67 protein-coding genes, 4 pseudogenes and 1 riboswitch (1 of these 72 only partly in view) are annotated in these 96,288 nt (G+C 45.5%); of the genes and pseudogenes, 14 read left to right on the top strand and 57 right to left on the bottom strand.

What is annotated here, in order from left to right; genetic code table 11:
• From GC097_RS27805 to GC097_RS27870, 14 genes are all read right to left on the bottom strand, one after another.
• Positions 1-401, bottom strand: the beginning of a protein-coding gene (locus tag GC097_RS27805; protein WP_171686542.1) for an LLM class flavin-dependent oxidoreductase. 973 nt of this gene lie to the left of the window's left edge; the window shows 401 of its 1,374 coding nt (coding positions 1-401); its start codon is at positions 399-401; its stop codon lies off the left edge, out of view.
• Positions 402-433: 32 nt separating this feature from the next.
• A complete protein-coding gene (locus GC097_RS33955) occupies positions 434-2,662 on the bottom strand; it encodes an SfnB family sulfur acquisition oxidoreductase (protein ID WP_216625918.1) in 2,229 nt (742 codons plus the stop codon).
• A gap of 13 nt (positions 2,663-2,675) precedes the next feature.
• Positions 2,676-4,055 carry an LLM class flavin-dependent oxidoreductase gene (locus GC097_RS27815; protein ID WP_171686543.1) on the bottom strand — a complete coding sequence of 460 codons (1,380 nt, stop codon included), beginning with the start codon at positions 4,053-4,055 and terminating at the stop codon, positions 2,676-2,678.
• 17 nt (positions 4,056-4,072) lie between these two features.
• Complete coding sequence (locus GC097_RS27820; RefSeq protein ID WP_171686544.1) at positions 4,073-4,738, bottom strand: methionine ABC transporter permease; 666 nt, start codon at positions 4,736-4,738, stop codon at positions 4,073-4,075.
• On the bottom strand, positions 4,731-5,501 hold the full coding sequence (locus GC097_RS27825) for a methionine ABC transporter ATP-binding protein (protein ID WP_171686545.1): 771 nt from the start codon (positions 5,499-5,501) through the stop codon (positions 4,731-4,733). Before GC097_RS27825 ends, GC097_RS27820 begins: the two co-directional genes overlap by 8 nt.
• Positions 5,502-5,519: 18 nt before the next feature.
• Positions 5,520-6,413, bottom strand: a complete 894-nt coding sequence (locus tag GC097_RS27830) for a MetQ/NlpA family ABC transporter substrate-binding protein (protein ID WP_171686546.1) — start codon at positions 6,411-6,413, stop codon at positions 5,520-5,522.
• 47 nt (positions 6,414-6,460) lie between these two features.
• Complete coding sequence (locus GC097_RS27835; RefSeq protein ID WP_171686547.1) at positions 6,461-7,744, bottom strand: acyl-CoA dehydrogenase family protein; 1,284 nt, start codon at positions 7,742-7,744, stop codon at positions 6,461-6,463.
• Positions 7,745-7,787: 43 nt separating this feature from the next.
• A complete protein-coding gene (gene ssuD / locus GC097_RS27840; protein WP_171686548.1) occupies positions 7,788-8,945 on the bottom strand; it encodes an FMNH2-dependent alkanesulfonate monooxygenase in 1,158 nt (385 codons plus the stop codon).
• A 97-nt stretch (positions 8,946-9,042) separates the two neighbouring features.
• Complete coding sequence (locus GC097_RS27845; RefSeq protein ID WP_171686549.1) at positions 9,043-10,500, bottom strand: 4-hydroxyphenylacetate 3-hydroxylase family protein; 1,458 nt, start codon at positions 10,498-10,500, stop codon at positions 9,043-9,045.
• A gap of 175 nt (positions 10,501-10,675) precedes the next feature.
• A complete protein-coding gene (locus tag GC097_RS27850) occupies positions 10,676-11,293 on the bottom strand; it encodes a TetR/AcrR family transcriptional regulator (RefSeq protein WP_312875737.1) in 618 nt (205 codons plus the stop codon).
• Between the two features lie 264 nt (positions 11,294-11,557).
• Positions 11,558-11,704 carry a hypothetical protein gene (locus GC097_RS27855; RefSeq protein ID WP_171686551.1) on the bottom strand — a complete coding sequence of 49 codons (147 nt, stop codon included), beginning with the start codon at positions 11,702-11,704 and terminating at the stop codon, positions 11,558-11,560.
• 75 nt (positions 11,705-11,779) lie between these two features.
• Positions 11,780-12,919: a phosphonoacetaldehyde reductase gene (locus tag GC097_RS27860; RefSeq protein ID WP_171686552.1), complete on the bottom strand. Its 1,140-nt coding sequence runs from the start codon at positions 12,917-12,919 to the stop codon at positions 11,780-11,782.
• Positions 12,916-13,725 (bottom strand): phosphonoacetaldehyde hydrolase, encoded by an 810-nt coding sequence (gene phnX / locus GC097_RS27865; protein ID WP_171686553.1) that lies wholly within the window; start codon positions 13,723-13,725, stop codon positions 12,916-12,918. The genes GC097_RS27860 and phnX overlap by 4 nt, the downstream gene beginning before the upstream one ends.
• Positions 13,726-13,883: 158 nt before the next feature.
• On the bottom strand, positions 13,884-14,660 hold the full coding sequence (locus GC097_RS27870; protein ID WP_171686554.1) for a DeoR/GlpR family DNA-binding transcription regulator: 777 nt from the start codon (positions 14,658-14,660) through the stop codon (positions 13,884-13,886).
• 193 nt (positions 14,661-14,853) lie between these two features.
• Here GC097_RS27870 and GC097_RS27875 point away from each other — a divergent pair, with 193 nt between their 5' ends.
• On the top strand, positions 14,854-16,968 hold the full coding sequence (locus GC097_RS27875; RefSeq protein ID WP_171686555.1) for an acyltransferase family protein: 2,115 nt from the start codon (positions 14,854-14,856) through the stop codon (positions 16,966-16,968).
• Between the two features lie 431 nt (positions 16,969-17,399).
• Here GC097_RS27875 and GC097_RS27880 read toward each other — a convergent pair whose 3' ends face one another.
• The 8 genes from GC097_RS27880 to GC097_RS27915 form a co-directional block, all read right to left on the bottom strand.
• Positions 17,400-20,423 carry a family 20 glycosylhydrolase gene (locus tag GC097_RS27880; RefSeq protein WP_171686556.1) on the bottom strand — a complete coding sequence of 1,008 codons (3,024 nt, stop codon included), beginning with the start codon at positions 20,421-20,423 and terminating at the stop codon, positions 17,400-17,402.
• 316 nt (positions 20,424-20,739) lie between these two features.
• A complete protein-coding gene (locus tag GC097_RS27885) occupies positions 20,740-21,573 on the bottom strand; it encodes a sugar phosphate isomerase/epimerase family protein (protein ID WP_171686557.1) in 834 nt (277 codons plus the stop codon).
• A 39-nt stretch (positions 21,574-21,612) separates the two neighbouring features.
• Positions 21,613-22,470 carry a sugar phosphate isomerase/epimerase family protein gene (locus tag GC097_RS27890; RefSeq protein WP_171686558.1) on the bottom strand — a complete coding sequence of 286 codons (858 nt, stop codon included), beginning with the start codon at positions 22,468-22,470 and terminating at the stop codon, positions 21,613-21,615.
• Between the two features lie 22 nt (positions 22,471-22,492).
• On the bottom strand, positions 22,493-23,653 hold the full coding sequence (locus GC097_RS27895) for a Gfo/Idh/MocA family protein (protein ID WP_171686559.1): 1,161 nt from the start codon (positions 23,651-23,653) through the stop codon (positions 22,493-22,495).
• 43 nt (positions 23,654-23,696) lie between these two features.
• Positions 23,697-24,539, bottom strand: coding sequence for a carbohydrate ABC transporter permease (locus GC097_RS27900; RefSeq protein WP_171686560.1), 843 nt, complete (start codon positions 24,537-24,539; stop codon positions 23,697-23,699).
• Entirely contained in the window at positions 24,529-25,407 is an 879-nt protein-coding gene (locus GC097_RS27905; RefSeq protein WP_171686561.1) for a carbohydrate ABC transporter permease, read from the bottom strand. The genes GC097_RS27900 and GC097_RS27905 overlap by 11 nt, the downstream gene beginning before the upstream one ends.
• Before the next feature lie 16 nt (positions 25,408-25,423).
• On the bottom strand, positions 25,424-26,758 hold the full coding sequence (locus GC097_RS27910; protein WP_171686562.1) for an extracellular solute-binding protein: 1,335 nt from the start codon (positions 26,756-26,758) through the stop codon (positions 25,424-25,426).
• 72 nt (positions 26,759-26,830) lie between these two features.
• Positions 26,831-27,838 carry a zinc-dependent alcohol dehydrogenase gene (locus GC097_RS27915; protein WP_171686563.1) on the bottom strand — a complete coding sequence of 336 codons (1,008 nt, stop codon included), beginning with the start codon at positions 27,836-27,838 and terminating at the stop codon, positions 26,831-26,833.
• Positions 27,839-28,074: 236 nt separating this feature from the next.
• On the opposite strand from GC097_RS27915, the gene GC097_RS27920 reads away from it, so the two are divergent.
• Positions 28,075-29,013: an AraC family transcriptional regulator gene (locus GC097_RS27920; RefSeq protein ID WP_171686564.1), complete on the top strand. Its 939-nt coding sequence runs from the start codon at positions 28,075-28,077 to the stop codon at positions 29,011-29,013.
• Here GC097_RS27920 and GC097_RS27925 read toward each other — a convergent pair whose 3' ends face one another.
• The 4 genes from GC097_RS27925 to GC097_RS27940 all read right to left on the bottom strand — a co-directional run bounded on the left by GC097_RS27925 (position 29,014) and on the right by GC097_RS27940 (position 32,982).
• Complete coding sequence (locus GC097_RS27925) at positions 29,014-30,048, bottom strand: TIM barrel protein (protein WP_171686565.1); 1,035 nt, start codon at positions 30,046-30,048, stop codon at positions 29,014-29,016. It abuts the gene before it with no gap.
• Between the two features lie 407 nt (positions 30,049-30,455).
• Positions 30,456-31,289: an AraC family transcriptional regulator gene (locus tag GC097_RS27930; RefSeq protein WP_216625919.1), complete on the bottom strand. Its 834-nt coding sequence runs from the start codon at positions 31,287-31,289 to the stop codon at positions 30,456-30,458.
• Positions 31,290-31,483: 194 nt separating this feature from the next.
• The gene (locus tag GC097_RS27935) at positions 31,484-31,855 is read right to left on the bottom strand and encodes a Rieske (2Fe-2S) protein (protein WP_171686567.1); all 372 of its coding nucleotides are present in this window, start codon (positions 31,853-31,855) and stop codon (positions 31,484-31,486) included.
• Positions 31,856-31,857: 2 nt separating this feature from the next.
• The gene (locus GC097_RS27940) at positions 31,858-32,982 is read right to left on the bottom strand and encodes an amidohydrolase family protein (RefSeq protein WP_171686568.1); all 1,125 of its coding nucleotides are present in this window, start codon (positions 32,980-32,982) and stop codon (positions 31,858-31,860) included.
• A 183-nt stretch (positions 32,983-33,165) separates the two neighbouring features.
• On the opposite strand from GC097_RS27940, the gene GC097_RS27945 reads away from it, so the two are divergent.
• A complete protein-coding gene (locus tag GC097_RS27945) occupies positions 33,166-34,053 on the top strand; it encodes a helix-turn-helix transcriptional regulator (RefSeq protein WP_171686569.1) in 888 nt (295 codons plus the stop codon).
• Between the two features lie 112 nt (positions 34,054-34,165).
• Here the strand turns inward: GC097_RS27945 and GC097_RS27950 are convergent, their stop codons facing one another.
• The 6 genes from GC097_RS27950 to GC097_RS27975 form a co-directional block, all read right to left on the bottom strand.
• A complete protein-coding gene (locus GC097_RS27950; protein ID WP_171686570.1) occupies positions 34,166-35,494 on the bottom strand; it encodes a DRTGG domain-containing protein in 1,329 nt (442 codons plus the stop codon).
• Positions 35,495-35,597: 103 nt separating this feature from the next.
• Positions 35,598-37,214, bottom strand: coding sequence for a malate synthase A (aceB, locus tag GC097_RS27955; protein WP_246294487.1), 1,617 nt, complete (start codon positions 37,212-37,214; stop codon positions 35,598-35,600).
• A gap of 12 nt (positions 37,215-37,226) precedes the next feature.
• Positions 37,227-38,504 (bottom strand): isocitrate lyase, encoded by a 1,278-nt coding sequence (gene aceA / locus GC097_RS27960; protein ID WP_171686571.1) that lies wholly within the window; start codon positions 38,502-38,504, stop codon positions 37,227-37,229.
• 35 nt (positions 38,505-38,539) lie between these two features.
• Positions 38,540-38,707: a hypothetical protein gene (locus tag GC097_RS27965; protein ID WP_171686572.1), complete on the bottom strand. Its 168-nt coding sequence runs from the start codon at positions 38,705-38,707 to the stop codon at positions 38,540-38,542.
• 255 nt (positions 38,708-38,962) lie between these two features.
• Complete coding sequence (locus GC097_RS27970; RefSeq protein WP_171686573.1) at positions 38,963-39,802, bottom strand: sugar phosphate isomerase/epimerase family protein; 840 nt, start codon at positions 39,800-39,802, stop codon at positions 38,963-38,965.
• 323 nt (positions 39,803-40,125) lie between these two features.
• Positions 40,126-41,121 carry a LacI family DNA-binding transcriptional regulator gene (locus tag GC097_RS27975; protein WP_171686574.1) on the bottom strand — a complete coding sequence of 332 codons (996 nt, stop codon included), beginning with the start codon at positions 41,119-41,121 and terminating at the stop codon, positions 40,126-40,128.
• A 95-nt stretch (positions 41,122-41,216) separates the two neighbouring features.
• Here GC097_RS27975 and GC097_RS27980 point away from each other — a divergent pair, with 95 nt between their 5' ends.
• On the top strand, positions 41,217-42,296 hold the full coding sequence (locus GC097_RS27980; protein WP_171686575.1) for an acyltransferase family protein: 1,080 nt from the start codon (positions 41,217-41,219) through the stop codon (positions 42,294-42,296).
• 754 nt (positions 42,297-43,050) lie between these two features.
• Here the strand turns inward: GC097_RS27980 and GC097_RS27985 are convergent.
• The 11 genes from GC097_RS27985 to GC097_RS28035 all read right to left on the bottom strand — a co-directional run bounded on the left by GC097_RS27985 (position 43,051) and on the right by GC097_RS28035 (position 65,541).
• Positions 43,051-47,004: an OmpL47-type beta-barrel domain-containing protein gene (locus GC097_RS27985; RefSeq protein WP_171686576.1), complete on the bottom strand. Its 3,954-nt coding sequence runs from the start codon at positions 47,002-47,004 to the stop codon at positions 43,051-43,053.
• Positions 47,005-47,105: 101 nt separating this feature from the next.
• Positions 47,106-50,228 carry a glycosyl hydrolase family 95 catalytic domain-containing protein gene (locus GC097_RS27990; protein ID WP_171686577.1) on the bottom strand — a complete coding sequence of 1,041 codons (3,123 nt, stop codon included), beginning with the start codon at positions 50,226-50,228 and terminating at the stop codon, positions 47,106-47,108.
• A gap of 4 nt (positions 50,229-50,232) precedes the next feature.
• On the bottom strand, positions 50,233-51,105 hold the full coding sequence (locus GC097_RS27995) for a carbohydrate ABC transporter permease (protein WP_171686578.1): 873 nt from the start codon (positions 51,103-51,105) through the stop codon (positions 50,233-50,235).
• A 41-nt stretch (positions 51,106-51,146) separates the two neighbouring features.
• Complete coding sequence (locus tag GC097_RS28000; RefSeq protein WP_171686579.1) at positions 51,147-52,100, bottom strand: ABC transporter permease; 954 nt, start codon at positions 52,098-52,100, stop codon at positions 51,147-51,149.
• Positions 52,101-52,177: 77 nt separating this feature from the next.
• A complete protein-coding gene (locus GC097_RS28005) occupies positions 52,178-53,821 on the bottom strand; it encodes a type 2 periplasmic-binding domain-containing protein (protein ID WP_171686580.1) in 1,644 nt (547 codons plus the stop codon).
• Positions 53,822-54,051: 230 nt separating this feature from the next.
• Positions 54,052-56,421 (bottom strand): helix-turn-helix domain-containing protein, encoded by a 2,370-nt coding sequence (locus GC097_RS28010; protein ID WP_246294488.1) that lies wholly within the window; start codon positions 56,419-56,421, stop codon positions 54,052-54,054.
• 162 nt (positions 56,422-56,583) lie between these two features.
• On the bottom strand, positions 56,584-58,008 hold the full coding sequence (locus GC097_RS28015) for a glycosyltransferase family 2 protein (RefSeq protein WP_171686581.1): 1,425 nt from the start codon (positions 58,006-58,008) through the stop codon (positions 56,584-56,586).
• 34 nt (positions 58,009-58,042) lie between these two features.
• On the bottom strand, positions 58,043-58,957 hold the full coding sequence (locus GC097_RS28020; RefSeq protein WP_246294503.1) for a HEAT repeat domain-containing protein: 915 nt from the start codon (positions 58,955-58,957) through the stop codon (positions 58,043-58,045).
• Between the two features lie 168 nt (positions 58,958-59,125).
• Positions 59,126-62,086 carry a hypothetical protein gene (locus GC097_RS28025; RefSeq protein WP_171686583.1) on the bottom strand — a complete coding sequence of 987 codons (2,961 nt, stop codon included), beginning with the start codon at positions 62,084-62,086 and terminating at the stop codon, positions 59,126-59,128.
• Positions 62,087-62,183: 97 nt separating this feature from the next.
• On the bottom strand, positions 62,184-64,373 hold the full coding sequence (locus GC097_RS28030) for a family 2 glycosyl transferase (RefSeq protein ID WP_246294489.1): 2,190 nt from the start codon (positions 64,371-64,373) through the stop codon (positions 62,184-62,186).
• Between the two features lie 130 nt (positions 64,374-64,503).
• Positions 64,504-65,541, bottom strand: coding sequence for an amidase (locus tag GC097_RS28035; RefSeq protein ID WP_171686584.1), 1,038 nt, complete (start codon positions 65,539-65,541; stop codon positions 64,504-64,506).
• Positions 65,513-65,598: riboswitch (cyclic di-GMP riboswitch) on the bottom strand. Its footprint overlaps the gene before it by 29 nt.
• A gap of 718 nt (positions 65,599-66,316) precedes the next feature.
• Here GC097_RS28035 and GC097_RS28040 point away from each other — a divergent pair.
• A complete protein-coding gene (locus GC097_RS28040) occupies positions 66,317-67,669 on the top strand; it encodes a catalase (protein WP_171686585.1) in 1,353 nt (450 codons plus the stop codon).
• A 200-nt stretch (positions 67,670-67,869) separates the two neighbouring features.
• Here the strand turns inward: GC097_RS28040 and GC097_RS28045 are convergent, their stop codons facing one another.
• The 7 genes from GC097_RS28045 to GC097_RS28075 form a co-directional block, all read right to left on the bottom strand.
• On the bottom strand, positions 67,870-68,658 hold the full coding sequence (locus GC097_RS28045; protein ID WP_171686586.1) for a DeoR/GlpR family DNA-binding transcription regulator: 789 nt from the start codon (positions 68,656-68,658) through the stop codon (positions 67,870-67,872).
• Between the two features lie 95 nt (positions 68,659-68,753).
• Positions 68,754-70,121 carry an ABC transporter substrate-binding protein gene (locus GC097_RS28050; protein ID WP_171686587.1) on the bottom strand — a complete coding sequence of 456 codons (1,368 nt, stop codon included), beginning with the start codon at positions 70,119-70,121 and terminating at the stop codon, positions 68,754-68,756.
• A 91-nt stretch (positions 70,122-70,212) separates the two neighbouring features.
• Positions 70,213-71,640: an MBL fold metallo-hydrolase gene (locus GC097_RS28055; RefSeq protein WP_171686588.1), complete on the bottom strand. Its 1,428-nt coding sequence runs from the start codon at positions 71,638-71,640 to the stop codon at positions 70,213-70,215.
• A 14-nt stretch (positions 71,641-71,654) separates the two neighbouring features.
• Positions 71,655-72,500, bottom strand: a complete 846-nt coding sequence (locus GC097_RS28060; protein WP_171686589.1) for an HAD family hydrolase — start codon at positions 72,498-72,500, stop codon at positions 71,655-71,657.
• Between the two features lie 69 nt (positions 72,501-72,569).
• Positions 72,570-73,463, bottom strand: a complete 894-nt coding sequence (locus GC097_RS28065; RefSeq protein WP_171686590.1) for a carbohydrate ABC transporter permease — start codon at positions 73,461-73,463, stop codon at positions 72,570-72,572.
• Positions 73,464-73,484: 21 nt separating this feature from the next.
• Positions 73,485-74,561: a carbohydrate ABC transporter permease gene (locus GC097_RS28070; protein WP_171686591.1), complete on the bottom strand. Its 1,077-nt coding sequence runs from the start codon at positions 74,559-74,561 to the stop codon at positions 73,485-73,487.
• 247 nt (positions 74,562-74,808) lie between these two features.
• A complete protein-coding gene (locus tag GC097_RS28075) occupies positions 74,809-81,570 on the bottom strand; it encodes an alpha-L-arabinofuranosidase family protein (RefSeq protein ID WP_171686592.1) in 6,762 nt (2,253 codons plus the stop codon).
• A gap of 437 nt (positions 81,571-82,007) precedes the next feature.
• Between GC097_RS28075 and GC097_RS28080 the strand changes: the two genes are divergently transcribed.
• Positions 82,008-82,721 (top strand): YwaF family protein, encoded by a 714-nt coding sequence (locus tag GC097_RS28080; RefSeq protein WP_171686593.1) that lies wholly within the window; start codon positions 82,008-82,010, stop codon positions 82,719-82,721.
• A 208-nt stretch (positions 82,722-82,929) separates the two neighbouring features.
• On the opposite strand, the gene GC097_RS28085 is transcribed toward GC097_RS28080, so the two are convergent.
• Positions 82,930-83,580, bottom strand: a complete 651-nt coding sequence (locus tag GC097_RS28085; RefSeq protein ID WP_246294490.1) for a glycoside hydrolase family 88 protein — start codon at positions 83,578-83,580, stop codon at positions 82,930-82,932.
• Between the two features lie 40 nt (positions 83,581-83,620).
• Positions 83,621-83,785: pseudogene (locus tag GC097_RS34490) on the bottom strand (MFS transporter); the annotation flags it as partial.
• Positions 83,786-83,792: 7 nt separating this feature from the next.
• Here GC097_RS34490 and GC097_RS35375 point away from each other — a divergent pair.
• A pseudogene (locus GC097_RS35375) lies at positions 83,793-83,991 on the top strand (hypothetical protein); the annotation flags it as partial.
• A 170-nt stretch (positions 83,992-84,161) separates the two neighbouring features.
• Here GC097_RS35375 and GC097_RS28090 read toward each other — a convergent pair.
• The 3 genes from GC097_RS28090 to desA all read right to left on the bottom strand — a co-directional run bounded on the left by GC097_RS28090 (position 84,162) and on the right by desA (position 87,028).
• Positions 84,162-84,761, bottom strand: a complete 600-nt coding sequence (locus GC097_RS28090; protein ID WP_171686594.1) for a response regulator transcription factor — start codon at positions 84,759-84,761, stop codon at positions 84,162-84,164.
• On the bottom strand, positions 84,758-85,894 hold the full coding sequence (locus GC097_RS28095) for a sensor histidine kinase (protein ID WP_171686595.1): 1,137 nt from the start codon (positions 85,892-85,894) through the stop codon (positions 84,758-84,760). Before GC097_RS28095 ends, GC097_RS28090 begins: the two co-directional genes overlap by 4 nt.
• 78 nt (positions 85,895-85,972) lie before the next feature.
• Positions 85,973-87,028, bottom strand: coding sequence for a Delta(5) desaturase DesA (desA, locus tag GC097_RS28100; RefSeq protein WP_171686596.1), 1,056 nt, complete (start codon positions 87,026-87,028; stop codon positions 85,973-85,975).
• A gap of 318 nt (positions 87,029-87,346) precedes the next feature.
• Here desA and GC097_RS28105 point away from each other — a divergent pair, with 318 nt between their 5' ends.
• From GC097_RS28105 to GC097_RS28125, 5 genes and pseudogenes are all read left to right on the top strand, one after another.
• The gene (locus GC097_RS28105; protein ID WP_056625586.1) at positions 87,347-87,547 is read left to right on the top strand and encodes a cold-shock protein; all 201 of its coding nucleotides are present in this window, start codon (positions 87,347-87,349) and stop codon (positions 87,545-87,547) included.
• 63 nt (positions 87,548-87,610) lie between these two features.
• The gene (locus GC097_RS28110; protein ID WP_171686597.1) at positions 87,611-87,841 is read left to right on the top strand and encodes a cold-shock protein; all 231 of its coding nucleotides are present in this window, start codon (positions 87,611-87,613) and stop codon (positions 87,839-87,841) included.
• Between the two features lie 811 nt (positions 87,842-88,652).
• Positions 88,653-89,012 (top strand): annotated as a pseudogene (locus GC097_RS28115) (transposase); the annotation flags it as partial.
• Positions 89,013-89,191: 179 nt separating this feature from the next.
• Positions 89,192-89,578 (top strand): VOC family protein, encoded by a 387-nt coding sequence (locus tag GC097_RS28120; protein WP_171686614.1) that lies wholly within the window; start codon positions 89,192-89,194, stop codon positions 89,576-89,578.
• 891 nt (positions 89,579-90,469) lie between these two features.
• Entirely contained in the window at positions 90,470-91,390 is a 921-nt protein-coding gene (locus tag GC097_RS28125; RefSeq protein WP_171686598.1) for a hypothetical protein, read from the top strand.
• Between the two features lie 130 nt (positions 91,391-91,520).
• On the opposite strand, the gene GC097_RS28130 is transcribed toward GC097_RS28125, so the two are convergent.
• Positions 91,521-92,078, bottom strand: a complete 558-nt coding sequence (locus tag GC097_RS28130; RefSeq protein ID WP_171686599.1) for a hypothetical protein — start codon at positions 92,076-92,078, stop codon at positions 91,521-91,523.
• Positions 92,079-92,413: 335 nt separating this feature from the next.
• Between GC097_RS28130 and GC097_RS28135 the strand changes: the two are divergent.
• Positions 92,414-93,630: pseudogene (locus GC097_RS28135) on the top strand (IS110 family RNA-guided transposase).
• A 121-nt stretch (positions 93,631-93,751) separates the two neighbouring features.
• Here GC097_RS28135 and GC097_RS28140 read toward each other — a convergent pair.
• The gene (locus GC097_RS28140) at positions 93,752-94,324 is read right to left on the bottom strand and encodes a hypothetical protein (protein ID WP_171686600.1); all 573 of its coding nucleotides are present in this window, start codon (positions 94,322-94,324) and stop codon (positions 93,752-93,754) included.
• A gap of 538 nt (positions 94,325-94,862) precedes the next feature.
• Here GC097_RS28140 and GC097_RS28145 point away from each other — a divergent pair.
• Positions 94,863-96,191, top strand: a complete 1,329-nt coding sequence (locus GC097_RS28145; protein ID WP_171686601.1) for an IS3 family transposase — start codon at positions 94,863-94,865, stop codon at positions 96,189-96,191.
• The last annotated feature ends 97 nt before the right edge of the window (positions 96,192-96,288 follow it).

Here is a 96,288-nt window from a genome sequence, read left to right on the forward strand (position 1 = left end):
ATATTCCAAGCGATTCGCCCGCGAGTCAGATGATCGAGTGTAGTGAACCGTCTGGCATGCGCATAAGGATGCTCATAAGTGGTCGTCACCGTAACGGCAAAACTCAGATTCTCCGTAACGCTCGCCATCGCAGGAACGATGAGCGCAGGATCGTTTAGCGGCACTTGAACGGCATCTCGAATAGCCGGGTCAGCGCTCATTTTATAAACATCATAAATACCGACGACATCCGCAAGAAACAGCGCATCGAACTTTCCGCGCTCAAGCAGTCTGGCCATCTCCGCCCAGTAATCCAAGTCCGTATAGCGGTGTCTTTGGCTATCCGGATGTTTCCATAAACCGTGTGAATTGTGCATCGCACTGTTCATATCAAATGCGTTCATTATGATTCGCTTTCCCATAGCTCCGTGTTTCCCTCCTTCCCTCATTCCTATTAAACTTTATATTCATGATAAATTCCATTTAGAAACCACTTGCCGACGTGATGCAGCTTTAACCGAGCCGGATCGTGCAGCGTATGAATACGAACATTGCGCCAATGGCGGTCGTAATTATGTTTGCGATCCATCGATGAAGTACCTGCAACCTCGAAGAGAGCGTTAGTAATTTCAATCGCCGTTTCCGTAACGAGCCATTTGGCTGAATCAACCGTCAATGCAGCCCGGCCGGCGGTTTCCACGTTCAAGTCCTTGCGCGCGTGGTCGATCGCGTCGGCAGCCCGGTCCAGCAAGGCCTCCGCCGCTTGCAGACGAATGCCTAGCTCGCCGAACCGGCGAATCAGATCGGGCTCCTCGCTCGCCCGCTCTGCGCCGCTGCCGAAAGCCGGACGCGCATGCTCGCGAACGAAGGACGCTGCATCCTCCAGGGCCGCCCGCGCAATACCAATGTCAATGGCAGCATGCATGATTTGCCCAAATGCTGAGAAGTATTGGGGGCCCTCAAATATTTGGAAGTGGGGCAGCAAATAGTTCTCCGGCACTTTCACGTTTCTGAGCACGACGCTGCCGCTCGCCGTCGTCCGCTGGCCAATACCTGACCAATCGTCGAGCACCGTTACCCCGGGTGCGTGCCTCGGTACGAGAGCGGTCATTCTTTGTTCGTCTTCGTTCAGCGTGGTAACAGGGATCCAATGTGCATAGAGCGCCCCCGTCGAATAATATTTGTTGCCATTTACGACGAAGCCATCCTCGCCCTCCAATTTACGAACAGTTGTGGTAAGCTTTCTTGCTCCCTTGCTGCTGCTGCGTTCCGCTAGCCCGTTGCCAAACTGCGCGCCATTCAATACTTCCCGGAAGAAAAAACTTTTCTGCTCCTCACTGCCAATCAACTCAATTGTTTTCACAAAAAAATGATGATTTTGCGGAATTTGACCGATGGATCCGTCTGCGTGCGAAATGATCTTAAAGATGTCCACGAGCGTTCGGGTGGATACGTCCGGACCTCCGTACGCCTTCGGCACGACGAGTCCAAGCAAGCCTAATTCGGCCAAACGCCGCATCTCACGTAAAGGCAGCTTTCTTCCGCGGTCCCGGTCAGAGGCTCCAGGGCGTATTTCCTCCGCAAACAATCGCGCTGCCGCCAGCGCTTCCTCATCGCCTTGGAGCAAGTGCGCCCGTGGCCGCTCATTGAAAAAAGAAAGCGGCAGGTCGCGCTCAGCGAATTGCGAGAGCGGCTCCCTCTGAGGACGCTCCACTTCTCCTGTATCAACAAGGATTTGTGCGTTTTGAATGGTCGTCAGATCCAGCGATTCTTCTAAAGGAACATCGCCTTGCAGACATCCGTATGCTTGCATCTCCTTCTTGAGGTTGACGAGCCTGTTCCATTTATCGTCCGTTACGCCAACTCCGAATTGCAGGTAGAGGTGCTCGGAGAAAATGGAAGGGATGGCATTCTCGGGTACGCCAAGCTGTTTGGCTGCGATCCGGTGCGCTTCGGTTCGGTTGTCGATTGCCCACTCAGAAGCCAGGGATACATGGGCGAGCAAGCGCTCGACTTCAACCTGATGCTCTCGAATCCACCCTGCCGAGACAGTCAGCACAGACAGTTCGGGATAACGAACGCTGAAGCATTCCAGTTCACGGATCCCCAGAAGTCGACGAGACTCTGCGGAGAGCGCCCAGTCGGCATATACGGCATCCACTTCTTTGTTCAGCAGAGCGCGGAGCTCCCTCCTCCCGGCATGGAATCCGTCCGCAGCATGTTCGCCTTGAAGTTCCACCCATTTCGGCGTTCCCGACTCCAATCCCGCTTTTTGCAGTGCAACATCTACAATCCTTGTCGCATCGCGTTTTCGAATGCTGTCATCGGGGTTGATCCTCGCAGCAATCCCAAGTTTGGCCCCCTTTAAATCGGCAGCTGTTCGTAACGGTGAATCCGCATGTACAAGAATGGAACCGCGCCGATCCTGCTGCTGAAGTCCGATTATGCGAATCTCCTCTCCCAAGGCTAACCGCTGAAGAACGACCGCTGCCCGCTCCATTCGAAGATCGAATTCAGCGGCTGCCCCTGCCTTAAGCCGAAGTCTGCCGGAGCCTGAATCCCGTAAGACCGGGATGCCTCTTCGCCGCAAATCGAATGGCAGCTCCTCCAGCTCATAAGCGAGATCGATGGCATTCGGCACCTCAGGCGCCGCCTGCGGTAGAGCATCTATTTTTATTGACATACTTATCCTCCTATCAGGTCAAAGTAGGCTGCTTACGGTATGCGGCGCCTGGATGATCTTCGGGCAGTCTGCTTACGCCAACCCCAAACAAACGTTCGCGAAGCGTCGATTCCTCATACTCTTCCCGAAACAATCCTCTGCGCTGCAGTTCAGGTACGACGAGCTCCACAAAATCGCGCAGCGTATCCGGCGAGACGATCTGCGTTACGTTAAACCCGTCGATCCCCGCCTCCTCTACCCAAAATTGCATGTTGTCGGCTACCTCTTCCGGCGTCCCGACGACGAACAACCCCCGTCCGCCAAGCGTACCTAACGTTTCCATGACTTCCCGGACCGTCTTCGGACGCGGGCTGTCTTTCGTAAATTGTGCCGCTGCCGTCTGCCCATGGTCCGTTTCTGTGTAGGCTAGAACGTCTTCCGGGTCGTATGCGGACAAATCATAGCCGCTTCCTCCACCGTAATGAGCCAGTACGCCTTCCAAACTATACAGCTTTTGAAAGCTCTCAAACTTGCTCCACGCTTCTTCTTTCGTTCGTCCTACAATGGCCAGCAAACCGGTCATCAGTTTGATATGTTGAGGATCACGGCCAAAGGCGGCTGCTTGTGCGCGAATATCCGCTGCATATCGCTTCAGCGTCTGAACGTTCCCGCCGCCTAAGAAGACGGCTTCCGCATGCTTCGCTGCAAACGCGCGCCCGCGCGCTGAACTGCCGGCCTGATAAATGACCGGCGTCCGCTGGATGGAAGGCTCGCTTAAGTGAGGTCCGGGAACTTTGAAATATTTCCCCTCATGATGAATGAGATGCACTTTGTCCGGGTCCGTATATACGCCATTGTCGACATCGCGAATGACCGCATCGTCTTCCCAACTGCTTTCCCAAAGCTTATAGGAAACGTCCAAATATTCTTCGGCTATTTCATAGCGGTCGTCATGCTTGATCATGTGATCCAAGCCGAAGTTACGGGCGGCACTCGGCAAGTACGAGGTCACGACGTTCCAAGCGATTCTGCCCTTCGTTAAGTGATCGAGCGTCGACATCCGCCTCGCATGGCCGAAGGGCTTCTCATAAGTCGTGGAAAAGGTGACAGCGAAGGCTAGATGCTTCGTGACGAGCGCCATCGGCGGCACGACGAGAAACGGGTCGTTGCAAGGAATTTGCACCGCTTCACGAATCGCCGTCTCCGGCCCTTGTTTGTATACATCGTACACGCCGACAACGTCTGCCAAAAATAAGGCATCAAACTTCCCTCGTTCCAGCAACTGCGCCAGCTCCGTCCAATAACGGATATCTGTGTAACGATGCCGGTTGTTGTCCGGGTGCCGCCATAAGCCGTGCGCAATATGCCCAACGCAGTTCATTTCGAAAGCATTGAGGTGAATTTTTTTTGGCATGTGGATCTCCTCCTTCCTTACAGCCTTTTATCCAGTTTGCGTACGAAATAGTTCCCTGCGAATTGAAAAACTTGTACGAACAGCACCATAATGACTATCGTAACGAACATGACATCGGTTTGATACCGGTAATAGCCGTAGCGGATGGCAAAGTCGCCAATGCCCCCGCCTCCGACGAGTCCCGCAACCGTAGAATAGGAGAGGAAACTTACGGTAACAATCGTAATCGCGTTCGCAATACCGGAACGGGCTTCCGTATACAGCACCTTCCAAACGATCTGGAATTTATTTGCCCCCATCGACTCGGCCGCTTCAACCACTCCGCGATTGACGTCCAGCAAAATTTGCTCGATAAATCTGGCAAAATAGGGTACCGCATTGATGATCATCGGCACGGTGGCAGCTGTTGTGCCCAGCGCCGTACCGACGACAAGCCGGGTAAACGGAATGATGGCGATCATCAGGATAAGAAAAGGAAACGAACGAATCAGGTTGACGAATCCATTTAGAATGAGATAAAACTTAGGCCATTTGAGAAAAGAATCCGGCCGTGTCAGGAATAAAATCGTCCCAAGCGGCGTACCAATGGCGACGGCAATTGGAATTGTCAATATAAGCATGTATAGCGTTTCCAGCAGCGCCTTAATAAGTTCGGGCCAAGCAGTGGCTATGTTATCAAACATAGTGGGCCTCCAATTCTCTCTCCAGTGAAATCTCGTTATTGAACAAATACTGTGCGATATTGGATTGAGGCACGATATCTTTCTCGCTTAAATCAAATTTCTCCACAATGACGCCATGCTCCATGACCGCCACTTTATTGCAGATTGCTTTCACGACGTTCATCTCATGGGTAACGATGACAATGGTAATCCCCAGATTGCGGTTAATTTCCTTCAATGCAGCCAAAATGCTGCCTGTCGTCTGCGGGTCGACGGATGAAGTCGGCTCGTCGCACAGCAGAATTTTCGGATTGTTGGCGAGCGCCCGGGCTATCGCGACCCGCTGCTTCTGCCCTCCGCTCAACTTGGCCGGGTACGCCTTGGCCTTGTCGGATAAGCCGACCATTTCGAGGCAGCTCTCGATGCGTTTGTGCCGTTCGGCCTTTGGCATCTTGGCGATTTCAAGCGGGAAGCTCACATTGTCATACACATTGAGATTGTTCAGCAAGTTGAAATGCTGAAAGATCATTCCAATCGAAAGCCGTTTCTTCCGCAGCTCGCGCAGAGGAAGCTGCGTCAATTCCTCGCCGTCGACGATGACATGGCCTTCGTCCGGCCGCTCGAGCAGGTTGATCGTCCGCAGCAGCGTGGATTTGCCCGCTCCGCTGAATCCGATCAACCCGTAAATATCGCCTTGCTCGATTTGCAGCGATGCAGAGGATACCGCATGCAGCGGTCCTCCGGCAGTTGTGAACGTTTTAGTTATATTTTGCAGGGTAATCACGGAAAGCCCTCCCCTTCGTTATTTATTCAAACTTTCCAATGTTTCAATGGCATCTCCGTATTTTTCCTTATAAAAATCTTTTACAGCCTGACTCTCATAAGCTTTTTGCAGCGCTTTGACTTTAGGAGTGCCTAACAGCTTGTTATTCACGGCCACAATTCCTTTGTAAGGCAAATCTTTTCCTGTCTCCAACGCCAGCGCATCCTGTTTTGGTTTATAACCGATCTGAACCGCAGTTCCGGCAAACAAGAAGCCTACGTCAACGTCGTCAAGCGTTCTCTGCAGCATCAATTGGTCGACTTCCTTAAATTTGTACTTATGAGGATTATCCGTAATATCTTTAAGCGTCGCATGGATGACATCCACGCCATCCTTCAATTTCAGCAGCCCCAGATCGCGAAGCATGAAAAGCGCGCGTCCGTTGTTCGCCGGATCGACGGGAATACCGATGAGAGCGCCGTCGGGAACCTCTTTGAAAGATTTATATTTCTTCGAGTACAAGCCTGAAGGCGTGAATGTGGTATAAAAAGCTCTCGAGATGTTCTTGAGGCCCTGGTCCTTCACGAATTGATCGAAATACGCCTCGTGCTGAAACGAATTCGTATCCGCTTGGCCGTCGTTTACGATTTTATTGGGTTGGATAATGTCGTTTACGATCACATGGTCAAGCGTGTAGCCGTCCTTGGCTAATTCCGCTTTTAAAATTTTGACAATCTCCCCGTTGAACCCGGCATCGCTCATCACATGATGAATTACCTTGTCTTCCGGATTAGCGGTCGCAGCCGCTTTCGAACTGGCTGCAGGCTGAGCGGCAGCGTTGGTGCTTGACGTGTCCGTTTTGGAGCAAGCTGCCAGAAGGAACGTGAGGGCAAGGATAACGGACATTGCGGTAAGTATGGTTGGTTTTTTCATCTTTTTTACCACTCCTTTAATCTAAGATTTGTATGTTAAAAAAGAGACTAGGACGGCGGCTTCAGCCGAGCGTCGTTGTCCCCAGTTGTCTGGTCGGAATGTGAGGATGCTCCTACTCCTGTTTGCCAAGCGAATGGAGGACGCGTACCGTTAACTGCGTAATCGCCGACAATTCGCTCTTTATAGATCAAGGGGTTATGCGATGCGATCGTCCTGGCGTTCCTCCAATAGCGATCAAGCCCCTTCGATCGAGCTGTCGCTGAGGCGCCAAGCGCATCGAAAATGGCAGCCGTGGCCTCAAGTGTCAGCCTCGCGACAATCGTCTGCGCTTGCGCCACTTCCACCTCCGCTTCGACGTTCGCCCTGTCCGCGTATTCGGCGTCCTCCGACGACTGGGCGTCGCACGCCCGCTGCACGGCCTCGGCCGCCTTCAGCACGATCACACCTGCAGCGTACGCCTGACTGTGCACACGTCCGGCAACCTGCAGCACTTGAGGATCCTCGCCTGCCCGGGCGGCCGATGCGTGCGAGTACGTTCTCCGCCGTTCAGCGACTGCCTCGGCAACATCCCTTGCGGCCGCCCTGGCTATGCCTGACAGCGTGGCAAGATGAACCATTTGGGCAAACGCGGTGCCATACTTCGTGTAGGTTTCGCGCTCGAATACATCTTCTCGCTCGACCGGTGTATTGACGAACCTCGTCGTGCCGCTGCCCGTCAGCGTTTGGCCGAAGCCGGCCCAATCGTCCACAATGTCGACGCCTTCCGCCGCAGCCGGAACGATGGCTGAGACGATGTCGTCTTCTTCAGCCGTCGCGCTAACGACGATCCAATCGGCATAAATGGTGCCCGTGGAGTAATATTTAACGCCATTTAAACGAAGCTGTTCCTCCGTCCCGGACAATGTGGTTGCGTAGCTCCCCACCTTGTTTTCTCCGGTCTCCGTCAAGGCATTCCCGACGATCGCTCCGGCTGCGATGCGCTGTAACCATCGTCGCCTGCGTTCTCCATCCGGCAAGCTTAATAATCTTTCGACGAAGCCGAAATGAATACGGAGCGCTTGTGTCACATTGGAATCCGCTTCTGACAATTCAATCAACAGTCCAAATAATTCAGGAAGCGTGGCACCGAACCCGCCTTCCTCCTGCGAAATGCGGACGGTCCCGAAGCCGCACTCCCTTAGCCATTCGATCTCTTCGTGAAGAAGTTTACGGTTCAGCTCCCGATGAACGGCTCCTTCGCGAATTCGTTGAAAGGCCGGCCGGAAACGCTCAGCCAGTCTCGTGTAGTTGTCCGATGGGCCGCAGCCCCAAACACCCTCGGAATGTCCCATTTTGCTCCTCCTTTTTCCTGATCTGTGCCGTGCCCTTTGGCATTCAAGAAGATGCGACTGACCGGTTATGCGCATTCGGCAAAATATCGTTGGCTACCATCTCGCCGAATGGACTTACGAACGCATACTTCTCTTTCGGTGCCTCCCTGTTGCTAAGCGGAAGCTTCGGGAAAAGCAATTCTTCGACTCGGAAGGCCTCTTCCAAGTGAGGATATCCGGACATGATGAATGTTTCGATGCCCAGCTCACGGTACTCCAGCATCCGCTCTGCAACCGTGTCCGGATCGCCGACCAACGCCGTCCCGGCACCCCCTCTGACGAGGCCGACGCCTGCCCAAAGATTGGGGCTGATCTCCAGCTTGCTGCGATCTCCTCCGTGCAGCTCTGACATCCGCCGTTGTCCGACGGAATCCATTTTGGCGAAGGACGCTTGCGCTTTGGCAATCGTTGCGTCATCCAAGTTCGAAATGAGACGGTCTGCAGCGGCCCAAGCCTCATCTGCCGTCTCCCGGACGATGACATGAAGCCGTATTCCGAAGCGGACTTTCCTTCCGCTTTTTGCAGCCAGTTCCCGAACGATCTCAATTTTTTCTTTGACTTGTTCGGGCGTTTCCCCCCATGTTAAATAAACATCCACATGATCGGCAGCGATTTGTTGAGCGACAGGCGACGAGCCCCCGAAGTAAAGCGGCGGATAAGGCGCTTGAACCGGCGGATACAAAATTTTCGCATTTTCCACCGTAATATGAGATCCGTCGAAGTCGACCTGATTCCCCTGCATAAGCTGTCTCCAGATCGTCAAATACTCATAAGTAAGCTCATAGCGCGTATCGTGATCGAGCAAAAGTCCGTCTCCTCTTGCTTCGGAGATATCTCCGCCGGTTACGATATTGATGAGCAATCTTCCTTGGGACAATCTGTCGAAAGTCGCCGCCATCCTTGCCGATAACGTCGGCGACATAAGCCCTGGCCGCAGTGCGATAAGAAACTTCAGCCGCTTTGTAGCCGGGATTAGCGCAGCGGCCGTTACCCACGCGTCCTCGCATGATCTTCCGGTTGGCAGCAATACGCCGCTGAAGCCAAGCGTGTCTGCCGCTTTCGCAATTTGGGTGGCATAATCCAAGTCCACCTCTCTCGCTCCCTCTCCTGTGCCCAAGTATCGTCCATCTCCATGCGTCGGTATAAACCAGAAAATTTCCATTTTGCAATCCATCCTTTCTTATAAATAAAAAGGAGACCTAATCAGCCCTATAAGGCAGAAGGTCTCCGGGTGTCCGGTTGACAGTCATTAAGAACATTTAACTTCCGTTTACAGCCCCCCGCTTTGCGGACTCTTTGATGAGCTTCCAAATCGGAGCGGTCAAACTTTCTTTATCGTGAGTCAAATATTGATTGGCAAATCCCCGTACAGGGTCCCCGGCGTAAAATCTCTCATACAGCTCATGTCTGGAACCGAGTGGGCTCCCCACCAAATCCCATGCGAGTTTGAACAACTGCACCTTTTTCTCGGCGCTGACTGCGGCCCCCTCGAAATATTCGCTCATTAATTCAGAAATGGTACCATAAAAATCTTCGATACTGGCAGGCACTTGAACAAACCCGCCACCGCCTATCTGCTGCAAAATTTCAACAGCACGCGGATAAAACTTTGTCCCGATATTTCTGGCCGTGTTTATGTATGACAGCTCAGGGACCAAAACGCCATGCTCATCATATTGGGCTTGCGTCTCCGAAGCAATGACCAGCGCTTTGATGGTATCGATTTGCGTTAACAACTCGCCAAGTTTTTCTTGAATGTGGAGAAACCCGCCCACACCGATCGCTTCTGCAACAGCAAACGTGACACCGGTAATGAATTCGAGTTTCGCAACGTAGCGCACCACATTTTGATGAAAAGCTAGCGCATTTGCCGTCTTATTCGCCCTAAGCGCCATAACCTTATCGGCGTCGCCGAACATCAGGACGCGTTCCCAAGGAATCAATACATCGTCGAAAAACAAGACGGCATCCATTTCGTCATATCTTGCGCTGAGTGGATAATCGTGCGCTTTATCGCTCGCATACGATTGCCGGCAAACGATATGAAGGCCTGCGGAATTTGCCGGCACAATTAAGACATGAGCATGCTTCCGATTGGCTTGTTCCAATTTGAGAAAAGAGAAAATAACAAAGTCATGCGTATACGGCGCACCAGTCGCAATCATCTTCGCGCCTCTGACGACAATGCCTTCGCTCGTCTCCTTCACCACATGCAGAAAGCGGGAAGCGATTCGGTTATCGTCCAATCCGCTCGATCTGTCAATTTGGGGATCAATGATAGCTGTCGTTAGAAAAAGGTCGTTGTCCCTCGCCGTTTCATAGTAAGCTGTAATTTTGTGCGCAAAGCCGGGTTCCAATCGATCGAGCTCGTGGCGCGCAGCATACCATCCAGTTATGAAAGAGCGGGCGTAATCCGAGAGCCTGCTCATCATGCCGTTGCATTGTTTGGACCAAAAGGCGAAGGATTGACTTCTCTTTGCAAGCTGCTCCGGCGTATAGGGAACAAGGAAGGAACTGTGCGCATAAGCTTCCCTGCCCTTGATCCGATAGCCTACCTGATCCCGAAGCTGGGGATCGTCAAGCGTATCGAATAGATTGCGTATGGTTAATAAGGTTCCGCGAAAAGCTGGATGCGTGTCGAGATGAGTGACTTTATTGCCACCCAGCCATACCGTTCTCCCATCATTCAAACTCTTTATAAACCTTTCGCCTCTCAAGCTCTCACTCCCGCCACTTTTAAATTTGATAATTCCGATGTATTAACTCAGGTATTGACTACATCATATCCGTCCAACGAAGCGGGGTCAACAAACAAAAACGAATAAAATGAAGCTTTTCGGACATATCCCATCTTATTGACCAGTATCTTTCTACAAAACAAACAGTTATCGTTTAATTGTGCATTTTTAAGCTCATAGCCTGATAAAAGCCAATTGAAGCTATTCGGCTTAACTGAATTGCCATATAGTTAGGGGAATACATCATCCCTTGTTTTAACCAAGTTAGGACAATCCCGACGATCCAAGACGCCATGCTTTCAAGCAAAATATCCAAAGGAACCGGCTGCTTCTGATCCATTCGATTGTTGTCGACCCGTTGACCTATCGTGTGCTGGACAGCTTCAATCATGCGATCTCCAAACCGTGAATCCGGCAAATGAAACAACAGAACGCGATAATGCGTCGCTTGCTCGGACAAATGCATGAACAGCAGCAGGAAATAGGGATCAGGAACTTCTTGATGCGGTACATATCCCAATATTCGCGATTTATTGTTTTCATATAAATTTAGCAGCTCGGCAAGCTTATCTTTCATGATTTGTTCGAGCAAATCGTACTTGTCTTGAAAATGGGTATAAAAGGTGGACCGGCTAATATCCGAAGCATCTGTAATATCCCTCACGACTATGGTCTCGAATTCCTTCTTTTCACAAAGCGACAAGAATGCACTGGTAATATGATGTCTCGTTTTATGAACTCGTCGGTCTGATCGTAAAACATTCATGCTCATCTCCCTTTCACATTCAAAGACTTGACACTTTCATCTGATTTGTCCGATAACGGACATTTCCTGGCATTATGTTCCTCTTCCTGAATTTGTTATATGTTATCATAAAACACAATTCATAGTTAATCAATTGGAATTATGATATTTGACACAAAAAGAAAAACCTAGCCTGTGGCTAGGTCCTTGTCTACACTCGTATGTTAGAGCGTGGGGGAGGGAACTGGATTTTAGGGTTCCAACAGTTTCTTGAAGGAGTCCTATGTCACATCACACTTCGGACACAGCAGCCGTTATCTTCGCGACAAGCGTCGTGTCTCTCTGCTGACGGACACCAGCGCCCTTATTTTCCAATTTCGGGGAGAAACCGGTCCCCAACTGAGCAAGTAACAGCGCTGGTGTCCGTAATATGTTCAAAGAGGTTCTTTTCCAACGAATAAGGGCCTCTCCGTCCGTTAACAAGGACAAAAATTGAGCAAACTTTTTTTGATTCTATAATAACGAAACCAGCATCCGTTCAAGTTCTTCAGGCGATATTTCAACAGGATTATTGTCCATTCTTCCCTTTGTGTAAGAGTGAGACACAATATTGCGGATCCCCTCGACAGTAACACCATATTGGCCAAGACTGCTCGATAATCCATATAAGTTATAAATATTTCGAATGAAATCGTCTACTTCATCCATATCCGCTGCTCCAAATGCATGCATTAATTTATCCGGTTCTATCAATGCATCAAGGTTATGTCTCATAACCGAAGCTAACGTTATGCTGGCCGCAATACCATGATCAATGCCATAAAGCATCGTAAGCGGATAAGATATCGAATGGCAGGCCGTCGTTCTCGTATTGCTGAAAGCCATTCCAGCCAGCACGCTTGCTAACGACAATTGCTCTCTCCATACCAGATTATCCGGCTGTTCGATTAATAATGGGAGAGTTCGCCGAATTCGTTCTATGGCTTCCAGTGAATACACTCTGGTAATGGCATTGGTATGTACGGACCAATACGCTTCGGTTGCATGGCACAAGGCATCCAGTGCAGTAGCAACGCTTAAACGCAGCGGCATCGTAACGGTCAGCTCCGGAAGAATGAAAGCTGCACTAGCATACAGCCTCTCATCGGAAACCGAATATTTGCTGCCGTGTTCTTCGTCCCACACAGTCGCCCAGGAGGTGACCTCAGAGCCCGTTCCCGATGTCGTCGGTATCCCGATCCACGGAGTAAAATGCGGCTCCTCACGGTAACGCTCACTTGTAATCGCTTCTCGCACTTCGGCTGCCGTTTGATACGTCTTGCTCTGCAAGGCTGACAAGACCTTGGCTGCATCCATCACACTGCCTCCGCCAATTGCCACAATAAGTTCATAGTCAAAAGAGCCGATCTCCTGTTTCAGCTTCAATATATCTGCAACATTAGGATTATTCAGAGTTACCTCAATCACCGACGTTTCTTTCAAAGAAAGTGTGTTCATGACAGGCTGTAAACAATCGCTCTTCTCAACACCCGCCCCCCTCGTAAGAAGCAACACTCTCTTAATGTCTGCATATCGCTTTTCGAACAAATTGGCGAATGATTCCGCAGAAGCCGATCCGAAGGATACTGCTACCGGATTATAGAATTGATTCATCTCATTCCCCCCTCCATGCTGCGTTCAAGCTCCTCAATGACAGCCGGAAGTTGAACGATTGAGCTGACAATATAGTCTGCTCCTGCTTGCTCGAACGTTAATCTCGTCTGATTCATTCGTTCAGCGAGTTCATCGGCAGGCATATTCTGGACTTCGGCCTGTGTTAAGCCAAGCTCACTGCTTCCTTGTATGACGGCGACTGTCCAAACCCCCGCATTCCTGCCTTCGTGAATGTCGGACACCGTATCTCCAACCTTGATGACTAATTTCGGCGGATAGATGCCGAGCTCGACCAAGTTCTGAAATATCATATACGGATAAGGTCTTCCTGCCTTTACTTGATCAGAAGCTATCATGAAATCTGGCGAATAACCCTTTCGCTTTGCTTCCGGAACGATGATTTCCATCATGCCTGATGTATATCCGGTCGTCGATCCAATGGCAATCCCCGCTTCGCGAAGCTGACTCACCGTTTCTAAAGCACCCGGGATCGGATCCGTATACACTTTCAACGATTCCATTAAAATGGCCTCAAATCGAACATAGAGCCGATCAACATCCTCCTTGACGGCTTCCGTTCCGAAAGTGGCCATCCATGCAGTCTTTACTCTTTCCATTTGCAAAATAGCTTGAATATGATCCCATTTCAGAAGGCCCATTGGAATTCTGGCTTCCCGAATCGTGATGGGTACTCCCGCTTCTTCAAAAGTTTGAATAAATGCATGCATAGGCGCGAAGCAACCGTAATCAATCACTGTGCCGGCCCAATCGAAAATAACTGCCTTTATGCGTTCTTTATACGTCATCTTGACTCCTCATTTCGCGTTGTTGTCTTTGATAGTTCCAATTATAGATGGGAACAACGCAAAAACGCAATACGAATTGCGATATTTTACGTATTTTTAACAAATATATGCTGTTATTTGCCGTTTTTAACATAGAGAAAACATAATAAAAACGCAAGCTACGATAAGCTTGCGTTTATGATCGAGATATTATGTTTTTTATAGGTATCCAGCATGTCCTTATTCATAAAAGAATCCGTTACAATCGAATCAATCTGATCCAAACCGCTAATATTCAGATAAGATACCGTTTCGAATTTGCTCGAATCTGCAACAACGACCTTCCGCTTTGCGCTCTTCAGCATCGCATTGATAACCTCCGCCTCCCCTTGGCGAAAATCAGTGAGTCCCTTCTCAATGGAAATCGCATTAATGCTGATGAATGCAAGGTCAATATTGAAATTCATGATTTCTTGCTCGATAGAGCGCCCGTACAAAGAGAACTCCTCATGATTCAGATAGCCTCCCGGTATAATAACCGTGAACCCTTTCTTGGCAGCCAAAATGTCCGCGATGCGCAAAGAATTGGTTATGACCGTAAGTTTTTCGAAGCGAGCGGCGAGCCGCTTGGCAACCTCGATATTCGTCGTGCCGGCATTGAGAGAGACTGCTTGATACTCACTTACCAATTCGACCGCATACGCGGCTAATTCCTGCTTCCTTTCGTTTTGCGTAATTTTACGCTTAAAGAACACTTGATTCGTAGCTAACTCATCTCTTTTGGAAACCGCGCCACCATGTACGCGCTGTAGCTTATCCTCCTGCTCTAACCGTTCAAGATCCCTGCGAACCGTATCCAGAGATACTTGCAGCAGTGACTTCAATTCCACGACAGTGACTTGCCCTTTGGATTCCAGTTCCAACAATATTAATCGATGCCTCTCCGGTGCAAGCATTTCAGATCTCCTCCGTGATTTTGCGTTTTTCAGCATTCTTTTCTTCTAAGGGTACCAAAAATGCCCCCTTGAGTAAATGTTTTTTGAAACTGGATGCCATTCGAAAAAAAAGCTATTCACTTTGAACTGCTGGCAGCGGATCGGAGTCTAAGTATAATGTTTCAGGAATTGACACTTTGGGGGAACTAACATCATGAAGGAAATCAAACACAATCATCTGCGCTATATGCCTGGATTGGATGGGATCAGGGCGCTCTCGGTCCTTGCTGTAATTGCCTATCATCTCAACTGGGGGTGGGCTTCAGGGGGATTCTTAGGGGTAAGCGTATTTTTTGTACTCTCCGGCTACCTGATCACGGATATGCTGATTGAAGAGCGCAAAAATAAAAATCGTATCGATCTGAAAAGGTTTTGGATACGTCGTATTCGCAGATTGCTTCCTGCCATGTTGTCGATGATCGCTGCTGTCGCCGTCTTTCTGGTGATTTCCAATCCTTCAAGGTTAGTTTCCATCCAAGGGGATATTTGGTCGGCGGTAACTTATACAAGCAACTGGTACAACATTTTTCACCATGTCTCTTATTTCGAGAGCTTCGGACCTCCCTCTCCGCTCGGGCATCTTTGGTCGCTTGCTATTGAAGAGCAATTTTATGTATTATGGCCTCTGCTTGTCATTGGCTTGAGTCGTTTCTTTAGCCCAACTCGCGGTAAGTTTGTTTTACTCACCCTGGCCGGTGCCATCCTTTCTTTTATCGCGATGGTGCTTTTATATGAACCCGGTACTGACCCTAGCCGGGTATATTACGGAACGGATACAAGAGCATTTGGGCTCTTGATCGGTGCGTCCCTTGCTTTTATATGTCCAAGCCGTAAACTCCTCAACCCGAGCTTTCGCAAAAATCGTTCATGGATCAATGTGACAGGTGCAATTGGACTATTGGTAATCATCTATATGTTCATTCGGACCGGAGAATACGATCAATCGCTGTACACCGGTGGTATGCTTCTACTTTCATTCGCATCCGCTTTCGTTATTGCAGCGGCAGCAAGCCCCTCTGGTTTTGTTAGCAAAATTTTGAGCTGGAAGCCTCTACGCTGGATCGGCGTACGTTCTTACTCCATTTATCTTTGGCACTATCCGGTGATCGTATTAACTAGTCCGACTAATCCTAATACGGCTCCAAGCTACTTGCTCCAAATCATGCAATTCACACTAAGTATCGGATTTGCGGCTTTGTCCTATTCCTTCATCGAAAATCCGTTCCGAAGCGGCAATTGGCGCATTTGGACCACAATTCCCGGTTTTCGGTGGAAGAGGATTGCTACTCTGTTTCAATTTAAATTCTTATTTGGACTCGTACCGGTTGTCATTCTCGTGTTGATCTTCGCTTCCTGTATGTTTAATTGGAGCGGCACAGAGGTAGCACTCACTTCCCAAAGCCTGACGAGTTCTGATGCGGTTTCTTCGCCTTCCGTTCCATTGCCTGAATTAACGAGCAGTGTCGTGACATCTTCTCCTGCCGTTGATACATCGCCTGAAGTGATAAAAGCTGTTCCGACACCTTCTCCTAAAGGCAAGAATTTGCCTGTGTTGACAAGCCCTGTCCCGACCTCTTCTCCTGAAGGCAAGAATTCGCCTGAATCGACGGATCCTGTCCCGACAGCAACACCTGAAGCCGAAAGTTCACCTGCTTTGCCAACGCCTGCCCCAAGCACAACAAATCAGGATAAGATAACACAGAGTGAGAAAAAGCCCGCCAATCCGACGAACACATCCAGCGCTCATCAATTGGTTCCGGTAACCCAACGTGTTACAGCTATCGGGGATTCCGTTATTCTGGGTGCGGCTCCGGTTTTAGAGAAAATGATTGATGGGATTGCCGTAGACGGGAAAGTCGGTCGGCAGTTGTCGCAAGCTCCAGACATGATCAAGCAATTCAAAGCCGATAAGGCATTAAGCGAAATTGTCGTTATTCACCTCGGAACGAACGGACCTTTTAAGCCGGATCAGCTCGAGGAGCTCCTCGAGACAATTGGGGAAGACCGGAAGATTATTCTCATGAATACACGCGTACCTCGCAAATGGCAAGATACAGTCAATGATGCTTTGGCAGATGCAAGCAAAAAGCATACGAATGTCAAACTACTCGACTGGCATTCATTCAGTGAAGACAAGCCGGACTGGTTTGCGAGCGATGGCGTTCATTTGACAATCAAGGGAGCTGAAGCTTACGCCAAGCTCGTTCTTGATTCTGTTACATCTATAAGAAAGAAGGATGCCAGCACTTCCGACAGTGGACGGGGCTAACAGCTGAAGCTCGTGCGCCTCACCATGCGCTTTATGCTGCACTTTGTGCAATATAGAGTGGGCATTTTGTAGCATGAGCTCACTCTTGTTGTACAAAGTACAATGATTTAGCTAGATTTGTGCTGAAAACTAACTTTTGAGGGTAAATGGTTGCATTAAGTACAATATAGCTGCCGGAGAAGGGAAAATAGGCTGAAATGAATGCACAAAGTGCAATATAGCAACGCTAGTCGAAGTGAAGAGGAGATCAAGGACAAAAGTACCAAGGTGAGGTGAAGGTACACACGTGGTACCGAATTACGAATTGCTGGGCAGGCGGCATAACCCATAAGCACAAGCTGCACATGAAAACTAACAAGCAGGAAAAGGCGAAGTAAAACGGCCTCAGTCCGCTGGAAATCAGGACCAAGGCCGTTTATTGATATTATTGTTTATTCATATCCGAGAATCTTGCTCGCTACAAATGCGAGGTCTTCGATGTCGACTTTGCCGTGGCCGATAACGTCAGCGATCTTCGCTTCGTTCCAGTTCGCGTCGCCTTCTTTGGCTCCGTAGTATTTGGCTACAATCGCCAAGTCTCCTATCGTGAATTTGTTGTCGCCGTTCACATCTCCCGGTTGGTAAGTAACGACGGAGGAGAGGAATGCTTGAAGTGCCGCATTCAAGTCGGCTGACGCTTGCTCAACTTGCTGATTCGTGGCAGATGCGTTATCCGCGACCGCTTTCGCTTTGTCAATTGCCGCTTGTAGTGTCGCTTTCGATCCCGCTGGATATTGACCGCTTCCTGTTCCTTCTGTTGCCGCATTATGTTTGCCTTGAGCTTCTGCAATCAGATCGTTCAAGAACGACTTATCTACAGGCGGCACACTGATCACACTTATCATGCGAGAGGCGTCGGCTACCTGCAGTTCATTCCCCTGTCCGTTAGCAATAGAAGCACTGCCTACAGAAACCGTCGTATACGCTGTCGGGGCTGTCGACTTCACCTTAAATTTGAATTTTAGCAAATCGCCTTGGGAAAGCACGCCCTTATTATTTGCCGCTACGCTGGCAGCCAGAATGCGGCTTTGTCCAGGCACATCACTCTTTTGAGCGACGACTTGGAATCCTTCTCTCACCGATTCAACAGATTCGAGAATCAAATTCGCCGGATCATAGTTAAGCTTCAAATCTTGAGCATACACTTGCTGGTATTCACTTTGGGTAACAGTGCTTAATCCCATCGTTACTTCGAAGGATTGGCCGGCAGTTGCCGTCTGAGGAGCTGTCAGCACTGTTTTTGGCGCTGTTGGCGATTGAATCAAAGCAGCAATCTCGCTTGCGCTCAACGCTCTGTTGAAAATGTTCAATTCATCCAGGCTGCCTTTGATAAAGGAGTTTCTTGAGGCTCCGGATGCTTCTGCGCCAACTAAATCCATTGGGCCATCGATTTTAACTGGGAGCGTTTCTTTTAGCACCCCATTTTCATAAAGAGCAGTTTCGGTGCTTGTGCCTACAAAAGTCAGGTGAGTCCATTGGTTGTTAGGAATACTATAATTGTAATTATAGTCTTTACCACCGTAAATGGAGAAACCAACTTTACCTGTTTTCTTCTGGTTAATCTTAATTGAAGAAGTTACGCCGCTCAGGAGTGCCTCATTTCTCGACGTACTTGGCTGACCGTTAACCCAAACGCTTACTGTCCAGTTTCCTGGTATATCTGCGGTGGCTAAATCTATATAACCTGAGGTTCCATTTAAACTTATTCCAGATCCATACTTACCGGTAGCCCACGTTGCGCCGCCAACTAAAGTTCCATTTTTATAACCAGACGTATCCCCTAAGGTAGTTCCAGTTCCTTCATCCATCTTCCATTCCATATGGAATGGGACGAACGGAGGCGTCCATACAACAGGGTCGGCGAAAAATTTAATTCCTTTATTTTGCAATCTTGAAGTTTGATCGATAAGTCTTCCTTTAAAATCATCCCAGTTTCTGTTGCTCTGAGGCGTCCAGCCGACTTCAACATTCGCTAATAATCGTGGATAGAGCATATAATCAATATTATCTTGCGTCACAACGGTTTCTGACCATAATGTACTTTCAACGCCATAAATATTTGCTCCTGATATACAAGCAGTTGGGTTCAAATCATAAGCTTTGCTGGTATTGACGTTTCCTCTCCAAGATAGGCCAAGCGCCGTATTATTGTAGTATTTCATGTCGAGATAAGCATTTGCCGGAGATACGATGACCTTCATCCCTTTTGCTTTCGCCGAAGTTCCAGTTGAAGCGGTGCAATTCCAGTCCTGCAGAATAGAATCCTTGGTTGTTCCGCTTGAAGTATCGGACGGGTCCCATCCAACAGCTTTCTTCCCGTATTTATCAAGAATCGTTGTTACTCTGCCAATAAAATAATCGTAATCACTAGCTGTAGTTGCGCTAGATTCATCTCCTCCTAGATGAAAATAAGGGGAAGGTGATATGGCTGCAATCTCCCGAACGACATCGTCAACAAATTGATAGGTAATCTCGGAACGAGCCATTAGTGTGCTATACCCTACAGCTGTATCGGTACGCATAGCTTTTCTTTTTCCATCAGGATTTAGCTCAGCAATTGAAGCTAAAGCCGCATTCGTATGACCAGGCATATCGATTTCCGGAATGACTTCAATATATCGTTCAGCGGCATAGTTGACGATTTCTTTAAATTGCTCCTGTGTATAATATCCGCCAGGACCACCGCCTACCTGCCCCTTGCTTCCATACTCTATGAGTTCAGGTCTGGATTTAATTTCAATGCGCCAGCCTTGATCATCAGATAAATGCATATGAAACTTATTAATCTTATACTGCGATGCCAGATCGATTTGACGTTTAACGACATCCACTGGGAAGAAATGTCGTGCCACATCAAGCATAAGTCCACGGTATTCGTAAGTAGGCTTGTCACTAATATTGGAATTAGGGATCACCCATTGTACGCCAGAAACAATTTTGTTCTTTTCAATATCTGCCGGCAAGAGCTGCATTAAGGTTTGAATACCTCTAAAGACGCCTTCCGGTTTATTTGCAGTGAGTTTAACTTGATCGGAAGTGGTGTTTAAATCATACCCCTCATTACCTTGGGCGTCATTTCCACCAATGGTCGTTAAGTAAATACTGCCTGCAGTCGGATTGTTTGATTTTATGACGCTGATACGGTACCCTGTCGATGTATTCAGTTTATTGGCGAGCACTTGTCCGTTCTTGAATAACTCATCTGTTTCCCCAGCGGAATTGCCAGCAACATAGATGGAAGTGGTTTTTGTTAAAAGAAATTGCCCCGTTCCGACTGTATAACTTACAGGCTTTGGAAATATTGAAGGCTGACTTGCTGCAGCTTTAGCAACATTAGGAATTGCGCTTATAATGTTCACGGATAAAAGTAAAGCTATGGCTGTAGATACTACTTTTTTAACGATTAATTTTTTCATCCTTATTTTTCACCTCTACTAATTTTGTACTGCTTATTAGCTAAACGAACTCTGCCGTTTGATCCTGAGGTAGTCTCGTGATGAATAATTGCACTATCATTCTCCGTCATAATCACCTAAACTTCGATGAACTCACCCCCTCTCGTATGATCTAAACGACAACTCCATGGGATCATTCCGTTATTTTTCTCGAGCGGTAAAATGATAACAGCAAAAAGGGCATTAGTAAAAAGTGGTTCTTTTTACTAATGCCCTTTCGGTAACACGTTAAGATTTTATTAAGTTAATTAAATAGTATATGGATAGTAATATTTTGTCAATAAATAAATTTGGCGAATCCGTCCGCGGAACGCCGCAGCAAATTCTCATTCGGCTCTTGCGGCTTTTCCGGTGTCAACACTTCCTGCGCGACGACACCCCGGTACCCAATCTGACCCAGTGCCTTCACAAATCCGGCCAAATCAATCACGCCTTCGCCAGGATACAGTCGATCGTTATCCATTACTTCTGAAATGGGCACATCCTTTGCATCGTTGAGATGCACGTGAACAATTTGCTCTGCGCGTAGAGCCAATATATCTTCAATAGTCGCTTCATTCGTATACCAATGATAAGAATCAAAGAGCAGCCCCACATTCGGCTCACCAATGGCATCAATGAAATCCAGTGTTTCCGCAATCGTCCAAATGAACGGATGCTTCCAGCGAGTCCGATAATGGTGCGGGCCGACGAATTCAACCCCGAGAGAAATGCCGAACATATTTAAAGTTTGCGCGCAAGCGCGAAGCCGGCGGGTCGCTAATGCCATGAAATGGGCCGGGCTATAATCGGTCGAAGGCAAGATGTACGTGCAGCAACGCGTACAGCCCAGGTCAGCAGCGGTAGCCGCGTAAGAAGCCAGCTTGACAATACTGTACCTAAAGTCATCTTCCGAGGATTGCCATTCAACCGGCAGCGAGATTGCTCCAATGACAACTTTCCGTTCACTTAAGTGCGCCTTTATTTGGGCGACTCCCTCTTGTTTAACCCAATTGTACAATTCTTTTGCGTCGCAATCGATTGCCTCAAATCCATACTCGGACGCATGATGGACAAATTCGTCCAGGCTGGGGAATGGAACAAGCCCCGCCTGAGTTAATCCTTTCAACATTGCCTTCCTAACCACCTTTCATTGATGTAAAACAAATAATTATAAGCGCACAGGGATGCCTAATTGTTGCTCAACAAAGTCTCTGCAAATGGCAAGACTGTTGTAGGGTGTAGAAGTCGATTGATCGATCTCGACTGTCATCCATCCCTCGTAGCCAATCTCATTAATGGCTTCCAGGATCGGCTTGAAGTCAACGGTTCCGAGTCCTAATTCGCAGAAAACGGGCAACGCTTCGTTCCCTAGCAGCATGGGGAAATCTTCGACACGCGCTTCCTTCGGGGTCAAATCTTTCAAGTGAATATACGCGACTTTCTCTTTATACTTTCGGATGATTGCCGGCACATCCATCTCGGCTCCGCTTAAATGAGCCGTATCAGGAGCAAAATAAACTTCTTTATCCAACAGTTCCATCAAATAGTCCAGTTCGTCTTGTTCCTGCAATTCCGTCCAAAGATGCGGATGGACGCACGCTTTGACGCCAAACTCTAACGTTCTCTTCGCAGCTTCGTTGATTGTGATGGCAGCCTGCTTCAATTGATCGCGATCCGTAGGGCCTTTCCGCGGTCCTCCAGGTCCAAAGACGATATGGGAAGCGCCTGCTTTACTCAAAATTCCGGCGAGTTTCGCATTATACGCTATAATACTTTGTCTCATGTCCGGATCTAGGAAACGCCTACCCGGGCCTCCGGCAGCTCCTCCATACACACCTGTCATCGTTAGGCCGTATTTCTCGAGAATTTCAATCAACTCGTTTTCCCTGTTCTCGAACTTTTCGACGAAGGCCGGCCATGGCTCAATCGCCTTATAGCCGAGTTTGGCTGCCTCCTCGAAGCCAAGCAAATAATCGTGCCCCCACGTGATGGCATGGACAGCTATTTTCCCCTTGAATTCACTCATCGTTGTTTCTCTCCTCTTTCTATTATTCGCTTATTGAAACCCATTTTTTTAATGCTGCCGAATCGGATACCGCTTGCAAAACGAGTTGATTGCGATACCCGTCATCAAAGTTGGGCGATGGGCTCTCTCCACGGGCGACACCACGCATCAATTCATGAATGAGATTAATAAACGTGTGCTCATAGCCGATAATATGGCCAGCCGGCCAATACGCCTCGCTGTACGGATGAATTGTTTCTGTGCAAGAAATTTTACGGAAACCCTGTATTCCTTGCGGATCTTCTTCAAGGTACAGCTCCAATTCGTTCATCTGCTGCACGTCCCAGCGGATTGAGCCTTTCGAACCATTGATTTCAAACCGGTTGCTATTGCGGTTCCCTTTACCGAATCGCGTTGCTTCGAATACGCCTACAGCTCCGTTCTCAAATTTCGCCATGAAAGCGACCGCATCGTCTACATCGACATCGCCCATCAGATGGCTCTCCGTCTTGGCATGCAATCCGCCACTCATCTCGCCAAGCGGCCGCTGCTTGATAAACGTTTCCATCATACCGGAAACTTCGGATATTTCTCCGACCAGATACCGGGCCAAATCAATGGAATGTGCCATTAGATCACCGTGCGTGCCTGATCCGCAAGCCTCTTTACGCAACCGCCAGACTAACGGAAACGCCGGGTCCATAATCCAGTCCTGCAAGTAATTCGTTCGGATATGATAGATTTGCCCCAGTTTGCCTTGATCGATTAATTGCTTGGCATAGCGAATCGCAGGGACAAAACGGTAATTGTGACAAATCATATGCACAACGCCCGCTTTCTTCACCGCATCACGCATTCTGCGGGCTTCTTCCACATTCATGGCCAGCGGCTTCTCGCATAAAATGTGTTTGCCTGCCTCAGCAGCTGCAATAGCAATCTCGACATGCATGTTGTTCGGTGCTCCGATATCGATGAGATCGATATCTTTGCGTTCCAACAACTTCCTCCAATCCGTTTCGAACGAGGCCCAGCCCATTTTGTTGGCCGCAGCTTCGACGCCTTCACGTTCGCGTCCGGCAATGGCCTGCATGACCGGCTCCGCTTCTGCATCGAAATAGAAAGGCAAATCACGATAAGCATGGCTGTGTGCTTTCCCCATAAATTTATACCCGATCATGCCGATTCTCACTTTAGGTTTAAGCAATGGAATAGCTCCTCTCTTGAAATGATCCGCCTTTCGAACCCTATCAGCCTTTTACGGCTCCGCTTGTCATACCTGTCATAATCTTATTGCTGTAAAATAAGTACAGTAAGATCGTGGGCAGTGAAACGAGCACAAGTCCTGTAATCTTCCCTGTATAGTCTGTCGTGAATTGGTTGTTGAAGAAAGTTAACCAAATCGGCAGCGTGAAATAGATATTGGTCTTATTTAAAACAAGTGCAAACGAAAATTCGTTCCAAGTGGACAACACACTCAAAATGGTGATGGTGGACGTAATCGGAAGACAAATCGGAAAAATCACCTTGAACAATGTATAATCGAACGAACTGCCGTCCATATATGCCGCTTCTTCGATCTCTGAGCTTATATCTTGAATGAAACTATCATACAAAAATATGGCCAGTGGCAAATTAAAGCAAATATAGGGAAGGATCAACGTGAACCGATTATCCAACATCCCGATCCATTTGAATTGTACGAATAATGGCACCAAAAGCGAATGAAGCGGAATTGTCATTCCCGACAGGAAGATGACATATAAAAGCTTTTTACCCGGAAACCGGAATCGAGCAAAGAAATAACCCATAATAAAAGAAATCATAACGATGATCGGAACTGTGACTACCGTATTGAAGAAAGAGCTGAATAAGGCGTAATTGATTTTTCCGATCCGAAACGAATTCAAGTAATTTTGCAGGGAAGGATGCTGTGGCAAAGACAAAATGCTTAAACTGAATTCTTGATTTGTTTTCAAGGACGTGTACAGCATCCATACGATAGGAAATAGGGCTGTAAGGGAAAAGAAGATCACACAGATATTCATAAGTATTTTCAGTACACTTACAGCCGGATTTGTCTTAGTCAGCATGTTTCTTACCACCGTCCATCAGTTTGAACATTACAAGCAGCGTGCATCCGCTAAGGATCAGCATGCCAATGGAAATCGCGCTGCCATAGTTGATTTTGGCCATAGTGAAAGCATTGTTATAAGCGTACTGCGCCATAACCATTGAGCTTGTGCCGGGTCCACCGCCTGTCATCACATAAATGTGATCGAATACTTTCATCGTCCCGGATACGCAAAATATCAGGGCTACCCGTATCGTATTTTTCATGAGCGGAAGTGTAATCCGGAGCGTCCTTTGCAGCCAGTTGGCGCCATCGATTTCGGCGGACTCGAAGATATCCTTAGAAATATTTTGCATGCCGGCCAAAAAGATAATCATGTAAAGACCGATATATTGCCAGATTAATGGCACAGACACGGCGTACAGCACAATATTCGGTTTATCCAACCAAGTCACAGGGGCGTAGCCCACTAATTTCAGCAGCCAGTTCAACAATCCAAAACGATAGTTATAAATCAATGACCATATGTAACCAGTCACAACCGGCGCCAGGACAACTGGCAAGAAAATCGCAATTCGGTGTAAATTCCTGATCAGTAAAAACTTGGAGTTTAGCAAGGCTGATAAGAAAAAGGCAATACCAACCTGACCCAGTACACAGAACAAAACGATGACCATATTATTTTGATAGGATAACCAAAAATCGTGGTCTTTCGCTAAATGAATATAGTTTTCCAAACCGACAAATTTCGTATTATTAAAGTTCATCATGCTGTAATATAAGGAAATCACCAAAGGAACAATGACAATGAAGATATATACGATCAAAATAGGAACCATATAGCGCAAAACCGGCCCCGCATTCAATCGAAATGCTCTATTCAGCATGGAAGCCCCCCTGTTGTTATTTCATTGAGTCGCGAACCGTTTGAATCTTCTTGGCCAAAACTTCCGGTTTCACGGCCCCGGCCAGTAAATCCTGAATCCCCTTGTAGATAGCTTCAACCAATGCAGGGGCTAATTGAATGTCATAAATTGGCGTGAATGTCTTGTCGCTTATAAACTCTCTGTATTGCTGGCCAAGAGGCGACAACTTGCTTTTATCATAATTGGTAACTTTCACAGCAGGTTGGTCGTTGATCTCGACTTGCTGCTTACCGTGTGATTCATCCGAAAGCTTTTTGATCAGCTTCATAGCCGCTTCCTTTTTGGCTCCGTCCAATTTAGCATTGTAAGCGAATGACCAACCTGAGCCGCCGGCTACTGCATTAGGAGATCCTTTGCCACCTGGAATTTGAGGCAGTACGGCTAAAACCGTTGACTTCTTGACATCTTCCGGGGCTTGTTCAGAAAGCGACCCGACGGCCCAAGCGCCATCCACGATCATTGCCGCTTGTTTATTGTAATAAAGCGTATGTGCTTGATCTTGGTCGATGCTGTTAATATCCGGGTTGAATGCACCTTTCTTGTTAAGGTCATCGAGGACGGTAAGCGCCTGAATGAATTCCGGATCCGTGAATTTAGCCTTGCCCTCTTTCTGCGCTTTGAACCAATCGGTTCCGGTAATACGATCGGCCAAAGTGCCGAATAAAGTAGAACCGACAGGAACGTTCGATTTATTGCCCATGGCGATCGGCGTATATTTATTTTGTTTCAGTGTATCGATTGCGGCCAGGAATTCGTCCCATGTCTTAGGAAAAGCTTTTATTCCTACTTTGTCAAAAATGTCTTTGTTGTAATAGACAAGATGGACGGTGAACATCGCTGTTGGTACGCCATAGATTTTGCTTCCCTCTGTAAATTCGTCAAAACTGTTTGGAAGAAATCCGTTCTTCCAGGTTGAATCCGCTTCCAAAGTATCGTTGAAAGTTCCCACCAAACCTTTAGGAATATAATCGATCAGCATCGAACCATTGGCGACGAATAAATCCGGAAGCTCGCCGGATGCCCCCAGTGTCGTCATCTTGACGCGATACGGATCATGAGGAATGGATTGCTCTTCCACTTCGATATTGGGATTTTCCTTACGGAAATCCGCAAGTGTCTGTCGGAACAATTTGTTGCTTGCCGTATCGTCGACCCAAAAATGTCCGAACGTTAGTTTTATTTTGCCTGAATTCGGATTGGCATTAGCTGAATTACCAGCTTCTTTCGTATCGCTGCTGCAACCAGACAACACTAGCAAGACCACAAGCATGAGAGACAAAACAACGTAAGATACTTTTCTTTTGTTCTTCATTCAGATTCCTCCTTGGTATATTTCTTTCAACTAGCGTTATACTGAAACTGAACTCCCCTGTATGCGGTTTCATTATGACCAATCGAACAGGACCCCGAAATACTCATCCTTGTAATTCCGTAAACCCTCATAAGCCAATCCCGCTTGTTCCGGTGCCAGCACATGACTGATAAGCGGCTCCACCTGAAGTTTATTTCGATCCATCAAATCGAATACGATTTGCGAGTTACGCACTAAAGAGTGTTTGACGAACTCATTCGGTTCAACCGGATAACGCCACTCGTGGGCACCTTTAAAGGTAATGCACCCCCGATTGTAAAGATGGCAATAATTCAAAACATCCGTAATATCACCATGGAACTCCCCACGCGGACTTCCAAGGAAAACAATTTCTCCTAATCTCGCAATCCACTCTAGACTGCCCACCGCTACTTGGGGAATGCCCGTCGCTTCGATATGTGTCGATACGCCGGTTCCGTTCGTCTTATCCATGACATGTGCCTTGGTACTGGACGCATCACCCTGATGAAGATCGAATACGCCGCAGCGCTCGGCAAGCTCGAGCCTCTTACCGGATAAATCGATCCCGATGACATTTGCTCCTTGCAACTGAGCCAACTGTGCAGCCATATTACCGATTAACCCGAGCCCGGTAACACTGACAAAGTCTCCGAATTCGATATTGGACACACGAACCGAAGTAGCCGCCACCGTTGCCATCCGGGTAAACGGGACCCACCGAAGATTCATCGTTCCCGGAACTTTCAAGACATTCCCTCGCACGGAAACTTTCTGATATTTCGAATGATCGCCGTAATGATAAACAATATCCCCTTTGCGGAACGAGTGATCCCCTTCACCGACATCGACAATTTCACTGACTGCCGCATAACCGGGAGTGTCAGGCAATTTAAACCAGGATTCATTGCCTGATAAGCAGGCTAACTCCGTCCCAGGGCTGATTAGGGTATACAGCTTCTTTACGACGATTTCATCTTCCCGCAAATTCTGGGGATTGAAATCTTCCTCCAGTAATTCGACCTTCCAAGGACTACTGAAAACTACTCTCTTGTTTTTCATCGCAAGCACTCCCTTGTTCTTTTTTTTCATTATAACCAATCGCTCAACAGGAGTATTTGACGAGAACTCTGATTTTTTATCAAAATCAACGCATTTCATCCCATCATTTTACCCAAACCCCTATAAAAACCTGCAAACGTGCAAGCTTGACTACCGGTATACCGTCTATGCTAAACTTACTCATAAATCTTAAAGACTCTTTACACTTCATTTCTAACAAGAGTGGATGGTGAAACATGGATAATGAATTCGAGATCATTACACACCCAAAAATAAAACATTTAAATCCGTTTCTCGTGGACTTATCTTATCGCAATTCTCACTTGCACAACGATTTTGAAATCTGTTTACTATTGGATGGCAATTTGACCGTGTATTCCAAAAAAGAAATGTACCAGGTCTCCAAAAATTCCATTATCTTATTTAATCCCATTCAACCCCATGAGCTTCATGCTCATCATGGAAATGCCTTGTTATTATCCATTCAAATTTCCAATCGATTTTGTCATAGTTACTTTCCTGCCATGACAAATATCGCATTCGATTCCGTATTCATTTCGGCGCTTCTCTCAAAGGAAGAGCATCAACTTTTGACCTCCATCTTGCTAGAAATTGCAATCTCTTACTTACATCAAGATTTCGGATATGAGTTGATGTGCTTAAGCTCGTTAAACCGTCTTTTCTACCACCTGTTGAAATGCGCGCCTTATCATATGATCAGTGACGAAGAGCGGATCAAGAATACTAACCGTTTGCATCGCATGAACCGGATCCTGAGTTACATTGATGAAAACTTTTCAAGTAAGCTTCTTCTTTCAAGCATAGCCGAACGGGAAAATCTTTCTCTCCCGTACCTCTCCCATTTTTTCAAAGAAAATCTCAACACGACCTTTCAAGACTATTTAAATCAAGTGCGCTTTGAAAAGGCAAAAAAGCTCATCACTCAAACCGATAAAAAACTAATCGATATATGCTTGGAAAGCGGCTTTTCAGATACGCGTTATCTCAACAAAATGTTCATGAAACAATTCGGCTGCACGCCAAAACAATTTCTAAATCAAAAGGATCGAACGAATTCCCAATCTACAAATACGAATCTAAAGAGCATTCAAAAATTTTATACCGATAGTGAAAGTTTAGAAATTCTCAATAAGTATCAAAATAGAGGTGATTAGCTATTCGATTCCCATCAGAAGCTTCATCACATACATTTCCAGTCCTTCGAAATCCCTGCTTTCAACACATTGTTTTTGATATTCGTAATCAAACTTACTGACCTTTTCTTCCAAAGCTTTCACAATGTTCAGGCTGTTTTCCAAGTGTTTGTAGCTATCCTTATCGATCGTTGACCGCATCGCTTTTACGTCCAAACCAACGTATTCCCCGTTAGCGCCATAATTATTTTCGACCAATACTTTAATTTGATTGAAAGCCTGACGAAGATTTTCTACGCCGAAGCTTTTATCTTGGTCAAATTTAAGTCCATTTTGATCGTTCAGATGCACACCCCATAGTTTGTTCATCGCCAGTGCAAATCCGATTTCGTGAGAAGGATCGAGGCCAGCCAAGACAGCATGCGCCGACTCCAATAAACCGCCGACTCTGGAAGGATCGATTGTAGCAGCAGACACAGCAAGCACATGGCCCATGGTTCCGCAAATGCTTCTATCAATCGGCTCGTTCGGTTTAGGCTCAATCAGAATTTTGATCTTGCTGTCGTATTGGAGCATCTTGTTAATGGCATCCACCAGTTGTTTGGTAGCCTCTACCGGACTTTTGCTTTCCGCACAAAGCGTCCCTTCTCTGGCTAACCACAAGACAATTTTGTCGCATCCTAATTCGTTGGCGATATCGATCGAGCGATAAGATCTCCACAGTGCAAATTCTCTGTCTTTCTCCGATGTCGACATGTAAGCGCCATCAATCGTGTGCGGGTCCATCCATAACCTTGGAGCTACAAATTCGGCAGCAAGATGATATTTGTCCAAAAGCTCCTTCACTTTTCTAGCTTCACTCTTTATTTCTTCTTCTGTTAATTCATTGATATTCGGAACGGCATCATCATCATGAAATTGAATCGCGCTGAAACCCATTTCCGCAAATTTCTTAATTTTATCCTCAAAAGAAATGACTGTTCTTACTGCAGGTCCATAAGTATCGGCACCATCATGAACATTCCAAGGACCTACTGAAAACTTAAATTTCGACATGCGTTAAAGCTCCTTTGCTGAGTTTTTCCTTGCATACCTACTGTAATACGCGCTTGCTTTTGACACATGTACAGTTTTACGATTTTTCGACTACAGTTTTACTGTCTTGCACGATTACGTCTGCTCGACCGGCTGAGCAAACAACCTTCCACCAACAATATGGGAACTCCATTCCCTTATTTCGGAAAAAAATGGAAATTCGGGCGCCCGAGGGGAACTACAGGGTCTTATACAACCTCTAGCGACCAAATTTGTGTCAAAATGGCGAAATAGCGGCCCCTAGTTCCCTCTCTCTCACGCAAAGGGATCTTTTGGGCAAAATAGCGGCCTGTAGTTCCCCAGAAAACATAAAAGTTCCATAACGCAAAAAAACCGCGAACTGGTCGCGGATGATACACTTCTCTTTCCTACCCTTCTCTACGCGGATGGGAATATGTGGCTTGGAATTGACTAGGTGTCATACCAACCGTAGCTTTGAAGGATCGGCTGAACAGATGGATGCTCGAGAAACCCACTTCCTCTGCGATAACCGTCAACGTTCGTTTTCCTTCCACGATCATTTGCTTGGCTTGTTCAATTCTTATATGGGTTACATACTTATGAATGGATACGTCCAACTGTTCTTTGAACAAAAACGATAGATGGTTAGTCGAAATGCCAACATGATCGCTAATGGCGACATTATTTAAATTCGGGTCATTGTATTTCTCATTGATGAAATCAATGGATTTTTCAATGAGCGCCCACCCCTTGGTCAGCCTGCCTTCCGGATGTTTGGCATTGGATTGGCTTTTTAAGAACATGTACAAAAGCTCTATACATATAGATTTTAAATGCAGGAAGTAACCATCCTGTTTATCCTGAGAAATTTTGTGCATGAATAGAAATCTTTTCTTCAAATCGATTTGATCCGCTGGCCGCAAGCGGGATATGGGCTGGATGGAAGCCAGTTTCATTTCTTTCTCATAAACTTTCTTATGCTTTTCTTTGGTAACGTTGATTTCCTTCCATTGGCTTCTTTCCTCGTCGAAAAAAAGGTCAAAATGAAAAATATATTGAATCATAGGAACAGTCGATGTCGTTCGGATAATATGGGGCGTGAAAGGCGGCATCAAAATAGCGTCTCCTTCACTTACATGATATTTAACCCCATTCAGCCAGAAGTCCGCCTCCCCTTGTTCGATATAAGTAAAGACATGATCATAATCGATCCACTCTCCCGAGAGAGAGGTCGTTTTCATAATCTTGACAACCCTAACAAAGGGGGAAATTACGTTCATCCACGACTCCATCGACTATGCCTCCATGATTTGAGTTCTCTCATGATTTTAACCCACTTCTTAGAAGAAGTCGATTTCAAAGTCGAATTCCCGAGTACGGTTCAGCTTTGGCATAGTCACAGAGCTTTGTTTGTCATTTTGTAAGGAGTTATCCGCTACATCTCAATGTATACTTTTCCCTGCTCCACCGACAAATCAAACGTTTCTACGACAACGTCGTAAGTTTTTGTGCGAACTTTATGGTCTACAACAAGACCGCCGGTTTTAATGTCAAATTCCCAATGGTGCCAGGGACAACGCACGATTTCCCCTTCTTGCTCGTAAACAAATTGCCCGGGCGTCGGCGAAGTGACCCATGAAGTAACCGGCCCTTTGCATAGCTGGGCTCCTTGATGAGGACAATAATTAAGAATGGCATGAAGCTTTCCGGACAATTTATAAATGCCTACGCTCCGCCCTTTGACATCAACAATTTTCGGTTCGCTCTCCGTGAATTCATCAACGGTTCCTAAATAATGGAGCGTCATCGTTATTCCTCCGTTTGGTCCGGCATAGGCAGGCCGTAGTACCTGGCAGCGTTATAGTAAAACACATTATTCGTTGTTTCTTTGTCCATTTTGGGGAAAACGAGCTTCGGCGAGTCGAAATCCCAATGCGGGTAATCGCTGCAGAAGAGCAGCCTTTCCTTGGCGTGCATAGCCTCGAACAACGTATCGAAAGCTTGACGGTTCGGCGTTTCCTCAATGGGCTGGGAGCCGATGTACATGTTGGTGAGTAAATATTCGCTTGGCTTTTTCTTCACCCAAGGCGTCTGATCGCGCAGTGCTTTCCAATCCTGGTCGAGACGCCACAAGTAAGGAGCGACCCAGAAGACGCCGCCCTCGATTAACGCGACCTGCAGCTCCGGAAAAATTTCGAATACGCCTTCGAAAATAAAGCTGGCCATATGGGCCATATACGCTTGCGTACGGGCAGCGCGGTATTCAATATAGTAAGAAGGATAGCCGACATTCGTAGCGGGTGCGTTCATCCCATCGCCGATAGCTCCTACATGCATGGTGAAATTGATTCCATGCTTCAAGCAAGCCTCATAGATCGGATGATACATTTTATTTCCGTAAGGATGAGGCGAACCCGACGGAACATAAGCCTGAACCATTCCGGGATGGGAGCCGAGCCTTTCGATTTCCCGAACCGATGCAGCTACATCGTGAATCGGCAGGTAGATGGAGCCTCTGAACCGGGGCTCCTTATCGAGCCAATGCTCGATCGTATAATCGTTGAAAGCGGAACACAAGGCAGCCGAGTAATACGTATCGGCCGTGTTCGTGCTTGCTATAAATTCACCGGTCAAAATCCCGTAGCGGATGTCGAAAGGATTCAAAAGCTGCTCGACCATGAAATCCAGATCCGAACCGGCAGGACCGCCGTTTGGAGGGAAGGAATCGGCTCTTTTTCCGATGTTGCCTCCGTTCAGCGTACCCGGCCCCCCGCCAAGACTCGGTCCCCACAGTTCAATACGCTCCCTGTATTTTCGCGGCAAGTAAGGGAACAGCTGCTTAATGTCCTGAAAAGTATGATGGATATCGCAGTCAATAATTCCAACGCCTTTGCGTCCCTTTGTCTTCTTGGCCGTTGCTTCTATTAAACTCATATTTGTCATCTCCCCTGCTATGTTTCGACACGATTGCAAGTGCATGTTCTACATCTCTATCATAAAACCTGAACGGCCCCTCCGAAAATGGTATTTCGCAATTGCGGTTTGTCATTTTGTAAGGTCGATGCTATACTTTATCCTACTCACAACAAACCGTTTTCTGGAGGTGCGGACGAAAACATGGGCAAGCGGCAGCATCCTGACAACTATGAGGAATCACGCCATTATGTTGTAGACGAGTTGGCCTTGAATGGCGGCTTATGGCCGGTACGGATGGGACGCATGAAAGCAGACCCGGATCATCGCTTCCCCCAGCGGATAATTGATTATTACGCATTGCATTTTGTTATGAACGGGAAGGTCCGTCATCTCTTCGGAGAACAGCAGATCGAGCTAGTCAAGGGCGATGTTTTTTGTGCATATCCGGGTGTCGTCTACCACCATTCCATTGTTCCGACCGACCAACCCTTGGAAATGATTTGGGTTTCCATCGATGGCGGGCAAACTCCGCTGCTGCTCGAGAAAGCCGGCTTCCGTCCATCTGCCCCTTATCTCCCTGGCGTGATCGGTAAAGAGCTCGAAACATCGCTCGTTCATCTGTTCAGTCAACAGGAAGATAACAGCAGCCGGAGACAAGTCGAATTGATTGCGGCTATCTACCGTATATTCGGACTGATGATTCCGCAAAAAAGCGCTGACAAGTTGGGTGCAGGACCTGCCAGCTGGATTCCCCGAAGCATAGAGTACATGAATATGCATTACACCGAAAATATCAACGTGCAAGACGTCGCCGCGTATATTTCCGTTCACCGGGCCTATTTCTCCAAAATATTCGCCGAACAGACCGGCATGACGCCCATTCAACATTTGCAAAAGCTCCGCATGGAGAGAGCGCTTCAGCTTCTGCAGCAAACACCGCATTCCATCACAGAAATCGCAATGACGCTTGGTTATCCCGATTTATACGCCTTCAGCCGGGCGTTCAGCAAACATTTTGCCGTATCCCCGAGTAAACTGCGCGAACATGCTGCAAAGACCCGCGGTCAATCCGGAGCGTACACCGAGTAAGCCCGAGGGCCGTGTTCATAATTTTCACTCTCATTACACAATAAAAACCCCGCATCCTCTACAATTCGTAAACAGAGGAAACGGGGTATAGTTCAAATAAAAACTTTTACAATTATAAAATACGCGCCGTAAACATCGATCTAGCTACTCGCGTACCATTCGTTATGATTTCCATATCGATCTTGCAAAATCTGCGGCTCATTTCCACGATGGAAGGCACAATTTCGATGACGTCATCGATTTGCAAAGGGATCAGAAAATAACTGGAAGAGCTGTCCAGAATAAGATCGCCTTTCTTGTGCTCCTGAACCGTTCTGTAAGCCGCACGAATCATAATCGTTGTGAGCACACCTTCGGAAACCAGGCCTTCAAAGTTAGTCATTTGAGGGGTCACCGTTCCTCTGAAAAACAACTTGCCTTCCGCATCTCGAAGTTCATCGATCCCTGCGTAGATCTGCACTTCGAACGTTTCAGCGTTCTGAGGCTGCCTTTGCATATCCTGCATCGCCTTCATGACATCCTTGCGGCTTATGACGCCGATCATTTTGCGCTCGTTATCGATAACGGGCAGAAGCTCAATACCTTCCCACACCATCGTATGCCCGGCAGAAGCTACCGATGTTTTCAAGTTAATCATTAGCGGATTCGGTGTCATTAAGCTGCCAATGAGTTGATTCGGTTTAGCGCCTATGATGTCCTTGGTTGTAATCATACCGATCGGGACCTGATTCTCATCGATAACCGGATATCGCGTATGCGTCGTTTCTTCGACCAGCTTTTGCATGTCTTTGACTGTGTTAGCAGCTGTTAGTGAGTAAATGAGACTATCTTTACGTACGATGTCATCAACGATCATAATCTTCTTCTTAATGAGGCGGTCTTCCATGGCTCGGTTAATCATTGTAGCAACTGTAAATGTATCAAAAGAACTGCCGATAATCGGCAGCTGCAGCTCGTCTGCCAGTTCCTTCACTTCAGGCGTGGTATCAAATCCACCGGTAATCAACACGCCAGCGCCCTGACTAAGTGCGCACATATGGGCTTGCACGCGATTGCCGACAATGAGCAAATTTCCTGCTTCAATATACTTCAGCATAGCTTCAAGCTGCATCGCGCCTATAACGAATTTGTTCAGTGATTTATGTATACCCGAAGAGCCGCCCAGTACAACGCCTTCCACCACATTCACGATTTCTGCGAACGTTAGTTTATCGATGACAGGCTCTTCTTTCTTCTCCATTCGGATCGTACCAATCCGCCGTTTCGTACTCACCAAACCGATATTTTCCGCTTCCTTAATGGCACGATAGGCCGTTCCCTCACTCACATCCAGGTCTTGAGCGATTTGCCGTACGGACAGCTTCGTGCCCACAGCCAAAGATTCAATATATTTCGTAATCTGTTCATGCTTCGTATGAAGCTCCGAATTGCCCGCGCTCATGGTTCACACCTCACTGAACTGTTCTATAACATTTAAATAATTATAGTATATCCAAATAAAAAAAGACAGAAGCCTGAACAAGGCCCTGTCTCAATCGCTTTAATTATAAATACGAATACCCTTTTTCGGTTAAAAAAGATTCAAATTCAGGCGAAAGCGTCATTTTGCTAAAAAGCACATTCGCCAGATCGAATTTCCTTTGCTGTAGTTCTTCTTCTCCAAGCTTCGCTCTGATCTTATCCAGCTCTTCACTTTGGATTTGCAGAAATAGTTCTCCCGTTACTTTGCGCCCGTCATCCAAAATCCCCAGAGGATGGTGAATCCACTGCCATAGCTGGGCGCGTGATATTTCCGCAGTTGCCACGTCTTCCATCAAGTTGTTGATGGGCACAGCGCCAAAACCACGCAGCCACGCTTCCAAATATTGAATGCCGACGCTAACGTTTGTCCGGATCCCGTTCTCGGTAATCGGGCCTTGCGGCACTTCCAGCAATTGCTCGGCGGTAATCTCGATGTCAGATAGCTGCTTGCTAATTTGATTGGCTGACGGCATATGCTCATCGAATATCGCTTTCGCCACAGGTACTAATCCGGGATGAGCTACCCATGTGCCATCATGACCGTTCCTCACTTCGCGCAGCTTATCTGCGCTCACTTTGGCCATCGCTTCTTCATTCGCCACCGGATCATTCCTCACCGGAATTTGTGCGGCCATGCCCCCGATGCAAGGCGCATTCCGCTTATGGCAAGTCTGGATGGCGAGCAGCGAGTAGGCTTTCATGAAAGGTGATTCCATCGTGACGAGCGCACGGTCGGGAACGATGACGTGAGGCTGCTTCTGCAATTTTTTAATATAACTAAATATATAATCCCATCGTCCGCAGTTCAGCCCTCCGCTGTGCTCTCGAAGTTCATACAAGATTTCGTCCATTTCGAAGGCCGCAAGGATCGTCTCAATAAGCACCGTTGCTTTAATCGTCCCCTGCGGAATTCCTAGTTCCTGCTGAGCAAACTTGAACACCTCGTTCCAAAGAAGCGCCTCCTGGTGGCTTTCCAACTTGGGCAAGTATAAATAAGGTCCGCCGCCTTGCTGAATTAACCTCTTCGCATTATGGAAAAAGAAGAGGCCAAAATCAAATAACGAGCCCGAGACCGAGCGCCCATCTACCTGTACATGCCGCTCTTCCAAATGCCAGCCTCGAGGACGAACTTTGAGCACGGCTGTCTGATCTTGTAGGCTGTAGCTCTTTCCTTCCGGACTGGTAAAAGTGATCGTTCGACGAATAGCATCGAACAGATTCACTTGACCATCCATCGTGTTGTTCCACGTTGGGGAGTTGGCGTCTTCAAAGTCAGCCATATAGATCAAAGCGCCTGAGTTGAATGCATTGATGACCATTTTACGATCACCGGCAGGGCCTGTTATTTCGACGCGACGGTCTTGCAAATCCGCAGGGAGGGCTGCTATTTTCCAGTCACCGCTGCGTATCCGCGCAGTCTCGGGCAGAAAATCAGGCAGTACTCCTTCATCAAGAAGACGCTGCCTCAAATTACGCTGCTCCAAAAGCTCACGCCGCCTCGCTCCAAATGTTCGCTCAAGCAGCGCCACGAATGCTAGTGCCTCCGGGGTGAGAATCTTCTGCCATTCCGCCAAAGGGGCTTTGAGTTCAATTCCACTCGTTAGGGTTTGATCGAACAGTTTCCTCATCTCCTTAATCATTGAGCTTTGCTATTAATGGGCAAATTGCTCCTCTTCCGTAGAACCGGAAAGTGCCGTCGTGGAAGATGTTCCGCTCGTAATAACTAGTGAAACTTCGTCGAAATAGCCTGTTCCTACTTCACGTTGATGGCGTGTAGCTTCGTAACCACGAGATTCGCTGGCGAATTCCGTTTGCTGGAACTGAGAGTAAGCAGCCATTCCGTGATCTCTATAATCGTGAGCGAGTTCAAACATACTGTGATTCAGCGCATGAAAGCCTGCCAAGGTCACGAATTGGAATTTATAGCCCAGCTTCCCGAGCTCAATTTGAAACTTTGCAATTGTAGCTTCATCTAATTTTTTCTTCCAGTTGAACGAGGGAGAGCAGTTGTACGCAAGCAGTTTGCCAGGAAATTTATCATGGATAGCTTCAGCAAAACGTCGTGCTTCCTCAAGGTTTGGCTCTGATGTTTCACACCAAATCATATCTGCATAAGGCGCATAAGCCAAACCGCGTGATATCGCTTGATCTAAGCCTTCATTCACATAGAAAAATCCTTCGGGCGAGCGTTCGCCCGTTAGAAACGGCCGATCGTTCTCATCAATGTCGCTCGTAAGAAGACTTGCTGCATTCGCATCCGTTCGGGCGATTAACACCGTCTCCACCCCCATTACATCAGCAGCCAGCCTTGCAGCGATTAGGTTTTTTACAGCCTGCTGGGTTGGCAGCAGCACTTTTCCGCCCAAATGGCCGCATTTCTTTTCGGAGGAGAGTTGATCCTCGAAATGGACGGCTGCTGCTCCCGCTTCAATCATGCCCTTCATCAGTTCAAATACATTTAGCGGCCCGCCGAAGCCAGCTTCAGCATCCGCTACGATAGGCAGAAAGAAGTCAATACTCCCCTTGCCTTCCGCATGCTGGATCTGATCAGCGCGCTGCAGCGCCTGATTAATTCTTTTTACCACGCTAGGAACACTGTTAGCCGGGTAAAGACTTTGATCGGGATACATATGACCGGATAAGTTCGCATCGGCGGCAACTTGCCAACCGCTTAAATAGATCGCTTTAAGGCCTGCTTTTGCTTGCTGCACAGCTTGGTTTCCTGTCAGAGCTCCAAGTGCGGGGACGAAGTCTTCTTCGTTAACCCGCTCCCAGAATTTACGGGCTCCCTGCTCAGCCAATGTCTGTTCAATCACGACGGAGCCGCGAAGGCGAAGCACATCCTCCACCGAATAAGGCCGGGTTACCCCTGAGAATCGCTTGGAATTCCAGCTTGCTTGCAGTAGTTCGCGTTGATTCTGTTTACTCATCATTCTGTGCACTCCTTTATAGTGGATTTAGTTTTTTAAAAGGATACTTCCAGAAATCCGCTGCCGCCGCAAACAGGGCAAGTGTTTGGCCAAAGCACGCGGTCCTGACCAAACGGTATGCTCCCCCCCTCTTTGTGATAGTGCTCATTCGTACTTCCCATTTCTTCTAAATCGCCATTGCCTTGGCATGTTGGACAATCCATCGTAATCTCCTCCAATGTATTAATACAGTTTTTTTTATTAATATAATATATAACACATAAAAGATTAATGTTCAATAATGTTTTATAAAATAAATTATTTATTTAAATATACTATAACAATTAATGTTTCTGCTGAACCCTGCCTTTCACACCGTGGACCATGCTGGGCGTACAGAAATAGGCGTTCACCCCGTAGAGTGAACGCCTATTAAAACTTGACGAGAGCTTAAGCCATCGTTAAGCGGATTGTCTTCATCATCCCCCGATAGGAAAGTATTTCCGTATTGCGTTCTCCGTCGTTTCTTTGGCGGTTTGTATCGTTCTTTCAATATCCCAGTCCCAATACTCCGGTCTGAACAATTCTACCGAAACCATTTCGCGATAGCCGATCTCCTGCAGCGTTTGCAGAATCAAATCGAGATTGACAACTCCCAGCCCAGGCCATACGCGATGCTGATCGCGCAGCGCGCCCACCGGCAGATCTTCGCAATCGTCGATATGGAATACGAAAATTTTGCCCGCATCCGCCTTCTGCAAATGTTCGATCTTGGAGTTCATCGCATGGAAATGGAAGCAATCGAGCACCACGCCGACATTGTCGCGATTCGCCGCTTGAACGATATCGTAAGCTTGGCCGAATGTATTCACCGAACAGTTCGGATAGCCGACAAACTCAAAGGCAAGGCCAGTCTGATAAGCTGCTGCTTGATCTGCCAAATCATGCAAAACGCGAACCGTTTCTGCTTTAATTTGTTCCTGCGTGTAATCCCCGATATCAAAAGTCGGTACGACAATAATTTTTTTACAGTTAATTACATTTCCTACTTCACATAAAAAGTGCAGATCGTCTTTAATTTGCTGGTAGCCTGGCTCGTCTCTAAAGCTAATAAATTCTAGCGCATTGAAAGCGTAAGGCTTTATTTTGCTTTTATCAAAAAACGCTTTTAAGTCTTCTACCGTATTTTCCTTCAAATATTCCTTTAATTTATCAAGACGGATTTCGATAAGATCGTAACCGTGCTTCTCACAATACGCCAAATCCAGCTGCAGAGTGGAATGCTTCATCGTTGTCGCTTGATTAAATGCTACTTTCATAATAGACACCGCCTTCTTCATTTTGGGAAAAACTGCACGGATGCCATACGAGCCTTACTTATTGCTCATCTCAAATTAGGGTAATCGATTACCCTTTATGATAAATTTTTTTGAGGATAAACACCGCATCCCCCTATTAAAGCTTTGTTTCTTCTGAATATTAACTTTGTAACCCCTTCCATTTGGGTTAATCGGTATGGTTAATCGGTTACCTTATTGAAGTTATTGTATCTCACAGATTATTCTTTTTGCAACCGTTATCTTTTTGGGGGATATACATATTTTTCGGTGGCGGTGGAAAGAGAGGGGAGTTGCTTGAATATTTAAATCGCCGACGTAGAATCGCGAACCACTAAGTGAGGCAGCAAAAGAATTCGCTGCTTAATGTCGTCATTTCCTTCAATTTTATGAATAATTAAATCCATCGCTTTCTTACCAAGATCGCTGACAGGCATCGCTACAGAAGTAAGCTCGGGTGATACAATTGAGCACATTGGCGTGTTATCAAAACCAATAATAGACAACTCCTGCGGGACAGCAATCTGATGCTTTCTCGCAGCCCGCATTACGCCGAACGCCATCAAATCATTGGTACCAAATATAGCGGTTGCCCGGTTCGCCGAACTAAACAGCTTCCCTGCTGCATGTTCAGCATCCTCCATTTTAGTTCCGCCTATTTGAATAAACTTCTCGTCGTACGGGAGCTCTGCTTTTTGCAAGGCAAATTTATAACCCCTAATGCGTTCGTGGCTGCTGACAGTATCCTCGGCAACGATCCCAATACGCTTGTGTCCGAGTGATATTAAATGCTCCGTTGCGATAACTCCGCCAAAGCAGTCGTCGACCGTAACACTATCTACTAAAATATCCTGCTTCTCATGAGCAAAAAGAACGATCGGCACTTTATCTTCCAACAATTCTTTAAGAAGCTCTTCATTTTTAAATTGGGATGCGATAATAAAACCGTCAACCTGCTTATTTCTCATCAGAGAAATATGTCTGGCTTCTTTGTCCGGGTTATCGTCTGTGCAGCACATCACGACACTAAAGCCTTGCTCTTGGCCGCGATTCTCAATATGCTTCAGATATTGTGCGTAGACCGGATTTTCCACATCAGGAATTAGTAACGCAATCTGAAATGTTCCCTTTCCCTTCATCGCAGAGGCTAACACATTAGGCTGATAGCGAAGATCTTCCATGATTTCTCGAATTTTTATCTTTGTCTTCTCACTGATTCTCCCCGAGTTGTTCAAAACTTTGGAAACAGTAGCCGTCGATACTCCTGCAGCTTTAGCGATGTCATAGATGGTCGGCTTCAATTTACACACTCCTGTCTTACATGCTATCCAGCACCCTAGGTGTACACGCTTTCTTATTGCTCTCCATTCTATACTCTGCTTTGGAAACTTGCAATATGTCGGAATATGTAATGACATGGCCAACTACGCGATGTAACTCTCACCTCCGGCAGCTGCTTTTTCAGTTGATTTCCCCCACTTCCTTACGCGGATTGTCAGCTTTATCCGTTGTATTATTTCATTTCACAACAATGTACGACCGCACGTTTGGACATAAAGAATCATATATCTTTAATTTTAAATACGGCTCTCTTGGTGTTCAGTTGTTCTTTATGATCAGTGGTTTTGTAATATACATGACCATAATAAAATCTACGAGTCTAAAAGAGTTTATTATTAAGAGATCTATCCGATTATATCCGGCATACATAACATCTGTTATTATTACATTTTTGGTTACGACAATTGCTGATTTAAAACCACTAACGGTTGGTTTTGTTGATTTCCTTATTAATTTAACGATGGTTTATGGTGTCATACCGTTTGGTATTAAGGCTGTCGACGGTGTGTATTGGAGCCTATTTATCGAAATAAGTTTTTATATTATTTGTGGTTTCTTGCTTTCAATTGGGTTAATCAATAGACCGATAATCAATTCATTCGTAGCGCTAATATTAATTTTCACTATTAAAATATTGTTTCTGAACCACCTCCTTCATCCGATTCTAGGTGACCTTGGCATTGTTAATTTCACAAATCTTTTTATCGCAGGGATTATGTTCTTTGTATTGAAGAACTCAAAGAACAAGGTTTGTCACCTAATCATGTTGCTCTGTTTACTATTTGAATTCTGTTTCAAAGGAACAGTGGCAGGATTATTTGTTGCCGCATTTTGTCTTGTCTTTTATGCATTGATCTATAATAAGTTAGGGTTTATTAATAAGCCATTCATTACATACTTAGGAACTATTTCTTATAGCTTGTATCTAATTCATTCTTACATTGGCTACATCATTATTAATCAACTTGAAAAAAACGGATTTACAAATGAACTATTTATTATTGTTCCCCTATTAGTATCAGTTGGATTAGCACACGTGATTACATTCCATATTGAAAAGCCAGTACAAAAATACTTACTTAACAAATTTCATACTAGGAAAATAAAAACCTCTCAAGATTCAGTTACATTATAATCATACATTCCAAAAATAAGGAGTTTTTTGAAATGCAACAAATCGTTACGTCATCGGATCCAGATGTTGGCACGTTTGTTTGCCCGAGATGCAAAGCAATTTGGAGAGCGAAAGGTGAATTTGAACATTTTTTAGGCGGATGGCATTATAACAATGATGATCTTTGTCCTCGCGGGTGCAGAAATTTCCTTTCCTTAAGGATCAGAGGGGATGAAATTGTGTAGGCTCGTTTCATAATTTTATTTAATCCGCACCAAAAGCAAAGGAGCTAAGCACATACACAAGTTCAAGGGCGAGTGAAGGCGCGGTTGTTAGCAGGAAGAAGCGCGTGCGCTGCAGCTTGCGTTCTATGCTGCACTTTGTGCAACATAGAGTGGGCATAATGCGGCAAAATCTCACTCTCGTTGTACAAAGTACAATGATTTAGCTAGATTTGCGCTGAAAACTAGCTTTTGAGGGAAAATGGTTGCACAAAGTGCAATATAGCTGCCGGAGAAGCGAAAATAGGCTGAAATGATTGCACAAAGTGCAATATAGCTATGTTAGCCGAGGGGGATCTATGGAAGCACAGAACAAGTTCAAGGGCGAGGTGAAGGCGCGGTTGTATAATGCGGCAAAAGCTCACTCTCGTTGCACAAAATTGGCATACGTAGAAATCATCAATTTATAGCAATGCTCCGCAGGAAACCGCCTGCAAGTACCCTTCTTCCCCTCCACAAATATAGAAGGGAAGAAGGCAATTCTGCTCCTTTATTTAGTTCAAAATTTTGCTCGCAATCGCCGCAAGGTCAGTGATGTCAATGCGGTTGTCGCCATTCATATCCGCCGCCTTGATTTGTAGCCAATCCGCATCGGATGCCGTTTTACCGTAGTTGGCAGCAGCCAAGGCCAGATCGCCGATGCTGACTCTTCCGTCTCCGTTGATGTCTCCCGGAATTCCGACTGGAACAGGCGTCACTTGGATACTGACTGAGGAAGACATAGCCTGTATTTCCGTGCCAAGCTCGTTTGCCAATGTCGCTTTGCTTACTTGTATGAGTCCAGTTGACGCTTGCGTCAGGTCTTTCGCCTGGAAAGCAAGCTCCAGTATTTGCGACTGTCCAGTAACGGCATTACTGCTGCCAGTGCTTGCCAAAATTAAGCGCAGCTTGCCTGGTGTACTATGAACCGTCTGAACAATCACAACGCCGTCTTTCACCGATTTCACCGAATCAAAAGTCATGATACTCGCGTCATAATCAATCGTAATGTCCTGTGCATATATATTTGCCGTATTCACGTTGAGACCGTAAATTACCTTAAAGGAATCGCCTGATCTAACAGTCCCTAATCCTGTTAGAGTCGTTGACGGCTGATCGTTTACAACCTGTGTGACTTTGAGCACATACTGACATACCGTGGTGTTTCCAGCATTATCCGCTGCCGTCACAACGATCGTATGGTCACCAGCCGTTAATGCAAATGGCTGTGCTGTAAGCGGCTGATTGACAATCGTGCCATCCAGCTTCACCTCTGATCTTGCAACACCACTTAGCGCATCCGTTATTGTGAACGGAATGTTCACCGTATCCGACTGAAGGACCGTTATCGTCTGCGCACCTGGTTCGCCCGTTACAACAGCAGTCGTTTCAACAACAGGACCCGTTTTGTCGACTTTCACTTGTACGGATTTCGTTGCCTCCTGATTACCGGCAGCGTCTACACTGTAGTATTGGAGCGTATGAACGCCTTCGTCCGTGATTTGAATGGTGCTGCCTTCAACAAACGCCCCACCGTCCACGCTGTAAACCGTTTTGGAAACCGTGCTTTCCGTATCGGTTGCGGTCAGGGTAACGGTTTGCCCTGTTTGCTGCCACCCCGTAACCGCATCGTCTGTTGTCACTGGTGGGGTTGTGTCAGTTGTCGGATTCGCATCTCCATATACGTTAAATTCATAAGCGGAGGCACTTCCACCACTGTAATTGGAGCCCGTAACAGTTACCCTGACATATCTGAAAGTTGCATGGAAGGTATCTGTTGTCAATCCTTGAATTGTATTATCCGACCTGTCAAGTATAGTCGTATAGGTCACGTCGTCATTGCTGCCTTCAATTTTGTACTTGTAGAAACGCGGATAGGTTGTGCTGTTATACCAGTAGCTTTCCAGCTTGGTAATATTCATGCTGCTTCCAAGATCGACCTTCCACCACTGCGGGAAGGTGTTAGTGACGGCCGCCCATCGGGTAGAAGTCGTATTCCCGTCATTGGCATTGCTTACCTCATTTCCGGTTTGTACCGAGCTTGCCGTAGCGGGTTTGCCTTTTGACACAATTCCGGTTTGTGTAGTCGCACTTATCGGTGAACTCCATAAGCTCGTGCCCTCGCTATTCTTTGCCCTTACCTGGTAGGTGTGGGTTGAGCTTGCTTCGAGTCCTGTATGTGTATAAGTATTGCTTACGCTGCTTACTATCACGCCATCAACCATAAGGTCATAGCTTGTAGCTCCTGTAGAACTATTCCAGCTAACTTTGATCTGAGACATGTTTGCTCCAGTCGCGGTCAAACCGGTTGGGACAGAGGGTAGATTTGGATTTGAGGCTACTGGGGTGATGGTCATGGCTTGCGGATTGCCTGCGCCAAACTTGATACTCTGTATGGAAGCTTGACTGGAGCTAAATTCAACACCAAGCGAGCTTGCCCGATTGACCAGTCGATAGCTCGTGATCCCGCTTAAACTTGAGTTCGTTGCTGCTGAAATCGTAGCTGGTGTAGAAGAGGGAGTGAGGTAGGCCGGTGTAGCATTTCCAACAGGTAAAAGGTACCATTGGTCACTGCCGCTTGCAGTTCCGTTTCCGCCATTTCCGCTCGGATTGGCATCTGCATCCGCTGCACCAAAGGTAATTGCGGCTCCCATTGCCCGCGTTGCTGCAGCTGTTGAGCCGGATACCTTCAAATACTTTTCTGTGGATACGTTCCGTAATCTGTAGAAACCGCTATTTTTAGAAGAATCAAATTCATCGGGTACAGGAATAAATTGCCACTGATTCTCTGCGCCATCTTGGAGGGCATTTCCGCCTATCGAGATGGTATAGGCTGTAGACGGTGAAATGGCTGTTCCGTTATGGTCTTTTGGCGGATTATAAGCTGAATAATAAGTCTGCCCGGGACCGGGAGCTGCTGTGGAATAATTTTTTTGCGAACCCGATAAATCGGAAATCGTTCGGAAGGAATAGCCGCTGACTTGTTGATTGGTCAGACTGCCTGAGTCGATTTGAGACAAATAGCTGCCTACTGTAGACGGAAGTTTACCTACGACTTTAAACGTGTCCGGCGCGCCTAAATCATCGGTCTCGTAAACATATCCGTCATATCCGACGGACCGGTACTTGCCGCTGTAAGCATTGTAGGAAAAAGCATTTTCGTACTGCGTATTGACCGGAAGAAATACTCTTTGCGTTGCCGTATCTTTGAATACCGGCGTGCTGCCGCCTGGTTTAACGGAGGTCAAGTATCCGGTTGAGTTGTTTTCTTGGCTGATCCATACCTGGTTGTTTTGGATGTATACGGTGATTGTAGCATCCAGTGCCGGATCGGAGTAAGAGACGGACGGAAGGCTGGTGTCGCTTGCATTTTTAATTGTGCCGTTGACTGTATTCGCTGTATACGTGTTGCCTGCAGCATCTTTGAAGGTAAAATCTCCATTGCTTGGCACCTTCATGTAGCTGATATTCAGAGATGATCCATCCATACCAGTCCCGGTTAAAGTCAGACTATCCGTCGCTGGCGTATAGTTTACGGTCAAATTATGATCGCTGCCAGCTCCCATAGGACTGCCTATCCAGCCAGCTTCCCCCTTCAGTGCGGATCTGGTCCATGTTCCGTTATACCAAACATCCCAAGATCCTTCAGCCATTTTGGCGCTGATCGGAGAACGGGCTAGACTGAAGTAAGTGAGGATGTTGCTAAAGCCTGGTTTCCAATTGATGTGGTTGTTGTAGAGCACATAAAAGTAACCGTTTACATTATCAACGAAAAATCTGGTTCCGGCCACCCCGTATGACCAAGTTGAACCGGGAAAGTTCGCATTGGTAGCTGCTTCATTGCTATCGTTCCACGGTGAAGTGGCAACCTGCCCGATCAACTGCCAGGTAGCTCCTTTATCTGTCGAATAAGTGGCCAGAACACGATTGTTATGGACACCTGTGGAAATTCGCTCATTGTTGGTCGGGTTGCCCGATGCAAATGGCGAGAATTGATATTCGTCGTTGGTCAGGGCATACCAGTATCCGGTATCCGGATCAACCCAGACGCCAATCCCATCGTTGTGGTCATCCTGGTAGGGGGTTGGAATACCGTAAGTTTCGTCGATCTTGTAATTGATGGTCCCCGGCTTGTTCCAGTAAGAATTATAGGTTGTTGTAGTGCCCCAATTGGTGTTCAATGTACCAAAGTCCTTATTGGTGTTGTATTTGATCCAAGAACCGCCGCTGTCCGTCTGTGAGTAGTCAGCTAAAGAATACATCCAATGAAACTCCCCGTCCTTGTCAACGAAGGCAGAGCCTGCAATATCAGCTTTGCCGGCAGTCAGGTTCGGAACTGCATTTTGCACATAAGTTGGGAAATTCTCTGTCGCTGCAAAAGCCGTTTGAGACCCACTCAAAACCTGAATCATAGAGAACGCTAGAATAGCAATTGGACTTGCGAATTTCACTTTCTTTTTAACACGCATACGATTACCTCCGTGTTTAGTATTGGTTGAAAGCTCTTCGGATTCTTCTTTCCAAACGTTCTGTCGCCCGGTCATCAATCACCCCCTTTCAGCCCCGCTTTCTATAAGTACGTGTAGTTCTTGTTGACGATCAGCACGTTGACCCTCCATTGCATTCCTTCGCAGGAGCTGAACCGTATTTTCATATAGCCGTCCTTCCTCTGTGTGACTGGCAGTATATCCGTTGCAAATTCACCTGCCTTCAGCGTTTTCTCGGGTTTCCACGAGCTTTGCCCAACAATTTCTATTTCCGTGTAAGACGCTGCCTCTTGGTCGCCGGATACAAAGAGCAAATCGTATCTCCCCTTCGGAAGCTCCACGATAAACGCAGCTTCGTATGTGCCTCCGATAAAATCTCTTCGCAGCTCGTCAGGTTCCCCGCAATCCGCTGCTATGAGATCTTCTTTTCTCTCCCATCCGTTCCCCGAATAAGTGGTGAAAATCGTCTCTGGCGTTATTTTTCTAAACGTTTGGCCGAGGACACCTTCCCTATGTACCTGTCTAGGCAGCACTTTGTAATAATCTTTGCCCAACACATGCGATGCTACGCCAAAATCAAAGCGATAAGCAGCCAGCCTCGATTCTCGGTGATTGCCGGAATAATAATCAAAAGTAAAATGGTCGAGTGTCCTGTAATGCTGCGTGTCTTGGTTTTTGCCAAGGAATACTCTCCGGTGTGTATGGGCTTCGTGAAAAAGTGGATAACTCCTTAAGGCTTTAACGCGATCCGAATTGGATAAAAACAACTCTGGCAGCAACGATTCCGTATGAGGATAAATCGCATACTCCCCGTCCTTCACCGTCTCAAATGAAATCCGTCCATCTTCCTGATGATAATCCACGGTGTTCCACGATTGACCATTTTTGCTTGAGACCAGTACTTTATCACTCCAATTAAACGGGTTGCGCAGAACCACCTTAGATCCTGCCTTACTTTGGATATAAACCCAAACTGTACGGCCATTTTTGAACTCTGCACTAACCTCGAAGGCTCCTACGGCTAATAAGCCTTGAAAGGAGCAATTGTTCCATTTCTTATACTTCCTTACCTTCTTCTCTACATCATGGTCGTACAAACCAATCGTACGTTCCTCCTCAGGCTCACCCGAGGGTAGCGACGGAAATACATCGATCACCCCATCATAGCTTTGCAGCAGCATTTCGTTCACGGCAGCGACCATTTCACCTGAAGCCTCCATCATATGCGGATGATACAAAGGCTCATTCGTGATGTTGCAGTAGTTCATCCATCGTTCCGTTTCTTCGGAGAACAAACCATTGCTCCTCATCGATAGATCAATGCCTTGCTCATACAGCAATCGGAGCGCAGTATTCCCCTTGCCCAGCCTGGAAGCCGCACAGGAGAGCCAGCCGAACTGAAACACACCGTATTCCGTATGATTTTCGGCATAACGAAGCGTATTCTCCCCTCTTTGCCGCAGCGCAGCTTCGCTATTTTTACATATTTCACCGATGGGATAAATCGGCATTAACAGTGAAGGATGACGCAGATGCAGATTCGCCGGAGCCCATTCCGAATCCAACAACCTATCGCCGTACGGTTGGGTTTCGGCCGTCCTGTACGGTGCCAAGCGCTTTGCGAACGCCCGCCATTTGAGCCGATCGGCTTCCGCTTCGCCTAGCAGCTCATTCGCTTCGCTGGCGATTTGAAGCACATATTTGACCGATGCCAGCGTACAGGTCGAGTTGCAGGTTAACGGTCCTTGTTCGGGGGATATATCCGGGAAAATGTTGAACTGCCCCGTAGCACTATCCACCTTCAAGCAGCCTTCGAAAAAACGGGCAATCCCTTTAAAGACAGGGTAAGCCTTTTCACGCAAAAAGCGCACATCCATACTGTAGCGGTAATAATCCCACAAAAACTGTGCGCACCAGGGCCAAATACTGAGATATAGCGCATGCGGGTAATCCCCGGCTATGCCTTCCAAACCATAGAACTGCATTGCCATTCTTTCAGCCTCAGCGACGTAGGAAAGCAGTCCATCATTGAACACCTCCGCCACTTCAAGGTGATTCGCCGTATAGAGCGGCCAAAAGGCGGCTTGAATGTTCACGTCCCAGTACCACATGCTGCCCCATTTGGTCGGCTGCTTGATGTCCCACAAACCATTCAGTCCGCATGCCTGCTCACGCATACGACTTCCTTTGCCGCTGCTGCAGGCAAGTGCGTACAAATTGATATACCATAAATCTTCGATCATTTTGTCAGGAACTGTAATGGATGAGCGGCTCCAGAAGTTGCTCCAATGTTCTTGATGAACAGCTATCATATCCGCAATTCGCAATAGCGAACCGGATTGGTTTACTTTTTGAAGAGCAGTACGAAGCAAATCATTTGTCTCTTCCTCCGTCACAACCGTCGTAAGCAGCGTCACGCGTTCCTCGGCATTTTGCATCGTTATCCGTATAGAATCACCTGCCTCTCCAGGCATCAAGCTCCCTTTCCCGCCAAGGATTCGCATCATCACGAGAAAGGAAAAAGGACCGAACCGTTCCCTATCCTCTCCATCCGGATAAAAAGAACCTTGATAGTAAAATGTCATTTCATCCAGCTGATGAAACGTAACGTTCATTTCCACGTATCTTCTGGATGGAACGGCCAGCGAGACAGCTGACAGCAGAGCAGTGTCCGTCTGCCTAATGTCTGTAATGACAAAATCTCCGTCCTGAGCAACAATTGTACTCACATTAAGCTTGTCATCGCCCTTTTCTATTGTGAAATGCACCGTTGCATTCTCGACATCCAGCTCTAACGAGTAGCTGTCCGGATCAGACATATGTACAGAAGGAAACAGGTGCACTTCACCCGTAGGAAAATGGGATGTTCCGCCCGAGGATTTGCCATATTTTCTATGCATACTATTGCTGGATAACGCATCGCCGTATAGAAATATGGGACCTTTATCAGGATTTCGGTACAAATCAGAAGCAAGTTGTCTCAATTGTTCAAACGTATATCCATATTGGAGATGGAAGTCCCCATCCTCGCCATTCCGATACTTTTTACTGTAACGATGAAGTTTTTGGTAATAGACCTCATAATGATTAAGAACCATAGTCAACTGATGATCCTCGAAAAATATCATCCCGCCAAAATGACCGTTGCCAAGCGGCAAGGCTTCGTTCCAACTGCTCGGGGCGTTCTCGTAGACGACACCTCTCATGATTTCACTCCTTAATCGCGCCTACCAAGACACCGTGGACGAAATATTTTTGCAAAAACGGATACAGGCACAGAATCGGCAGCGTGGAGACGATAATGGCCGCATATTTGATCGTCTCGCCAATGGCATACTTATCGTCACTTGAACCCGCAGAATAAGCATCGGTGCTATTTTGGATTAAAAGTTCGCGGAGGATGAGCTGAAGCGGGTAAGCCTCGCGGTTTCGTAAATAGAGCAGCGCACTGAAATAGGAGTTCCAATGTCCGACGGCATACCACAAAACCATAACAGCCATAACCGGCAAAGAAAGCGGAATCATTATGCGGAACAATATCGTCCAATCGCCGGCGCCATCCATTCTCGCAGATTCCTCCAAACTGACCGGAATGCCCTGAAATGAGGTTCGCATGATGATCATATTAAACGTATTGATAGCACCGGGGATGAGAAGCGCCCACATCGTATTCATCATGCCAAGATTGTTGACGAGCAGAAAAGAAGGAATCAAACCACCATGAAATACCATTGTGACGACGATAAAAAACATCATCACATTTTTGAAATATAAGTTCGGCCTGGATAATACATATGCGCCGATGGATGTCATGATCAGGTTAATGGTTGTGCCAAGCAGCACATACAAGAGCGTATTTTTGTACCCTTCAACAATCATCGGATTGCTGAATACAGCTTTGTAAGCGCTAAGATCAAATCCTGCCGGCCTATACAATGGCCCAAGATGTTGAAGCAACTCTGTCGAATTGCTGAATGAGGCAAATAACACGTATAAGAATGGGTACAGCGTGACAGCGCAGAGACCGAGCATCAATACGGTATTGAAATAGCCAAATGTTCGTTCTCCATTCGTTAGTCTCATGATTCCTATCTCCTTTTCCAGCCTCTAAATATCAGGTGTGGTTACCACAATTTGTTCTCGCTGATCCGTTTAACGAAGCTGTTGGCAGCCACGATCAGAATAAAACTGATGACAGAGTTAAACAGCCCAACAGCAGCCGTAAAGCTATAACTCGCCTCCAGTACCCCTTTGCGGTATACATAGGTGGAGATGACATCAGCTGTGCCGTAAGTAAGCGGATTGTAAAGAAGAAGTACTTTTTCACTGCCTACTGACAGCATGTTACCCATTTGCAAAATAAACAAAATAACAATAGTCGGCATGATGCCAGGAATTGTAATGTGCAGCGTCTGCTTCCAGCGGTTGGCTCCGTCTATCCGGCCAGCCTCGTACAACGTCGGATCGATCGTGGCAATTGCCGCCAAATAAACGATCGAGCCCCAGCCGATTCCTTGCCAAATGCCTGAAGAGACGAAGAGGAAACGAAACCAGCCCTCCTCCTTTAAGAAATCAATAGACTCGATGCCGAAGATACCGATGATTTGGTTAATGAGACCGCTTCTGCTCAAAAAGTCGACCATAAGTCCAGCGACAACCACAATCGAAACAAAATGCGGCAAATAGGAGATGGACTGTACCACACGTTTGAAACGGCCGCTGCGAATCTCATTAAGAAGCAGCGCCAGGATAATGGCTGCAGGAAAACCGAACAATAAATCGTAAAGATTGAGCAAAATTGTATTTTTAATCAGCCGCCAGAAGTATATTCCGTTAAAAAAACTATCAAAATGCTTGAAGCCTACCCACGGACTCCCTATAATTCCTTTGGCCGGTGAAAATTCTTTGAAAGCGATTTGCAAGCCGTACATCGGACCGTAATGAAAAATGAGATAATAGGAAATCACAGGTAGCGCCATTACATAAATGGCCCAATGACGCTTCCAATCCGTGCGAATGGTTTGCAGTATGGTCGCATTTCGTTTGGTCACTTGAATCTCTCCGGTGTGTTGCATCATCGTCTCGCCTTACCTTTCTTGAGGGTAGATACGTAATCTGGGAGATGACCCCTCTCATCTCCCAGCCCTAACACTAATTAGCGCTTGTTGTAACGATCCAGCGCCCCTTGTTGAATTTTGATGGCATCCTGGATTCCCATACTCTCCATCTTCTTAACGTACTTGTCGAAGTTATCAAGCGGTTCTATGCCCATAATGAACTTCAAGAGCATTTCATCTTGATACGTTTGGATATCGGTCACAATAGAAGCAAATTTACTGCTCTCGTCTTGAGTCGGTGTAACAATCGGCAACTTTCTTTCGGCAGTCGGCTGCGACCAGATTTCCAAAGCTTTCTTCTGCTGAGCGAGAGCCAGATATTGCAGTTGGAAATTATCGCTGAGCACGAACGGGCCGCTCCACGTACCACGATTATATTTAGCCAGCGATTGCTGAATGCTCGTTCCAGCTGGAGGATTCAAAATTTCCGGAAGGAATGTTGCTTTACCGTTCTCCATCTTGAAGCTGGTACCTTCGACACCGTAGTTGAACAGCAGATCGCCTTTGTCCCCATAACCGTAATCAAGCCATTTCACTGTTTCGATCGGATTTTTGTTGGCTACCGAAATGGCTGCACCAATGCCGTTGTAGGCAAAATCCTTCTGTCCCCAAATCGGTTTGTCGCCTGCTTTCAATACCGGATAGGGAGCAGCTTCCAGCTTAAAGTTCGGGTCTTTATCCTTCATGAGACCAACATATTTACCGATACCTCCGCCGTTAAAAACAGCGCTTGCGCCAAGAATGTTGGTCGTCATTTTGTTATCTAGTAGCTTATCATTCGGTGCTGCGAAGTCTTTATCCAGCAAGCCTTCCTTGTACCATTTATTCATTGTTGCAAGGAAATCCTTATATTCCGGCTGAATCGGACCGTATTTCACAGTACCTTTGTCTTGATAAAAGCTGTAGTTAATTCCCCATGCGCCAAGGAACGGAGCATCAGTAGCGAAAAGATTTTTATCCAGATAAAGTGGAATTTCATCCATTTTGCCATTACCGTTCGGATCTTTTTCTTTAAACGCTTTCAATACCGTGTACCATTCGTCAATCGTTGTCGGCATCTTCAAGCCGAGCTTATCCAGCCAGTCCTGGCGGATCGCTGGACCAAAGAACACCCTGACTTTATCGTCGCCACGTAAGAACGGAAACGCATAGATGCTTCCTTCATCCGTCGAAATTTGCTTCTTCCAGTCCGGATGCGTATCGAGCAGCTTCTTCAGGTTTGGAGCATACTTGTCGATTAATTCGTTCAGTTTGATGATTTTCTTATCTGAAATTGCCTTCTCCGGTCCGCCTGGGTATCTAACAACCGCACCGCTTGTCGCTCCCCAGCTTGCTTCAATAACGTCCGGAAGGTCATTGGTCGCAATCATTAAGTTAAATTGCTCTTGCGCTTGAGCTACCTCAACGGGAGGATGCTGGAAGGCGACCTTTACGCCGGTTGCTTTTTCAAGCTCCTTATACGTCCCTATTTCAGCAAATGTTTTCATTTGAGAAGAGACTTGCGTTTGAGTCGGCACCCAATACGTCAACTGACTCAGTTTAGGCGGTTGTGATTCCTTTGCCGGCTGCGGTGCAGCAGATGAGGTAACCCCGCTCCCGCTTTCTTTGCTGCAGGCTGCAACCGTGATTGCCAATGCGGAAACCAAAATGACTGAGCCTGCTTGTTTCAAATGCTTCTTCATTTGTTTGCCTCCCTTTACTAGATAAATGTTCCGGTGTTGCCAGCTGCTGTGTCGTCGTTGTGTGATCCCTGGTTCCCAGTGTAACTCCCCTTGTGGAACATGGATACTCTCTTGTTTTCACTAGCCATGATCTTTTTTAACAATTGCCTGCCAGCAGAAAATAAATCAGTAGGACATTAAAAATCATCAGTTCATCATAAAAAGACAGGCAGCCCTGCAAAGGGCTGCCTTTATACTTCCAGACTAGCTCTATCTGGAAGCATCGTTTCACGGTATTTTCCCGGCGTAATGCCTTCCAGCTTTTTGAAAGCACGAATGAACACGACGTCGTTGTTGTAGCCAACCTTTTGGGAAATTTGTGCAATCGTCAGATCCCTATGCTCCATAAGTTCCTTCGCCATTTGAATCCGCTTGTGCGTAATATAGTCCTGCAAATTCTGTCCCTGATTCTTTTTGAAAAAAGTTGAAATATATGGCGGAGTCATTCGGAACTGCTCGGCGATTTGCGCCAAGCCCAGACTTGGATCACCGAGGTTATGATGCACAATGTTTACGATCTCCTGCAGCAGCTGCGTGTTGTGATCCGATCGTTCGACGTTGAATGAACGAGTGAGTGTTTCGTACAGCTCCTGCGTTTTCAATTGCATACCTTGCGCCGTCGGATAGTTGAACACAGCCCGGATCGGATCGAAATTGGGACCAAGCACTTCTTCTTGGTTCGTATTGGTGGAGTTAAGTATTTTCAAGAATGTGCTGATCACGTTAAAAAACAAACATTTACCCAGTTCCGGTGTAATGTGACTGGAATCGAAGTTCATCGAAAAAATTTGATCCAGTAGTTTTTTGACATTATCGGTATCGCCGCTGCGTACGAAATTGATCAGTTGGATCTCGATTTCAAGCGGATAATAATAATGCTGCTTCGTATCGGTCATGTCTTGGAAATGGATAATAGCATGTTTACCCCGAATTAATCTGTATTCAAGGGCTGCAAGTGCCTCTGGATATGAGTTGCGAATCGCTGTGGGGCCTTGATGAATGCCTCCGGCGGCTACCGTAATGCCGATTTGGAACTTATCTGAGATGATGGTATAGAGCGATTGGGCGATATCCCGAATATCAGCTTCCACTTCCTCACGAACTTCCGACAGGTTGACAAGGAACGCCAGCCGCTCCCTGTCGAGCTCCAAGGAAAATCCTTTGTGATGGAGTCCAATCAGGTCAACGCCGATATTGGACACGATAAATCTGGCATGAGCCCACTGCTGCTCCCCATTTTCAGAAAAAAGATGAACGTCCTCGATTTTGACCAATAATACGGCGAATCGATCGCTAATAAAAGTTAACTCCATAAACTGGAGATTATTTTCGCTGACTGCTGTTAGGTCAACATCCATATGACCGTTCAACAATCGGGACAAGTAGTTGGCACGAATGAACGGAACTTGCTGGGTCAATGTGCTGCGTAAACTCTTCTCTTCATGAATCGACCCTTCAATTGTTTGCCTAATAAATTCGTATTCATCGGAGGAAGGGCGTTTGCTCATGTCCTTCCCGCGCATAATGGCGCTCACTGTTTTTTGAAGCGGCCTATAATTACGGTAGGCTCCGATACTGACGGCCAGCAGCCCTGTAATCAAGCATATGGCAAATAGTACGATAGCCCAATTCTGGATCTGATTCACCTGCTGCATAAAAATGTCATTCGGTGTAATAGATACATATTTCCAGCCAGCCTTCTTCGAGGATGCAACAGACACCATCTGATTAATGCCTGTTAACTTGTAGGCGAAGGGATCGTTGCTTCCCTCAATGTGCGCCAGCAAGTCAGCTGGAAATCGCTGATCACTGTTACTCATAATCGTATTGCCAGCATCGTCAATAATATAAATAGCGCTATGATTTGCCGATTCCATCTGTGCAAACAATTGTTTGACCTGCTCCACGTCAATTAACACGATAAAGCTTCCAAGATTAGCCGCCTGTGTAAGAATCGGCAATGACTGTATATAGGTGATGACTTCCTTCGGGGTGTCTTCATCGTTTGTTGGTGCGTCCGTAAGAGGCGTTACCGGCAAATAAGACATTCTATGCTCGTTCTGGAGCATCATTTTCCATTGGCCATAAGAAAGGTCCTTATATGTATAGTGAGTCGAATAGAAAGTTCGCGAGTCCGTTCGCAAATCCGACTTCACGATCGTATCGCTATTTGCGAAGTAAACGTAAAAATCGAAAATGAAACTGCTTGTCATACTGCGATACTTGCTCATCTTATCCCGCATAAATTCAATAAACTGATATTTGGTTACATCATCTGCGTCAACCGGTATTTTAAGCATATAATCGAGTTTGGGGTCGAACACGACTTGTCTCATTAATAAATCCACTTCCGAAAATTTGTTGTCGAGCGACATCTTCAGCTGCTCCAGCATTGCCGCATTAGAACGATTCGAACTCTGCTCCAAACTTTGCTCAACCTTGGCATACAAAAACAAACCCATGGCAAGCGGAATGAGTAAAATAAACAAATTGGTGGCGATCATCGTTGATAGCGCGCTCTTGCGGCTGCCAATCAGAGGTAGACTCAGTGCTAATTTCAATTCAGGCCACACCCACTTCTTGAATATTTGTTACATATATTGTATCTCGGCCTGTTCAAACTGCAAAGCGGAAATTTGGAGAGCGCGGCACCATAACTTGCATGAATAAAAATACAGCCCCTCAACATACATGAGAGGCTGTATTTTTGGTTTTTCATTCCATCACATCGGGGTCTCTTTCTCATTTGATGCGAATTGTTTTCTTTTTATTGTCCCCCAAGCATGCCGCCCTTTTCTGAACTTGAAAATACCTTCAATGCGATAAAGGATCGTAAGCTGCCGATAACCTAAATTCTCAAGGAGGGCAAAAGCAACTAATCGCATCGTATCCAGAAACGTTGTATATTTGCGGAAGGATATTTGCTCCAATAAAATACTCCCCATGGATAACGTGCTGCCCAATAAGAACGCAATGATAAAATAGATAAGGAAACTATTAAACTCTAATAACCCAAATAAGTACGCTAGTGGTATGAAAATATAACCAAGAAACTCAACAATAGGACCGACCAATTCAAAAAGCCAATAGTAGGGCAGTGTCACCATGCCAATGGTTCCGTATTTCGGGTTAAGCATCATCGATTTATAACTTAGCAGGTTATCGAATAAGCCAATTTGCCATCTTCTCCGCTGGACCCTTAGATCCTTCAGTGATTCCGGGGCCTGTGTCCAACAAATCGGATCAGCCAAAAACTTAATTTTATATTTTCGCTTTTCGTCTCTCATTTTCTTGTGCAGCCGCATGATGATATCCATATCTTCACCAATCGTATTCGCTTTATACCCGCCGCATTCAATGACGATCTTCTTATTAAAGGCCCCGAAAGCTCCCGAAATGATAAGAACGGAGTTCATTTTACTCAGGCTTGTGCGTCCCGTCAGAAATGCGCGTAAATATTCCACAATTTGAAAAGCGGCAACTTTACTTTTGGGAAGATTCATTTTGACTAATTTCCCGTTCTGAATCGTCGAACCGTTGGCAATTCTTACAATGCCACCCACAGCAATGGTTTCAGGATTTTCAACAAACAACATCGTCAGCTTGATCAGTGCATCATTTTCTAAAATGGAGTCCGCATCAATACACGCGAAAGTCGGATACGTCGATATATTAATACCCGCATTCAGTGCGTCGGCTTTCCCCCCATTTTCTTTATCGACGAGAATTAATCGCTCGTGATTCGCATTCCGATAAATACCTACGATTTCATTGGTCTGTAAGCTTTTCTTTACCGGCTGATTCACTTTTTTCAAATCAAACTCTGCGATGATCTTATCCCGCGTTGCATCTTTAGAGCCGTCATTGACGATAATAATTTCATATTCATAGTAATTTAAGGCAAGCAAAGATTTGATATTATCCACGATGGTCGCTTCTTCGTTATACGCAGGAACAATAATGGAGATCGGAATCATGTTCTTAGAGTCCACATACCTTTTGTAATCAGACGACTTCATCTTCTTTAAATAACCAAAAATATCAACAACGGAAACGATCATCTGACCATTGTAAAAGAGATTGATGGCAATGGTGTAAAGCATACAAAACTCACTAAAATAGAGGATGAACTTCCAAAAAACATACATATCTCCTGCCGCCCTTCCTGAAATTCGGTGGTTCCTACGACGACAATGCCAACACGCCCATAACGGCTTCACGTGCAAACCGATCCTTATTTTTCATGATCTGGTTCGCATATTCTTTTCCTCCAGGAATTAACACCAGAGAATTGGCTGCATTGTGTCTTACCCACCATTCCGAATCACTAATTTTTTCACCTAGAGCGGTAAAACTCCGGCTTGTGCCTAGCTTCTCCAGACCCTTAGCGGCCGCTGCTCTGACCTCCCATTCCGCATCTTCAAGCATGCCGATTACATACGCTTCATAGGCAGGATTTTTCAGCTCAGATAACGCCCGAATGCAAGCAATCTTTAAATTTATATTCGTACTGTTCAAATATCTCACATAATACTCGCCCAAATCTTCTAATTGGTAATCCGCAGATGCTTTAATTAAAATCCCTTTTAAGTAGTCATCGCTGGATTCAATAGTAGCTTTGAATAGCTCATCCTTCGGGCCTTTGAAAATAGCAATGATTTCTATCACCGCACGGAATGATAAATGGATATTTTGGGAATTCGCGTTTAAAATATGCGTTAGTCTCTGTAAATCGCCAAGCTTGGCAAGAGCAAGCAAGACATGATAGATAACATCATTATCTTTGCTGTTGATAAGCTTATAAATGTGCATTTCCGCATCATGTACCCTTAAGTCTCCCAAATGCCGACAAGCTAATGCCTGGACATGCGCTCGTTTGGACAAAAGTCGTTTGATCAGAAATTGTTTCGTTCCCGCTATTTCATATAATTTCATTAATTGTTCATGGTTATTCTCAATAAATGGTTCGCCATTCTGAATGATGAGTTCCATGAACATCTCGTTCTTTAATATGCTGTGCTTCATATAGGCATTTAGCTTTCGAGCGACATCTTGCTGGTCCTCCTCTTTCTCTAAAGAAAAATAGGAGGAGAGCATTTCTTCCAACGTCCCCTTTATTTTGGTGACAGCTATCATGTGGAAATACGAATATACCCACATGACAACAATCGCAATGAAAAAACTTGAAATTAACCCAATCGAAATCCAGAGTAAGTAAAACGCTTGATTCGTCATGTCCGCTCACCTTCTTTCCCATGATGTATGCTAGTTAGCAAACGCTTCTCTGATCATATTATAACTCGTTTTGGTGCGAGATACAGGTTGAGGTATATCCCAAGTATTCCAACTGAACGTCCTGTAGCCCGATGAGGTCACGCTTTCTGGGAAATGATAGTCCACTTTTTGCGTTGCTTTATCCATGACGACTAAGGAGAGAACGATGCCATCGGTCATTCGCACAGAAAGTGCCTCTTTCAAGCTCTCTACTGCGCCCTTGTTCTTCTCATCACTTAATACAAGCAAGCTTGATGGATCGGAGAAATTGAGTCTTGTCCATGGAATCCTTACATTCAACGTGTTACCTTCCACATAGAATTGACTCATACTATTCTCAAACCGACCAGGGATCAATGTCGAACCGTCCATTTTTTCGAAAATCCCCGTCGTAGAAACGGAAGAGAAATAAGATCCTTTACTTGTATTGTAGGTAGGTATGACCAATAAATCGGCTTTATTCTGGCTGTCGATGTTAATATTGAACTCCGCTCCTGACCAGTTCTCCTCACCCTCAGGGGATATCATGTACTCCCCATTTTTTCTATCGATCGTATCCAGATAGATCATGATTCTTTTTTGATCAAACGCCGGTAAGGTTTGGAAATCAGCTTTTATATAGAAATACGACTCATCTGAGTTAAAAGCTAACGTATTCAACGGGTCTGAACCACGTAAAGTCATCGCATAGTCTTTAGGGATTTTGGACTCCATGGCCAGAACGCCATAATTTTGCTCAGGGTCGACCACATTGTGCCATAAAGGCCCGCGATTATAAGGAATCATCAACGGGGATGTGAGCTTACTGCTTGCCCCCCATTCATCGGCCCATTCGTAGATAAGCCCCCCCATCGCTCCGCTATCTTTAATCATCGCTATCAAAGAAACAATCCCCGAGCCTTGCCCATCTTCCGTTGAACCCGCGCTTGTCGGAAGGCCAAACTCGCTGATTAACACCGGATATTTGTTCTGGGTCTTCATGAAATTGTTCAAGTATGCTTTGAAACCTGCATAAGAAGGCTTGGCTTCATCTGCTTCGCCACTCCTGAAAACCGGTTGGTCAGGGAACATATTATAGGCTCCGAATAACCCGCTAGTCACTTTGTTGGTTGTATCCAAATGATTCATCGTAACGGCCGGTGCCTTATTATTCCCATTTGCAGCATTGTACATGTCTTGGTATACACGATCAAGTTCCGGAATGCTGACAATTCCTGCCGGATGCTGCATCTGATAGCTTTGTTGTTCGTATTCGTATACTTTATTACTAATCGCAGCTAACCACGATTCCGTTGGTGTTGCACTGCTGCCGGCAGAGACATATTCACCCGTATAGCGATAGGATGGATTACCTGCATCCGTTGCAGCTACTCGGTCAGAACTCAAATCCGGCGTAATCAAATACCCCAGCACATACCCCGAAACGTCATTGATATAAACATCGGAGCTCTTTCCATCCGCACTTTCAATCGTCGCATTGCCATGAATGGCATTAATCGTATCCTCTGCCGACTTCTCAACGGCTGCATGATACGCTTTATCTAGATAATTCCCCGCAGGGGGTTCTTGATCAACGGCTATATTTTGGAATAAATACAGCCTGTTATCCGGATGATTATCATTATAAATATCCAGTGCACGGTAAAAAACAGCTGGCATGCGTGTGTACACTCTAATCGCATTGGCATTCATGTTTGCTATTTTTTCAAACCAATCTGAGTAAAAGGCTGGGTCATCTGGATAGGTACCTTCCGGATTTCCCGGCACTGTTCGACCGATGTCCACCCCTTTGACGTACAGCTTCTTCCACTGACCGTTTTGATAGACAGAAAACTGCTTGTCATCAATCTTGGACGAGAGCCGAGAGCCATCGCTAGTAACCTCTGTCGCCGCCTTGAACGATACGCCGTGTTCTAACGGCTTTATATCCTTGAACAGCTTGGACATCAAAGGTACGTAAAAATGCCAATAGAAGTAGGATAGATCCCCCTCACTATTCACACTAAAATACCGATATAACGTGGTTGCACCCAAAAACCTTTTAATCTTGTCAGGTCCCCGGTAATCTGTAAAGTCACCAGCAAAATAAAAAGAATGTTTATTATTTGTATGTTTAGCAATGATCGCGGGAAGCTTAGTATCAAGTCCAAATGGGTTTAATTGATTCTTCCCCTCTTCGGTAAGATGCAAGTCATACCAGGCAATGATCGAATCCTCGTCTACTGGCTTAACAATTTCAAACCAATTATAATAATCAACAGCTTCCTTTCCATAGGTTTTGGCATTCTCTGTCATGTAGATCTGAAGAGAGTTTCCTGTAAACCCAATACCGCGTTGCAAAACCACAATTCTATTGTTCCCTGCGATGACAATTCCCGCTCCTGTAAGGCTCCATTTCTTCCCGTACTGTTGTTCATACGTCGCTCGCATCCAATTGGGAACATCCGCTGTTGAAGACAAGTCCGAGAAAAATTTACCTGCTAATCCCGTGAAATTAACACCGAAAATCTCTCCCAGTTCCTTCGATACGCTTGTTTTTGTCGGGTCCCCGGCAATATTATATTCGCCTATAACCGTCGTACCCTTGGCATAACTTGTTGCGACGAGAGCAACTTCCTCTTTCGTCATACCTGAAACGCCTACGGGTTCCACACCATTGATTTTGGAATTACCTGTCCCATAGGTATCCGAAAGATAAATAACATCCGGCACGTAAGTCAATTTTTGAAGCGGTTTGTTCACTAATTTCTCATTATTAAGAAAGTTGCCATAATAATCGGTATTCACTTCGTATTTCTTATTCGTCTCTGGATTTTTTATCCCAAGATACCCCATAAGCCAATACAAACCGCGCTGTTTGCTGTAGTCTAATTGTTTCTCTCCACCGGAGACATTGGTTACAAGCGGAAATGTCTTGTTAAGCACGACGACATCCAGATTTTTATTAGGCATCAACATCCACCATACAAAAGGTGTTCCTACACTAACTAATAGGAATAGCAACACCCAATAGCGAACTTTTATCGTTTTTATCCTCATGGTTTATTCCTCATTTATCGGCAGTCAATTCTTGAAATCCTTTTTGCAAAATATAGTAGGAAGGCTTTAAACGTTCATGAAACGTAGGGACTTCCCATTCCTTCCAGTTATACTCCTTCATGGCTAGATCTTGAGAGCCCTTAGTCGTGCCACTTTTAAGTTTTTCGATGCCAATTTGGAACCCGTTCACTTTAAGTGGTGATATTTTGCCGTTAGCATACATATCATTGATGACAAATTTCTTGGATGGGTCCATCACATTGAGCAGCTGCCAAGGTATTCTTATCTCTAGATGTCCATTTTCGTAATAAAAATCGTTTAACGAATTATAGGAAGGACTGCCCGGATTGGCTATACCATATTTAAGCAACCCCGTCTCATACCCCGTAAAAGGAATAACCGTATTCTCAGGTGGAATGACCACCTTTTTATTCAAGGCAAGTCGTATAGGATTAAATAAGCCTGAATTTTTCTTATGGAACATCTCATTTTTTTCAATAAGATCCGTCTGGACCGCATAGCGGAAATAATAATTATCGTAATAGGCATCGACGAGAAGATGAGAGTCGTCAGGCCCGTGAATTTTCAGGACAAAATCCGCTTCCTTGCTAAATGTCGTTTCATATTCAGAGATATGTGTATTCCCCTGCCCTGGAATGATATCAATGGGAAGCAACAAGGTATCTTTGTTAAAGTCATAATTCGCAGAATCAACCCTGATATACACATAGGCTTCGTCACTCTTCACATATAGCTTCGTGTCATCGTTTATGACGAGAGGAGAATCATTCGTCCAATCATCCACCTTGCCATCCACATAACTGATGTTTTTGGTACTTCCCGGATCAAAGGCTAAGAGACCGAAATGCTGCTCATTCGTCTGGGGATTCGACCAAAACGGGCGAGAATCAGGCATATCAAGATCGTTGTTGTTCCACGTTCTTTTAAACCACTCATCCTGCCACGAAAATACGATACCTCCTGCAAGATTGGCCGTGTTAATATCGTTGATCATATGCACCAACATATCACCTTGTGTCTTTTCGTCGATAAACCCTTGATTAAACCCGGTTATTCTATTTTCGTGCGCCTTCCCTCGCGAAGCCGGTATGCCGAACTCTGACACCACAATAGGCATCGAATGAACCTTTTTGATATCTTCTAAATAAGCTAAATAAGGATCTGGTTTACCGTCCGGACCTTTGAATTCAATATAATCTTTTTGAAAACTAAAAGAATCAGGGTAGTAAGGATACACGTGATACGAAACGAACATACCTGGTTTGTACGTATCATGCGATTTCACATGCTCGACATTAACTTCTACAAGATCCTCGTTTTTATACGGTTCATTCGGATGCTTGAGCGGGTCCGTCGTTACCCAGTTTGAGAATGCAACCGGCCTTTGCATATGGTAGTTGGTCATTTCGTGCTCGACGATTTGATCGCCCATTTCGGCTAGAAATGCTTCGAAAGGCGAAGCGCCTGATGTATATAGAAACTTGCCCTCATATACACTGCGGTTAGAGTTATTCTCATTCGTGCCTACGACAAAAGAAGGGTCCCACTCTATACCAAGAATCCATCCTATTACATATTTCGACACATCTGTCGTATAGGTGCCATCTGCATATCCTTTCTTAACAGGCAAATAGGCATTCCCATGTATAATATCAACAATTTCTTTGCCGCTCGTAATGACATCATTCAGAATCTTGTCATTGTTTCCAAAAGCATCATCAATCGTCATGATATCATCTTCATTCACCCAAACGCCATGAATCACATAAATGGGTTGTTTGCCTTCTTTCTCCATCTTGTGATTAAAATCACTTAATGCATTGTAAAACTGCGGACGTTGTGTGGTGTAAACCCGGATTGTGTTTGCATTCATTTGAGCAATATAGGTGAACCACCTCATATACTCATCATAGGTTATCGCAACTTCTCCAGGAAAAGCACCCGGCTTTCCAGCGCCTAGATTGACACCCTTAATAAACATCTTGTTCCACTTATTTCCATTTGAGACATAAAAAAAAGCATTGTCTGTTTTGCTGATATACCGAACATCGCCTTCCTTCAAAGAAGTGGTGCCTTCATTTATTTTGCTATGTAAAAAGAAAAATTGATACACCAATACTATTCCAAATAATACAATTACCGACAAAATCCCAAGTAATACCTTTATTTTCAGCGTCATCTCCACAACCTCCCCTGTCATTCTATAGGTATTAAGACCTAAAAGTCAACTTATTTAGACCCCTTCACATTATTTTCATAAAAAATGAATAATAACCCTAACCTTTATGGCTGGGGTTATGGCGAATGTCTTATTTCATCGTCATCCAACTATCATAATGATGAATCGCTATTCCATGAAAAGCAGGATTGTCTTTGTAATTTTGATAAACAAGTTCCAGCTGCTGATTCATATACGCTTTGTCTTCTTCATAGAAGGTTACAAATTGATATTCTTCCGCAAGACGTCCGGTTTCAACTGCTATCGTACCCTTCACCTTATACTTCTCAAATAACTTCATTTCCGCGGCAGAAATCCCCATGATTCCGTTAGTTCCTGTTGCTGCATCTCGGTATGCCATAATGGTAATAAATTCAACATTTTTACAAAGCCACTCTGCCATATTTCCACTCCCATATTTGGTGTTATACTGTACACCATAAAACCAAAAGGGGATGTCTATTCCAAATTCCAATTGGAGTGGATCGGCTTGGTTTCTAAATGTCATCATCATGGATTGGTATTCTTCCAAAAATTCATTTGTGTTATCCTCATACTGTTCATGCTCGTAAGGCTCAACATCCAAATGTATACCGCTAAACTTTTCATTTGATGACGCAGACTCTTGATAGTTATTCAACCATTTAAGAAAAATCTGCTGGAGTGTTGTTCCATTATTGGCCACCCATCCAGGTGCACCATCTAAGGCATGTACACGAATTCCGTTAGCAGTCGCCTTGCTTATAAATTCCTTATAATGCTTCTGTTCGAGTGTAGTATCGATTTGAAGCAACAAAACCTTGACGTTATTATTGACCAAATTATGAATGATACTTTCCTGATCGGAAACAATCTTAGAAGTATCCCATAACCATGTTGACAGGCTCGTAGAACTTTGAAAGGCGAATTTCGAGTCCGCTGCCGCCATTCCAGGTAAACCGAGTAATATTAAGCAAACTCCACATACTATATGAATGAACTTTTTCATTTCTCTGCCCCTTCTTTTATGACAAAAAACACAGTCCGGCTGCACACCGAACTGTGTTTGAAATAACGCCATAAAAACAAAAGTTGCAAAGTTTGTCTTTATTACATTTTCGTTCGGTAACTGGCTGCCATAGGTATACACCCTTAGGCCCTGTAGTTTTGCGTCACTGCCTTTACGGCAGGTTTGCTATTATCGCGAAGCTGATCGTTCTTATGAAATAATAATCACATACTAAACTATATTCTTCCAAATGTCCACTATTTGGACAATGGGTACTAACGTTCTCCGTAAGGGGAATAAACAATTTTACCGCGGATAAAACCCTAACTTGTCTTAAATCGATAAATATTGGTACTGCAATTCTCTGTCCACCAAGGCAAAATAGCGTTCTATATCCCCCTACTCTAGGCATTCAACCGACCGGCACCGCGTGAATATGGAGTAAGTTAAGTCCGCGGGAACTCCATTCCCTTATTTCGGCGAAAAGCGAAATTTCCGGCGCCCAAGGGGAACTACAGGGTCTTGATATGAACCTCAATGTCTAACTATCTGCTCAGTGATGGTGAAATAGCGGCCCCTTGTTCCCTCTAACTTGCTTAAAGGGCTGTTTCTAGCAAAATAGCGCCCTGTAGTTCCCCTCCCTCTTCCAGCGCGGCTCGTCAGAAGAAATAAACCGGCCCTCCTTTAGGAGTACCGGTTATTTTTCATCTATCCAACCTCGCTCAACCGCCATTCCGATAATGAACCAATAGGAGATAACTTAGTGTCAGGGTCAATAGGAAGTCCGACTAGTTCTAAAAATAAATAGATGTGCATTGTATTTATAAGTATTGGTCAACTCGTTGCTAGTGGCACAGTCCTACTCACATAGCTGTTCTTGATACTTTTTGATATATCCGGTATGGGAGGTTGAAAAATGAACGAGAATAATGGAACTCGCCCTAACCAAAGGTCTGGAGATATTCCTGCTGCTTTTCATTCGCAGACTGTGGGAGAACGAGGCCCTGTATTGGAACAGGACAACGTGCTGCATGAAAAACTCGAGACTTTCGTCCATGCGAAATTGTTAGAAAGGCCCGTGCATGTCAAAGGATATGGCGCATTCGGCTACTTTCAGACCGTACATGCCATGACGGCTTACACGCAGCTTTGTTTCTTGCAAAATCCGGGTCAGCAGGTCCCTGTCACAGTAAGATTCTCCTTAGCCGTCAGCAACAAAGGCACGCCTGATACTTCCCGTAACGTGCGCGGATTCGCCACCAAGTTCTATACGGATCATGGGGTGTTCGATCTTGTCTGCAACCATATCCCCGTGTTCGCCGTCAGAGACGCCATCCGCTTTCCCGAGTTTATCAATGCCTTCCTGCCGTCGCCCGTCAACAACTTAATCGATCCGGAACGATTTTGGAGCTTCGTGGCCCGAGCACCGGAATGCACAAGCTTTCTCGTGCGGCTCTACTCCGACGAGGGCACCGTCAAGAGTCTTCGACACATCCCGGGCCACAGCGTAAACACATACGTCTGGAAAAACGCGCAGGGTGTCCGCACTTACGTGAAATATCATTGGATGCCTCTAGCAGGTGTGCAATATATTGACCGTCAAGAATCAGCGCGGCTCGCTTGCGAGAATCCGGATTATGCCGGCAAGGACTTATTCGATGCGCTGAACACCGGCGAAACGTTTGAATATGGGCTTTACGTGCAGCTGATGAATCCCCAAGACGAATCCTTTCTCCCTTATGATCCGTTGGATAATACAAAGGTATGGGATGAGCGGCAATATCCCTTACTGCCAGTAGGGAGATTAGTATTAAATAGAAATCCAAATAATTATATGGAGCAAATAGAAAAGTTGGCTTTCTCCCCTTCCAACTTGCTGGAAGGCGCAGAGTTATCGGACGATAAGCTGCTTCAGGGGCGTGCAAATATTTATTGGGATTCGCAGCGTCGACGGCTTGGTCCGGACTTCCGCAAAATTCCGATTAATCATCAGCAGAACTGGACGCCTGATTCCCTTGTGACCAGTGGCAACGGGAGATTCGTGGAAGGTCGCCTCGTGCGTTCCGACCTGCCCAAGCAAGATGACTTCGCGCAAGCCGGTCAGTATTATCATGCTCTTGCCCCCTTACAGCAAGAACGCTTGGTAGATAACCTGGTCGTCGATCTTGCCGGCATATCCCCCGAAACGCAAAAGATCGTGCTCAGCTACCTGTACCAAGCATCCTTCGAGTTTGGAGAACGAGTCACTCGAAAGCTCCAAACTTCATAATTGATGGTAGTTTATATCCAGACCGAACGGCTGGTCAAGCTACGGCTAAATGCGATCAAGAAGCGGCGAATTTTATGGCTTTGAACTTGATGAACGACATCATTACTGGCAAGCGAACCGTAGAAAATGCACGTCATGCTGCCTCATACTGCTGATCCCGATGTTGCCTATTTCTAAGTGATATATCTGTTATGACATTCTCAACCCTGCCTTAGCTCCGGCTCATCACTTCTTGTGACAATTAAATTACGAACTGTTTCCCGCAGACTCTCGCGCATTTCGTGAGGCGTCCCTTCGTCGGTCACTAACGTTTGAATACGATTGAGCTCCATGCCAAACAGAAAGCCGCTGCGATTGGCCTTGGACGAATCCGCCATAAGAATCAAGTGATTGCTCTGCTCAACCATCATCTGAGCAATTTGCAGAGGCTCCCACTTGGAATAGTAAATGCCCTGTGCGCCAAACCCCATGCAGGAAAACAGCGCTTTGTCAAAGCGATATTGGCGAAGCTCGCAGTGGAGTTTATAGCCAAACGTCATGCCGTCTTCCCCCACCTCGCCACCGACCATATAGACATTCAGCTTGCCCTTCTTTTGAACCAGATTGAGCGCGACCATCGCCGAGTTCGTCACTATGGTCAGGTTTTTATCGTCGGGAATCAACCGCGATAGCACAAGCCCGGTCGTATTGCCATCGACAAAGACACTATCTCCCTCTTCCAATAAAAGCATAGCTTCGCGGGCGATGGCCTCCTTACGCTCGAGGTTCAGCTGCATGCGATCATAATACGGCATGTCCCAGGTTGTCTGTTCTCTTTTAACTGCGCCACCATATGTTCGGCGAACAAAGCCTTTTTCGTCCAAAATACGCAGATCCCGGCGGATTGTTTCCACCGAGACACCGTAGGTCAACATTAATTCATCTACAGAAACGCTTCCGACACGCCGCACATCCATAATAATTTCATTTCTTCGACGGACTGAGTTCAACGTTACAGCCTCCCCTGCTTCTAGTAAAACAAGGCTTCCTACATAAGCCCTAACTGCGCTTACGTAGAAAGCCTGTTCCGTATTTGTTCCTAAACTTACTTGAATTCTTTGAGCGCTTTCGTGGAGTCAGCCTGCGCCTTCTTCAGCGCATCTGCCGGAGATAATTTGCCAGCCGTCATCGCTTGCAAAGCTTCTCCAACCGCTGTATCCATCTTGCTGCGTGCAGCGCTCGATACATCGATTCGTGCGTAAGGGAATACTTCTTCGAAAGCCTGCTTCTTCTGCGGGTTATCCATATAATTCTTCTTCAATAAATCCGTATTCTGTGCAGATAGGGTTGCCGGGAAATAACCTGTCTTCGCTGCATAGATCGATTGCGCCTTAGATTCAGCGAAGTATTTCATGAATAACCAGCCTGCCAGCTGCTTCTCTGGCGTCGTTTTGAACAGGACTTGATTGCCGCCATACAATTCAGTCACTTTGCTTCCGCTCTTGCCTTGCGGAATCAACGTGATGCCCCACTTGAATTTATCCTTCACCAAATCAAGCTTCGAGCTTGTACGGGCCGTCGTGCCGATCTCCATAGCTGCTCTGCCGTTCGTGAATTCCTGCTCCGTGTCTTGAGCGAATAGAATCGCTTTCTTATCAACCAAATTCTTGATCATCCCAGCCAGTTCCAATGCCTGCGGATTGTCGTAATTAACGCCGCTTTGATCCAAATTAATCGGGTCGATTCCGTAAGTACGCAGCCATGTGCGGAACGTTCCGCCATTATTGCCATTCCCCATGACCAAAGCGGGAGTACCTGTTTTTTCTGTGATATCCAGCGCCATCTTTTCAAATTCCTGCCAAGTTGCTGCCGGCTTCTCATAGCCTGCTTTCTTAAGCAGATCCAAGTTGTAATAAACGCCCATAGAAGAGTTGCCATGCGGCCAGCTCATCGTCTTGCCATTATATTCAGGAATACGCTGGCGAGCCAATACGCCTGGCATGATGTCATCGAGCGCCGCTTTATTCAGCCCGTTAACCGGATCGTTGATATAGTCGTCGAGCGGCACAATTTTATCTGCTTTCATGTATTCCAACGTATCGCTCTCGTAAGACATCGCTACTGCGGGAAGACCCCCACCTTGCAGGGAAGCACGCACTTTTTTATTCAGATCGTCATACGAGCCTTGGAATACTTCTTTGACAATAATTTTGCCTTCGTATTCCTTGTTAAAAGCGGCCACCATCTCTTTGATTGCATCCCCATAGATCGTAGCTTGAATATGCCAGAAATCGATGGTAATCGGCCCGTTTTTTCCAAGTTCAATGCCTTTCGCTACTTGAGATTCTGCTTTTTTATCCGGTTGAGTGCCGGCAGGTGCTGCCTGCTGCGGTGATCCGCAACCGATGGTTGCAAAAAGCAAAAGGGTTGCCATTGAAGCTTTCCAAGCGGGAAACAATTTCGTTAAATACATGGTTTTCACTCCCTCGATTTGTATATGACGAAAAGCATCATTACCATTTAGATCCAATGAAAAAAGGTAGGTTTAGCTTGTAATCTGTTTATCAGCTTCTAATCTGTTTACCAACGAGTTCAGACAGCTCAAAGCTTTCTCCAGGAGCCGGACAATACTTGCTTATGCCGCCACTGTTGAACATCGACGGGTGCAAGCTATGCAAAGGGACGACTACTTTCGGAGAAATCCGCGTCGTTAATTCGGTGATCTCCTGCGGCGCCGCATGTCCCCCCGTTGCACAATAGCGATACTGGACACCAAATTCAGTGAGCCATTTCAGGAGCGTTTCATCCGATGGTGTCAGCGGATTACCGTCAGCATGGACATAGATCGATGCCGCCGTGCGTGAACCGAAGGTTTCCAATTCCGCTATAAGAGGTGTGTGTGGATAAGTGAGATAGACGGCATACGCCGATTTATTGGCCGTAATTTCATTCAGCGTTATGGACTCGTAAGGAAGATCAACTTCCTTGATAGGATGCGGCCCCTTTGCCCATTGCGGCGTGCTCAAAAGCCGAATGACATCTTGATCGACATCAAGTGCTTGATGTCCAGCTAGCACCGTTAGTCTCGAGGAGGCTTCCCTCCACAGCACGGCTGTACTTTCGTCCATCACAAGCTGACGACCCGCTTCCTGTGTGCGGACAATTAAATCAGCGACACGTTCCACGTTGCGAGCGAGAATATTAACGTACACCAAGCCCTCCGTATCTTCCATCGCCCGGCGGCATTCTACAGCCACCTCAACTTCAAGCCGATCCTTCGGCTTGCGGAACAACGTGTCCGGACGCATCCGTGTGCCTTCCGTGATTAGCAGTTCCACTCCGACGCTTTGGCAGCGTTCAATGAATCGATCCATGCGATACGAATTCCGTCCATGTCGACGCCAATCGGCTGTGAAAGCGATCCTATGCTGCGGTCCGTGAATAATGAAGCCCGTAACCCCAGGACTGTCATGATCCACCTCGATAAATTCAATGCGGAAAGTACCAAAATCGACAACCTGTCCATCTTCGATGAGACGAATATCTGCTTGCGTACCTTCATACTCGCCTGCAGCTACGACAGCTTCATACACCGCATAAGCGTCGCGATGCATCCAAACAGGAAGACCTGCACGCAGTGAAGGGAGCAGAGCCATATGGTCTTGATGAATGTGGCTCACAAAGCCATGCAAGTTGTTCACGTGCGGCAAACGGTCTATGTCCCATACTTGTGTAAGCTCAGCTTCCCCAACATCGCCCAGCAAGGCAGGATCGTATAACCCCAATACTGGAGGTGCCATCCGTGTCAGCAAAAAACTCCGGATCCCAAAGTCAGAGCAAACGCTAACTTCATTTTTAAAAAATCCACGTGCCATACCAAGATCAAAAACAATGCCAGTATCCCCACAGCTGTATAAGATGTGTACACCGCCAATCGTGGTCAACCCACCATAAAACGTTATGCGCTCCTCAAGTTGATGACTCTGATTCATCCGCATTTCCTCCTCTAAATTTTGCTATATTTGACCTGTTGAATATCCTTCAAAAGAGCCGCTAATTCATCGAGCGTCGTCATTCGTACATCCCACGGGGACGGATCGGAAGATGGATATGCGGATATCCATGCCGTACGCCCGCCTAATTTACGCACCGGATACAGATCATTCCAAGCATGATCGCCGATCGAGAGAATCTGTTCGGGCCGCAGTCCCTCCCGTTTCATCAGCTCATTCATGTAATGTTCCAACCCTGTCGGCTTCCCCGCACCGTAAACGATATCGGTAAACAAATCGCTGCTGCCGAGCGCTGCAATAAATTCACGACCTGTATTCTCCGGCGAATTCGTGAGCAGGAGCTTCATCCGAACATCAGTCAATTGACCGATAGCCTCATACAATCCTGCATGGCGTTCAAAACTGGACGCACCCTGGAGCATTTCCTTGCGCACTTGCTGAAAGGCTTGCTGACGCTGCGCTTCCTCTATGCCATACTTGACGGTAAAGATGCTAACCAAGCTCCATGCATCGCCTGCATAAATAACTGGGATGTTTGTCGATTGATTGGTCTCAACATCCGCTTCCGTCCCTTTCCAAGTGTAATGAGTCACATGCAGCTGGTCTCCAAGCGTTTCCCTGGTCCACGTATCCGTACTCGGATGATACCAGTTTCCAATGCTGCTTGTGTGCTTGCCTTCCAGCAGACACTCCATTTCCTCTAGAATCTCATCCAGACTTGCCGCGTAGTTGCCCTCATGAAATAACAATTCCAAATATCGTTTGTAAAATTTACCATCCTGATAAAGCGTACCGTCTAAGTCAAACAAGACGACTTCTATCTCATGCAGCCAATCCATCTGTTGTTCCTCCAGCATGTTTCGTTATTGTTTGTTGTTTGCTTGAAAACCTAGGCATTCGGCTTGGACCTATCCTTTAAGCCCAGCTGAAGTAATGCCTTGATGAAACCAACGCTGCGCAATCAAATACAGGACGACAATCGGAGCGATTGTAAAAGTGGCGGCCGCCATCAAATGATGATAATTGGGCCCTTCTTCACTAACAAAATATAACAAACCCACTTGCAGCGGCCTGAGCGCTTCACTCGAAGTAATCAACAATGGCCAGAGTACACCGTTCCATTTTCCAATAAATGCAAGTAATGCAGTCGTAATTAATGAGGGAAGCACCAATGGCAGCAGCACGGACCACAGATATCGGCCGCTCGACATGCCATCCACTTGAGCAGCCTCCCAATACTCCTTTTGAACGGATAGAAAAGCCTGCCTTAATAAAAATATTGTGAAAGCTTCCGCCAAAAACGGCAGCATCATGCCCATGTAACTGTCATACAAGCCTTGCCCCCCGTTCCCCGCCCAGTTGTTGCCGCCTGCAAAAGGAATATGCCGCATCGTCACGAAGTTAGGGACCAGCGTAACATCATAGGGAATGAGCATGGTGATCACCACGAGCATAAAAATGAGATTGCGACCGCGAAAAGAAAAATGGGTAATAGCAAAAGCAATCGGCACACATACGAGTAGTTGGAGCGCTGTACCCACACCGGCAATCAGCACTGTATTTACAAAATATCGTTGAAACGTCGATTCCGGTTTTAACCATGCTTCCACGTAGTTCTTTAAATGCCATGCTTCGGGAAGCCACGTTGGCGGCATTCGATTAATTTCCTCCGTACTTTTGAGCGAAGTCAGAATCATCCATACGAATGGGAACACCACGCAGCAGGCTAACAATACCGTGCTAATCCACACGATCAGCCATAAAATTTTGGAAGAACGACTTGATCCTACCCAACTATACATCCCTTCCTCCTCCCTCCTGCATTAATGCATATAGTGAACTTTTTTCTCACCGTAACGCAGCTGCAGCCAGGTTAATCCAAGCAAGAGTACGAACAGCACCATAGAAACTGCCGATGCATAACCAACTTGACCATACACATAGAAGCTTCTAAAAATATACAGGGGCAGCGACATCGTGGAACCCAACGGTCCACCTTCTCCGCCAGAGAAAACATAGAAAGCATTAAACGATTCGAACGCACCAATAACCGATACAATAACGAGTAAAAACCAAGTTGGCGAAAGCAGTGGCAGCGTGATATGACGGATCGTATGCCAAGTCCTAGCTCCATCCATCCTGGCGGACTCCGTCAGATCATGCGGAATTTGCGTCAAACCTGACAAGAACACAACAATCTGAAAGCCCAGGCTGCTCCATATCGAGAACAATATGATCACACCGAGCGCCCAGGTCGGACCTGCGAACGCCGTTGGGATTGAAGAAGGCCAGTGTCCGCCGAGCGACTGAATCAGCTTGATCAGAATTGGATCGGGATCCGTCAACCATTGCTGAGGCGTCATTCCGAAGTAGCGTACAGCCCAATTCGCGAGACCCACACTCGGATGGAAAATCCATTTAAATACAATTGCTGCAGCTACCTGAGAAGTAATGTACGGGAGGAAAAAGAGGACGCGCAGCAAGGTTCTCCCTTTCGTTATATGAAACAATACATAAGCAACAAAGAATGAAAGTAACAATGACAAGGGAATCGTGCCGATCGCGTAAAATAGGGTGACGATGAAGCCTTGTCCGACAGAACCGAGCTGTAAGCCGACGATTGGATCTTGCACAACGAGCTCCTCCGTAAAAATACGGATGTAATTATCGAATCCGATGAATCGCTCCGGCACGTAGCCCCACTTCCAGAAACTCATCCATATGCCGAACAAAAGCGGCCAATAACGAAAAAGCAATAGCAGAGCCAGCGCCGGAAGGGCATAACACAATCCCGTCCACGCTTCTTGTGCTTTTCTTCGGGAGCGCGATTTGACTACCACACGCTCCCTTAATATGGTATTAGGCTTCGTGTTATAAGCAGCAGCTTCTTTCGTTATCACTTAGAATCTCCTCTCTGATCTGCCTATTGTTTGCCTTACTTCATTATTGTAGCTAGCAAATGTTTGGCAGTAATTATAGATAGTTTAAGAAATTGTTGCCGATGTTACCGATGTTTACACAAATCGTTATCCATTGTTGTCAGAACGGTCATCATACTGAGAATAACGGGCATTTTAGGCATAAAAAGAGCAAATAAAAGACTCTATCCCCCTGATTGAATGGGGCATAGAGTCTTTTATTTAACAATTATTGAATTTGTAGAATCAACCTTGCCACAATCGCAAGATCACTGATATCAATGACACCGTCATGATTGACATCGGCGGATTTAGCAAGCGCCCAATCCTCGTCGGCCGACGTTTTGCCATAATACTTCGCTACAATCGCCAAATCACCGATACTGACTTTACCGCTGCCGTCCACATCTCCAGGAATGCGCGTATCGACATAGGTGATGTGTACCCTTTGGGAAGTGTCTTCCAGCTGAGTTTCCACCCCATGGCCATTGGATACAACCGCATTGGATAAGGAGATTACCGTTTCCGTCGTGGCGATGACTGGTTTCGCTTTGAAATGAAGCTTAATCAGCCCTCCGTCGCCTTTCACCGCATTATCATCTCCTAAGCTTGCCACAAGGAGCCGGATTCCCTTTTCTTGAATTCCTTTTTCACTTACGATGTTAACTCCCTTGCTTAAAGCTTCAGAAGATATATACGTTACTTTTTCCGGATCATACATGAAGGTCAGATCCTGTGCATAGATGCTGTCGTTTACATTCGTCAAACCGTAAGTCAAATCGAAGTCTTGACCGGCATAGACATTGTCCGGTACCGAGATTGAAACTTTGAGATCCTTTTTCACCAACTGTAATCCGCTTATTGCCGTCTGCAGGTTTGCAGCCTCAGCATCCACTTCTGCCTGGGTTGCATTCGCATTATTCATCACTGTTAATGCTGAGCTTAGTGCATTCTGAAGTGCTGCCCATGTTGCCGGCGTATAGTGCGACTGTGTTAAGCCTTGTGCCTCATCCATTTTATTCTGCAAGGCAGATTTGTCCGCTGACTTAGAAGGAGTTACTTTTACAGTTGCTGTTACCCCTGCTCCAGGAAGGTAGCCATCCTTTGGAGGTATTCCGAAGTAAGGTGTTCCATCCTTATGCCAGTAAATAACCGCTACGCGTGCATATCTTGTTGCGTCATATAAAGGACTGTACCCCGATACGCCTGAATATCCCTGATTAGGACGCGCATGGTAAGACAAGATCGCTGTCTTGCCGTCCTCAGCCTCGGTAAATGTTGCATGGCCAGGTCCAAACTGTTGATTCTCCTGGGAGCCAATCATTAATGGATATGGCGTCTTTTTCCACGAAGCCGGATCCAAAAGATCGGTGTTCGGAGAATCGACTGCTGTCAATAAACCTATACTGTAGGTGGAGTCGGTGGAGCCTGCTGCGTAACCCATGAATATTTTACCGTTCTTCTTCATGACAGTCGGGCCTTCCAGCACCCGATCCGCTCTACGTTCCCATGTATATTCTGGGAATGCAATGGTTACCTGCTGACTGTCAAGGGTGGTGCGGCTGGTCATTTTGGCAATGTTAATTAAAGAGTTGCTGCCAGGTTTATGCGCCCAAGCCATATACCATTCATTGTTGTGCTGAAATACGGTAGCGTCAAGGTCAAAGATTTCACCGCTAATCGTAACCTTGGTTATATCGGACCAGTTGCCTGTCATGGGGTCCTGAGAGTCGCATTCAATTTCGTATACACGCAGGTCAAAATTCGAACTCACTTTACCACCGGCAAAGTAAATGACCCATTTTCCTTCCGTTTCGCCTGGGAACTTCATATAGTGAATTTCAGGAGCCCAGATATGGTACGATGCATCTCCAGATGGCTTTCTCAAGAAGACAGTTCTTTCTGCCGCAGTTGATAGACCCTCTATTGTTGCAGCTCTTCTTATGGCAACACGGTCATACTGGTAATCTTTAGAACCATTATGGCTATAGTCCATATAGGAGGAGGTATAGTAGTAATATCCGTCCGGTCCTTTAAATATGTCAGGGTCAGCGCCGTTTTTATTAATAGGATTCATATAATTCGGAGCGCCCTCCACTAAGCCTGTTGCAGTAAATGTTCCTTCTTTGGAATAACTGTTAGCATCTATCGTGTCCCAGTTAATGGATTTCTGAATCGAAGTCCCATCGCTATACTGCACATGCGTCGTACTTGGCAGTACAGGAGCCTGCCCTGCAGATGTCGTAATCGTTATTCCGTCCTGATCCGTTCCTAACGGAATCGTCGGTGTTCCAAGTTGTGAAATGACATTATCCAACGTTCGTTGGGATACCGTAACAACACTTCCGACAAGTGCGCCGTCGGGAGGATTGCTGACGCTAACACCTGTAGGAACAGCTGCAGGATAATCCGTTCCAGAATATGGAGCAGCGGTTGAGACTGTCGTAAATGTCTTATCAATCGTATTATAATAGTTTTTGTTTGAAGCATCGCTCCACATGATCACATAGTTATCATTTGCAGCATTGTACTTGAGCTGTGGCTTAAGAGGGAAAACAGAGCCGCTGCTAACCGTAATTAATTTCTGGTTGTTCCAGTTCAGAAGATCGGTAGAATCCCAGTAATTAATGGTTACGTCTGAAACAGCGCCAGTGTTTCTGACAGTCGTTGCTAATAATACGTAGGTTCCGTCTCCTTTTTGGAAAATAAACGGATCACGGAACTGCTTCGCAGCAGCGTTATTATAAGCGGTTGTGCTTGTGCTTGTGGTTGCCACTTTGTAGAAAAGCATACCTTTGTTGTCATTCAATGCCGTCCATTTTACTCCATCTGCACTATAAGCAAGGTGCAGGCTGTCATCATAGAAACTCATGTAATTGTTATTTGACCCTGTTGTCCCCAATGTTTTGCTATATGCCATTACATAGAGGCCAACATCAGTTGGGTCCGAATCCAGTGACACGATTTCTTCGTTTGATTTTACCGTCACCCCGTTCAGGCTCACGTTTGCCCACAATTTCACGGCTTTCGCCTTGCCTGATTGGCCGATTGCAGCTTTGCCGTCAAGATCAAAAGTGATGATTTCAGGATGATCTGTACCATAAGTAATCGCTGCTGTACTGAGATCTGCAGAACGCTTGTCGCTCAATTGGCTGTCGGTAATGTTCAGTCTGACTGTATCTCCAGCTTTGGCATACGCCTTGTTCGCAGCAACGGTTACGGTCTGAAGGTCAGGCTCATTGCCTGCTGCTGTCCTGAATTTCAATACGGTTAAGGAATATGGATCAAAGGTCATTTCGTTTGAAGCGCTGAGGTTGGTCATTTTAGTCGTCACAGGGTAAACGTTGTACGGATTTGCATAAGAGTTTACGGCAGTAGCTGCTCCCGTTAGAACTGTTTTTAATCCTACAGGATTGATATAATCTGCACCGTTCAAATTCACAGTAAGCATCTGAGGCGTGCTTTGCGGATTGACAACTTTGACATAGATATCGCCAGTTGATGTATCTTTGCTCGTAACCGTGTACACGCTGCTGGACTTCTTCCATGGCCTGTCAACGATATCAAAGATCAACTTATCGTCCGCATAGCATTTGATCCGGTTTCCGGATACCACCATCTTGAAATTATACCATTGGCCCGTAGTTAAAGAAGGCAGCTTGGCATAATCAGGAAGGGTAGTGAGTGCTGTTACTGTTCCATTAACGCTCTTTTCAAAAGCGCCTCTGGTGCTTGAACCGATGTTCCAGCGATAGTAATTGTTGGCATCCTGTACACCTGCATACAACGTGATGCCTGAAGACCCTGCCGTCTTCTTTGCTTGGAAAGTTACGGTATAGTCACTCATGTTGGTGCTGCCTGCATAGGAAAGCGCATTATTAATGGTTGTGCTGGTCTGCGCATAAGTCCCGTCGCTCATGGACCATGTACCTGCCGTAGCAGTCCATTTTGAGTTGCTGCCCGAGAAATCATCACGGAACAACTCTTTTTGCGTTGTATTATCTTGCACGATAACATTCTTGAACTGGGCTGCTGTACTGTTCCCGCCTAGACCGATTGCTCCTTTGATCTTGTAGCTTTGTTGTCCAGCCTTGATAATTTCCGTTGGCAGAGTCACATTTCCGGTATTCCTAAAGAACATCTTCTGAACATAGTAGTTTGCAGTGCCATAAACCATCTGGTTGTTGAAATACATAAGGTCAGGCGTCCATTGAGTATAATTCTGCTTCGCAAGAAGAGGGGCATAAGAAGCCAACTCAACGATATCTCCGTTTTCTTCGATATGCGTCATATAAGCTGCCTCAGCCAATGCATCCTGCAAGTAGCTGCTGGTAGAATTCGAAGCATATTCGCCAATGAATACCTTCTGTGCACTGCGGTCATAGTTATCATAACGGGTCACATTCGCGTATAAATTAGCATTTGATGTATAGTAATGCTCGTCAACAAGGTCAGCATCTGTTTTCAGGCCGCTGAATACGGTTTTCTGCTGCAAATTCTGCCATGTTGTCAGGTTATAATTATCGCCCATCGTAATACCGCCGCCGATAATCAATTTGATTTCAGGGTGCGATTTACGAAGCGCGTCGGCAACCATTGCATATCTGGTATAGTAATTAGTTCCGGAATCTTCATTTCCGATTTCCATGTATCTCAGGTTGAACGGCGCCGGATGGCCCATATCCGCCCTGAGTTTGGCCCATTTGTTGTTCATATCCGTGCTGTTTGCAAAGTCGGCAAGGTCCACAGCATCTTGGATAAAAGGTCCCATTTGATCAACAGGCACGATCGTTTTGGTACCCCAAGACATACCGACATTTATAGCAGGTATAGGGGCTGCCCCAATATCTTCTGCAAATTGGAAAAATTCATAAAAACCAAAACCTAGGGATTGGTTGTAATAAGAACGTGTCGAATCGAACCAGAAATTCATATTATTCTTGCGCTCTTCTACAGGTCCTACCGACTCTTTCCATCTATACGAATCAGTCGTGCTTATTCCCTGAACAGCACAGCCTCCCGGGAAGCGGAAATACTTCGGATGCAGGTCGGCTATCTGTTTAGCCAGGTCATATCTGGCGCCATTGGGCCTGTTCATCCAGGTCTTTTGCGGCATCAATGAAACCATGTCCAGATCGACGGTTCCCGTTCCTTTTACCAGAACCTGCAGCCTTCCCGTATTCGTTGAAAGGCCCGGCTCAAGCACGCCGCTCAATTTCTGCCAGTCACTCGTAATTCCGGTCAATTGCGACGAGGCATAGACGGTTGAGCCATCATCGCTGGTCAGGGATACTTCAACAGGTCCTTTATAATCGCTGCTGCGAACATACAAGGAGAAGTTGTATTTGTCACCCTGGACAAGTGTCATACTTGGCACTTGTGTACCGGTAGTGCTTGAATAACCGGTGTTGTAGACACCAACGCCATCCCCTGCATTTGTAACTGACAGTCTCAAAAAGTTCGGATTATTTACATGTAAGGCTTTTTCTGTACTTGTCGTCATGGTCCCGACGCCGCCGCCTTTTTGCACGGGATTCCATGCGTAAGTATAAGCAGGCGTTGTAGTGGCAGTGGCCGTAGAAGATGAAGATCTTGAACCGCTGACCTTAACCATTTCAAACGATCTATTCTGGACAAGCTCGGCATATAATCCGCCGTCGAGAGCATAGTTGATATCCTCAAAAAACACGCCCCACGTTGTCGGGTTAATATCTACACCCTTGCCATTCACATCGATCTCAATATTGTTAATGGATACACCGACCGGCAAGACAGACACATTGATTTCTTTTGTATCTGTAACGCCATTCTTAGTAATTGTCGCTGTCAGGGTAACATTTGCTGTTGGCTCGCCTTTTGCTGGCCTTGTTACCACCCCCGCATCCGATACATAAGCCGGATTGTTGGATACCCAGCTGATATTTGCCCCATACAGAAAATTCTGCAGGGTAATATCGCTTACAATATTCGAAGCATCTGCTATGGTCAGCGCATTCTTGGCCAATGCTACTGCGCCGGCATCATCCGTGGATGTTTCTGCATAAAGGTTCGAAATGGTATTATCGTCCAATGCAGATGTGTACATTCTGAAGTCATCCATCTGTCCATAGAAATAAGAGTCGGCTGAGAACTGGGATTTGCCCAGGAAGTTACCTATCGTACCTCCCATGAGGGTTTCCAGATCTGAAGGCTTCGTTGTTACACTGCCAGATCCAACCTTTACTCCGTTGACATAGACCGAGGCTGTTGAATTTTTGTACGTAACCACGATATGTCTCCATACATTGTTCGTGTTATACTGGGGTCCGCTTACAGTCTGTTCCGCTCCGGTGTTCAACTTGATGCCCAACCTTGAATCCGACCCGGAGTTCAGCGTATAAAACATGTAATGTGTGTTGTCATTTCCCAAATCGAATACTCGTTGCCATGCGGCCGTATTTGTGTTTCTTACCCACACAGCAAAGGTCATCTCGTTCACGCCTTGCAGGATACCATTAGGCATCTTGACATAATTGGCTGTCGTCGAAGAACCTGCCCCACCGTTGAAATTTGCTGCATAGGAACCTTGCATCTTGTTCGCAGATGTCCATCTGTTGGCATCGGTGGCATTGGCATTCATTATGCCGTCATTGCCGTTGCCGGAACTGTCTGCAACCTTTGTCCCTGTTCCCTCTTCAAACTTGTACCAAACTTTCATGTTCTTTGAAGCGTCTTGCAGCACTGTTACGGTTGCAGCTGCCTTAGCAGTTGTTCCCTCAACAGTTCCCTCAACTTGAAATTTCCCGGCAGCTGCGTAATTGGATGGGTTAATCCCGGCCCATACAACGGCTTCTTGCGAGGTTGTAGCGTCGCTGTGCACCGCTGTTACTGCTTTTGGCAGAACCGGTGCTGTTCCGGCAATTGTTGAAACGAAAACCGGCCTGATTGAAGTAATCGGGGCTGCCGTGGCTCCTTCCGCTGCTTTATCCACCGTAGGGAACCCAACAAACATACTGAACAAAAGTGCTATGAGAGTCACTAGTGATACAATTTTTCTTACTCTTAAAAGCATACTAACTTCACATTCCTTTCCCTGTGCTTAAGGCACAAAATTTTCTGAATCGGGTGTTCCAAATGTGACTTCCACCCACTAGACTTCACAACCTAAGCTTGGCGAACCGAGAGTTGAGTGAATAACCATCATTCTTTCTTACCTCCTTTTTCGAATGAATCCGCTTACAATTCTATCTGATACATAATGTATCAGACATTCCGCGTCTGATAAATAGAATTACTTTAGAGATTGTTATAATTTTTGGTTCAAGTGCAATGCTTATAATGTACATATTCAAGCTAGGTATTAGAAAGAAATAGTACTATTGCTAATTTTGAATGTGACGTAGACTATATACATGAAAGCGAGAGCAATATAAGGGAGAGATGTGAGAAATGAATTCATTCTTTGCTCCGAATATTAAAGATTACTTCGTTCCATACACGGCCCCACACTTCATTATTATTGCAATTTTGGTTATTCTGGCAATCTTCATGTACAGATTTAAGTCAATTATCCGTAATAATTCAACTATTAGGAAAATTGTAATTTCCGCTCTTCTGCTAGGGCTTATTTTACCTGAGGTCATCCTCTATGTTTGGTATGCGGTCGAAGGACTGTGGGACGTAAAATACACGCTGCCGCTTGAACTTTGCAGCATTTCTCAACTACTTGCCATCTTCATGCTATTAACACGCAGTCGTCTATTGTACCAGATTGTTTTCTTTGCTGGAATAGGCGGCGCACTACAAGCTATGCTTACTCCTGACCTTGATTACCCTTTTCCCCACTTCCGTTTTTTCCATTTCTTTATCGTTCATATCGCCATTATCCTTGCTCCACTCTATATGACTTGGATCGAAAAATACCGACCCACTTGGAAATCCATTGGCATCACTATGATCTTTCTGAATATCCTTCTCGTGATTGTAGGCAGTGTGGATTATTGGCTAAAATCCAATTACATGTTCCTCAGACACAAACCGGAGGCAGCTTCCATATTAAATCTTTTGGGGCCTTATCCATACTACTTGGCTGCGGAAGAACTAATTGCCCTAATTATCTTTTCAATTATGTATTTGCCTTTTCTTCGAAGCAAAAAATCGTAATTGAGTTGCTGCCTCGGTTTCGCCCAAATAAGATGAACCATGTTATGCCAGTAGCTTTCTACCTTGTCAATTCCATGAAAAGGACTTGCCCATTCGGTCTACACCACCGATTGATTTATCCAACACACCTTTACTTCTGGAGGATAGAACGGGAAATTCGCACCCGCCCTTCGATCTGCCGCAAGTCGTTGCCATCCTTTCAGCCGTCCTACCACAGAAACAAATCATTTCCCTTCAATTTGAAAATTGCTTCCATGAAATAGTAATCGCCATAAATGATTGCCGTATGCCGGTCATTATGATGATAAGCAGCTGAACCCCCTGTCAAAATACAATCAGAATCCGCTGTCCAGTCACAGCGCGACGCATCCAGCGTTTTCAACAGCTTCAAAGCGGCGTTGAGATACACATCTTTTTCGTGCTGCCCGACGACCTTGGTTATTTCAATGAATCCGCATGCTGCAATGGCTGCAGCTGTAGAGTCCTCGTAGGCAGGCTCTTTCGGCTGTCTGAAATCAATCGGAATGATGCCACTTTCCGGAATATTCGCCATGAAATAATGGGCTACGCGCTTGGCCGCATGCAGATACTCTTCCTTCTGCGTATGCATATAGCTCATCATGTACCCATATAAAGCCCAAGTTTGTCCACGTGACCACGAGGAGCCGTCTTCATATCCTTGCCCCCCATGAGTTTTCACTACACCGCCATGGAACGGGTCAAATTCAACGATATGGTTAACGGAGCCGTCCGGCCTGATGAATGCCGTCATAGCCGTATCCGCGTGCTTCATAGCCATTTGTTCAAATCGCGGGTCGCCCGTTTCTTCTGTAGCCCAGTACAAGAGCGGTAGATTCATCGGGATTCTATTGGGTTACCTGAAGAAGCGGCTATTTTAGGGCTAATGAACAATATACGGGGTGAAAAAAGACTGGAATCATGCGTTCAACTATAGCTACGGGGAAGTTAGTCGCAAATATCGACACGATATTCCCTACAACGAAAATGCCCAATGAGAGCAACATCACTTTCTTTCGGTTAATACCGGAGAGCAGAACTGGTATCACTGAGACCTACTATTTTGATGTAGAGAAGTGCAAGCGATGTCCGCTTCAAGGAGAAATCCAAAGAACGCTACAAGATCGAGGCGAAGAATAGCGAACTTAAGCACAGGCACGGGTATGATGTAGCCACTTCCGCGGGTCTATTAGGTATGCAGCTACAAGGGGCAATGGCACAACTAAAACCATTACCGAACAGGGCTTTATAGAGGGAAAAAGACGGCGTTTACTCCCGGAATGCGGGAGCAAACGCCGTCTTTTCTATAGGGCGCATTAACTTGGTTTAGGAGAGCGCAAGTTTTTCAGTGGCCTTACAAACCTGAACACCTTTTTTCAAAGTGACCAGTCTATGGGTACCCATTTACCTTTTTTGGGCCTGTCATTTGAACCAGCCCTTCTCTTTGAACCGCATAATAGCCTCAATTCGGTTAGTAACATTGAGCTTATCGAGAATAACGGAAATGTAGTTGCGAACGGTACCTCTTGTAATGTACATGTGATCAGCGATTTCCTTCGTATTTTTACCGTCGGCGATCAGGTTCAGCACTTCCTTTTCCCTCTCCGTCAAAGGATTTTCTTCCTTATAATTCTCATCTACCAGCTCTGAGGCATAGATTCGCCTGCCAGCCATCACACTCCGAATCGAGGTAGCCAGTTCCTCGCTTGGGCTATCTTTCAACAAATAACCGTTGGCACCCGCCTTCACGGCCCTTTCAAAATACCCGTAACGGGCAAACGTGGTCAATATAATGATTTTGCAACCCAACCCCTTTAGTTCCTCCGCCGCATCTAAACCGTTCATTATTGGCATCTCGATATCCATGACACAAATATCTGGCTTATGCTGTTGAACCAGTTTCACAGCATCCTCGCCATTGCTTGCTTTACCAACGACCTGCATATCCTCTTCCAAATCAAGTAAGGATGCAAGTGCGCCCAACAGCATCCGTTGGTCCTCCGCAATCACAATTCGAATCATATCCTCACCTCCCTTTCCATTGGTATGAAGGCATTCGGCACTTTAAAAACAATCAAAGTTCCATTTTCTGAGACAATTTCCATACAACCATTTACAAACTCAAGCCGCTCTTTCATGCCCCTCAATCCATTTCCAAGTAACACAAGACATTCTTTCGTCATACCGATCCCATTGTCCCAAACCTTGATAACGAGATCGCTTGGTGATGGCTCAATGGAAATCGAACACGTAGTAGCACTGCTATGTTTGATAATATTCGTAATCGATTCCTTCAAACACATGCTCAACACATTTTCATTGATCAGGGAAGTGTTGGTTAACTTCGGATCTCCCTCCAATATGAGGTCGATCTCTGCAGCCTTCAAAATTTGTTTGATTCGAAACATCTCTTCCACTAGTCTCGTACCGCGCATTTGCGTTACTATTTCCCTAACTTCCTTTAACGCAATTCTAGCTGTCTGACGAACATCATTAATTTCGATTTGTGCTTGCGCCGGATTTTTGCTAATTAATTTCCCAGCCAAATCACTCTTCAAACCAATTAATGAGAGTTTCTGACCAAGTGTATCGTGTAAGTCGCGGGCGATTCTTTGACGCTCCTCTAGCTTTACCAACTCGGAAATCCGCTTATTTGCATCCTCTAGCTGTCCCTGGAGTTTTTCACTCCTATTTCGGTTGAACGTGGTGACTGGAATGAGAATAACGCCAATTACACTAATAATGATAAAAGGCAATTGTGTAAAAAAAACAGGATTTTGGGATACCAATCCATAGTTAATCGTTGCAATCGTGCTTACTAAATGTATGCAGTACAACGTGATAAACCCTGCTCGACTTTTCATCGTGCCAATAAAAAATGCTAAAAACAGTGAGAAGTACACATAGCTGAATACTAAAGCCATGATAATCGAAATAATAATTTGTACGCTAGTCCAAAAGTATACAATCCATCCTTTAGACACGAAGGAAAGCACGTAGCAACTAAAGAATACAATAATCATGAATGTGCCTAATACAATTTGGTACGTGTCAGAAGAACGAAATATGAAATAGAAAGGAAGAATGTAAAAGACAACCCACACATACGGACTAAGACCGGTGTTTTTATGAAATATTTGATACCACTTGTGCATTGTCCGTTTAGCCTCTTTTTCTTCAACATAGTTTTAATTATATTTTAGCATAAACATGAAACGATGTATTTACTGCCCTTATAAGCTCGACTTAAGGACTTTTATTGGGTTCCCCAAAGGATCTTTCCCATCTTCCTTAAGGTGTACCTGTTTATTATTTTTATAACCGACAAACGTTTTATTACGCTCATCCCAAAGACGGAAACTTAGCGACTTCAGACTGGTGCCGATTGTAATGGTTGTTGCTTTTTGAAGCGGTGGCGTTGCATTATGAGCCTTTTCCAAATTATAATTTGGCACCTTCGGACTCAAATGATGGACATGATGAAACCCAATATTTCCAGTAATCCATTGCAAAAGCTTCGGCAGCTTATAGTAGGAACTTCCATCTACGGCGGCTTTCACATAACTCCACTCATCCTCATTCTCGAAGTAGGAGTCTTCAAACTGATGCTGCACATAAAACAGCCAGATTCCCATCAAGCCCGCTACGAACATGATTGGAGCTTGGATAAGAACAAATGACTGCCATCCAATTATCCAGATCAGTAACCCATATAAAGTAAGGATGGAGATATTCGTCATATAAGTACTGATTCTTTCCTTGCGTCTTGCACCTTTCGTATTAAAACGGTTCGTAAATAGGAACAAAAAGATGGGACCAAGTCCGAACATAATAAATGGATTCCGATATAACCGATACGCAATTCGGACCCATAAGGAAGATGCCGCATATTCGTCGACGGTAAGTACCCACATATCACCTATTCCACGTTTCTCGAGGTTACTGCTCGTTGCATGATGAATAGAATGACTATTCTTCCATTGCTGATAGGGAAAGAGTGTAAGGATACCCGTAATCGTACCGATTATTTCGTTAGCTCTACGGCTTTTAAAGAACGATTGATGACAACAATCATGGAAAATGATAAAAGTTCGTATAACGAAACCTGATGCGATCATCGTAATCGGTAGTGTGATCCAAAATGATAAAGATAGGCTTAGATACGCAGCTAACCATAGTACGAATAAAGGTCCTAAGGTGTTAATTAGTTGTTTGATACTAGCCCTCGTATTTGATTTTTCATAAGGGGCAACCTGTTTTTTTAAGTTGGTTAGTGTGGATTGTGTCATCGTATAGTTCCTCCTCGATATGGTGCACAGGACTTGTTAGCGAATATCAGTTGTAGTATCCTATCTTCATTATAGATACCGTTTTCAATTTGTTGCAGTCATAAACATCATGTAGACGGTATGACATATGTCATATAGGAAAAGGAGAACAATACAAATTTGCTTATCACACTTTTGTGTGTTACTATTAGGTTATAAACAGCTCTAACATAAACTCACATATTGAAAAAGTGATCATTTGTGTAATGGTACCTTTTTTAATGTGTGATTTTTTTGTTTAAAAAAGCATGTTAATAACAATTTGGAGGTAATTTTATTATGGAAACAGGAACAGTGAAATGGTTTAACGCAGAGAAAGGTTTTGGATTTATTGAAATGGAGGGCGGAAATGACGTATTCGTTCATTTCTCCGCGATTCAAGGGGATGGATTCAAATCGTTGGACGAAGGACAACGCGTTGAATTTAATGTAGCTCAAGGCAACCGCGGTCCTCAAGCCGAAAATGTTGTGAAACTGTAATTCACATTGAACTGTCCTTAACAAGTGTTAGGGGCAGTTTTTTTATCTAAGGAGGAGAAAACTATGTATTTTCGAAGAAAATCGTTAGAGGATCTCGTTCAGGAAAACACGAAAATATGGGCATGCAATAAAGAAGATTGTAAGGGGTGGATTCGGGACAATTTTTCGTTTGAGTACGTCCCAACTTGCCATCACTGCCTTTCTCCCATGATTAGTAGCTTGAAAATGCTCCCTATAATTTCTAACTCCAATAAAAATATGAAGTCTCTTCATAAAGGTAGGCTGATCTCCTAGTCCGTTTATGGCACCGTCGGTTAAATCGGTGGCGGTCGTGAAAATAGATGATTTTTCCTGATGCCATATTGCGAAATCAGCCAAAGATCTTAAGAAAAGTCACCAAATGCTAATATAAAATAAAGATGTTACTACATCAGAAAAGCGGTTTTCTATCAACATAAGTACACATGATTCGAACGTTAGTGTCGTATTTTCTACTATTGATGACATTATTAATTTTTATTCCAAACAGGGTTTGCAGACAAAAGCAGCCAATCTGAGCAATTTAAAGAATGACACAAGTAATGAAAGGGATGATATATTATAATTGGAGAAATGATTCTTTACAACCGACCTGTAAGGACAATTAAGAAGAGTTCGTGGTTGATAATGATTTCCTGCGTTTTTTCTTCATTTTTCTTCACTGTTTTGGGGGGATGCCTTTTGTTTGGTTGCCTCCTTTACATGGCCTTTTCGAATCGCAAGGTTAGAAGCCTCTTGGTAAGTTTCGGAGACTCATTGCTAAAAATGGATAAAGCACAAAAAAAGCTCGATCTATCTATCAAGAAAATCCAAAAAAGTGTGTGGAAATAAATGTAACAAAATATGGCTTAAATTGGGCCAAAAGTTAAGTTGATTTAGGGTTAGTTAATCTTATTGCGCGCTGCTGCTGTTGTTGTTTGCTGCGGAACAAATGAATCCTTTTAAATAAAGGATTTTTTTATTGCGATTTATTTCGGTCTACCCCAAAATCCCAAGTGCTTGGGATTTTGGGGTAGAAAATGCCTTGCCCCTCATTTCCACATCTGCCACCACTTTTTTTCTCCAAAAACACAAAGCTGGGCTTGTTTGCCCACATTGTGACAGCCATTTTGTTTTGAGATTTGGAAAATACATGATTAAGATGCGCGCTGGAGTTATCAAACGACAACGTTACCGCTGCAAAGCCTGCCGTCAAACTTTCAACGACCTCACTAACACGCCTCTTCAGCGCACTAGAAGACCTCATCTTTGGGTTAGGTTCATCGAATTCGCGGAGGAAATGCGCCGAGCTGTTACATGATGAGGTGACGTACGTAACCTTGTTTTACTGGCGACATAAGATTCTTTCCGCCCTGAAGCAAATTCCCACCGAATCGTCCCAAGGTATCGTCTCGAAAGGGACGAGACCTATTTCTTGTACTCTGATTATTTGGCTTGGTTCCGTTATCTAGACAGCAAGGAATATGAGAATACAACGTCGAATAAGAAAAATATGTTGGTCGCGTCGTGCCTATATACTGTAAATGAGACAAACAATAAACTTCGTCAAACGGCTTCTTCTTACTGAACTGACAGGCAGGAAAAAACAATAAATTTACAGAATTTATTTGTTTAGGATTGTTAGAGCGATCTTCAGAATTTTGGGGATGGTTTCTAGATGAACTTGGTTATGAGGAGTTTCAGAAATGGAGTCAGGGAATAAGTTGGAGGCATGAAGATACATATATTGTTTTCGTTCAAACGGAGGACAAGTATCTAGATACCAGATATCATAGGTGTCGTGTAAGGATGAACCATTTGGCTTTCCACGCAGAATCCCATCAGCAAGTCGATGACTTCACCAAAAAGTTGCGAGCACGTGGTTTGAAGATTTTGTATGAAGATAAACATCCGTATGCTGGAGGGGAGCATCATTACGCAGTATTTTTTGAAGACCCCGACAGAATTAAGGCTAATTGGTTTCTCCTTAACGTTAAATTAACCGCCTTTTGATTACGCTCGGTTTTTAACCTCTCTACGCCTCCCGCTATGGGCTACGCCCTCCACAAATAGAATCATATGTTGCATTTAATCTTTACATTATATACATTGTAAACAGTAACTTCGATGTCTAAATATTGAATCTATCATATATAAATATAGTGGATATATGCTCATAAATTGAACATAGTATCCACTATTTATAATAATTTTCAAAACAGTACTTAAATATGCCAGCAACACATTCATAACAACCTTAAGGGTCGTATTATTATCACAAGTATGATTCATTCAACTAACCTCCCGTTTCTTTAATGAAAACAGGGAGCATCCGTTCCTTTTTTTACTGGCTATTTTTAAGTTCACTTGGATTTTTTTTATGTTTTCTATACTGATAAATAGCAAGTGGTGTATTAATGACGCCAGTAACCAGTGTGCAAATTAGAGGAAAGATTTGTAGGAAGGTCGGATTCTGATTACCATCCCCAACAGGACCCACCTTTGGTTGAGATGCATCCCAATAACCATAAATTAAAAATACCAAGGGAAGAACGATACATACTGCAGAACAGAACAAGTAAAAACCATACCTATTCACAGCTACTCACCCCATCTTATGTGTTCAGCGCTAAAATAATAGTACCATATATTGGACATATTCTGACCGTTAGTTGAGAAAAGGCAACCAATCCACCTGGACTGGCTGCCTTTTCATGTTGTTATTGAACTCTCGTTTTGCGTTAGCGGAGTTTTTACTCTTTCTTACTTGATCAATGCAGAAGATATTAAGAAACATAGAGATTCTTAATAATTATCTATGCAACTTTTATTTTGAAGAGTCGTCTAATTTTTTGGAAAGAAACGAAAAAATGGATGCTAGTATTTAAAGGAGTGGTTCCAATCATGATGAAGCTTCTCGTCTTCGCCGCCCTTTGTTTAAGCATACTTCTTGTATCCTGCTCATCAGGCAATCCGGCAACTGTACGCGAGCCTGCAAGCACCGCCCAACCGAAAGTCGCTGCGGTTCTCGAACCATCGGTTCAGCCCATCCAGCTGTTAAACATAGCTCCACCTATCGCGGAGGCATTCCCTCAAACAGTAAATCTGTCCTTTCAACCTATCCAGCTGAGCCAGTTACAGGTAGGCAAGCCGCAAGCAGATTGGACAAGTGTACGCCGCCTTTCGTTCGGCGCTTTCCAAGGAAAGCCAATCGAGTTGACCGTCTATCAAAAACCGAAAGACGAAGCTTCGCTTCTGCCGCAAGAGTTGGACATTGGAATGAACCTGCAAGGAAAAACATATTTGATTAGCAACGTTTCCCACGATCTACTTTTAGATAAAGCAGTCAATAACATAGTCGTGTTCAACCAAACATTTTCGTCCGGTTCAAAAGATTATTATTTCTTAGGCGGGGTTGAGCTGTTCGCGAACGGTCCGGGACTCATGCTATATATCGTCTACGATTTCTCGCAAAAAGCTTGGTATACGTTTGATCAATGGGGCAGCCCGTCTTTTAAGGACCTCGACGCCGATGGACAAAATGAGTTCGTCATCGAGTTTCAGGGCATGCATTTGCAGTTGCCTGACGTGACGGTCATCCATATGCAAAACGACAACCTTCAAAAAAGTGCGCCCTTTGCCGATACGCTAGCCGAAGAGAGCAGCTTGTCCGCTGGTCTTTCCGATTACAAAAACAAAATATTTGTAAAACTTTCCAAAAACTTGGATCCGCCATCCCTCGAATTCTATATCAATGACGAAAGATTTGATTCCGTTCTGGCGAGTTACCGATATTCACAAGAGAAACTGGAGAGAGTCAAGTAAAAGAGCGAAGCGTTGTTCCTTTCCAAGGTCATTTCTTATTAAGTTTTTCGAATTTTCTTATTAAACTGCGTGTCAGCGGAGAAAGGGCTGCTATCGGCAGGCCTTTTTGACATTGAACTATTGTTCCTTGTTAGTTTAATACATGGGGACCATCGCCAGTATCAACTCTTTGTAAGAATTTTTCCATTAGTTCATTAGAAATAATAATAGCTTGTTTCCTAGTCGTGGCTGGTCCTGCAAACATTAAGCCATCTTCACCATTCCAACCACCACGAGGTAGATACGTAACTGAGCTGAAATCAGAGTTCGCAAATAAGACACCGTTGGAAAATGTTTTGGGTTGGGCATCTTTTGTACCTGAATTCTCGATATATCCGTAAACGATCGGACCATATCCGTTTTTTTCAAAATGAATGATGGTTTCCAGACTCTCTTTCGGAACGGGAATCGAATCATGTTCGAACGTAATTGAGCCTTTAAATGTTCGTGAGCCATTCAAACTTTTAGACAAAGAGCCTTTAATACTTACTTTCTCTGGTTGCACGTTATTAATATGTTGAGTTCCCAGTTGAAAGTTTACTCCACGAATCGTCGCATTTATTGATCTGGCATGCGTAAACACGGAAATGTAAACAGCCATTAATATGCTTAACAGGATCAAATACAATAATGCATATTTTACTTTCAAATGCGCGCCCCCTTCTTTCATTTATCACCATATAATTGACGCGAAAACCCTTGACTTGTTGCGTTAAACTGCCCGTTAGCCATACATGCAGCGCAAGCGCTGCACCACAGATGATGAAAATGGGTTAAGGAATCTGTCAATACTGCTACCATGGCTGGGAGAGGAAGGTCGATAAGCTATGGTGCCTTAGAGCCCATCCGTTAGTCTGACTTGGGCGATCACGGTGCATCACAGATTGTCGCTCCCTTTCGGGAAGCACACATGGGAGATTAATCCTACTCTGGTTGTTGCACCAGCCTCTTATCCGAATTAGCCGTAGAGAGGATGTTTTTTTAGTGGAAGTCGTCGTTGAACGTGCATGCGGTATGGATATTCACAAGGATAACATTACAGCATGTATTCTAACGTCTAAAGGAAAGGAGATTCAAACGTTTTCTACAAAAACGGTGCATCTATTACAACTTATCGACTGGATTAAACAGCATGAATGTTCTCACGTCGCAATGGAAAGCACAGGCGTATTTTGGAAGCCCATCGTCAACCTGCTTGAAGCTGAAGGAATTGAATTTTTAGTGGTGAATGCACAGCATATGAAAGCATTGCCTGGACGTAAAACAGATGTCAAGGATTCGGAATGGATTGCCAAGCTTCTCCGCCATGGACTACTTAAAGCAAGCTTCATTCCAAACCGAAATCAACGCGAGCTTCGAGAACTAGTTCGGTACCGCCGTAGCATCATTGAAGAGAGATCAAGGCAACACAACCGCATTCAGAAGGTACTAGAAGGAGCAAACATTAAGCTTGGCTCTGTCGTTTCTGATATTATGGGTGTCTCTTCTCGCGACATGTTGCGTGCTATTGCAGAGGGCGAAGATGACCCCGAAAAACTAACGAACTTTGCTAGGCGTGCCTTGAAACAAAAAAAGAACGAGCTCGAACTCGCTCTTCAAGGCTATGTAAACCCTCACCAGCGTCTGATGATTAAAACCATTTTAACGCACATTGATTTTTTAAATGAACAAGTTGAAATGCTCGATCAAGAAGTTGCTGCGCGGATAGCATCTTTTCGTGAAGATGTTGAACGTTTAGATTCAATCCCTGGTATAGCTACTCGAATGGCAGAACAAATCTTGCTGAAATTGGAACGGATATTAACAAACAGTTTCCCAGTGCGTCACATCTATGCTCTTGGGCTGGATTGGTACCTGGACATAATGAAAGTGCAGGGAAAAAGAAATCTGCCAAAACCACAAACGGAAACAAGTATCTTAAATCTGCTTTGATAGAAGCGGCCCATTCCGTTGCTGCATCAAAGAACTTCCTTGGAGCGATGTATAGACGTACGGCGGCACGAAAAGGTAAAAAACGAGCAGCTGTAAATGTGGCACATGCGATGTTACGGATTGCGTTTTATCTTCTAACTCGTAAAGAAATGTATGTAGATCTTGGTGAAGAATACTTTGACAAACAGAAGCAACAATCTATTGTAAAGTATGCCGTTCGAAGACTAGAGAACTTAGGTTACTCCGTAATAATTGCAGCTAATACCTAGTTCTATCTCCCCACCTTCAGACGCTTTCAAAAAATGAATGAACAGCGTTTTATTTAGTGCGGCCTTTTTCTGATACTCCGGATTTAATTTTCATGGGTTCTCCGTTAGTTGAGTGAATGAGTCACGCCTTGTCTCCTTCGTGAATCATCAGAGATTTAAGCCCAATTTTATTTAAGTAGACCAACCGTAATTCAATTTCATCCTTCACCTGGCTAGAAACCTTCAACTCATGCACGTCGAGTGAATGGGGTAAACCTCGAATAAACAGCAACAATTCCTGTATCGGCAATCTTAGAGTATCTACAATCGATTGACCTTGTATCGTTGTAGCTAATAATTCAGGTGCCATCTTGCTTCCGTTACATGCGGCGCATTGGACTTGCTTGGAGAAGAAACGGATCGCCCTAAGGTTCCCCTTACTCTTCGTTCCCGCATCGCGCATATATCGCAAATCGGCAACGCATCCGCGGTAGAAACTTGTCGCTTGTTTCTTTTTGTATACATAGGAAACAGGGCCATTCTTGTAACCGTAAAGTAAAATATCCATAAATCGCCTATCCTGCTCGGCAAGCGGCTTTTCATAGTCAATCCCGATCATCTTGGCCAATCCTTTGATTTTGAACACCGGCGCACAAATCGTACCTGCCCAAAGAAGCACGGCCCCATGTTTTAGGGATAGTTCGGATGCGATCATTCGAGCGGGATCAATATCAATCACGGTTTCGGTTCCATTACATGAAGTACAAATCCCGTATGGACTGTTCGCGGAAAAACCCTGAGAAGTCCATGACCTACTGCTGTCTCTACACTTCCCAATCAGTGCATAAAGCAATCTAAGATATTCCGACACAGCTGTTATTGTACCGACTAGGCTGCCTACTCTTTTTTCGTTAAACTTTTCTTGGGGGAGTAATAGACTTTCCAAATTTATAACCCCTTCCGTTATGCATCTAAGATAAATACAATAGGTAATAATTTCCCCGAAAATTGAAGAAAACCTTTTTTGATATGCTGCCAGTTAGCGCAACGACAGAAGGATCAGCTGACACGATGGCAAACAGCTCCCTGATCGATGAACTAAGTTCACCGCTAGCATTATCAATAACTTACACAAACAAAAAAGACCCCACTTTTTTTACACTGGTACCCATAGTCTGGACACTTTGAAAAAGTGTTCAGACTGTGGGTACTTTTTTTTGTATACTAGAGTAAGCACCGGAGGGGATTACATCATGTCTAAGAAAATCTTTAGCGAAAAAGACCAAATGAGCTTATCAAAGAATAAATACGTGATCAAGATTAGCGATAAAGCAATAACCTATGCGGATGAATTTAAGCAGTTGTTCATCGATCAATATATGGCAGGTAAGCTCCCTAGAAAAATCTTTGAAGCTAACGGGTTTGACGTAAACGTAATTGGAATTCAACGTGTAAATGAGTCTGCCAAGCGTTGGAGAAAAGCATATGGAAAAGATGGAATTATTGGATTAGCTGACTCTCGTAAGGAAGCTTCTGGACGTCCCCTGAAGCGTGAACTAACGAAGGATGAAGTCATTGAAAGACAGGAAGCAAGAATTAGACTCCTTGAGTCCCAGGTGGATTTGTTAAAAAAGCTAGACACGAAAGAAAGGTTGCTGGTAGCAAAGGGAAAGAACCTAAGTAAGAGTAAATTATTTGAGCTAATTAAAGAGACTGTAGGTCAGGGTTTGGGACGTACAACTCGCTACCTCTGCGATTTATTACACGTATCTCGCTCAGGCTATTACAACTACATCCAGGCCGTAGAAGCCCGTAAAAAGCGGTCTCGTTCGGATGCCAAAGCTGGAGAACTGATCAAGAAAGCCTTCCATAGAAAGGGCTTTAAAAAGGGTTCTCGTTCTATTAAAATGACGCTTGAGAACGAATTTGGCGTGATCTATAACCTGAAAAGAATCCGCAGACTTATGAAGAAATTTGACCTCGTATGTCCACATCGAAAACCTAATCCTTACAAACGTATGGCAAAGGCGACTCAAGAACATCGAACGCTTCCCAACAGTTTAGATCGCAATTTTAGAAAAGGTGTTCCTGGGCTTGCGTTGCTCACCGACATCACTTATCTCCCATACGGCCGCTCAGAGACGGCTTATTTGTCGACCATACTAGACGCTTCAACGGGAGAGATCCTTGCTTACAACCTTTCCAACAGCCTTACGTTGGACATAGCTACAGACACGATCGAGGCACTCATGAAGCAAAGAAAATTGAAGTTGCACAAAAAAGCATTCATCCATTCGGATCAAGGAAGTCATTATACGAGTCCCGCATACCAAAAACTTTTAAAGCAAAAGGGATTAGGGCAATCGATGTCTAGACGAGGCAATTGCTGGGACAATGCGCCACAGGAGTCGTTTTACGGTCATATGAAGGATCATGTTGACCATCGTAGCCGCCCAACCTTAGCAGAACTACAACGTAAGATTGACAGTTACATCCGCTACTACAACAACAATCGATACCAATGGGGATTAAAAAAGATGACCCCTGTGCAATACAGGAATCATCTATTGTTAGCTGCCTAGACTTAAACTAAGTTTTTTTCAAGTGTCCTTGACAAAGGGTCCAGATCATTTATAGTGGGGTCTTTTTCGCTTGGCAACGTTCTACTCTCCCAGAACC

It is taken from the genome of Paenibacillus planticolens (assembly GCF_013141725.1).
GTDB lineage: Bacteria > Bacillota > Bacilli > Paenibacillales > NBRC-103111 > Paenibacillus_E > Paenibacillus_E planticolens.

Coding starts and splice junctions, on each gene's coding strand:
- GC097_RS28005 (WP_171686580.1), bottom strand. CDS start 53,821: ATGAAGAAGCATTTGAAACAAGCAGGCTCAGTCATTTTGGTTTCCGCA.
- phnX (WP_171686553.1), bottom strand. CDS start 13,725: ATGACGTATAAAGAACGCATAAAGGCAGTTATTTTCGATTGGGCCGGC.
- GC097_RS27830 (WP_171686546.1), bottom strand. CDS start 6,413: ATGAAAAAACCAACCATACTTACCGCAATGTCCGTTATCCTTGCCCTC.
- GC097_RS27970 (WP_171686573.1), bottom strand. CDS start 39,802: ATGAAAGTAGCATTTAATCAAGCGACAACGATGAAGCATTCCACTCTG.
- ssuD (WP_171686548.1), bottom strand. CDS start 8,945: ATGGAAATTTTCTGGTTTATACCGACGCATGGAGATGGACGATACTTG.
- GC097_RS27985 (WP_171686576.1), bottom strand. CDS start 47,004: ATGCGTGTTAAAAAGAAAGTGAAATTCGCAAGTCCAATTGCTATTCTA.
- GC097_RS27870 (WP_171686554.1), bottom strand. CDS start 14,660: ATGCTTGCACCGGAGAGGCATCGATTAATATTGTTGGAACTGGAATCC.
- GC097_RS28050 (WP_171686587.1), bottom strand. CDS start 70,121: ATGTATTTAACGAAATTGTTTCCCGCTTGGAAAGCTTCAATGGCAACC.
- desA (WP_171686596.1), bottom strand. CDS start 87,028: ATGACACAATCCACACTAACCAACTTAAAAAAACAGGTTGCCCCTTAT.
- aceB (WP_246294487.1), bottom strand. CDS start 37,214: ATGATTAAGGAGATGAGGAAACTGTTCGATCAAACCCTAACGAGTGGA.
- GC097_RS27820 (WP_171686544.1), bottom strand. CDS start 4,738: ATGTTTGATAACATAGCCACTGCTTGGCCCGAACTTATTAAGGCGCTG.
- GC097_RS28020 (WP_246294503.1), bottom strand. CDS start 58,957: ATGCTCTCCTCCTATTTTTCTTTAGAGAAAGAGGAGGACCAGCAAGAT.
- GC097_RS28110 (WP_171686597.1), top strand. CDS start 87,611: ATGTATTTTCGAAGAAAATCGTTAGAGGATCTCGTTCAGGAAAACACG.
- GC097_RS27935 (WP_171686567.1), bottom strand. CDS start 31,855: ATGACGCTCCATTATTTAGGAACCGTTGATGAATTCACGGAGAGCGAA.
- GC097_RS27980 (WP_171686575.1), top strand. CDS start 41,217: ATGTCGGAATATGTAATGACATGGCCAACTACGCGATGTAACTCTCAC.
- GC097_RS27890 (WP_171686558.1), bottom strand. CDS start 22,470: ATGAGTGAATTCAAGGGGAAAATAGCTGTCCATGCCATCACGTGGGGG.
- GC097_RS27900 (WP_171686560.1), bottom strand. CDS start 24,539: ATGCTGACTAAGACAAATCCGGCTGTAAGTGTACTGAAAATACTTATG.
- GC097_RS27880 (WP_171686556.1), bottom strand. CDS start 20,423: ATGAAAAAATTAATCGTTAAAAAAGTAGTATCTACAGCCATAGCTTTA.
- GC097_RS27885 (WP_171686557.1), bottom strand. CDS start 21,573: ATGTTGAAAGGATTAACTCAGGCGGGGCTTGTTCCATTCCCCAGCCTG.
- GC097_RS28040 (WP_171686585.1), top strand. CDS start 66,317: ATGAACGAGAATAATGGAACTCGCCCTAACCAAAGGTCTGGAGATATT.
- GC097_RS27930 (WP_216625919.1), bottom strand. CDS start 31,289: ATGAAAACGACCTCTCTCTCGGGAGAGTGGATCGATTATGATCATGTC.
- GC097_RS27905 (WP_171686561.1), bottom strand. CDS start 25,407: ATGCTGAATAGAGCATTTCGATTGAATGCGGGGCCGGTTTTGCGCTAT.
- GC097_RS27925 (WP_171686565.1), bottom strand. CDS start 30,048: ATGTCGAAATTTAAGTTTTCAGTAGGTCCTTGGAATGTTCATGATGGT.
- GC097_RS27835 (WP_171686547.1), bottom strand. CDS start 7,744: ATGGGACATTCCGAGGGTGTTTGGGGCTGCGGCCCATCGGACAACTAC.
- aceA (WP_171686571.1), bottom strand. CDS start 38,504: ATGAGTAAACAGAATCAACGCGAACTACTGCAAGCAAGCTGGAATTCC.
- GC097_RS27950 (WP_171686570.1), bottom strand. CDS start 35,494: ATGAGCGCGGGCAATTCGGAGCTTCATACGAAGCATGAACAGATTACG.
- GC097_RS28140 (WP_171686600.1), bottom strand. CDS start 94,324: ATGATCGCATCCGAACTATCCCTAAAACATGGGGCCGTGCTTCTTTGG.
- GC097_RS27940 (WP_171686568.1), bottom strand. CDS start 32,982: ATGAGTTTAATAGAAGCAACGGCCAAGAAGACAAAGGGACGCAAAGGC.
- GC097_RS27995 (WP_171686578.1), bottom strand. CDS start 51,105: ATGAGACTAACGAATGGAGAACGAACATTTGGCTATTTCAATACCGTA.
- GC097_RS33955 (WP_216625918.1), bottom strand. CDS start 2,662: ATGTCAATAAAAATAGATGCTCTACCGCAGGCGGCGCCTGAGGTGCCG.
- GC097_RS28075 (WP_171686592.1), bottom strand. CDS start 81,570: ATGTTTGTTGGGTTCCCTACGGTGGATAAAGCAGCGGAAGGAGCCACG.
- GC097_RS28105 (WP_056625586.1), top strand. CDS start 87,347: ATGGAAACAGGAACAGTGAAATGGTTTAACGCAGAGAAAGGTTTTGGA.
- GC097_RS27990 (WP_171686577.1), bottom strand. CDS start 50,228: ATGAGAGGTGTCGTCTACGAGAACGCCCCGAGCAGTTGGAACGAAGCC.
- GC097_RS28080 (WP_171686593.1), top strand. CDS start 82,008: ATGAATTCATTCTTTGCTCCGAATATTAAAGATTACTTCGTTCCATAC.
- GC097_RS28145 (WP_171686601.1), top strand. CDS start 94,863: ATGTCTAAGAAAATCTTTAGCGAAAAAGACCAAATGAGCTTATCAAAG.
- GC097_RS28060 (WP_171686589.1), bottom strand. CDS start 72,500: ATGGATTGGCTGCATGAGATAGAAGTCGTCTTGTTTGACTTAGACGGT.
- GC097_RS27910 (WP_171686562.1), bottom strand. CDS start 26,758: ATGAAGAACAAAAGAAAAGTATCTTACGTTGTTTTGTCTCTCATGCTT.
- GC097_RS28000 (WP_171686579.1), bottom strand. CDS start 52,100: ATGATGCAACACACCGGAGAGATTCAAGTGACCAAACGAAATGCGACC.
- GC097_RS27850 (WP_312875737.1), bottom strand. CDS start 11,293: ATGAGCATGAATGTTTTACGATCAGACCGACGAGTTCATAAAACGAGA.
- GC097_RS28055 (WP_171686588.1), bottom strand. CDS start 71,640: ATGAATCAGAGTCATCAACTTGAGGAGCGCATAACGTTTTATGGTGGG.
- GC097_RS27945 (WP_171686569.1), top strand. CDS start 33,166: ATGGGCAAGCGGCAGCATCCTGACAACTATGAGGAATCACGCCATTAT.
- GC097_RS28095 (WP_171686595.1), bottom strand. CDS start 85,894: ATGCACAAGTGGTATCAAATATTTCATAAAAACACCGGTCTTAGTCCG.
- GC097_RS28125 (WP_171686598.1), top strand. CDS start 90,470: ATGATGAAGCTTCTCGTCTTCGCCGCCCTTTGTTTAAGCATACTTCTT.
- GC097_RS28015 (WP_171686581.1), bottom strand. CDS start 58,008: ATGTATGTTTTTTGGAAGTTCATCCTCTATTTTAGTGAGTTTTGTATG.
- GC097_RS27860 (WP_171686552.1), bottom strand. CDS start 12,919: ATGAATCAATTCTATAATCCGGTAGCAGTATCCTTCGGATCGGCTTCT.
- GC097_RS27815 (WP_171686543.1), bottom strand. CDS start 4,055: ATGCCAAAAAAAATTCACCTCAATGCTTTCGAAATGAACTGCGTTGGG.
- GC097_RS28065 (WP_171686590.1), bottom strand. CDS start 73,463: ATGTATAGTTGGGTAGGATCAAGTCGTTCTTCCAAAATTTTATGGCTG.
- GC097_RS28025 (WP_171686583.1), bottom strand. CDS start 62,086: ATGCCTAATAAAAATCTGGATGTCGTCGTGCTTAACAAGACATTTCCG.
- GC097_RS27965 (WP_171686572.1), bottom strand. CDS start 38,707: ATGGATTGTCCAACATGCCAAGGCAATGGCGATTTAGAAGAAATGGGA.
- GC097_RS28030 (WP_246294489.1), bottom strand. CDS start 64,373: ATGACGCTGAAAATAAAGGTATTACTTGGGATTTTGTCGGTAATTGTA.
- GC097_RS27920 (WP_171686564.1), top strand. CDS start 28,075: ATGGATAATGAATTCGAGATCATTACACACCCAAAAATAAAACATTTA.
- GC097_RS28085 (WP_246294490.1), bottom strand. CDS start 83,580: ATGAATCTACCGCTCTTGTACTGGGCTACAGAAGAAACGGGCGACCCG.
- GC097_RS28090 (WP_171686594.1), bottom strand. CDS start 84,761: ATGATTCGAATTGTGATTGCGGAGGACCAACGGATGCTGTTGGGCGCA.
- GC097_RS27875 (WP_171686555.1), top strand. CDS start 14,854: ATGAAGGAAATCAAACACAATCATCTGCGCTATATGCCTGGATTGGAT.
- GC097_RS27915 (WP_171686563.1), bottom strand. CDS start 27,838: ATGAAAAACAAGAGAGTAGTTTTCAGTAGTCCTTGGAAGGTCGAATTA.